The organism is Marinomonas sp. 63XJN7_9_ISO-PGPR-S23-217 (genome assembly GCF_056173515.1).
This window is the reverse complement of the sequence record NZ_CM149678.1, coordinates 2,120,730-2,236,072: the sequence shown is the minus strand read 5'-3', so window position 1 is coordinate 2,236,072 and position 115,343 is coordinate 2,120,730. Positions and strand designations below refer to the sequence as shown.

Annotated in this window: 93 protein-coding genes, 5 tRNA genes and 2 pseudogenes (2 of these 100 cut by a window edge); 53 read left to right on the top strand and 47 right to left on the bottom strand. The window is 44.9% G+C overall.

What is annotated here, in order from left to right; genetic code table 11:
- Nucleotides 1-666, bottom strand: the beginning of a protein-coding gene (gene thrS, locus AC0VYI_RS10375; protein WP_199477621.1) for a threonine--tRNA ligase. It extends 1,254 nt beyond the left edge of the window; 666 of the gene's 1,920 nt are visible here — the first part of the coding sequence; its start codon is at nt 664-666; the stop codon falls past the left edge of the window.
- Between the two features lie 246 nt (nt 667-912).
- Between thrS and AC0VYI_RS10370 the strand changes: the two genes are divergently transcribed.
- Nucleotides 913-1,539: an O-methyltransferase gene (locus tag AC0VYI_RS10370; RefSeq protein WP_199477620.1), complete on the top strand. Its 627-nt coding sequence runs from the start codon at nt 913-915 to the stop codon at nt 1,537-1,539.
- A 95-nt stretch (nt 1,540-1,634) separates the two neighbouring features.
- Nucleotides 1,635-2,357, top strand: coding sequence for a GIY-YIG nuclease family protein (locus AC0VYI_RS10365; RefSeq protein ID WP_475449148.1), 723 nt, complete (start codon nt 1,635-1,637; stop codon nt 2,355-2,357).
- A 129-nt stretch (nt 2,358-2,486) separates the two neighbouring features.
- On the opposite strand, the gene AC0VYI_RS10360 is transcribed toward AC0VYI_RS10365, so the two are convergent.
- The 5 genes from AC0VYI_RS10360 to ppiC all read right to left on the bottom strand — a co-directional run bounded on the left by AC0VYI_RS10360 (nt 2,487) and on the right by ppiC (nt 7,013).
- On the bottom strand, nt 2,487-3,830 hold the full coding sequence (locus AC0VYI_RS10360) for a class II 3-deoxy-7-phosphoheptulonate synthase (RefSeq protein ID WP_199477618.1): 1,344 nt from the start codon (nt 3,828-3,830) through the stop codon (nt 2,487-2,489).
- A gap of 98 nt (nt 3,831-3,928) precedes the next feature.
- The gene (locus AC0VYI_RS10355; RefSeq protein WP_199477617.1) at nt 3,929-4,540 is read right to left on the bottom strand and encodes a helix-turn-helix domain-containing protein; all 612 of its coding nucleotides are present in this window, start codon (nt 4,538-4,540) and stop codon (nt 3,929-3,931) included.
- Between the two features lie 285 nt (nt 4,541-4,825).
- Nucleotides 4,826-6,169 carry an IS1182 family transposase gene (locus tag AC0VYI_RS10350; RefSeq protein ID WP_475443365.1) on the bottom strand — a complete coding sequence of 448 codons (1,344 nt, stop codon included), beginning with the start codon at nt 6,167-6,169 and terminating at the stop codon, nt 4,826-4,828.
- A 104-nt stretch (nt 6,170-6,273) separates the two neighbouring features.
- Complete coding sequence (locus tag AC0VYI_RS10345) at nt 6,274-6,708, bottom strand: protein tyrosine phosphatase family protein (protein WP_475449145.1); 435 nt, start codon at nt 6,706-6,708, stop codon at nt 6,274-6,276.
- Between the two features lie 26 nt (nt 6,709-6,734).
- Nucleotides 6,735-7,013 (bottom strand): peptidylprolyl isomerase PpiC, encoded by a 279-nt coding sequence (gene ppiC, locus AC0VYI_RS10340; protein ID WP_233407886.1) that lies wholly within the window; start codon nt 7,011-7,013, stop codon nt 6,735-6,737.
- 102 nt (nt 7,014-7,115) lie between these two features.
- On the opposite strand from ppiC, the gene AC0VYI_RS10335 reads away from it, so the two are divergent.
- Entirely contained in the window at nt 7,116-7,913 is a 798-nt protein-coding gene (locus AC0VYI_RS10335; protein ID WP_475449143.1) for a response regulator, read from the top strand.
- 109 nt (nt 7,914-8,022) lie between these two features.
- On the opposite strand, the gene AC0VYI_RS10330 is transcribed toward AC0VYI_RS10335, so the two are convergent.
- Nucleotides 8,023-9,264 (bottom strand): GGDEF domain-containing response regulator, encoded by a 1,242-nt coding sequence (locus AC0VYI_RS10330; RefSeq protein WP_475449141.1) that lies wholly within the window; start codon nt 9,262-9,264, stop codon nt 8,023-8,025.
- 166 nt (nt 9,265-9,430) lie between these two features.
- On the opposite strand from AC0VYI_RS10330, the gene AC0VYI_RS10325 reads away from it, so the two are divergent.
- Complete coding sequence (locus AC0VYI_RS10325; RefSeq protein ID WP_199477613.1) at nt 9,431-9,691, top strand: YkgJ family cysteine cluster protein; 261 nt, start codon at nt 9,431-9,433, stop codon at nt 9,689-9,691.
- A gap of 20 nt (nt 9,692-9,711) precedes the next feature.
- Complete coding sequence (locus AC0VYI_RS10320) at nt 9,712-11,385, top strand: L,D-transpeptidase family protein (protein ID WP_475449139.1); 1,674 nt, start codon at nt 9,712-9,714, stop codon at nt 11,383-11,385.
- A 121-nt stretch (nt 11,386-11,506) separates the two neighbouring features.
- Here the strand turns inward: AC0VYI_RS10320 and rlmM are convergent, their stop codons facing one another.
- From rlmM to puuE, 5 genes are all read right to left on the bottom strand, one after another.
- On the bottom strand, nt 11,507-12,559 hold the full coding sequence (rlmM, locus tag AC0VYI_RS10315) for a 23S rRNA (cytidine(2498)-2'-O)-methyltransferase RlmM (RefSeq protein WP_475449137.1): 1,053 nt from the start codon (nt 12,557-12,559) through the stop codon (nt 11,507-11,509).
- A gap of 49 nt (nt 12,560-12,608) precedes the next feature.
- Complete coding sequence (locus AC0VYI_RS10310; protein ID WP_475449135.1) at nt 12,609-13,280, bottom strand: TIGR01621 family pseudouridine synthase; 672 nt, start codon at nt 13,278-13,280, stop codon at nt 12,609-12,611.
- 98 nt (nt 13,281-13,378) lie between these two features.
- Nucleotides 13,379-14,452, bottom strand: coding sequence for a GGDEF domain-containing protein (locus AC0VYI_RS10305; RefSeq protein ID WP_475449133.1), 1,074 nt, complete (start codon nt 14,450-14,452; stop codon nt 13,379-13,381).
- Between the two features lie 185 nt (nt 14,453-14,637).
- Nucleotides 14,638-15,204 (bottom strand): 2-oxo-4-hydroxy-4-carboxy-5-ureidoimidazoline decarboxylase, encoded by a 567-nt coding sequence (gene uraD, locus AC0VYI_RS10300; protein ID WP_475449132.1) that lies wholly within the window; start codon nt 15,202-15,204, stop codon nt 14,638-14,640.
- 32 nt (nt 15,205-15,236) lie between these two features.
- Nucleotides 15,237-16,148 (bottom strand): allantoinase PuuE, encoded by a 912-nt coding sequence (gene puuE / locus AC0VYI_RS10295; RefSeq protein WP_475449130.1) that lies wholly within the window; start codon nt 16,146-16,148, stop codon nt 15,237-15,239.
- A 334-nt stretch (nt 16,149-16,482) separates the two neighbouring features.
- On the opposite strand from puuE, the gene AC0VYI_RS10290 reads away from it, so the two are divergent.
- The 11 genes from AC0VYI_RS10290 (at nt 16,483) to AC0VYI_RS10240 (ending at nt 28,595) form a co-directional block, all read left to right on the top strand.
- Complete coding sequence (locus AC0VYI_RS10290; RefSeq protein WP_475449128.1) at nt 16,483-18,057, top strand: ABC transporter ATP-binding protein; 1,575 nt, start codon at nt 16,483-16,485, stop codon at nt 18,055-18,057.
- A complete protein-coding gene (locus AC0VYI_RS10285) occupies nt 18,054-19,121 on the top strand; it encodes an ABC transporter permease (RefSeq protein ID WP_475449126.1) in 1,068 nt (355 codons plus the stop codon). The genes AC0VYI_RS10290 and AC0VYI_RS10285 overlap by 4 nt, the downstream gene beginning before the upstream one ends.
- 9 nt (nt 19,122-19,130) lie before the next feature.
- On the top strand, nt 19,131-20,063 hold the full coding sequence (locus AC0VYI_RS10280) for an ABC transporter permease (RefSeq protein ID WP_199477607.1): 933 nt from the start codon (nt 19,131-19,133) through the stop codon (nt 20,061-20,063).
- A gap of 102 nt (nt 20,064-20,165) precedes the next feature.
- Complete coding sequence (locus AC0VYI_RS10275) at nt 20,166-21,233, top strand: BMP family ABC transporter substrate-binding protein (protein ID WP_199477606.1); 1,068 nt, start codon at nt 20,166-20,168, stop codon at nt 21,231-21,233.
- Nucleotides 21,234-21,473: 240 nt separating this feature from the next.
- Nucleotides 21,474-21,827: a hydroxyisourate hydrolase gene (gene uraH, locus AC0VYI_RS10270; RefSeq protein WP_475449123.1), complete on the top strand. Its 354-nt coding sequence runs from the start codon at nt 21,474-21,476 to the stop codon at nt 21,825-21,827.
- A 3-nt stretch (nt 21,828-21,830) separates the two neighbouring features.
- Entirely contained in the window at nt 21,831-22,634 is an 804-nt protein-coding gene (xdhC, locus tag AC0VYI_RS10265) for a xanthine dehydrogenase accessory protein XdhC (RefSeq protein WP_199477604.1), read from the top strand.
- Nucleotides 22,635-22,648: 14 nt separating this feature from the next.
- The gene (locus AC0VYI_RS10260) at nt 22,649-23,668 is read left to right on the top strand and encodes an adenosine deaminase (RefSeq protein ID WP_199477603.1); all 1,020 of its coding nucleotides are present in this window, start codon (nt 22,649-22,651) and stop codon (nt 23,666-23,668) included.
- A 157-nt stretch (nt 23,669-23,825) separates the two neighbouring features.
- Entirely contained in the window at nt 23,826-24,194 is a 369-nt protein-coding gene (locus AC0VYI_RS10255) for a DUF2750 domain-containing protein (RefSeq protein ID WP_475449120.1), read from the top strand.
- Nucleotides 24,195-24,230: 36 nt separating this feature from the next.
- Complete coding sequence (locus tag AC0VYI_RS10250) at nt 24,231-24,785, top strand: DUF2946 domain-containing protein (protein WP_475449118.1); 555 nt, start codon at nt 24,231-24,233, stop codon at nt 24,783-24,785.
- A gap of 250 nt (nt 24,786-25,035) precedes the next feature.
- Nucleotides 25,036-26,448, top strand: coding sequence for a PepSY-associated TM helix domain-containing protein (locus AC0VYI_RS10245; protein WP_475449116.1), 1,413 nt, complete (start codon nt 25,036-25,038; stop codon nt 26,446-26,448).
- 185 nt (nt 26,449-26,633) lie between these two features.
- Nucleotides 26,634-28,595 carry an LTA synthase family protein gene (locus AC0VYI_RS10240; RefSeq protein ID WP_475449114.1) on the top strand — a complete coding sequence of 654 codons (1,962 nt, stop codon included), beginning with the start codon at nt 26,634-26,636 and terminating at the stop codon, nt 28,593-28,595.
- Nucleotides 28,596-28,710: 115 nt separating this feature from the next.
- Here AC0VYI_RS10240 and AC0VYI_RS10235 read toward each other — a convergent pair whose 3' ends face one another.
- The gene (locus AC0VYI_RS10235) at nt 28,711-29,370 is read right to left on the bottom strand and encodes a class I SAM-dependent methyltransferase (protein ID WP_475449112.1); all 660 of its coding nucleotides are present in this window, start codon (nt 29,368-29,370) and stop codon (nt 28,711-28,713) included.
- A gap of 390 nt (nt 29,371-29,760) precedes the next feature.
- Between AC0VYI_RS10235 and efeU the strand changes: the two genes are divergently transcribed.
- The 4 genes from efeU to efeB all read left to right on the top strand — a co-directional run bounded on the left by efeU (nt 29,761) and on the right by efeB (nt 34,244).
- Entirely contained in the window at nt 29,761-30,618 is an 858-nt protein-coding gene (efeU, locus tag AC0VYI_RS10230; protein ID WP_475449110.1) for an iron uptake transporter permease EfeU, read from the top strand.
- Between the two features lie 74 nt (nt 30,619-30,692).
- On the top strand, nt 30,693-31,514 hold the full coding sequence (gene efeO / locus AC0VYI_RS10225; protein WP_199477596.1) for an iron uptake system protein EfeO: 822 nt from the start codon (nt 30,693-30,695) through the stop codon (nt 31,512-31,514).
- Between the two features lie 71 nt (nt 31,515-31,585).
- Entirely contained in the window at nt 31,586-32,731 is a 1,146-nt protein-coding gene (gene efeO / locus AC0VYI_RS10220; RefSeq protein ID WP_475449108.1) for an iron uptake system protein EfeO, read from the top strand.
- Between the two features lie 139 nt (nt 32,732-32,870).
- Nucleotides 32,871-34,244 carry an iron uptake transporter deferrochelatase/peroxidase subunit gene (gene efeB / locus AC0VYI_RS10215; protein ID WP_475449106.1) on the top strand — a complete coding sequence of 458 codons (1,374 nt, stop codon included), beginning with the start codon at nt 32,871-32,873 and terminating at the stop codon, nt 34,242-34,244.
- A gap of 65 nt (nt 34,245-34,309) precedes the next feature.
- Here the strand turns inward: efeB and AC0VYI_RS10210 are convergent, their stop codons facing one another.
- Entirely contained in the window at nt 34,310-35,212 is a 903-nt protein-coding gene (locus AC0VYI_RS10210) for a LysR family transcriptional regulator (RefSeq protein ID WP_475449104.1), read from the bottom strand.
- A 152-nt stretch (nt 35,213-35,364) separates the two neighbouring features.
- Here AC0VYI_RS10210 and AC0VYI_RS10205 point away from each other — a divergent pair, with 152 nt between their 5' ends.
- The 5 genes from AC0VYI_RS10205 (at nt 35,365) to AC0VYI_RS10185 (ending at nt 42,812) form a co-directional block, all read left to right on the top strand.
- Nucleotides 35,365-36,972: an NADH-quinone oxidoreductase subunit L gene (locus AC0VYI_RS10205; RefSeq protein WP_475449103.1), complete on the top strand. Its 1,608-nt coding sequence runs from the start codon at nt 35,365-35,367 to the stop codon at nt 36,970-36,972.
- Between the two features lie 12 nt (nt 36,973-36,984).
- Nucleotides 36,985-39,429 (top strand): YbcC family protein, encoded by a 2,445-nt coding sequence (locus AC0VYI_RS10200; RefSeq protein WP_475449102.1) that lies wholly within the window; start codon nt 36,985-36,987, stop codon nt 39,427-39,429.
- Nucleotides 39,430-39,873: 444 nt separating this feature from the next.
- Entirely contained in the window at nt 39,874-40,890 is a 1,017-nt protein-coding gene (locus AC0VYI_RS10195; protein ID WP_475449100.1) for a TRAP transporter substrate-binding protein, read from the top strand.
- A gap of 27 nt (nt 40,891-40,917) precedes the next feature.
- A complete protein-coding gene (locus tag AC0VYI_RS10190) occupies nt 40,918-41,436 on the top strand; it encodes a TRAP transporter small permease (RefSeq protein WP_475449098.1) in 519 nt (172 codons plus the stop codon).
- Between the two features lie 83 nt (nt 41,437-41,519).
- On the top strand, nt 41,520-42,812 hold the full coding sequence (locus AC0VYI_RS10185) for a TRAP transporter large permease (protein ID WP_475449096.1): 1,293 nt from the start codon (nt 41,520-41,522) through the stop codon (nt 42,810-42,812).
- A gap of 134 nt (nt 42,813-42,946) precedes the next feature.
- Here the strand turns inward: AC0VYI_RS10185 and AC0VYI_RS10180 are convergent, their stop codons facing one another.
- Entirely contained in the window at nt 42,947-43,360 is a 414-nt protein-coding gene (locus tag AC0VYI_RS10180; protein ID WP_199478257.1) for an HPF/RaiA family ribosome-associated protein, read from the bottom strand.
- Nucleotides 43,361-43,485: 125 nt separating this feature from the next.
- On the opposite strand from AC0VYI_RS10180, the gene nhaR reads away from it, so the two are divergent.
- From nhaR to AC0VYI_RS10100, 16 genes are all read left to right on the top strand, one after another.
- A complete protein-coding gene (gene nhaR / locus AC0VYI_RS10175; RefSeq protein WP_475449093.1) occupies nt 43,486-44,376 on the top strand; it encodes a transcriptional activator NhaR in 891 nt (296 codons plus the stop codon).
- Nucleotides 44,377-44,518: 142 nt separating this feature from the next.
- Nucleotides 44,519-45,106: a Pvc16 family protein gene (locus AC0VYI_RS10170; RefSeq protein ID WP_475449092.1), complete on the top strand. Its 588-nt coding sequence runs from the start codon at nt 44,519-44,521 to the stop codon at nt 45,104-45,106.
- Complete coding sequence (locus AC0VYI_RS10165) at nt 45,103-45,909, top strand: hypothetical protein (RefSeq protein ID WP_475449090.1); 807 nt, start codon at nt 45,103-45,105, stop codon at nt 45,907-45,909. The genes AC0VYI_RS10170 and AC0VYI_RS10165 overlap by 4 nt, the downstream gene beginning before the upstream one ends.
- A 345-nt stretch (nt 45,910-46,254) precedes the next feature.
- The gene (locus tag AC0VYI_RS10160) at nt 46,255-47,808 is read left to right on the top strand and encodes a phage tail sheath family protein (RefSeq protein ID WP_475449088.1); all 1,554 of its coding nucleotides are present in this window, start codon (nt 46,255-46,257) and stop codon (nt 47,806-47,808) included.
- Between the two features lie 60 nt (nt 47,809-47,868).
- The gene (locus AC0VYI_RS10155; RefSeq protein ID WP_067016490.1) at nt 47,869-48,339 is read left to right on the top strand and encodes a phage tail protein; all 471 of its coding nucleotides are present in this window, start codon (nt 47,869-47,871) and stop codon (nt 48,337-48,339) included.
- An 83-nt stretch (nt 48,340-48,422) separates the two neighbouring features.
- Nucleotides 48,423-48,866, top strand: coding sequence for a phage tail protein (locus AC0VYI_RS10150; protein WP_475449086.1), 444 nt, complete (start codon nt 48,423-48,425; stop codon nt 48,864-48,866).
- A gap of 29 nt (nt 48,867-48,895) precedes the next feature.
- A complete protein-coding gene (locus tag AC0VYI_RS10145; RefSeq protein ID WP_067016486.1) occupies nt 48,896-49,087 on the top strand; it encodes a hypothetical protein in 192 nt (63 codons plus the stop codon).
- A gap of 3 nt (nt 49,088-49,090) precedes the next feature.
- Complete coding sequence (locus AC0VYI_RS10140) at nt 49,091-49,756, top strand: CIS tube protein (RefSeq protein WP_475449084.1); 666 nt, start codon at nt 49,091-49,093, stop codon at nt 49,754-49,756.
- Between the two features lie 13 nt (nt 49,757-49,769).
- Nucleotides 49,770-51,563: a type VI secretion system tip protein VgrG gene (gene vgrG / locus AC0VYI_RS10135; RefSeq protein WP_475449083.1), complete on the top strand. Its 1,794-nt coding sequence runs from the start codon at nt 49,770-49,772 to the stop codon at nt 51,561-51,563.
- Nucleotides 51,564-51,576: 13 nt separating this feature from the next.
- Nucleotides 51,577-51,876, top strand: coding sequence for a PAAR domain-containing protein (locus AC0VYI_RS10130; RefSeq protein ID WP_067016480.1), 300 nt, complete (start codon nt 51,577-51,579; stop codon nt 51,874-51,876).
- Nucleotides 51,877-51,944: 68 nt separating this feature from the next.
- Nucleotides 51,945-52,391 (top strand): GPW/gp25 family protein, encoded by a 447-nt coding sequence (locus AC0VYI_RS10125; RefSeq protein WP_475449080.1) that lies wholly within the window; start codon nt 51,945-51,947, stop codon nt 52,389-52,391.
- A gap of 3 nt (nt 52,392-52,394) precedes the next feature.
- Nucleotides 52,395-56,459, top strand: a complete 4,065-nt coding sequence (locus tag AC0VYI_RS10120; RefSeq protein WP_475449079.1) for a hypothetical protein — start codon at nt 52,395-52,397, stop codon at nt 56,457-56,459.
- Between the two features lie 2 nt (nt 56,460-56,461).
- Complete coding sequence (locus tag AC0VYI_RS10115; protein ID WP_475449077.1) at nt 56,462-57,289, top strand: hypothetical protein; 828 nt, start codon at nt 56,462-56,464, stop codon at nt 57,287-57,289.
- Nucleotides 57,286-59,664, top strand: coding sequence for a hypothetical protein (locus AC0VYI_RS10110; RefSeq protein ID WP_475449075.1), 2,379 nt, complete (start codon nt 57,286-57,288; stop codon nt 59,662-59,664). Before AC0VYI_RS10115 ends, AC0VYI_RS10110 begins: the two co-directional genes overlap by 4 nt.
- On the top strand, nt 59,661-64,118 hold the full coding sequence (locus AC0VYI_RS10105) for a contractile injection system tape measure protein (protein ID WP_475449074.1): 4,458 nt from the start codon (nt 59,661-59,663) through the stop codon (nt 64,116-64,118). Before AC0VYI_RS10110 ends, AC0VYI_RS10105 begins: the two co-directional genes overlap by 4 nt.
- 12 nt (nt 64,119-64,130) lie before the next feature.
- Nucleotides 64,131-66,137, top strand: coding sequence for a hypothetical protein (locus tag AC0VYI_RS10100; RefSeq protein WP_475449072.1), 2,007 nt, complete (start codon nt 64,131-64,133; stop codon nt 66,135-66,137).
- 40 nt (nt 66,138-66,177) lie between these two features.
- Here AC0VYI_RS10100 and AC0VYI_RS10095 read toward each other — a convergent pair.
- The 9 genes and pseudogenes from AC0VYI_RS10095 to AC0VYI_RS10055 all read right to left on the bottom strand — a co-directional run.
- A pseudogene (locus tag AC0VYI_RS10095) lies at nt 66,178-66,760 on the bottom strand (transposase); the annotation flags it as partial.
- 170 nt (nt 66,761-66,930) lie between these two features.
- The gene (locus AC0VYI_RS10090; protein WP_475449070.1) at nt 66,931-68,889 is read right to left on the bottom strand and encodes an eCIS core domain-containing protein; all 1,959 of its coding nucleotides are present in this window, start codon (nt 68,887-68,889) and stop codon (nt 66,931-66,933) included.
- A gap of 74 nt (nt 68,890-68,963) precedes the next feature.
- Nucleotides 68,964-70,352: an ATP-binding protein gene (locus AC0VYI_RS10085; protein ID WP_475449069.1), complete on the bottom strand. Its 1,389-nt coding sequence runs from the start codon at nt 70,350-70,352 to the stop codon at nt 68,964-68,966.
- A gap of 115 nt (nt 70,353-70,467) precedes the next feature.
- Nucleotides 70,468-71,637 (bottom strand): hypothetical protein, encoded by a 1,170-nt coding sequence (locus AC0VYI_RS10080; protein ID WP_475449067.1) that lies wholly within the window; start codon nt 71,635-71,637, stop codon nt 70,468-70,470.
- A 75-nt stretch (nt 71,638-71,712) separates the two neighbouring features.
- Complete coding sequence (locus AC0VYI_RS10075; RefSeq protein ID WP_475449065.1) at nt 71,713-72,123, bottom strand: GNAT family acetyltransferase; 411 nt, start codon at nt 72,121-72,123, stop codon at nt 71,713-71,715.
- 111 nt (nt 72,124-72,234) lie between these two features.
- Nucleotides 72,235-73,608, bottom strand: coding sequence for a short-chain fatty acid transporter (locus AC0VYI_RS10070; protein ID WP_475449064.1), 1,374 nt, complete (start codon nt 73,606-73,608; stop codon nt 72,235-72,237).
- Nucleotides 73,609-73,726: 118 nt separating this feature from the next.
- Entirely contained in the window at nt 73,727-74,902 is a 1,176-nt protein-coding gene (locus AC0VYI_RS10065; protein WP_475449062.1) for an acetyl-CoA C-acetyltransferase, read from the bottom strand.
- A gap of 56 nt (nt 74,903-74,958) precedes the next feature.
- The gene (locus AC0VYI_RS10060; protein ID WP_199478229.1) at nt 74,959-75,627 is read right to left on the bottom strand and encodes a CoA transferase subunit B; all 669 of its coding nucleotides are present in this window, start codon (nt 75,625-75,627) and stop codon (nt 74,959-74,961) included.
- 11 nt (nt 75,628-75,638) lie between these two features.
- Nucleotides 75,639-76,337 carry a CoA transferase subunit A gene (locus AC0VYI_RS10055; protein WP_475449060.1) on the bottom strand — a complete coding sequence of 233 codons (699 nt, stop codon included), beginning with the start codon at nt 76,335-76,337 and terminating at the stop codon, nt 75,639-75,641.
- Between the two features lie 118 nt (nt 76,338-76,455).
- On the opposite strand from AC0VYI_RS10055, the gene AC0VYI_RS10050 reads away from it, so the two are divergent.
- Nucleotides 76,456-77,358: a LysR family transcriptional regulator gene (locus AC0VYI_RS10050; RefSeq protein ID WP_475449058.1), complete on the top strand. Its 903-nt coding sequence runs from the start codon at nt 76,456-76,458 to the stop codon at nt 77,356-77,358.
- Between the two features lie 474 nt (nt 77,359-77,832).
- Here the strand turns inward: AC0VYI_RS10050 and AC0VYI_RS10045 are convergent, their stop codons facing one another.
- Together AC0VYI_RS10045 and AC0VYI_RS10040 are read right to left on the bottom strand one after the other, a co-directional pair.
- On the bottom strand, nt 77,833-80,526 hold the full coding sequence (locus AC0VYI_RS10045) for a glycoside hydrolase family 2 TIM barrel-domain containing protein (RefSeq protein ID WP_475449056.1): 2,694 nt from the start codon (nt 80,524-80,526) through the stop codon (nt 77,833-77,835).
- A 508-nt stretch (nt 80,527-81,034) separates the two neighbouring features.
- Nucleotides 81,035-81,928: a LysR family transcriptional regulator gene (locus AC0VYI_RS10040; RefSeq protein WP_475449054.1), complete on the bottom strand. Its 894-nt coding sequence runs from the start codon at nt 81,926-81,928 to the stop codon at nt 81,035-81,037.
- Nucleotides 81,929-82,139: 211 nt separating this feature from the next.
- Between AC0VYI_RS10040 and AC0VYI_RS10035 the strand changes: the two genes are divergently transcribed.
- The 5 genes from AC0VYI_RS10035 (at nt 82,140) to AC0VYI_RS10015 (ending at nt 83,702) form a co-directional block, all read left to right on the top strand.
- Nucleotides 82,140-82,382 carry a hypothetical protein gene (locus tag AC0VYI_RS10035; RefSeq protein ID WP_475449053.1) on the top strand — a complete coding sequence of 81 codons (243 nt, stop codon included), beginning with the start codon at nt 82,140-82,142 and terminating at the stop codon, nt 82,380-82,382.
- A 229-nt stretch (nt 82,383-82,611) separates the two neighbouring features.
- A complete protein-coding gene (locus tag AC0VYI_RS10030) occupies nt 82,612-82,794 on the top strand; it encodes a hypothetical protein (protein WP_475449051.1) in 183 nt (60 codons plus the stop codon).
- Nucleotides 82,795-82,885: 91 nt separating this feature from the next.
- Complete coding sequence (gene tnpA, locus AC0VYI_RS10025) at nt 82,886-83,170, top strand: IS66 family insertion sequence element accessory protein TnpA (protein WP_475443565.1); 285 nt, start codon at nt 82,886-82,888, stop codon at nt 83,168-83,170.
- A complete protein-coding gene (gene tnpB / locus AC0VYI_RS10020) occupies nt 83,170-83,514 on the top strand; it encodes an IS66 family insertion sequence element accessory protein TnpB (protein ID WP_475444461.1) in 345 nt (114 codons plus the stop codon). The genes tnpA (AC0VYI_RS10025) and tnpB (AC0VYI_RS10020) overlap by 1 nt, the downstream gene beginning before the upstream one ends.
- A 26-nt stretch (nt 83,515-83,540) precedes the next feature.
- A complete protein-coding gene (locus AC0VYI_RS10015) occupies nt 83,541-83,702 on the top strand; it encodes a hypothetical protein (protein WP_475443561.1) in 162 nt (53 codons plus the stop codon).
- Nucleotides 83,703-83,725: 23 nt separating this feature from the next.
- Here AC0VYI_RS10015 and tnpC read toward each other — a convergent pair whose 3' ends face one another.
- Genes tnpC through tnpA (AC0VYI_RS10000) form a run of 3 tightly spaced genes read right to left on the bottom strand, consistent with a single transcriptional unit; the run spans nt 83,726 to nt 86,000 of the window.
- Entirely contained in the window at nt 83,726-85,345 is a 1,620-nt protein-coding gene (tnpC, locus tag AC0VYI_RS10010) for an IS66 family transposase (RefSeq protein WP_475443559.1), read from the bottom strand.
- A 26-nt stretch (nt 85,346-85,371) separates the two neighbouring features.
- Nucleotides 85,372-85,716, bottom strand: a complete 345-nt coding sequence (gene tnpB, locus AC0VYI_RS10005) for an IS66 family insertion sequence element accessory protein TnpB (protein ID WP_067021190.1) — start codon at nt 85,714-85,716, stop codon at nt 85,372-85,374.
- Nucleotides 85,716-86,000: an IS66 family insertion sequence element accessory protein TnpA gene (gene tnpA, locus AC0VYI_RS10000; protein WP_475443557.1), complete on the bottom strand. Its 285-nt coding sequence runs from the start codon at nt 85,998-86,000 to the stop codon at nt 85,716-85,718. The genes tnpB (AC0VYI_RS10005) and tnpA (AC0VYI_RS10000) overlap by 1 nt, the downstream gene beginning before the upstream one ends.
- A gap of 161 nt (nt 86,001-86,161) precedes the next feature.
- Between tnpA (AC0VYI_RS10000) and AC0VYI_RS09995 the strand changes: the two genes are divergently transcribed.
- From AC0VYI_RS09995 to fdhA, 3 genes are all read left to right on the top strand, one after another.
- Nucleotides 86,162-87,214, top strand: a complete 1,053-nt coding sequence (locus AC0VYI_RS09995) for a hypothetical protein (RefSeq protein WP_475449050.1) — start codon at nt 86,162-86,164, stop codon at nt 87,212-87,214.
- 605 nt (nt 87,215-87,819) lie between these two features.
- Nucleotides 87,820-89,595, top strand: coding sequence for an SLC13 family permease (locus tag AC0VYI_RS09990; RefSeq protein ID WP_475449048.1), 1,776 nt, complete (start codon nt 87,820-87,822; stop codon nt 89,593-89,595).
- A 175-nt stretch (nt 89,596-89,770) separates the two neighbouring features.
- Nucleotides 89,771-90,964 carry a formaldehyde dehydrogenase, glutathione-independent gene (gene fdhA / locus AC0VYI_RS09985; RefSeq protein ID WP_475449046.1) on the top strand — a complete coding sequence of 398 codons (1,194 nt, stop codon included), beginning with the start codon at nt 89,771-89,773 and terminating at the stop codon, nt 90,962-90,964.
- A 40-nt stretch (nt 90,965-91,004) separates the two neighbouring features.
- On the opposite strand, the pseudogene AC0VYI_RS09980 reads toward fdhA, so the two are convergent.
- From AC0VYI_RS09980 to AC0VYI_RS09960, 5 genes and pseudogenes are all read right to left on the bottom strand, one after another.
- A pseudogene (locus AC0VYI_RS09980) lies at nt 91,005-91,229 on the bottom strand (integrase core domain-containing protein); the annotation flags it as partial.
- Between the two features lie 137 nt (nt 91,230-91,366).
- Nucleotides 91,367-91,603, bottom strand: coding sequence for a thioredoxin family protein (locus tag AC0VYI_RS09975; protein WP_475449044.1), 237 nt, complete (start codon nt 91,601-91,603; stop codon nt 91,367-91,369).
- Nucleotides 91,604-91,622: 19 nt separating this feature from the next.
- Entirely contained in the window at nt 91,623-92,642 is a 1,020-nt protein-coding gene (locus tag AC0VYI_RS09970; RefSeq protein ID WP_475449043.1) for a permease, read from the bottom strand.
- 116 nt (nt 92,643-92,758) lie between these two features.
- A complete protein-coding gene (locus tag AC0VYI_RS09965) occupies nt 92,759-93,085 on the bottom strand; it encodes a chaperone modulator CbpM (protein WP_199478220.1) in 327 nt (108 codons plus the stop codon).
- A gap of 3 nt (nt 93,086-93,088) precedes the next feature.
- Entirely contained in the window at nt 93,089-94,090 is a 1,002-nt protein-coding gene (locus AC0VYI_RS09960) for a DnaJ C-terminal domain-containing protein (protein ID WP_475449042.1), read from the bottom strand.
- Between the two features lie 301 nt (nt 94,091-94,391).
- Here AC0VYI_RS09960 and AC0VYI_RS09955 point away from each other — a divergent pair, with 301 nt between their 5' ends.
- Nucleotides 94,392-95,654: a hypothetical protein gene (locus AC0VYI_RS09955; RefSeq protein ID WP_475449040.1), complete on the top strand. Its 1,263-nt coding sequence runs from the start codon at nt 94,392-94,394 to the stop codon at nt 95,652-95,654.
- Nucleotides 95,655-95,798: 144 nt separating this feature from the next.
- Nucleotides 95,799-96,734 carry an N-acetyl-gamma-glutamyl-phosphate reductase gene (gene argC, locus AC0VYI_RS09950; protein WP_475449039.1) on the top strand — a complete coding sequence of 312 codons (936 nt, stop codon included), beginning with the start codon at nt 95,799-95,801 and terminating at the stop codon, nt 96,732-96,734.
- Nucleotides 96,735-96,812: 78 nt separating this feature from the next.
- Here the strand turns inward: argC and AC0VYI_RS09945 are convergent, their stop codons facing one another.
- From AC0VYI_RS09945 to AC0VYI_RS09890, 12 genes are all read right to left on the bottom strand, one after another.
- On the bottom strand, nt 96,813-97,832 hold the full coding sequence (locus tag AC0VYI_RS09945; RefSeq protein ID WP_475449037.1) for a branched-chain amino acid ABC transporter permease: 1,020 nt from the start codon (nt 97,830-97,832) through the stop codon (nt 96,813-96,815).
- Between the two features lie 6 nt (nt 97,833-97,838).
- Complete coding sequence (locus AC0VYI_RS09940; protein WP_475449036.1) at nt 97,839-98,795, bottom strand: branched-chain amino acid ABC transporter permease; 957 nt, start codon at nt 98,793-98,795, stop codon at nt 97,839-97,841.
- Entirely contained in the window at nt 98,788-99,513 is a 726-nt protein-coding gene (locus tag AC0VYI_RS09935; RefSeq protein WP_199478216.1) for an ABC transporter ATP-binding protein, read from the bottom strand. The genes AC0VYI_RS09940 and AC0VYI_RS09935 overlap by 8 nt, the downstream gene beginning before the upstream one ends.
- Nucleotides 99,510-100,256, bottom strand: a complete 747-nt coding sequence (locus tag AC0VYI_RS09930) for an ABC transporter ATP-binding protein (RefSeq protein WP_475449035.1) — start codon at nt 100,254-100,256, stop codon at nt 99,510-99,512. Before AC0VYI_RS09930 ends, AC0VYI_RS09935 begins: the two co-directional genes overlap by 4 nt.
- A gap of 3 nt (nt 100,257-100,259) precedes the next feature.
- The gene (locus AC0VYI_RS09925) at nt 100,260-101,573 is read right to left on the bottom strand and encodes an ABC transporter substrate-binding protein (protein WP_475449033.1); all 1,314 of its coding nucleotides are present in this window, start codon (nt 101,571-101,573) and stop codon (nt 100,260-100,262) included.
- 408 nt (nt 101,574-101,981) lie between these two features.
- Entirely contained in the window at nt 101,982-102,587 is a 606-nt protein-coding gene (locus tag AC0VYI_RS09920) for a glutathione S-transferase family protein (RefSeq protein ID WP_475449032.1), read from the bottom strand.
- A gap of 226 nt (nt 102,588-102,813) precedes the next feature.
- Nucleotides 102,814-103,533: a GNAT family N-acetyltransferase gene (locus tag AC0VYI_RS09915; RefSeq protein WP_475449808.1), complete on the bottom strand. Its 720-nt coding sequence runs from the start codon at nt 103,531-103,533 to the stop codon at nt 102,814-102,816.
- Between the two features lie 472 nt (nt 103,534-104,005).
- Nucleotides 104,006-104,082: transfer RNA gene (locus tag AC0VYI_RS09910), tRNA-Met, on the bottom strand.
- Between the two features lie 45 nt (nt 104,083-104,127).
- Nucleotides 104,128-104,204: transfer RNA gene (locus tag AC0VYI_RS09905), tRNA-Met, on the bottom strand.
- Nucleotides 104,205-104,249: 45 nt separating this feature from the next.
- Nucleotides 104,250-104,326: transfer RNA gene (locus AC0VYI_RS09900), tRNA-Met, on the bottom strand.
- A gap of 45 nt (nt 104,327-104,371) precedes the next feature.
- Nucleotides 104,372-104,448 (bottom strand) — tRNA-Met (locus AC0VYI_RS09895).
- Nucleotides 104,449-104,530: 82 nt separating this feature from the next.
- Nucleotides 104,531-104,607, bottom strand: a tRNA-Met gene (locus tag AC0VYI_RS09890).
- A gap of 304 nt (nt 104,608-104,911) precedes the next feature.
- Between AC0VYI_RS09890 and msrA the strand changes: the two genes are divergently transcribed.
- Nucleotides 104,912-105,574, top strand: coding sequence for a peptide-methionine (S)-S-oxide reductase MsrA (gene msrA, locus AC0VYI_RS09885; protein ID WP_475449031.1), 663 nt, complete (start codon nt 104,912-104,914; stop codon nt 105,572-105,574).
- 115 nt (nt 105,575-105,689) lie between these two features.
- Here the strand turns inward: msrA and AC0VYI_RS09880 are convergent, their stop codons facing one another.
- Nucleotides 105,690-115,343, bottom strand: the end of a protein-coding gene (locus tag AC0VYI_RS09880; RefSeq protein WP_475449030.1) for an Ig-like domain-containing protein. 22,938 nt of this gene lie beyond the right edge of the window; only the last 9,654 of its 32,592 coding nucleotides appear in the window; its start codon lies off the right edge, out of view; the stop codon is at nt 105,690-105,692.

The window sequence follows — 115,343 nt, the reverse complement described above, 5'->3', positions numbered from 1 at the left end:
AGCCGTACCATAAATACGCTGTAACATTTCATTATCGGAGTCGCCGCGCCAATATGCGCCAGCCAACTTCATCAATTTGAAATGACGCAACACACGAGTATTTGGCACATGTGGGCCACGACACATATCCACATATTCTTCGTGATGATACAAGCCGACACGCTCAACAGAATCATCCATGTCATCAATCAAAGCGACTTTATAGGTTTCACCTCGATCCACAAACAGCTGACGAGCCTCTGCTATAGGGGTCATGTGTTTCACGACATCGTAATCGGTTTTTACCAGTTCACCCACACGTTTTTCAATCGCCGCCAGATCTTCTGGAGTAAAGGGACGCTCATAAGCAATGTCGTAATAGAAGCCATCACTAATGACAGGCCCAATGGCCATTTGTGCCGTTGGATACAATTGCTTAACTGCGTGCCCAACAAGGTGAGCGAAAGAGTGACGAATAATTTCTACACCTTCAGGGTCTTTACCCGTAATGATGTTCAATTCCGCGTCATCAGAGATCAGTTCACAAGCATCGACTAGCGCGCCGTTAATACGCCCTGCCACGGTTGCCTTGGCAAGACCTGGACCGATATCTTCAGCCACTTGCATGACAGTAACTGGGCTAGAAAAAGTACGTTGGCTGCCATCTGGCAGAGTAATTACAGGCATTTTATTCCCCTATTGGAGTCAGTGGTGCTCCATACCAAAGAGCACATGTCAATTTCAGGCCGATAAACTACCATTTTTCGCCCCATCTTGCGAATCCTTATTTGGCAGAAAAAAAGACAAACAGACCAATGAAAAAGGAATCATAAAAAATCAAGGTATTTTTCTTCCCTTTTACCATAGACATTCTTGGGAGGCAGAGTAAAATTAGCATCCGTTTCGCAACACACTTAATATCTGAAAGGCCTTATGGATCTTAATACTCTTGACAACTACTGCATTGAGACAACTCAATCAGAACCGGACCTATTAATTGAGTTGGTTGAGAAAACCTACTCAGATATGGGCTATCCAAACAAGTTGTCAGGTAAAATCGTTGGTCGTACTTTGAAACTTCTTAGCACGATCAAACAACCTAAGCGCGCATTAGAAATCGGTATGTTTACTGGTTACTCTGCTTTATCCATTGCCGAAGGTATGCCCGAAGATGGCAAACTAATCTGTTGTGAAACCAACCCAAGAGCAATCGAATTTGCTCAGTCCTTTTTTAATCGTAGCCCAAATGGACACAAGATCACGCCGATTTTTGGTCCCGCACTGGATACGATTCAAGACCTTGAGGGTCCCTTCGACTTCGTATTTATAGACGCCGACAAACGCAACTACTTGAACTATTATGAAGCAGTACTTCCTTTAGTTGCTCCTGGCGGGCTTATCATCATTGACAACTCTATTTGGCAAGGACGTGTCCTTGATCCAGTAGAAGCGAGTGATATTGCAGTCAATGATCTTAACCGTCTGATTGCGCACGATAATCGAGTCGAAAATGTCCATCTCAACGTCCGCGACGGTTTGAACCTCGTCGTAAAACGTTAATTCCTATTTTTTAGAAGCTTGGCTCGCTTGAGAACTTCCAAGGCGAGTCGAGTTTATGTGCTATTTAAAAGACATTAAGTTAAGAGGCAGCGATTTTGGTCGTTTTTAAAATCACAAATACTATTACCGGTAAACATTATATAGGCACCTCGTTCAATAGTGGCTTTCAACGCTTTGAGCAGTATGTTGAGGCCGCCAATGAAGGGTTAGACTTCCCTCTATATGATGACATTCGAGAGCACGATCTAAGTGCCTTCTCTGTTGAAGAATTGTTTGAAACCGATGACAAAGAAGAGCTTTACGAACTTGAGAAAGACTATGTCTCAATTTACAACGGTGAAAGCCTTCGCGGTTACAAAATAGGTCAAACAACCACCAAAGCAGCCACACTAAGCTTTGGCAAAAAAGCCTTGTTTGACTCTAATGGTGTGTCCACTGCAGAACAACCTAAAAAAACCAGAAAGGCCGCAACAAAAAAGTCAGTTGAGCTCCCCATCAAAAAAGAGGTAGAGCCAAAACCGACGACTCGTTCCTTTTTTGGCGAGCTCATTGGTGAAGATCGCTTGGACTCTCCTGCATCGGCCGCAAAAGCAGCAGATCCGAAAAAACCGTCTGAGGTGTCTAAAGTGGAGCGCTCTAAAAGCAAAGCCAGCATTCAACGCATGCTGCGCGAAGCGGAAAAGGCAGCCAAAAAAGAACGTGAAGACAAATTAAAAGCTCAACAACAAGCTGAAGCGGAAGAAATGGCACTGATTATGGCAAAAATTGATATTACATCAAAATCCGCCATGTCAGCCTTTCGCCGCCGTAAAGGGTAATATGGACAACAGAGCCCGTTAGCTCGACGTCTGAAACACCAATAAAAAATCCCAATCAAGATTGCTTGATTGGGATTTTTTTTAACAAAAGAGATAAAAACCCTTGTCGAGAATCAAACGCCTTAACAATTACGCTCGCGCTTTTTTCAAGGTTTCAGATATCATAAAGGCCAACTCAAGAGACTGATCCGCATTCAAGCGTGGATCACAATGAGTATGGTAGCGATCACCAAGATCGGATTCCGACACTTGGAACGCACCGCCCACACACTCTGTCACATTTTGCCCCGTCATTTCAAAATGCACACCACCAGCATAACTGCCTTCTGCTTTGTGCACTTGGAAGAATTGCTGAACCTCTCGCAACACATGATCCACATGACGAGTTTTGTAACCAGAGCTGGCTTTAACGGTATTGCCATGCATTGGATCACTACTCCAAACAACCTGCTTACCCTCACGCTGAATCGCTTGAATTAATTTAGGCATACCCGCTTCGACCTTATCGGCCCCCATACGGACAATAATATTCAAGCGTCCCGCTTCGTTTTTAGGATTCAGAGTATCGCACAAACGCAATAGATCTTCAGGATCCATTGTCGGACCAGCTTTCACACCAATAGGGTTTTGTACACCTCGCAAAAACTCCACATGAGCACCGTCCAGTTGGCGAGTACGATCTCCAATCCACAACATATGCGCAGAACAATCGTACCAGTCACCAGACAAGCTATCTTGACGTGTCAAAGCTTGCTCATAAGGTAGCAACAAAGCTTCATGGGAGGTATAAAACTCGGTTTCATGCAATTGACTCACATTACCGATGCCACACGCTTCCATAAACTGCAGCGCGTCGTCGATTTTATCGGCAATACCTTGGTATTTTTCACCGGCAGGACTGGCTTGCAAAAAGTCATTATTCCATTTGTGCACCTGATGCAGATCAGCATAGCCTCCCTGAGCAAAGGCACGCAACAGGTTCATTGTCGAGGCACTTTGATTATACACTTTGATCAAGCGCTCTGGGTCTGGTATGCGTGCAGATGAATCAAACTCGATACCATTAATAATATCACCGCGATAACTGGGCAGTTCAACGCCATCAACCGTTTCCGTCGCAGCAGATCGAGGCTTCGCAAACTGACCCGCCATGCGACCCACTTTTACCACAGGACATTTACCTGCATAGGTCAATACCACGGCCATTTGCAGCATGACTTTGAAAGTATCTCGAATGTTATTAGCATGAAACTCAGCAAAACTTTCCGCGCAATCTCCCCCTTGCAACAAAAAGGACTCGCCTTTAGCGACTTTGGATAACGCTTTTTTTAACTGGCGGGCTTCACCAGCAAACACTAAAGGCGGCATTTTCCCCAGTGTATTTTCAACTTGTGCCAAATGCTCCGCATTTGGGTAAACAGGCTGCTGCAAGGCTGTCTTCGTCCTCCAACTATCTAAACTCCAGTTACTCATATTGTTTTGACCTTATAATATTTAAATTCACTCTTTTTCTATGACTGGTTATACAAGCAATAAAAACCAACATTCTTTTAAAGCCGACTATCTTTCCTTTAGCGAGCGACCACCCAAAGGATTAGTGCATCTTTACTAGAGGTAGAGACAACCACATGCCCCATAGTGGCATCATAATACACACTGTCCCCTTCTTTTAATTCAATTGGCTCATAGAACTCAGAGAAAAAATTAATTTTCCCTTCCAGCACCAATAGGAACTCCTCCCCATCATGGCGAACCCATTCCTTAAACTCGCCGAAGGAACGTGCCCGTACCGTCGTTTTAAACGGCACCATTTTTTTACGACTAATGGAATAATTCAATAACTCATGCTCATAGGTCGCCGTTGGATGAGGTTCACCCCGACCTTTACGAGTAATGTCTCGGCGGCCAGCAATAGAGTGTTCGCTTGCTTCAACAAACAATTGAGGCAAATCCATTCCCAACCCTTGAATTAACTTTTGCACGATTGTGAAACTTGGTGATACCTGATCATTCTCAATTTTCGACAATGTTGATCGGGCAATCCCTGTACGTTTACTGACTTCCTCAAGCGTCCACCCTTTTGTCAATCGAATCTCTTTTACTCGTTTACCTAATTCTAAAGGTTCAACGAATCGATCGGGGTCTGACGCAGTAGCCGTTTCTAAAGATGGTCGACTTACCATAATTCACCTATCACACTGATGTACCGAAAGTTTACTAAAAGACTCCACGTTAACCTATCCAATATTTGCACATATCATGCTTATGCATTAAAAAAACCTGCTACCGCAGGTTTCAGGTTACTGATAAACCCCAGTTTTTTGCTGGGGTTTTATTTTTCTGAGTCTTTTGCTCACATTCCTTCCTAAGTGACTCAAGATATCTCATTAGTTACTTAGAGCTCTTTGAGGCCTTTTATTAAGGCTCTGACTATCGATTTCGTCATTTTTTTGAACAAATAAAAGCCTCTAGCTAAGCATTAAGGCTATCTTTTTCATATTTTGGGCGGCTGCCGTTAATAGACATTGAGAAGCTACTTTATCTGTTCCTCGAAATCGTGCATATCGATAGCCATGCAGCTCTTTTGCGTCGGCAAAACTTCGTTCCACGGTTTCCTTTCGTCTGGCATAAATGACTTTGCCTAATGGGGTTAGCCGATGGGCATTGATGCGTTCTTTGCTATCTTCCCAAACATGACGCGTAATGGTTTTGACCGATTTTTTGTTTGTGGTGCAGCGGTGCTTTTCTGGGCAGTTCGCGCAGATCAGGCTATCTGAGTCGTAGTGACGGTAACCTTCTCGAGAAGTGGTTTTGTAAATGAGTTTTTCACCTTGCGGACAGAAGTAGACATCTTGTTCCCTGTCGTACTTGTATTCGCGTTTATAGAAGAAGCCTTTCTTGTGATTAGGACGACGATAGCCCATCACGGCATAGATATGTCGTTCTTCTAACCCATGACAAACTGCCGAGGTAAAGTACCCCGCATCGACTCCGACCGATGTGATGAAAAGCTTAAAGCGTTCTTTGATTCGGTCCAATCGCTCTAAATAAGGGACAGCATCGTGGACATTGCCTGCGGTGACGTGTACGTCAGTAATAATGTTGCAACGTGCATCAACCGTTCGGTGATCTAAGTAGAAGAACCCTTTGGGCTTAGTATCTCGTACCATATAGCCACTCTCTGGATCCGTCGTACTCTGCTTGATTTCACGACTCTCCACCTTGTTTTTTTCAGGTGGTAAAGGCTTTTTTCCATGAACGAGTCGATCCTCCTCAACGGCCTTATCGAGCTCATCCATATACGCCTGTCGGGACTGTTCAACCACTACTTTTTCAAAATGCTTTTTGTTCGCATTGGCTTTAAGGTGTGTGGAGTCCGTATAAAAGGTGTTTCCGCCAACTAACTTGTGTTTTATAGCCTGGAGTACGATCTCATCAAAGATCTTTTGATAGATATCGGATTCCTTAAAACGACGTGTGCGGTTTGCACTCAAAGTGGAAGCATCGGGAATTTTGTCAGTCAGGCCTAAACCTAAGAACCAACGATAAGCGACATTAACTTGAACCTCTCTAATCAACTGACGTTCACTACGAATACCAAAAAGGTAGCCAATAAATAGCAACTTAAACATGAGAGTAGGATCGAGAGCGGGACGACCGTTATCCGCGCAATAAAAATCCTTCACAAGATCATGTAGAAAGGAAAAATCAATAATTCGATCAATCTTGCGAAGCAAGTGATCACTGGGGACGAGCTCGTCGATGGAAACAAACTCTAAAGTAGACTGGGTTTGAGGGCGTTCTTTAAGCATGCCGTTATTATAAAAAATCCCCGCCGAATGGCGAGGACTTTATCAGCAGTCTGAAACCTGCTACCGCAGGTTTTTTGTTGATATCAAAACACCATTCAATGGACTCACTTATTGTGAGCGACTAGCGGCTGCATTGCGGCTTCGCAACGAGCAAGATCAAACCCTTTAGCCGACACATAGTCAACCAAAGTCTGATACTCCTTACCCTGAGCATTATTTACTAACACCCATGCAACAGAAGAGCGAGTGCCAGTACGACAAAACGCAAAAGTTTTTTTACTCTCTTCAAGAGAGGCCATCTGTTGAGACACCTGCTCCTGCCCTAGCGCACTCAAATTAACTGGATTATAAATATATTCTAACCCTTGCGCCCGTGCCTCAGCCTCAAGATCGGCAGAAGTAGGCTGTTCCTCGGCTTCGCCATCAGGTCGATTGTTAATCACTCGCTCAAAACCCATGGATTTTAATTTTGCAAAATCCTCAACCAAAACCTGAGGGCCAACAAAATACATATCATCTAGTGCAATCGGATTATTCATAACTCTCTCCTCCAAACATCTTTCAATTAGGATCGGTACAACACTTTAATCAAATGGTAACCGAATTGCGTCTTAATCGGGCCTTGAATTTTCAACAACGGGCCAGAAAATACCGCCTTATCAAACGCAGGCACCATATCCCCCTTGTGAAACTCCCCCAAATCCCCCCCTTTTTTCCCTGACGGGCAAGTGGAGTATTGCTTGGCCAACTTATGGAAATCCTCTCCCTTATCCAGTCTCACTTTAATCGATTCCGCTTCTGCTTTCGTTTTTACTAAAATATGACAGGCGCTGGCTATTGCCATAATAATACTCTCCACCAAATAACCATGACTAAATAGCTCATTTTAACCTAACTGATGTGCTAGGATTGTATAAGATGACTAAAAAAATAGGGTAACTCAACGATGATAGGCTTCACCGCAATAAAAGATCTTTCGCTACTCCTTGTCGAACCGTCCGATACGCAAAAAAAAATTATCGGCAAAGCCCTGAAAGATGCTGGTGTAAAGCAAATCGATTACACCAACAATATTAAAGAAACACTGGAAAATCTCGCCAATTTTCCACCGGATTTAATCATTTCTTCCATGTATTTGCCCGATGGCACAGCCAATGACCTAATCGACACCATTCGCAATAACCCCGAGACAGAAAATCAGTGCTTCATGCTGATCTCAAGTGAAAAAAACCGCGATCATCTAGAACACCTTCGACAATCCGGCGTACTCGCCATCCTTCCCAAACCCTTTTCAAAACGAGATTTACAACGGGCTATTTATTCAGCCGTTGATTTGATTGCCGAAGAAGAAATCGATTTAGAATTGTTCGACCCCAGAACTCTGCGAGTCCTCGTAGTAGATGACAGCAAGATGGCTCGCAAGCATGTTAGTCGCACACTGAATACGATGGGAATAGAACAAATTCAATTGGCTGAAAACGGCCGACAAGCCATTGAGAAACTCAACACAGAAGAGTTTGACTTGATTGTTACGGATTACAATATGCCAGAAATGGACGGCAAAGAACTAACCGACGCAGTCCGCCAAAACCCAGCCATTGCACACATCCCCATTCTTATGGTCAGCTCCAACTCTGAGGACAGCCAACTTTCAAACATTGCTCAAGAAGGCGTCGATGCCATTTGCGGCAAGCCTTTCGAACCAGGCACAGTAAGACAGCTACTCGCCCAAATACTAAACTAGCCTCTTTTCTGCATTCGTTTATCGGTCTGCATTTGCTTACAAGGGTTTCGAAACACTTGTAAGCATTAAACCTCACATCTATCACATACGCAGAAGATTAAAAACGCAACTAATCAAACTCTATTCTATCGCGTCCATTACTCTTAGCCTGATAAAGTTTTTTATCGGCAACTCTCACGGCGTCATCAAGACTGTCTTGACTTTTGCGACACACACCAATACTGCACGTCACTTTTATCTTAGCCCCAGTAAACTCCTTTTCACGCAAAGATACCTGAAAGCCAATGAGCTTTTGCTCAAAAATATCATCCTCTTCATTTGATACAATACAGAACTCTTCTCCACCAAATCTACAAATCAATGATTCCGGAAAAGCGAGGCCGATTTCTTTACCAACCAGCTCCAACAATGTATCACCCACCATATGACCATAGGTATCGTTAACGCATTTGAAATGATCCAAATCCAGCATTGCAAACCCAGCCCCGTTGCCTTGGGAAATTGCCTGCTTATAGAAAGACTCTCCCTCATCAAAAAGATAACGACGATTTTTCAACTTAGTCAGCACATCAATATTAGCCAAATCCCGAATGGTTTCGAGCATTTCTTGAGATTCCAAGTTATGAGTAATACGACAATGAAACTCTTCGTGATAAAACGGCTTTTTCAAAAAGTCGTTGGCCCCAGCTTTGATAAACTTTGCAGACAACGCACTATCATTACCCGTTGACAACCCAATCACCACTAAATTTTTAAAGCGGTTATTATGACGCAGCATACGCACCAGATCATGACCATTAATAATGGGCATATCATGATCGGTAATAAAAAGACGAATTTCAGGATCTTCTTCCAATTTTGACAATGCTTGCTGACCATCTTCAGCCTCAACCACATTAAAACGGTATTGCTCTAGTAGGCTTTTCACAAATAGACGGCTGGTTGACGAATCATCCGCGACCAACGCTTTAATATGTTGATTTTTTCTTAGGCGCTCGATCACTTTTATAACATGATCAAAAGAGTAACGACTGTCTTTCGTTATATAATCCAACACGCCTTTATTAAGCAATTCTAAACGAAGGTCATCATTGAAATTCCCTGTCAACACAATACAAGAAACACCTGTCCCCAATACTAAATCCACTATTTCACCGTTAGGAGCATCAGGCAGATTCAAATCCACTATGGCGGTAAAAAACTCTCCTCCCTTTTGAGATGCTAAGGTTGTTTCGGCTTCCTGATAGCAGGAACAGACAGTTGGCACATAAATAGTTAACTGACTCAACAAATGCTTTAACACGTTTTGCACAACTGGACTGTCTTCAACAACTAATATTTTATATACCATGAAAAAAACGACACCTTATCAAATCACACGCTTATTTAGATTATCCTCTATGACCAACGGCCTCGATACACTAAAATACCCATGAAATATGAAAATCTAAATAACCTTGGTCAAATGCATATTGAATGCGTCCCATCTTATTTATTAAAGAAGGTAATTTGCTTTTATGCAATGTCGTCCTCATTGTGGTGCTTGTTGTATAGCACCTTCTATATCGTCCCCTATTCCTGGAATGCCAAATGGGAAAGCCGCAGGAGAAAGATGTATACACTTACTTGAAGATTTCCGCTGTGGCATCTTTAATAGCCCTAATCGGCCAACTGTTTGCCAAGCATTCGCCGCTGAAGAAATGATTTGTGGTCACTCAAGAGAAGAAGCCTTACTCATCATATCAGACTTAGAAAACGCTACGTTATCAACGGACTAAATCAACATCAGGAGCAACCAATGACCAATGCGTTAACGAGACTTGTGACCCTAGTCTTTTTTACATTCCTTTTGAGCGCCTGCGCAAGCCAGCAAACAGAACAAGGATTGGTAGCCAAGCCTCCCAGTGAATCGCAAATAGAAAGCAGCGTAAAAGACCAAGTCGCCTTAATGCTACATGCTTTTACCCCAGTGGCTGGACAAGCTATCCCGAACAATACGGTTCTAGATGTTTATAAACATCGTGACTACCGCCCTATGTGGATCAAAGACAAACGGATCAACTTATCCATCTATAAATTGGTCGATATCCTTGAGAAAGCCAATACCCATGGTCTCAATCCGATCCACTATCATGTGGGTATCATTAAACATTACCTGTCTCTAAAAAAACCATCGCCTCAACAACTGGCAGAAATGGATGTCATCACCACCATCGCATTGGCAAGTTACGCCCACGATTTAAGTAATGGACGCTATGAGCCACAGCTTATTGACCCCAACTGGCAACTGGATGCACCCAGCAATGACTGGAAAAAGCTGCTACAAATGGCATCCGTCAACAACATGGTCAATTCATTACATTTGCTAGCACCAAGAAGCCCACAATATCAAATTTTACAGAAATGGCTGGTCTACTATCAGGAGTTATCTAAAAAAGAGAAAGACATTCTTGTCGCACCCGGCAAACCTCTCGCTATTGGTGATCAAGGCCCACGGGTTGCACAGTTACGTGCTCGCCTTGTACAACTGGGCGACATTCGCTTTTCCACTCGAAAAGTAGATGAGGATCGCTTTGACAAGCAACTCAAGCAAGCATTAGAACGTTTTCAGAATCGCCACCACCTTATTGCTGATGGAGCAGCTGGCCCAAACACCATTAAAACCCTCAATGTCCCACTTAAACGTCGTGCAGAACAAATCGCCTACAATTTGGAAAGATGGCGCTGGCTACCAAGTCAACTGGAAGCCAATCGTATATGGGTCGATTTAACCAATTATTCTGTCGATATGTATTTAAATGGTAATCACACCACCATGAAAGCCATCATTGGCACACCGGATAGAAAGACGCCTGTCTTTAAAGCTATCATGACTTACATGGTGGTAAACCCAACCTGGCGAGTACCGGATCGTATCGCTCGCGAAAACCTGCTACCTAAGCTGCAAGCCGACCCAAACTACTTAAGCAAACACGGCTATAAAGTATTTGCCAATTGGGGAATTGGGGCCAAAGAACTGGATCCAACGCAAATCAACTGGAAAGCCATTTCTCAAGAGAACCTAGCGTTTCGCTTTGAACAAACACCAGATAAAAACAACGCGCTTGGCTCTTATAAATTTATGTTTCCAAATAGAAACGAAATCTATCTGCACGACACTCCCGCCAAACGCTTATTTAGGGCGAGAAACCGTGCTTTTAGCTCAGGCTGCATCCGCCTTGAACGACCCGCTCTTTTCGCAAAAAGCCTGATGACCGATGGTAAAGACCTCAGAGAATTGGCTGACGCAATAAAAAGCAAACAAACCAAAGTGCTCACTCTGCCTCATTATATTCCAGTGTATTTGGTTTACTTTACGGTGGTAGCCAATGCTAACGGTATGCCAGAGTTTCGTAATGACATCTACGGTCGTGACAAGCTGATGGAAGAAGCCATGGGCTATAAAGCCTTCAGCCCAAGCGACTCTATCTAGCACCATAGTTAATGAAAAGCCCCACTATGATCCATAGTGGGGCTTTTCATATTTATGCGGCGCCTTAGATCACATCATCAAACAAGATTCAGGCACCATTAATCGGCTTAGTTCACGACAATTAGTTCGCAATAATGCACAAGGTAACTTCTTCTCTATCGTGATAAAGGTGTTTTATTTGGTATTGAAAACCCACACCCGCTTTATGGAGCCTTTCTTCAATAAGCTCGATGCACAACATCACTTCTTGATAACGTTTTTTCATAGGCAGCTTCAAATTAAAGATCGCGCGACGCGTCCAACGCTTAGCAAACCAATCCGCCATCAATTCAGCTACTTTAATTGGACGCTCTACCATGTCACATACTAGCCAATCAACTGTATAAGGCGGCTCATACTTAAACCCGTCCGCTTTTTCATGCTGAACCAAGCCACTCGACATCAGTGCTTTTTGCATTGGTCCATTATCGACCGCAAACACATGAATGCCTCTTTTCACAAACTGATAAGTCCAACCACCAGGCGCAGCACCTAAATCAACAGCCGTCATACCCTCCGTTAAATCTTTTGCCAGTTTTTTCTCTGGAACAAACTGCAAAAAAGCTTCCTCTAACTTAAGCGTAGAACGACTCGGCCCAGCAGCAGGAAAACGTAGGCGACGAATACCCATGGGAAACTCACTACGACAAGCCGCATAGGACACGCCTAAATAGGCAGACTCACCATCCAGCAAAAACACATGATGACGAACACCAATGGCTTTATTTCGTAGTACGCCAGACTTTTTCCAGCCTTGCTTTAACGGCTTGTCTAATTTTTTAATCAAACCAGACAAAGCTTTGGCATCATTCGTATCGGCTGTCTCTATCCACACATCTTCCGCAAGAGGCAACTGACGCGCAGCACTTAACAAAGACTCTACCCGTGAACCGGACTCAAAATGGATCACCTCATTAACAGCAATAATTTGACGAGCAAAAATCAAACGATTAAAAGTCCATTGTTCAATCAAGGTTTCCGCAGGCTCTGAATGATCAAAGTGATACACTACAAAGCCTGAGTCCGGCACCACTTTCGCGTAACCATAAAATCCTTTTTCCGATGACATTTGTGCCAGCTCAGCTGCACAATCTTTCTCAAAACCAGGTCGGCAATATGCCAAAATATTCTTCATTCATCATCCCGCCCTAAGTCGCTCTCATAACAAGCGAGACGCTTAGGTTTTATTTGCCAGAAGGCCATTTTAAAAATTTTTCAGCAAAGTGCGCACGAACAAAATCACAAAATTTTGCATTAAAGTGTTCGCCGCTTGATGGCATGACACAATAGCTTTTCAACTCCCCTGCCCATTCAAATGACACAGAGTAAGCATGTAAGTAACCACGATCTGCTGGTGTTCCACTGTACCGATCATCACCAAAAATGGGAGAACCAAGGCTTTTTAAGGCCACACGAATTTGGTGCGTTTTGCCCGTTAATGGCCGCACAATGAAAGCCCGAAAACCATCAAAAGAAGTCGAAAAGAATTGCGTCACGGCCAAGTTGTCATTTTCTGTGGTTAAACGCCATTGCCCACGGCGACTGGGCACCATGCCTCCTTTTATAGACCCTTGCTTTTTTTTAGGCTTACGGTCCGACAGCGCAATATAGCGTTTTTCTATTTGATGTCGCTCAAATAACTCCCCAAACCTTGCGGCCGCTTCTTTATTCAACGCCACCAGCAAAATTCCCGAAGTCATTTTATCAAGGCGATGAACAGGATAAAACGTCATACTGGGGTAATCTTGCTTTAATGTTTTCATCACCCCACTCTCATCAGATTCAGCGTGGAAACTCATACCAACAGGTTTATTTAGCACCCAAAAATCATCACAACGAAAAATAACGTTAAGCAAAGCAACCTCATACATAAGGATAAAAAAGGCATATAAACAACAGTGTCCCCTCAGGCTATCAGAGAAAGGTCACAACACATAAAAAACATCAAGGTAAACTAATACACTTTATTACGACCCGCTTTCTTCGCCTTGTATAACGCTTTATCAGCCAGCGCCAACACATCCTCAAAAATAACGGTTTCCTGAGACCTAGACGCGACACCAATACTGACCGTAACAGGAATACGAATACCGTGACTCGACACAATATTCAAAGACTCAATCGACGCCCTTAAGAACTCCATTTTCGATATAGCCTCTGAAGTATCCGTATCAGGCATAATAATAACAAACTCTTCACCGCCATAGCGGCCTATTTTATCTTGTTTCCGCAAGCAAAGGGACATCGCACTCGCCCCTTTCTGCAAAACAAGATCACCGGCTTCATGCCCATAAGAGTCATTAATCCTCTTAAAATGATCAAAATCGATAATAGCAAATGAACACACGCCTGAAGATTCCAGCGCTTCGTTAAAAATAGCCAGAGCCTCATTTAATACCTTACGACGATTCGGCAACCCCGTTAATACGTCTCTCTCAGCCAGCTCTCTTAATCTCATATTGACACGAAACAAGCGTCCAACCAGCGCCTGAACAGCCAGTCCAAATGAAAACAAAGAATAAATAAAGACTAAAATAATCGAAACCGTCTGCTCGGATTGATCTAGCAAGAGACCACTACGTGGGGCATATAACTGACATAAGATAAACGCTAAAAATGAACTAACAATAGTGATGACTTGCCAAAATCGCTCACTTTTTTGAAAACTTAAAAAAGAATAGGATGAAAACATGACCAACAGCCACTGTAGGCCACTTCCAGAACCCAATACAAAAAAACAAGAAAAGACGATTTGGGCAATGGCCAAAAAAGGAGCAACAACCCGCATCCAGCTAAGCCATTTGCTTCGATTAATAGAGAAAAGCCAAACAGAAAAGGCAAAACAAAAAAAATAGAGCAAGCTTGCGAATAGATCAGGCCGCCCTAGTGAAAAAACTACCATTAAAAAACAGTCCACTAACGCTATTAATAGCAGGACTAAATTAACAATGTATTTATCACCAAAATCGACATCCGTCTCCAATTCCCCTTGATTTAGTAGCTTTTCAAGCAAATTATATGAGCACAATACCGCTATATTCCTAAAACAAGAGAAAGACTATTCAGCCCTTGACTCAGGGAGAATAATCAATTGGAAACTTTGTGTAAAATAGAAGCATTATTGTACCATTTTATAGCGCACAGTGTATAGAAAATTACATAAGGTAAGACACTAAATCCCCAAGATAGGCACACTTACCTTGGGGGAGGATGCTATTTCTCGGCTAAACGAAAGCGAGCAATTTGGTGAACCTGTCGCATGGCCATTTTGAACTCTTCCTGTGAAGAATGATGAATCCTCTGCTCAAAAGCCGACAAAATGGCCTCTTTGGTCGCGCCTTTTACCGCCATAATAAAAGGAAAACCGAAGCGCGATTTGTAACGATCATTGTAATCGGTAAAACGCATAAGCTCTTCGGGCGTACATTGATCTAAACCAGCGCCAGCTTGCTCACTACTAGAGTCTTGAGTCACTTCCCCAGCCAAAGCCGCCTTACCCGCCAAATCTGGATGAGCTCGCAATAAAGCCAGTTTTGTATCATTCGTATTTTGTTCGACCACATCAAACAACAAACGCGCTAAATGCTCTTTCTGATCATAGTCAGTCAGGCTGTTTTTGTAGCTCATTGCCTGCCATGCCTGTTCAGCAACCCAAGCAGAGTGCTCATAGACTGAACCAAACACCGCAATAAACATCTCTTTCGTCATGGTACTTGGTTTAGCGTCAAACACTCCCTCCAATGTCTGAAATTCCATCGGAACGGACAGCTGGTCTGTCATGCTTTTCTCCATATAATTCATTGTTTGTATAATTAAGCTTTTGCTTGATAAGGAAAATGTTCATGCCAGTGTTTGGCAATATCGACGCGTCGTGCACACCAAACATCATCAAACTGACTCACATAACTGAGGAAGCGTCTTAGCCCTGCGATGCGAGCAGGACGACCGATCAGACGACAATGCAGTCCTATAGACAACATTTTTGGTTGCGTTTTTCCTTCTTCATACAAGGTATCAAACGCGTCTTTTAAGTATTGAAAAAAATGCTCGCCTGTATTGAAACCCTGCATCGCCGCAAAACGCATATCATTGGTATCAAGGGTATAAGGTACCATTAATTGAGGTTTCCCCCCTTCCAAACGCCAGAACGGTAAATCATCACTGTAGTCGTCTGCGTTGTATAGAAATCCCCCTTCCTCCGCGACCAAACGACGAGTATTGGGCCCTGTTCGCCCTGTGTACCAGCCTAAAGGACGTTGGCCTGTCAGCTTGGTAATAACATCAATGGCTTTTTTCATATCAGCACGCTCGGTTTCTTCATCCACGTACTGATAGTCAATCCATCGATAACCATGACTACAAACTTCGTGCCCTTCCTCAACAAAAACCTTAGCAATCTCTGGATGACGCTCAAGGGCCATACCAACGGCAAAGATGGTCAACGGAATTCCCATCTCTTTAAACAACGACAGAACACGCCATACCCCAGCACGACTACCATATTCATAAAGGGACTCCATACTCATGTGACGAACACCTTCTCTGGCATCCGTCCCAATCATCTCGGATAAAAACGCCTCCGAGGCCTTATCGCCATGCAGAATGCAATTTTCACCCCCTTCTTCATAATTCAAGACAAACTGCAACGCCACCTTGGCATTCTTAGGCCAATGCGGATGGACTGGTTTTCCTGCATAGCCAACTAAATCACGATCATAAGACATCACATCACCCCATTAAAAAGACAATTCCATGGCAACTTCACCATACACAGTAGATTGCCACAAAATAACATAAAAAAATTGGCACAAATATTGATTAAAAGAAACAAACATTTCACATAAACAAAATGAGCTAAGTGAACCAATCAGTCAACTATTTTATAAGCCCTATAAGAGGGCAAACAAAAAAACCAAAGCACAAAAAAAGTGCGACTTTTTTGGTTAAACGCGCTAATAAGAGACATAAATTGGCGTGGCTTGTGCAGCATGCAGTTTATATACCGAGTCACTCTATTGTTAATAATACGGCCGGACCTTTTTAAGATGGGAAATTTTTGTGAATAACACCAAAACCGCACAGCATATTTCACCTAGACTGGAACTGATCAATATCAGCAAGCAGTATCCTGGCTGTCTTGCCAATGACAATATTAGCCTGAGCCTCATGCCTGGAGAAATTCATGCTTTGCTGGGAGAAAATGGTGCTGGAAAAAGCACTCTCGTCAAAACCATTTATGGTGTCGTCGCGCCAGACACAGGCCAACTTATCTGGGATGGCAAAGAAATAGAAATCAAATCACCCTCCACGGCGAGAGAGCTTGGGATAGGCATGGTCTTTCAGCATTTTTCTCTGTTCGAAACGCTAACGGTCAGCCAAAATATCGAACTCTGTTTGAGCAAACCTCAACTGGCCTCTATTGGCAATCTTGCTGAGAAAATCCGTCAATTATCCCAAGAGTATGGTTTGAATATCGATCCCCATCGTTACGTACACTCACTCTCAATTGGAGAACGACAACGGGTAGAAATAATGCGTTGTTTAGTCCAATCAGTAAAACTCTTGATTTTGGACGAACCGACCTCAGTGTTGACCCCTCAAGAAGTGTCTGGTCTTTTTAGCGTACTGCGAACACTCGCCGCAGAGGGGTGCAGTATTCTATTCATTAGCCACAAACTGCACGAAGTCACCGAAATTTGTGAAAAAGCCACCATTTTACGAGGTGGCAAAGTCATCAATACTTGCTCTCCTGCAGAAGAAACGTCCCATTCCATTGCTAAAATGATGGTGGGCGACTTAGCAGAACAAGAGGCTGGTTACTCCAAAAAAGAGGGAACGGAGGTACGCTTTCAGATTCATGATCTCTCCCTTAGCACACAACATCCCTTTGGCACCTCACTAAAACACATCAACCTTGAGCTAAAAGCAGGTGAAATTCTCGGTATTGCAGGTGTCGCCGGCAATGGACAAGACGAATTGATGGCCATTATCAGCGGCGAAGACAGCCGTCCCGTCAACGCTCATCTAACCATGAAGAGCCAACCAATTGGCAATTTAAAAACCGCTACACGACGACAGCTTGGCATGGCTTATGTCCCCGAAGAGCGCTTAGGCCGAGGCGCGGTTCCCGATATGAGCTTAACGGAAAATACCCTCCTCACCCACAGTCAAGGCTTTATCAAATACGGCCTAGTCCAATGGAAGCAACTAAAAGACTATGCCAAACAACTGATCAGTGATTACAGCGTCAAATGCCACGGCGAATTTTCTGAGGCAAAAAGCTTAAGTGGCGGAAACTTGCAAAAGTTCATTATGGGACGCGAAATCGGTCAACGACCTGATGTATTGATTTGCGCCCATCCGACATGGGGAGTAGATGTCGGTGCAGCATTAGCAATTCACCAAGCTTTATTAGAACTACGCGACCAAGGGGCTGCCATTTTATTGATATCAGAAGACATTGATGAACTATTCTTACTAGCAGACCGAATGGCAGCCGTATGCGATGGTTATTTGTCTCCTATTGTCCGTACCCAAGACACCAACATAGACCAAATTGGCCAATGGATGGCAGGAACCTTTATTAACAATCAACAGCATGATGCTGACATGTTACAGGAGACCACAGCATGATGCGTATTCAAGCGCGAACGCAACCTAGCCAATTAATGACATTCGTCTCGCCCCTGCTGGCGATTGCTCTCACCCTTATTTTTGGCTGCATTCTTTTTTCAGCGCTCGACAAAAACCCGATTGAGGCGTTGCATGTATTACTCATCGCCCCCTTGTCTGATGGCTATAATGTGGGAGAAATGCTGGTAAAAATGTGCCCCCTGCTACTTTGTGCCGTGGGCTTATCACTTTGTTATCGGGCCAATATGTGGAATATTGGTGCGGAAGGCCAATTACTTGCTGGAGCATTAGGGGGGTCGGCGGTCGCACTAGCCTTTGGCGATTCCACCAGCGCCTTAGCCTTGCCTTTAACGCTTTTGGCTGGCGTTGCCTCGGGTATTGCTTGGTCTGCCGTTCCCACCTATTTAAAACTACGCTTCAACTCGAACCTTATTCTCACCACCATTATGTTTAACTACATTGCCTTTTATCTACTGGTGTGGGCAGTCAATGGGCCACTACGAGACCCTGATGGCTACGGTTTTCCTGAATCCGCTATGTTTTCGGATCAAACCATGCTGCCGATTCTCGTTGCGGGAACTCGAATTCATTTAGGCATTTTGTTGTCTCTACTGTCTGCTGTTGTGGCTTGGTTTATCTTGTCTAAAACCCACTTAGGCTTTCAAGTGCGCGTCTTTGGCTCTGACGAACCAGCGGCGACCTACGCAGGCTTTAGCAGCAAAAAGCTCAGTTGGTTTGTTATGCTCCTTGCTGGTGCACTAGCAGGCCTAGCAGGTGTATGTGAAGTGACTGGCCCCATAGGCCAATTGGTGCCTAACGTTTCCCCTGGATACGGTTACTCCGCCATCATCGTCGCCTATCTGGGTCGCTTACACCCTCTGGGTGCGATTATTGCGGCCATCTTTTTGGCCGTACTCTATATGGGGGGCGATCTGGCACAGATTCAAATGAATATTCCCACTGCGGTGGTCGGTATGTTTCAAGGCGTTTTGCTTTTCTTCTTATTGGCGTGCGATTTCTTTATTCGCAACCGCCTTGTTTTCACTCATCAAGCCACGGCTTAGGAGCCTATTTTGGACGCAGATTTCATAGCACAAATCTTATTCTCCGCAATAAAAACAGGTACTCCCTTATTATTTATTGCTCTTGGCGAAGTCATATGTGAAAAGTCTGGGGTACTGAACTTAGGCCAGGAAGGGATGATGCTCATGGGAGCCGTCGTTGGCTTTTTGGCAGCCTACTCAACTGGCAACATGGCATTTGGCGTGCTTGCGGCAATGGCTATGGGGTGTGTCATGAGCCTTATCTTTGGTGTTTTAGTGTTACATCTTGGCGCCAACCAAGTGGCCACGGGGCTCGCACTAACCATCTTTGGTACGGGATTAAGTGCCTTTGTTGGATCGGACTTTGTCGGCAAAACCATTCAAGGCTTTAACCCCATCCCCATCCCGTACCTATCCTCCATTCCGTACCTTGGCAAAATTCTCTTCGAGCACGATCTGTTGGTCTACCTTTCTTTCATCATGACCGTGCTCATTATGTATGTTGCTAACAAAACTCGCTTGGGACTAACACTCAAAGCCGTCGGTGAAAACCCCAATGCCGCCAATGCCATTGGCATCAAGGTACTTCGGGTCCGCTATTTGGCCATTATGTTTGGTGGTGCCATGACGGGGATCGCTGGGGCTTATATGTCCTTAGTCTATACCCCTATGTGGGCGGAAAACATGACAGCCGGCCGTGGCTGGATTGCCCTTGCGCTGGTGGTCTTTGCTTCTTGGCGGGTTGGACGCATTATGCTGGGGGCCTATTTGTTTGGCTTGGCCAGCATTATGCATTTGGTTCTCCAAGGATTCGGCTGGACCATTTCGACCAACTTATTAGCCATGTTGCCTTATGTGGCGACAGTATTCGTTATGGTCATCATCAGTGCGGATAAATTTAAAGAAAAACTGTTGGCGCCACGATCACTCGGAAAGCCGTTTGATCCAAGACATATGGCCTAACCATGCGTCAATTTGAGCTATCAAAGGCCACATACCAATAACAATAGTATAAAGCGTTCCATTAACAACGACAAAATCGCCGAAGGGCACAGGAGTTTCATCATGAAGTTAAAGAGTTTATTACTTGGCGTAGGTCTCATGCTTGGCGTGACCATGGCCCAAGCGGAAGAACCTTTTAAAGTTGGCTTTGTATACGTTGGCCCAGTGGGAGATCTGGGCTGGAGTTACGAGCACGACCAAGGCCGCAAAGAAATGGAGAAATATTTCAAAGGGAAAGTAAAAACGACGTATGTTGAAAACGTGGCAGAAGGCGCCGACGCAGAACGTGTCATTACCCAACTGGTCAAAGCGGGCAACAAAGTCATCTTTACGACATCATTTGGCTTCATGAATGCAACCGTTAAAGCGGCTAAACGCTTTCCTAATGTAGTGTTCGAACATGCCACAGGGTATAAACGGGCAAAAAATTTAGGCACTTATGTTCTCCGTACCTACGAAGGCCGTTATATTTCTGGTGTTGCCGCTGGATTGCTTACTAAAACCAATACCATTGGTTACATCGGAGCCTTCCCTATTCCGGAAGTTATCCGTGATATCGATGCGACCTACATGGGAGCAAAAAGTGTTAACCCTAATATCAAGCTAAAAATTGTTTGGGCAAACACTTGGTATGACCCAGGTAAAGAAACCGACGCCGCCAATGCTCTAATGGATCAGGGAGCGGACGTACTGATTCAACATACCGACAGCCCTGCGCCACTGATTGCCGCACAAAAACGTGGTGCTCGCGCCATTGGTCAAGCATCGGATCAGAGTAAATTTGCTCCTCAAGCACATATTTTCTCAGTACGTGATCACTGGGCACCCTACTATATAAAAACCGTACAACAAGTGATGGACGGTACTTGGAAGTCGCAGGATTTCTGGGGTGGGTTCCACGACAACATGTTGCAACTGGCTTCCATCAATCCCAACCTGCCAAAAGACGTACGCGCTAAAATTGATGAAACATTGGCTGCCATCAAATCTGGCAAACTCAAACCGTTCACTGGACCTATTAAAGACAATACCGGGAAAATCGTTGTGCCTGCTGGCCATTCGTTGACAGACCAAGAACTAGCAAGAGTAAATTGGTATGTTCAAGGCATTACCGATAAAATCCCCCAATAACAGTCGTTTAATGTAAATGGGTTATCGATTCTCTATAGGCGGAGAATCGATAACTTTTCATCTATCATTTTAAAAACCGGATCGAAAACAGCGAAAGCGCTATTGATAAAAAAGCGAAAGCACTTTATAAAACACCCTACCCCCTTGGCAGAACACCTGTAATGTAACACCTTAAACAGTGTCGCTTTAAGTAGTGGATCAATCGGCATAAGAAAAAGCGACCACAGGAGAGAAAACCATATGGGATACCTAACGACGCACATTCTGGACACAACACACGGCACCCCAGCGGCGGGCGTTGCCATCACGCTCTATGAGCTGATCGATGGTGATAAAGTCAAAATTAACACCAGCATTACAAACAGTGATGGTCGCTGTGACCAGCCTATCCTGCCCGAGAAGGACTTTCATCAAGGCGTGTATGAACTAGAGTTTGCCATCGGTGATTATTATCGCCGCTTAGACAAACAGCTTGCGGAGCCACTGTTTTTGGATGAGGTGGTAATTCGCTTTGGTATCAATGATGCAACCAGCCACTACCATGTTCCTGTTTTAGTTTCTCCCTATGGCTACAGTACATATCGAGGTAGCTAAGTCATGGATACGAAATGGGTTCAAGAAGCCGCTAAATTGGAAAAATCAGGTATCGATTTTGTGATGGTATCTGTGTTTGCCATAAAAGGTTCTACACCAAGGGAAATCGGCGCTCGCATGCTTGTTACACAGCATGCCATTTATGGTACCGTCGGCGGCGGTCATTTAGAGTGGAAAGCCATTGCGAAAGCAAGGGAAAAACTCAGCGAAAAAGACAGTCAAACGAGCACCGAAGATTATCCCCTTGGGGCGACATTAGGACAATGTTGTGGTGGCTTTGTAACATTACTGTTTGAAAGTGTCCTGCAATCTCCGTTAACCATTGCGATTTTTGGTGCGGGACATGTGGGGCGAGCTATTGTGCATTGTTTAGAAAATATTCCTTGCCATTTAATCTGGGTAGATAGTCGTCAAGATGAGTTCCCGACACAGGTATCGGACAAGGTGACCACTAAAATAAGCGATTACCCCGTTGATGAAGTTGCCGACATGCCTGCCAATACTTTTTATTTGGTACTCACGCACAACCATCAACTGGATTTAGAGCTGACCGAAGCCGTAATAAAACGTAACGATGCGGCCTTTATCGGGGTTATTGGATCGCAAACCAAAAGTGCTCGGTTCCGCCATAAGTTAGCCAATAAAGGCTTCACTCAAGCTCAAATAGACCAAATGCATTGCCCAATGGGTGAACACAACTTGCGCTCAAAGCAGCCTGGGGAAATCGCCATATCCGTCCTTTCCCAGCTGTTAAAAATACGCGCATCACAACACACAAAAGCATCCGCAGCGATGCCCGTTAAATGAAAAAGAGGTATCCCATGAGTGTGGAAACACTGATGACACTGGCCGAAAAAATGCCAAAAACCGAACTACACCTTCACATTGAGGGAACCTTTGAACCCGAACAGATGTTTGCACTGGCTGAACGCAACCAGATCCCGCTAAAATACTCGAATGTTGAAGACCTGAAAGCCGCCTATCAATTCACCAATCTTCAGGACTTCTTGGACCTGTACTATCAAGGCATGTCCGTCCTGTTAAAAGAAGCGGACTTTTATGATTTGACGATGGCCTACCTGACCAAAGTACATCAAGAAAATGTCGTGCATGTGGAGATATTTTTTGACCCTCAAGGGCATCTGTCCCGTGGGGTGGACTTCGAGCCACAAATCAGCGGCATTTATAAAGCGTTAAAAGAAGCAGAAGAACAGTGGGGAATGACGTCTAAACTCATTATGTCTTTTCTGCGCCACTTAAGCGAAGACAGTGCATTTGAAACTCTAGAGCTTGCCAAACCCTATCTTGATTGGATTGATGGCGTAGGATTAGACAGCTCGGAAATAGGCCATCCCCCAGAAAAATTTGCTCGCGTTTTCAAAGCCTGCCAAGAGTTGGGACTGAAAGTGACCGCCCATGCTGGTGAAGAAGGCCCTGCAGACTACGTATGGCAAGCCATTGACCTTATACAAGTGGATCGTATTGACCATGGCAACAGAGCACTTGAGGATGAACAGCTCGTTAAGCAAATCAAAGCGCGCAACTTAACCCTCACCGTTTGTCCCTTGTCTAACCTAAAACTGTGTGTGGTCGATGATTTAACAAATCACCCCATTAAGCACATGCTAAAGCTCGGCCTCAACGCTACCGTCAATTCAGACGACCCTGCCTACTTTGGAGGTTATATGGTGGACAACTATCATGCTTTGATAAAAGAGTCCGATCTGAGCAAAGCAGAACTGCACCAATTGGCGAAAAACAGCATTGTCGGGAGCTGGATGTCAGCGGATGCAAAGCAACAGCATCTGGCGACACTTGATCAACTGTTTAGCACGTATTAAAAGTCACCTAGGGAAAAGCAAAACATACTGGGCATCGCCTTCTGTTTTGCTTTTTTATCGCCTGCTGTATGATTTTCTCTAAAGTATTCCCCCACTAGGCCGCCCCATTAAGATTTCTTATGGTAAAATGCCTTCTTTTTTCATTAGAGCAAATCCCATGACTGAGACTTCTTCTCTTAACGAGACATTTTTCCGCTTACCGAGTCGCCAACGTTACGACGAAGTCATCGCACTCATTAAGAAAAAGAACAGCATTTGGACCCTATCCGATGCACAAGGCTGCTTAATCCTCCCTCTTGGCCAAGATAAAATATTGCCCATTTGGCCAACGCCAGAATTAGCACTTTCATGGGGACAAAAAGACTATCCCGATTTTACCCCTTTAGAGATTTCTAGTATGGATTGGACTGACAAATGGTTACCAGGCATGGAAAAAGATGGTTTTGATGTAGGCGTCGCACCTAACCTTGCTGGGGAATGTATTGTTTCAAGCGCGCAAGAACACGCTGGTGATATTCAAGGCTAACGGCCTTGATATTCGTTTCTCCATAAGGGTTATGTGATGACATGGTCAATGATTCAACCAAATAAGCAAGCAAGACGTTTTCCCGTCTTGCTTAGCCTGTTTGCGGTCATTGCCATTTATGTCGTTCCTCTCATATCACAATTAAACATGCAAGCTCATGGAATGAGCCACATGGATATGAATCCGACGATGCATAAGCATCACACCCTCCCCCATTCACCGACAAAACAGCTAATAACGCTACCAGCAGCATCAATGGTTCACATGGGTGAAAATGGTATTGGGGAAAAAATGACGGACTCGGGTTCCATGGACTTCCATGACCCTGATCATTCCGCTAAGTCGATGGACGATAGTGATACCTTAGGGCTTAGGGCAGCTTGTGGCTTTTGTACACTCCTCTTCCACCTTGCCTGCTTAGCGGTACTTACCTTTATCCTGCCAATCTTAGTGGCGATTTCCTATCCCGCTATATCTTACACCATTAGCACTCACCTCTTACCCTCACGCTATTCAAGATTACAGCCAAGAGCCCCACCAAACACTTCCCACGCTACGTTTATATCATCATACAGCGATCTATTGGCATGACATCCTGATGACGGCACATGACAACCTGTCACGTCCTATCATCAAGTGAAGCCGTTACCTAATAGAAAACTGAGACCTTTGAACGATCGTGAATAGGCTAAGTAGAGGCTTTTCTAACAGTCTTTGCGCCTCTCTTTTACATCGTATCGGCCAAGCACGTCATCGCACAAAGGGCACCTATCGCTTACTTTTTGTTAGATAAGTTTCGCTCTTTTTAGACGTGGCTTATCCCGTTAGACAGATGAGATTTATGTCCAATTTACCAAACACGAAGAAGCCAGACGCTTCGAAAAATGCCATGTTATTATTGATCACCCGTTTACACTTTTATATTGGCATGTTTGTCGCCCCGTTTATTTTCATCGCGGCGCTGACAGGCACCGCTTATGTATTAACTCCGCAACTTGAGGCTTACGTCTATAAACACGAACTCAAGACTGATAGCACAGGGCCAAATAAACCTTTAACAGAGCAAATAGCCGCTGCTCGCCAATCCTTGTCGAAAGATCTCACCCTATTTGCTGTGCGACCCGCACCGCTACCAGGGGACACCACACGCGTCATGTTTCTCGATCCAAGCACCCTATCAGGTGTTCGCGCTGTCTTTATTGACCCTCATAACTTAGCGGTTCGCGGCAGTTTAGGGGTCTATGGTACCAGCGGTGTCCTGCCCCTTCGTACCACTATAGACTACCTACATCGAACCCTGTTACTCGGTGATTTGGGACGAAACTACAGTGAACTGGCCGCTTCTTGGTTGTGGATTGCCGCGCTAGGTGGCGTATATCTTTGGTATAAGGGAGGTAAAAAAAACCAAGCCGAGCTTGCCACTCGCACACCCTATTTGAGAAAACGTAGAAGTCACTATCAACTTGGTTTAGTGATTTTTCTTGGACTGGTGTTCTTTTCAATTACTGGTCTGACTTGGTCTAAATGGGCCGGTGGTAACATCAGCACAGTCCGCCAATACATTGGTTGGGTCACACCCTCCGTCTCTCTAGATATTAAAAAGACAGCGCACAGCACAGGCATGGGTGAGCATGCAAATCACCTTGGTCATTCAAACAGCACTAATATGGCCATGGCTCAAGCGGCGCCATCAGCAACAGAAACCGACCAGCTTTTCGACAAAGTATTAAATACCGCACGAGCAGCGGGGATCCATTCCACTAAGGTTGAGATCAAACCACCAAGAAAAGCCAATACGGCTTGGTTTGTTCGTGAAATAAATCGGGAATGGCCCACTCAAGTCGACTCTGTCGCCATCGATGGCAGCACCTTAGCGGTATTAGATCATGCGCAATTTGCTCACTTCCCATTGATTGCCAAATTAATCCGTTGGGGAATTGATGCTCACATGGGCTTATTATTTGGTTTAGCCAATCAACTCATATTAGCCGCTTTTGGTTTGTCTTTGTGTGTCATGATTGTTTGGGGATACACCATGTGGTGGCGTCGACGTCCAACCGCTGGGGCCACCTCCAAACCACTGCTAGATGCTTGGAGCAAACTATCACCTACCTGGAAAGCCATTAGCCTTGTAGTAAGCCTCTTTGTTGCGATCAGTCTCCCCGTAATGGGCATCAGCTTAGTCGTGTTTTTACTTATCGACGCGATTCGTTGGCAAAAACGGCTTCGTAGTAAGACCGCAATTCTCCAATAAAGAATCAAACACCCTATTCTGGCAAGAATAGGGTGTTTTTATGGGTAGCCTGTTTTACCGCTTTATGCAGCATATCTTCCTATTAGGCTGCCACATTAGCGCTATTTTTTTGAAATATTTATGAAACATATTTTCATATTTTATACTATACTCAAGCGTTTTCACCCTTCAGTTTGGTTTCTAATATGGCAAATGCGTTAAGTCGATACCGCTCTCCGCTCAAACCCTTTCTTACTTTTTTACTCATTACATTATGCACCTTAACCCTAAGCCGGCTCGCTCTGATCATCTGGCAACATGAGCGCGTCGATTCGTTTAAAGACTGGCTCACCATACTAGGGTTTGGTTTGCGTATTGACTTAGCCTCTTTGGCCTATCTAGCCGCCTTACCCGCACTCTTTGCTGTACTAGTCTCCGACATTCCTTATATTAATCGTGTCTGGGATATTGTATGCCGCATTTGGCTCTCGGCAGCCTTTGTTTTTTGTGTCTTTATGGAAGCGTCAACACCCGCCTTCATCAACGAGTACAATTTACGCCCAAACCGACTGTTCGTTGAATATTTAATCTACCCCAAAGAAGTGTTTTCCATGCTTATGGCGGGGCATAAACTCACCCTTGCCTTATCGTTACTGGTCACGATTGCCGCTTTTGTGGGCATTTATTATTTAATGCGCAAACAGCACATCACCAACAAGCCACAACCAAAATGGTTTGAACGACCGGTTCTCGCCGTGCTCATTTTACTTCTTGGCGTATTAGCCGCGCGCTCTAGCTTGCAACATCGAGCCATTAATCCAAGCTATACAGCCTTTACCAATGATCCTTTGGTCAATAGCCTAACCCTCAATTCAGCTTACTCCATGCTCTATGCGGTCAGTCAGATGCAAGATGAGGTCAGCTCGTTTCAACTTTATCCACAAATGAGCAAAGCAGACATTCTCTCCAACATACATAAATCCATGGGACTAAAAGAAGCGGACTTTGTGTCGAAAGACTTCCCCACTTTGCACAAGCAAACCGCGACCCATCAATACAAACACCCCAAAAACCTCGTGATTATTTTGCAAGAAAGCCAAGGGGCACAATTTATTGGCAGCCTAGGAGGCCTACCGCTATCTCCTGAATACGACAAATTAGCCAAAGAGGGCTGGGCTTTTAACCAACTTTACGCAACAGGCACACGCTCTGTGCGAGGAATCGAGGCCGTCGTGACCGGGTTCGTCCCAACACCAGCACGTAGTACGGTTAAACTACCCAACTCTCAAACGGGCTTTTTCACTCTTGCGAAATTACTGGGGCAGAAGGGATACGACACCAGCTTTATCTACGGTGGTGGTGCGCATTTTGATAACATGAAAGCCTTTTTCTTAGGCAATGGTTTCGACAGCATTATTGAAGAAAAGGACTTTGTAAATCCTGAGTTTGTTGCCTCTTGGGGCGTCAGCGACGAAGACCTGTTCAAGAAAGCCAATGAGACATTTATTGAAAAAGCTCAGCATAACAGACCCTTCTTTAGCCTTGTGTTTAGTTCCTCCAATCACGACCCTTTTGATTTTCCTGATGGCAAAATTGAAGATTACAACACACCGAAAAACTCTCGTGAGAATGCGGTAAAATACGCGGATTATGCAGTAGGCAAATTTTTTGATATGGCGAAAAAGTCTAACTATTGGAAAAATACGGTATTTCTTATTGTCGCCGATCACGATGCTCGCTCCAGCCGACCAGAACTGGTTCCCATTACCAACTTCCATATTCCTGGATTAATCTTAGGCGCAGATGTTCAACCGCAGGAAGATCATCGTCTTATCAGTCAAATAGACCTAGCACCAACCCTGCTGTCTTTAATCGGTATCAACTCGTCGCACCCAATGATAGGACAAGACCTAACCAAACGAGATGCCAGCTATGTGGGCCGGGCCATTATGCAATTCAATCAAAACCAAGCCTTTATGCGTGGTAATCAAGTGGTCATATTACAGCCCAAATTGCCGCCAAAGACCTTTATTTATCGAAACCATCGTTTAGAAGCCTCTAAAGATGTCAGCCCAGAGCTCATCAGCGAAGCCATTGCCCATCCATTACTCGGCACTTGGCTCTATGAAGACAAAAAATACAACATACCAAGAGAAAACGAGGAATAAACAAACAGAAGCCGAGCGATGCTCGGCTTCACATTTAATCCGTTAGCGAGTTCAAGGCTCTTAATGCAGAACAGAACCTTGCATTTCTGCATAGTGACGATCACAAAACCTGCCATCAAATTTTAGAACGGTGATAGCTAAGGACCTGCCCCTTAAAAGGTTTCAGTAAATAACTCGTTTCTAACGGTTTACTTTGACTATGTTGATACCCTAATGACACCATTTTCTTACTAAACACAGCATGATGGCCTCGACCAGGATCAACCAAAATCACTTCACAATCTGGCGCCGCATGACAGTCAATAAAATCCGCTAGCATGTCCACATGGGAGCGCTCATACAACAAATCACTACCAATAATGCAATCATACTGACCTAATGAAGTCTCGCCATCTTGCCAACCAGTTCGTACAAATGGAATGGGGCGATCCCCATTAAGTAATACATTTGCACTCAAAAAACGCCCGGCTTCTGGATGATAGTCCGTCGCGGTAATATTGGCATGACGATGATTCAATACCAAACTGGCCAAACCAATACCGCAGCCCACTTCTAAAATACGTAACCCATCGATGTTATGGGTATACATCAGATGCGCTAACACCTCACCTGAAGGCCAAATAATACCGAATAGCGGCCAAGTAGCAGAGGAAATACCTAGATTTAGAGCTTCATTCTCATCATCGGAAAATTGTTGATTATCGCGAAGAGTACGTACGTGAATATCGGAAAGATCAAACTCTAATGTTTGATAACGCACACGAAAAGTTGACATAGTTAGCCTAATTAACGCTCAATACTACTGAGCTAAGAGCGTCATACTAACCGTATCGCTGCTATTTACCTACTCAATAACACAAATTAAATGTTGCGTTATGTGCATAAAGCCTGTTCTACCTACACTAGACATACGGTAGTTAAAGCCTTTCTAACCCTCTGCTAAGACATACTTAACCATTCGTTAAGAAACAAACCTCCCACATAAATAAACAATCTAAACGCCAACAATAAGGAAAAAATGTGAATAAGTTGTCAGGATACTAACACCTGAACTGAACATACATATAATAAAACAATATTGATATTCATTATCATTAGTATTTATAAAAACACATTACATTTCGATATTTTTTAGCTTTTATCACTCACAGGCAAGGTGTCACCTATGTTTTTTGTTCCCTTTCTAATCATGCTCCGAGAAGGACTTGAAGCGGCGTTAATCGTCAGCCTTATCGCAGGTTACCTTAAACGCACTCAACGCGGACATTGGATGCCAGCCGTTTGGGGTGGTGTTTTCAGTGCCGCACTACTCTGCTTGGCTATTGGTTATGGCATCAATGAAACCACTGGTGAGTTTCCTCAAAAACAGCAGGAATTATTCGAAGCCATCGTTGCCGCCATCGCAGTGGGTATGTTGACCTACATGGTGTTTTGGATGCGTAAAGCAGCGGCCTCAGTCAAAACAGATCTACACAGTTCCATCGATAAGGCACTGGGCAAACACCAAGGTTCTCGTCAAGGTTGGGCCTTGGTTGGCATGGTGTTTCTAGCAGTCGCCCGTGAAGGATTAGAATCCGTCTTCTTTCTTCTCTCTGCCTTCCAACAAGGCGCTGGTACTTCTGCACCACTAGGGGCGGTGACAGGCTTAGCTTTGGCCGTCTTATTGGGCTTTGCCATTTATTTAGGTGGTCTCAAATTACCACTGAGCGCCTTCTTCCGTTGGACCAGCTTATTTATTTTATTTGTGGCAGCGGGCCTTGCTGCAGGCGCCATTCGATCGCTGCACGAAGCGGGTGTTTGGAACTACTTCCAAGGCATCGCCTTTAATGCCAGTGACCTTCTGTCGACGCATAGTGTGTTTGGCACCTTATTAGAAGGTTTATTGGGTTACCAAGAAACCCCCACGGTCAGCGAAGTCGCCATCTACTTTATTTATCTTCTTCCCGCGCTGTATTGGTTCTTCAAGAAGGATGATCTCACTTCCAGCCCCACGAGCCGTACGGCGAATAGTGGGACGTCTTAGATCAACTGGAATAACAAGTAAAACAATCTATTACAAACGCTCTACTCTTAAACAACAACGATACGGAGTCACTAATGAAAACTACTCTCTCAACGCTTGCCCTTGCGGTGTCCATCGCCGCTTGTTCAACCATGGCTCAAGCCAAAACACAGGCTTCTGATTTGGTTGCTCCCATTACCGACTACAAGTTCTATGTTATTGAACAAGTCGATGGTTTGGTGAAAGATACAAAAGCCTTTACAGATGCGGTTATCGCAGGGGACGTGCAAAAAGCCAAACAACTCTACTCTCCTGCTCGCGTGCATTATGAGCGAATTGAACCGGTTGCCGAATTGTTCTCCGACCTTGATGGCAGTATGGATGCCCGAGAAGATGATTATGCCAAAGGCGCAGAAGACCCCAATTTCACAGGCTTCCATCGTATCGAAAAAGCACTGTGGGCAGACAACACCACCAAAGGTATGAAGCCTTATGCAGAGAAACTTTATCAAGACACACTTGAACTGCATAAACGACTCACCAACTTGGCTTTCCCCCCTAGCGCAGTAGTGGGCGGTGCCGCTGGCTTAATTGAAGAAGTGGCTTCCAGTAAAATTAGTGGTGAAGAAGACCGTTACGCCCGTACCGACCTTGACGACTTTCAAGCAAATGTCGATGGGGCGCAAAAAATCGTTTCCTTGCTGAAACCCCTTCTCATTGAGAAGAATCCAACCTTAGTCAGAAAAATCGACAACAACTTCAAGCGCGTTGATAGTATTTTAGCGAAATACCGTACTCCAACAGGCTTTGAATCCTACGATAAATTGACCGATAAAGATCGTCTAGCATTAAAAGGTCCAATTACGGTATTGGCAGAAGACTTGTCTCTGCTTCGTGGCGAACTCAACCTTAATTAATCCATCATACGATCACATCAAACACCACGGTTTGATTGGTTTCAAACCGGGTGTTGCTTATGGAGAGAAACATGTCGGCCTCATCTAGTTTATTCAAAAATGTCTGGCGAAAACCTGCTCTGTTGGCAGTGACGACAGGGAGTTTGCTGGCATCTTGTAGTGCATTCGCCAGCGATGTCCCGCAATACAATGTCGTCGTCGACGATAAAAAGTGTCAGCCTATGGCCCTTACCGTTCCAGCAGGCAAAGTACAATTTATTATTCGTAACCAAAGCATGCGAGCACTGGAATGGGAAATTCTTGATGGTGTTATGGTCGTTGCCGAACGGGAAAACATCATCCCAGGCTTTCAGCAAAAAATGACCGTTACCCTAGAGCCTGGCACCTATGAGATGACCTGTGGCTTATTAACCAATCCTCACGGAAAACTTATAGTACAAAGCGACGGTCAGAACAAACCTTATAAAATCACCAGTAACGATTTTATTGGGCCGATTGCCGAATACAAATTCTATGTAATGAATGAAACCCGTCAATTGACTAAGGCGACTCAAGCCTTTACTGATGCCATTCGTGCCAACGAGATGGACAAAGCCAAGGCACTTTACAGCCAAGCGCGTGTGCATTATGAGCGGATTGAACCCATTGCTGAATTGTTTTCTGATCTAGATAACCGTATTGATGCCCGTGAAGATGCCTTTGCCATGGGGGCAAAAGACCCACACTTCACAGGATTCCATCGTCTTGAATACGCCCTCTGGCAAGCCAACAACTTGGCAGATAGCAAAGCATTAGCCGATCAGCTTGATAAGGATGTGACCGAACTACAGGGCCGCATACGTAATCTACCCTTCCCACCCTCTACTGTCGTCGGCGGCGCAGCAGGCCTCATTGAAGAAGTGGCGGCCAGCAAACTCAGTGGTGAAGAAGATCGTTACGCTCACACCGATCTGGACGATTTCAACGCTAATGTGGAGGGGGCTCAAAAAATCGTCTTCTTATTCAAGCCGATGATGGACAAGATTAATCCCCCATTACAACACCGCATTGAAAACAACTTCAAACAGGTCAATGAGATTTTGGCACGTTACAAAACCGACACTGGCTTCGAGCCTTATAACCAGCTATCTGAGCAGGACAGAAAGCGTTTAAAAGGGCCGATTACCGAACTGGCGGAAGACTTAGCAAAACTGCGCGGCAACCTTGGTCTGAACTAAGCAAGCGTGCATAACACATGAGACAAGCACACAAAAAAACACTGGGCGAAGATATTCGGCCAGTTCATCAACAAACCGTTACGCGATCCGCTGGAGCAGAGCGAAAGCGTAGCAAGTAACCATATTTGAAGGGAATAACATGAATTGCCCGTTTCATTCTCTATTACAATCCAGACAGACAAAAAAAACTAATCAAACAGAAAAAACCGAACAAAATCATGACTCAATCATCCAAGAGCGTCGTAATTTGCTTAAAGGTCTTGGTGCCGTTGGTGGTGCTATTGCTCTCGGTAGCACTGTCTCCACCCAAGCCCTAGCCGAGTCAGACGGTATGATGGAAGGGAAAATGAAAGTGGACGAAGGCTCGTTCGACGCTGAATTTTATACCAGCCGTCAAATGAAACAGCCTTTTTACGGCGCATACCAAAGTGGAATTTTAAATCCTCCTCCTGCGTCGGCTTGCGTCGTTGCCTTTGACGTGATCGCTTATAACAACGACGATTTAAAAGGCCTCTTTAAAACCCTCACCGAACGGGCAGCATTTCTAACCCAAGGCGGCAAACCACCTAGTACAGGGGATAAGTTCCCCCCGTTAGACTCTGGTATTGTAGGCACTTATATCAACCCAGATAACCTAACCCTCACCGTTGCACTGGGCGCTAGTTTGTTTGACGAGCGTTTTGGTTTAACAGATAAAAAACCCAAGCATCTCGTCACCATGACGCGTTTTCCAAACGATGCCTTACAAGCTGAAAACTGCCATGGAGACTTATTAATCCAGTTCTGCGCGAATTCCCCCGAAACCGTGATTCACGCGATGCGCGACATCATTAAACACACGCCAGCCACATTGAGCGTGCGCTGGCGCCGAGACGGTTTTATCTCCAACCACGTGGCGGCAACCGCAGGCAAAGAAACCCCAATCAATCTACTTGGTTTTAAAGACGGAACGGTCAATCCCAATACAAAAGATCCAAAAGTGGCTAACGAAGTCATTCTCGTTACACCAGAAAACCAAGAACCCAAATGGGCTACTGGTGGCAGCTATTTGGCCGTACGAACCATTCGCTTTTTCGTCGAACAGTGGGACAGAACACCACTGCAAGAACAAGAAACCATTTTTGGTCGAGAACGTGATACAGGCGCACCGTTGGGTATGAAACACGAGCATGATATTCCTGATTACGCTCAAGACCCTGAAGGAAAAATCATCCCGCTGGATGCCCATATGCGCTTAGCGAACCCCAGAACGCCAGGCTTTAACCAACACCAACTGTTACGACGCGCTTATAACTACTCAGATGGTGTGACCAATGCTGGCCAACTGGAAATGGGGCTGCTCTTCCTAGCCTATCAAGCAGACTTAAAGGCGGGCTTTATCACCGTTCAAGAGCGCTTAAATGGCGAGCCACTAGAAGAGTACATCAAGCCATTTGGTGGTGGTTATTTCTTTGCCTTACCAGGCGTGAAAAAACCAGGAGATTATTTTGCCCAAGAGCTGCTAGAAAGTTAGTCTCTTGTTTCTAGTGGAAAGGGAGATAAAGTGGCCTCTTCTCCCTTTCTGCCCGAGCATTATTACTATGTGGCTTCCGTCGCATACTGGTTAATCGCGGTTTGAATCAAATCAATGACAGACTGGGCGGCAAATTTACGTGGTACCGTGATCGCGTAGAAGTTCTCAAACGCCTGTGGAATGCTTTCATAATCCTGCAGCAACTTAGCTTGAATCTCGTCTTTAACGACTACAGGTGGTAAAACGGATAAATAGCCACTGTCACGGGCTAACAATCGCAACATGGCCATATCGTCCACTTCCGCCTTAATCTCTGGCTGATATTGATGGGCGGCACAAAAAGATTCAAACGAGGAACGAATATCGGTATTTTTCCCCGGTACCACCCATTTTTTATCCCGATAGCCCTCTGGAAAGGCCGTGCTTGGCTTGTCACCATAAGGCCCGATAATGGCCACCGCTTGGCGGGCAACCAATTGGTTTTGCCAAGTGGTCTCTTGGCTTTCGCTTAAAATCGCTCGATTGGTTAAGGCTAAATCCAACTCATGATTCACCAAACCATTAAGTAAATCTGTCATCCCACGAGAAGACAAAGAAAAACTCACATGCTCACTTTCTAGTAACGGCTCAATAAAGCTCTCAATAAAGTTTCTTGATAGATTACTCTGTATGCCCAAAGTAATGTGCTGCACTTGTGTGGCCCTGCCCTTTTGTAAAAAGTTTTCAAGCTCCTCACCGGTATTAAAAATGTCTTGCGCATAAGCCAACACGCGTCGCCCCACATCCGTCAAAATCAATTTTCGACCCTGGCGCACAAATAAAGTCACATTCAAGCTATGCTCTAACTGCTTAATTTGTGCCGACAGAGCCGACTGGGAAATATGCAGAACGTCAGCCGCCTCCGTTAAGCTTGGGCTTTTCGCAACCTGCCAAAAATAATACAAATGATGGTAATTCAATCGCGCCATAGGTCAGTCCGCCCGTTCAGATAATTCAGACTCATTCTATTTAAACACATACAAAAAACAGAACGATTGGTTTTAATATATGTATTTTTATTAACAAAATAAAGACTTCATAATACCTACATCCGATGTAAGTTCTTGTTTAGAGGTAATACATGTCTCTCATTGCTTTGAGTTTTTTGCCTATCTGCATCCCATTCGCCTACCTTCTTGGCGGCTGGTATGTTGGACGCGCTACGACTACTGGAGTGCCAACCAAAGCCACTTGGTTGAGCCGTGGTCTATTGGTCGTTTTTTTTATGACCTTTCCTGTTAGCTATTTCTTCGCCGATGCGTGGCAATCTTCTGACTTAATCCGTCACACCTCATTAAGTCAGGTCATGTTAGGATTAGTGACCATTATGGGCTGGGTACTGATAACCTTCTCCCGTAACTACATGGCTGGTCAGTCCAATAGCAATCGATACTACCGCTGGATGATGTTTACTTTGGCATCTGTTGCTATCACAGTGACAAGTAACCACTTAATCATTTTCTGGCTGGGGTGGCTGGGCATTAGCTTGTCTCTACATAATTTGCTGACCTTCTATCCAGATCGGCCTCGTGCCATCCTAGCGGCCCATAAAAAATTCATCTTAGCGCGTATTGCAGAGTTGTCCTTGTTGGTGGCCTTTGTATTGCTTGGCCTACAACATGGCACCCTCTATATCAGTAATATTTTGAGCAGCTTAACCATCGATTCCTACGCGGGATACCACCTCACGACACCAGATCAAATCGCGGCGATACTCATTGCTTTTGCCGCCTTAATCAAATGCGCTCAGCTTCCTTTTCATGGTTGGCTCATACAAGTGGTCGAATCACCAACTCCAGTCAGTGCTTTGCTTCACGCCGGCGTCATTAACCTAGGGGGTTACATGGTGCTGTTATTTACGCCACTGGTCGCGCAAAGTACCACGGCTCTTTGGTTACTACTGTTAGTAGCAGGGTTTTCGACCTTAGCCAGTGCCTTGGTCATGACCACTCGTATCAGTGTCAAAGTTCGTCTTGCTTGGTCCACCAGCGCACAAATGGGACTAATGTTGCTCGAATTCGCTTTAGGGATGTATGAGCTGGTGTTATTGCACTTATTGGCTCACTCTTTCTATAAAGCCTATTCATTCTTAAATTCCGGTAATGCGGTTAACGATCACCTTCGTCTACTGCTGTCAAAGCCTTTTGTTAAAGGTATGCCCAAAAAAGAAGTACCAAGCGGACAAGAGTGGTTTTCGACCATCGCCATCACCACCGCCTGTGTCGTCGTCGTAAAAGCCTTATTTGATTTTGAAGGCGCCTTTAGTACTTGGTGGTTATTTTCTCTGGCACTGACCGTCTTGATTATCCAGTGGCGAACATCCGAACATGCTCCCTCAAGCGTCTACACCATGATAGTGGGCCTCTCACTGTGTGTGGTTTACGCCACATTGAAGAAACTCATCGACCTGACGATTCCTATTTCAAACATTGGTCATATTAACGCCTTTTCTTTGGCCGACGTCTGGGCAATGCTGCTCTTTACCAGCCTCTTTGTACTGAATGCACTACTGTATTACCAAGTACACTGGCCGGCAGTGCGCAGGCTATCTATTGCCTTGTTCGCTGGCCTGTATCTAGACGAATGGCTCACTCGTGTTGCCCTTAAAATCTGGCCTGTCACCTTACCTGCCAGAGCAAAGGAACAACATATTTCTCCTGTTACCATTAATTCACCCGCTAAACCATAGGAAAATTGCATTATGGTTATGACTCACACACAAGATCTGTCACCATCTGAGCCAATACTCAGTTCATGCCAGCAGGCGATCTTGACGCATGCGGCAAGTAACATCGCCCCCAGTTGGCCACTAGACAAACTCATTGCGGTTAACCCTCTGTGGTCAATGGTGAACCAACCCTATGATCAGGTCGCCACTGAGCTATCGGCCCTAGCAAATATTAGGGTTCATCTGCCTCTGGAGACTTACATAGCCTGGTATGAAGAAGGTCGAATTCAGCTCGATAAGTTGGAAAAAGCCGCCAAACAGTATGGCCTTACGTTATGCTCTACAGAACTGCTAAACCACTTAAGCAAACCGCGCTTTCAACCGACGTCATGGCAGTCCATTGCTGACCTAGCGGACCAACAGCGCCCAGCGACCAAAATGTCCTGGCATGATGAAATCACCCATCAAGTGAGTCAGTTCTGTGCGGCCCATTATCAAAAACAAAGTCCGACCTTAAGACAGAAAGACAGCCACCATGAGATTGGGCTATATCCTCATTGGTTAGAAATCACCACCGAAGACCGAGGCCTAAGCATTATCATGGGAGAAGCCAATCTCAGTCGTTTTTTCCACGAATTGCCTAAAGACCAAAACGAACTGTTTGCGTTGGCCATACGAGAGCTTGGCATAAATGACGAAGCCTTAGCCGTCTACGCGTATGCCTTGCTGCTCGATATTAACGGTTGGAGTAGCTATCTTGCTTATTTAAACTGGCCCAGCAATACAGAAGGTGATCAACAAGAACAGCATGTTATGGCTTTGCTTGCCATCAAAATGGCGTGGGAACTTGTTATTTGGCGTTACTTAAATCACGCCAAACCAGCCTCATTGAGTAGAATAACCAAGAAATGGACATTGCAAAAAAAGAACATTGAATCTTTGTACAATGCCCATCGCGATGCTCTAGTAATACCTAAGATTTGGACATTAGCGTTGGAATACAGCGAACAAGCCGATTTTCACCGCACATTACAAGAACCAGCACCATCACAGGAGGCATTCGACAGTCCACAACTGCAGGCAATTTTTTGCATCGATGTTCGCTCCGAAGTGTATCGTCGTGCCTTAGAAAAACAATCCAATCACATTCAAACATTGGGGTTTGCAGGCTTTTTTGGATTGCCCATTGAATACCAAGCAAAAGATACGCAGTTCACCAGACCACAGTTACCAGGCTTGCTTAGCCCTGCGATTACCGTGAGCGAAACCAAGTCGAATACCAAGCACGTCCATCACCAACAAAATGAAGCCCGTTGGCATCGTTGGGGACACGCAGCACCTGCTGCCTTCTCCATGGTTGAATCTATGGGATGGTGGTATGTCTTTAAAATGTTTAAACAGACCCTCTTTCCAAAACGCCAAGTTCATCCGGTTAACCGTCTCGCTCCTAACACCCAATGGCAACTCACTCAACAGGGCATGATATTAACGGACCAAGACAAGGCGAACCTAGCCAAAGGCATATTGGATACCATGGGGCTGAAACACTATGCCCCTATCGTCATGCTAGTCGGCCATGGTAGCCACACCAGCAACAACCTCCATGCTGCTGGACTAGAATGTGGAGCCTGTGGCGGACAAAGTGGCGAAGTGAACGTCAAAGTTTTAGCCACGTTATTAAACGACACAAAAGTACGGACGCTTTTGAAGCAAATGGGTGCCAATATTCCCGACACCACACAATTTATCGCTGCACTACATAACACCACCACAGACCAATTGACTTGTTTTGAATCCGTCGATAGAAAAATTTCAGACTGGTTAGAACAAGCCACTTATCTCGCACAAAAAGAGCGTGCCAAAAAGCTCGATGCGTCACTTGTCGACTTATCCAACTTAGAGCGCTTTCATGCCTTTATTCAACGGGCGAATGACTGGTCACAAGTCAGTCCGGAATGGGGGTTGGCAAACAACCACTCCTTTATCATTGCACCGCGCCATAAAACCCGCCATATGGACTTAAAAGGAAGAAGCTTTCTACACGATTACGATGCGAACCATGACCCAGATTTCAGCATTCTAGAACGTTTGCTAACGGCCCCTATGCTGGTAGCCCACTGGATCAATATGCAATACAACCTTTCCGTCACAGACAACTATAAGTTCGGTAGTGGTAACAAAGTGCTGCACAACGCTGTAGGCGGTAATATCGGTGTATTTGAAGGCAATGGTGGGGATCTGCGAATTGGTTTACCGATGCAATCCATCAGCGATGGCACTAACTGGATGCATACCCCTGTTCGACTCACTGTCTACATCAACGCCCCTAAGCATGCCATTGAACAAATTACCGCTAAGCACGATATCGTCAGACAACTGATCGACAACGATTGGCTTTATTTATTCCAGTGGGATAACGGTAACAACATTGAACGCTTTTATAAAAAGGAATGGTTAAACACATCAACAGATAGGTAAGCTTATTGTTAAAAGGAATGGTTAAACACATCAACAGATAGGTAAGCTTATTGTTAAAAGGTTACAAGATCTTTGCACTGCAACCTCGTGTAGAGATCTCTATAATCAGTTTACAACAATGAACAAATACGTTGAGATAGCATGATTAAGTAAAACACTTTCTCCCAGTTAGTTTGGGCACTCAAGCCCAAACTGACCCTTACTCAAATTCTCTATTTGAAACTTATCAGCTCCTACAATGCACCGCTATGTGACATTTTTTATAACAAACAAGCAAGCTGACAATAAAACTTCATCACTTCCTTTTTTTATGCAACAAAAAAGCAAAATACTGAACATAAAAATCAACAAAACAATGTAGCATTTTGTAACAGAAACAAGGATGCTTTTATATAAAAAAAATGTAACACACAACAAATACAACTATAAGATCTGGAGTGCTCCATGAAAAAAAGATACCTAAGCCTATCTTTAACCACCGCCCTTGCAACTACTGCTTTTCTTGGCCTAGCCTCTACACAGGCATCCGCATCCGATTTAACCGTGCGATTTGCATGGTATATGCCACCGCATACTGCTACAGCGAATCAAGCAGAGACCATTGCAAAAAACATCAAAGAAATGAGCCATGGTAGCATTAAAGTGCTTACCTACCCTTCTGGTTCTCTCCTCAATGCCTCTAATATTGCCAATGGTTTGGCCAACAACACGGCTAATATGGGCGTTAATGCTATGCACTGGTGGTCTAAATATGCGCCAGCGCTACAGTGGGATACCATTCCTTTTCTTGCACCAAATGCGCCAACATTACTAAAAGCGTTACATGGTAAGCTGGGTAAAGATGTCGACGCTATTATGGAAAAACACGGTGTTCATGTTGTTGCTTGGGGCTTCTATGGTTATGCCACTTCTTATATCAATAACAAAAAACCCATCGTTACTCCAAGTGACTTAAAAGGGTTAAGAATGCGCTCTGAGGGCAGCCTTTCTGCTATGTTCCTTAAGAGCCAAGGCGCCACTCCAGTTGCCATGGACTCCAGTGAAGTCTATACATCTATGCAACGAGGCGCTTTAGATGGCGCAACATCGGGTCTATCGACCATCACGTCACGTAAATGGTTTGAAGTAGGTAAATACGTTACCGCAATCCACTATGTACCTTTGGTTTACCCTGTTCAAGTCAACCTACAATGGTGGAAAGGACTAACCCAACAACAGCGTGACCTGATCACCAAAGCGGCCAAGGCATCCGAAAAAGCAGCCGTACAAGACATTGAAAATGAATTTACTAATGATATCAAGTTCCTGAAATCTAAAGGCAACCAAGTCACGCAATTAACTGGGAAGCAGTTAACGCCTTGGAAAGAAACCGCTGGTGTCATGGAGCGTAAACTGTATCTTAAAGAAACAGGGGCAACTGGTCAGAAAATTTTGGATGACCTAAAACCCTACAGCAACTAACACGCCTCCTTTTTCTAGGTAAATTCAATGACACATCCAACTGAGACATCCCCATTTGGCCGTTTGGTCAAATGGGTAAGGGATTTCACGGGAGGGCTGGCTAAATTAGTCAGCATCATCGCGGCACTATCCCTCATCTTATTATCCATGTCCATCATTGCTGGTATTGTCCTGCGCATGATGAACATAGACAATTCTTGGACTTACGACCTCGATTTATTTTGTCTAATTTGGTTAGCCTTTACGGGCACAGTTGCGACGGCAATGGGCCGCCATCATGTGACAGCAGGCATTGCCATAGAAAATCTAATCGGGCGGGGAAAGCTACTGATCATTCTGCGCTTTTTAATTCTGTTTAGTTTTTTGTGTTTTATGTCGTACGCAGGCTTTTTGCAGGCATTAGACAGCTTCACCATGCAAGAAATCACCTTAGACGTGGTTCAGTGGCCAGTGTGGGTTGCGAAGGCTGCTGTTCCCATTGGGATTGGTGTCTGGGCGGTGGCTGAATTACATAAGTTCATACTGGATATCAGCCAAACCGATTAGAAACATTGCTACGACACATGTTTCATAAATTCGCGACTTCGTGAAAAAAGTCTCGATTAATTAATATTTATTGGAACTCATCAATGACCTTTACGATCACTATCTGTGCCTTGGCTGTACTCATGATTCTGGGTTTGCCAATCTCCGTATCACTACTCATTAGTGGTATGCTCGGTTACATGATAACCATTGGTGTTGGGCCTGGCATTAACGCGCTCACACAAACAGCCTATAGCGACCTCAACTCTTTTGTTATTATTGCCATTCCGCTCTATATCTACATGGGTCAGCTCATGCTCAAGGGGGGAGCTGGAAAAGACTTATTTAGCTTTGCTCATCGCATAACAAGAAAACTTCCTGGTGGTCTCGCCATCGCTGCTACCTTAGCCAGTACTATCTTTGCTGCGATTTCAGGCTCCTCCACGGCCACTGCTGCGACTATTGGTTCGATTAGTATTCCTGAAATGCGTGAACGTGGTTACCCAAAACGACTCAGTGCCGGCTGTGTTGCCGTATCGGGTACATTAGGGATTTTGATACCGCCAAGCATTTCGTTCATTCTCTATTCATTAGTTACCAATAGCTCTGTTAACCAGTTGTTTTTAGCAGGCATTATTCCCGGCTTAATGTTGGCTGGATTGTTTTCGCTCTATTCCATCTATGCCATGCGTAAGCATCCCATTAACCCTACAAATAGCGAGCAATCGGCAGAGGCGAATGCCCCTATCACCTTTGATATGATTGCCAGCTTGTTATTGATTCCAGTGGTGCTGGGCGGGATCTATACGGGATTATTCACCCCAACAGAAGCCGCTGGTGTCGGGGTGATCTATGCCCTATTACTGACCATATTTGTTAAGCGCAGTTTATCACTTAAACTCTTCTGGCAAGCCACCATGGCCAGTGTCGAAACCAGCGCCATGATACTGATGTTAATCGCAGGGGCATCCGTATTTGGTAATACGCTATCACTTCTGCAAGTGCCTCAAGACGTAGCGCAATGGATAGATTCACTGAATTTATCCGCCATTCAGTTTTTAATCTTAATCAACATCCTTTACTTAATACTGGGTATGTTTATGGATGCGGCCGCGGCGATTCTTGTCACTGTTCCCATTCTGTTACCAGCACTACAAGCATTGGATATCAACCTTGTCTGGTTTGGCGTGATTCTGGTTATCAATATGGAAATCGGGGCCGTGACGCCACCTGTTGGCATGAATCTATTTGTGGTTAAAGCCATCTGCGAAGATTACACCATTAAGGACGTACTGGTTGGCGCCTTTCCATACGCCATGATGGGGCTGCTAGGACTAGTATTGATTATGGTCTTCCCGGACATTGCAATGTTCTTACCCAACCTATCTCCAAATTAACACCCAAGAGCGACCTATAGAAGAAATATAGGTCGCTCTTACTTAATTAATAAAAAAAAGCGAACCAAATGTTCTGATTCGCTTAAAGTAGGGGTCTCTAATCTATTGCCATTATCAGCTAGGCTAGTTCTAACCTATGCATGACGATAATAGCCGTACTCATTTTCATATTCTTCGTATACATCACGAGGCATTTTCTTTGGCGCTCTCATCTTATGAAAGGCCGCTTTCATGCGCGTTGCTTTGGCTTGCAAACGCTCAATACGTCTTGATACCGTTCGGCTTGTACGGCTGGCAGCATTGTCGATAGCATAATACATATCGGCTTGCCGCTCGTTTATCACCACTTCTTTCTGGCCATTGATTTTAACCAAGACTTGGCAGTGTTTGTCTTCACCACCCTTAGGACCGTTAACATCCGTCAGCATAACGGTCACTCGTTGAATATTGTCATAACGGGAATTCAATGCAAAATTCAGACGACGTTTTACATAAGCTTTCAAGCTTTTAGTAAGAGATAAACGACGTGCTTGCACTTTGATTTTCATCTTCTTCTCCTTTACCCAAGAATGGATAAGTTATGTTTGAAACTTTAAGTTAGCTGCAAAATCTCCTAAGATATAATCGATTTATTCAGAAAAATAATCAGTTTTTCTCGAACTATTGGTGAAATATGATCAATTTCAAGCATTTGCATTACTTTTGGGTGGTGGCTAAGCAAGGTGGTATTGCCAAAGCCAGTGAGAAATTACATATCACACCACAAACCATCAGTGGACAAATCCAGTTACTGGAAGAACAGTTTGGCAAAGCCCTTTTCGTCAAGGTAGGACGTAATCTTAAGCTGACGGATACTGGCCGTATGGTACTCAGTTACGCCGACGAAATTTTCTCTCTGGGCAGCGAACTAGAACAATCCGTGCGCACCGCGTCGACCGATAGGACCCAATTGCTGCGAGTCGGTATTGCCGATTCCATCCCAAAGTCCATAGCCTATCGCCTCCTCGCTCCAGCCATGACACTAGAAGACCCGGTTCGATTGGTTTGCAAAGAAAACAGTTTAGAAGATTTACTTGGCGCACTGGCGCTGCACAAACTGGACTTGATCATCGCCGATGGGCAAATTCCCACGCAACTGGGCGTGAGGGGCTTTAACCACTTTTTAGGGGAATGTGGCACCTCTTTTATGGCCTCTCCCACGCTAGTGGATACGTTTAAAACCACCTTCCCTGAATGCCTCGCAGGCGCGCCTTTTCTCATACCAAGCGACCAATCCTTGATCCAGATACAACTTTTACAATGGTTAGAAAAGCATAACATTCACCCAAAAATCACTGGCGAATTTGATGATCGCGCACTAATGAAAACTTTCGGACAAGCTGGCGTGGGCGTATTTATCGTGCCATCAGCCATTGCAGAGGAAGTCGCCGAGCAATTCAAAGTCAAGATCATTGGCAACACTGAAGAAATTCGCGAACAATTCTATGCCATCTCGACAGATCAACGTCTCTCCAATCCTGCGATTATCGCGATTAATGACGCCGCAAAGGATTGGTTAGAATAATATTGGCTGGTCATTATGACCATTCATGGTGTAATTTGATAAATCTTCGATAGATATTCTGTTATGTATCGATCATTATCACCATTATCTTCTTGTCAATCGGATTGACAAGATAACAGCAATCGGATGAAAAGAGAGCACGATGCTTGACGACTGTTTAAACTATCTCTGCCACAAAATGAATGAATCAATCAGAACATCCTTTGATCTAACAGAGGATATTGTTGTGGTCTCACCTCCTACGGATACGGACACCCATGGTACGACCAGTATTGAAAATAAAATATTAGTCTTTATCAGCAATTTAGAGAAGGATACTTTTTCTAAACCAGGCCCTCAGATGACAGCCTTTCAAGCTGGTCAACGCTCAACAATAAGCAACAAGCCGTTGTACCTATCTATCTCTGTCGTCATTGCGGCTCATTTTTCAGGAATGAATTACACAGATGGCCTAAAAATACTGTCTCATCTATTCGCTTTCTGCCATCGAAATCCGGTTTTTAATCGTCAAAATGCACCTGATCTACCAGAAACGCTAGAGCAGTTGGTATTGGAAATGGAAACGATCCCTAGTGGTGAGCTAAGCCACATGTGGAGCATGTTGGGTTCGCGCTATCTCCCGTCTTGCGTGTATAAAGTTCGTGCAGTCATACCTAACAGTGAAACCATCCTAACGCAAGTTGGCCAATTAAGTCTGACTGATACAAACTTATTCAAAAAGGACACATGATGGCTTCTTATCAACCGTATCTATCAATAACCATCACACATAGCTTTTTTACATCAAATTTAGCGCAGCAAATTCATTTGGTACCGACATCAGCGACTCAAAAGTGGCTTGAAAAAAACCAGATGTTCATCAAAAATACCGCTGGAGGAATAGGTATTTTTTTTGATCAAGATGCGCTAAAAGCAACGCCATCTATTCAAGACTCACAGCATTTACAATTCAAACTTTTTAGTGGTGATGCTTATTTCCGAAATTATACCAATATTCCTTTACCACATTCTCTTTGCACCGCAGAGTTTGATATTTTGGTTAATCATTCTGAAAACTTAGAATTCTCCCCAAAGCAATGGCTATCACCTGAACAACTACTTGATTATCCAAAAAATATCATCTCGCCTTATGATATAAGTCAAAACCTAGTCGGACTCATAAATCTTGAAATTTCTGCAGACCAATACTACGAAGCAAACAAACATATCACCCTATCTTATGAACACTGCGAGACCTATTGGAAATACTATTTCCTCTCAATAAAATATTCAGACCAACTTCTGATTGATGATCCTAAAAAAACCTATTCATTTGAATTTCAAGAGCTTGAGCAAATGAACGGTCGTAATAATGTCATAACATTCCGCTCCAACACCCCAATTCCAATGCAGCAACGCCGCAACACTCCCTTTCAATTAAGGGATCAATATCAGCTCATTCTTCGAGCGCTCCCAATTGCGCACCCAAAAAATATCGAAATAATTACCCAAGAAAACACTTACCATCGTCTATGTCATATTTATGTCGCGTAGATCAAACAACAACTTAAAACAATGTCGCACCCCGCAAAAAAGTGCAAACAAAAAGGAAGTAATATGTTCAAGCAGATTCAAGACGATATTCTCTTGATTTAAAACCTCTTTCGATCTTCTATTAGACAAGCTTAAGCATAATATGATGCTTAAGAGTAATCGTTGAAGCGCTCAAATCTCGTTTTATTACTTTACTTAAAGACTAAAGTTACCTGATTGGTTTATGCATTGGATTCATGTTGGCATTGGAGTACATTGCTGTTAACAAATTGAATTAGCCCTTCTTCTGCTTTACTTAGGGAAAAGTAATGAGACATCTCATACTATAAGGATAAGGATTTTATTATGGGTGTCATGAAAACACCGGGTGTGTACATAGTCGAAAACAATGCTTTTCCAAACTCAGTTGTCGAAGTGGCGACCGCAGTACCTGCCTTCATAGGCTATACGGAACAAGCAAGCAATGGCGGAAAATCCCTTCGAAATCAACCATGGCGCATTACTTCTATGTCGGAGTTTCGCCAATATTTTGGTGGCCCCTCTCTGCATACCTTTGAAATAAGTGAGGTCGGCGATGACAAAGAGGCCAGAGAAGTATTCCAACAAGGCGATGTCGCCTATCAAATCAAGCAAGACAATCCCCGCCATTTTTTATATTACAACATGTTGTTCTTTTTCCAGAACGGCGGAGGCCCCTGCTATATTGTATCCGTTGGCAGTTACAAAGATGATATATCAGGAAAAGCGCTGAAAGATGGCATTACACCGTTAATAAAAGAACAAGAACCAACCATGGTAGTTATTCCAGAAGCTGTGCAACTGGCAGAAGATGACTGCATAAACGTCCAACAAGCCGTACTTAGCCATTGCGGTGGGAAAATGAAAAACCGCGTTGCTATTTTGGATGTTTGGGAGGGGTTTAAAGACCGCCAACACCCAGATGGAGACTGTATCGAAAGCTTTCGTTCTAAATTAGGCACGAATTATCTCGACTATTCAGCCGCCTATTATCCTTGGCTCAACACCTCTATTGTACAAGATGATGAGCTCAGCTTTAATAACATTAGCAACCTGGACAAACTTACAGAACTGCTCACCGATGAAGTGAATCTTAGTTTTAAAGATTTAGAAGGTTTAACGGACGAAGAGCTCAATATGGGAGGAAACAAACTCAGAGCAACCAGAAAACAGCAAATGCTAGATGAGATTGCAAAACTCGCTAGTGCTCCTTCTGGTTCAGAGCAAATACAACTCAACAAAATCTTGTCTACCATCTGCCCACTTTACCAAACCATTTTGGCGGATATAAAGTTCCAGCAAAATATTCTACCGCCCTCAGCAGCCATGGCTGGAGTCTATACCATGGTTGATAATGCCCGTGGCGTATGGAAAGCCCCTGCGAATGTCAGTCTAAATGCCGTTGTCTCTCCAACCGTGAACATTAGTGATGATGAGCAAGAGGATTTGAACGTTACCACGCAAGGTAAATCTATCAATGCGATTCGTCCATTTATCGGTGAAGGTACACTGGTATGGGGAGCCCGGACATTGGATGGCAACAGTCTGGATTGGCGCTATGTAAACGTGCGTCGAACCATGATTATGCTGGAAGAATCGATCCGCCTAGCGTCGAAAGCCTATGTATTTGAGCCGAACGTTGCCAACACATGGGTTTCCATGGAAAGCATGATTAGCAGCTTTTTATATGGAATTTGGAAGCGCGGTGGTTTAGCTGGAGCTGCGCCAGCAGACGCCTACAGTGTTAGTGTTGGATTGGGAAAAACCATGACGCCAGATGACATTTTAGAAGGAATTCTTCGCATTACCGTACTGGTTGCGATTAGCCGTCCGGCTGAATTTATTGAAATCACCTTCCAGCAACAAATGCAGAAATCGTAAACCACTAACACGAACGCCTAGATCACTAGGATGGTAAATACATTTAAATAGGAGAATCCCATGGCAGATGATGGATCAGCACAGTCAGAAACCGTATGGCCAATGCCAAAATTCCATTTTGAAGTGAAATGGGAAGGTGGTGCTGGAGCCAAAATGGTTGCTGCATTTCAGGAAATATCTGGGCTCGATACGGAAGCTCAACCCATTGAATACCGTGCGGGTAATAGCAAAGTATTCTCAACCATAAAAATGCCTGGCATTGTGAAAACCAGCAACGTGACGTTGAAAAAAGGCATATTTAAAAGTGACAATAAATTCTATGATTGGTATTCAAAAATCAAAATGAACACCATTGCAAGAACCCCTGTCACGATCAACTTACTAGATGAATCTGGTAGCCCAGTAATGACCTGGAAGTTGACAAATGCATGGCCAACGAAAGTCAGCGGCACGGATCTAAAATCAGATGGAAATGAAGTCGCCGTTGAGACAATTGAATTGGCTCATGAAGGATTAGCGATCTCAGTCTAATTTACTTCGTAAAACCAGCCATCACACTTATGATGTGATGGCTGGGTCTCAAATTCATCATAAATAATAGAGAAAAGGTATAAATGTCTGAACAATGGCCCCTCCCTGCATTTCATTTTAGTGTTGTGATTGACAACAACACGAAAGATGCTGCTTTTCAAGACGTTTCTGGCATTGAATCTCAGGTGGAAACGGAAGAGTACAGAGAAGGAGGAAATAATTTAGTCTATTACCTTCCTAAAACTATCAAACATAGCAATCTATCCCTTAAAAGAGGGATAGCAGATTCTCGATCTACATTAGTTAAATGGTGCCAAAATACTATGGAATCGCAATTGGCCAAGCCTATTCAGCCCAAAACCATTTCTGTGCGACTTCTGGATGAGAAAGGATCGCCGTGTCGCGTCTGGGTATTTTATAATGCCTACCCGACAAAATGGCGAGTGGATGGTTTTCAGAGCACTAAAAACGAAGTTGCCATTGAAGAGATTGAGGTTTGTTATAGTCAAATGGAAAGAACCCTGTAACGATTCCCTATAAAAGTAAAATAGTAACTATGCCTATTGAAGTAAAACAAATGACAATTCAGTCGAATATCAATACAAACTCGATTGAAAATTCACAAAAAGAAGAACAAAACAATCCAAATATTAGAAGCCAACAAAAACAATCTCCTCATGATGGGGAGCAGTATCAAGCCATGAAATTGGTATATTCTAGGTTAGGACAGAACAGGCGGGAGCGCTAAAAGATGGTGGACAAACTTAAAATTGAGTCTATATCACCTTCTGGAAAGGTATCAACAACCTTTAATACAACACTCAACCCTAACTCTATCAAACATGATTTAGGGATCGGATACACAAACGACCCATTGCTACATCCTCAAGCACAAGGAGATATAGCCCCAAAGGTAGACTTTCAAGGATACCAAAGTGAGAAGCTTGATTTTGAGATTATGATTGATGCGACAGGCGTCATTGAGCAAAAGAAAGCGAAATCCGTACAAGATCAATTGGCGTTACTTAAAAAAGCGACATATGCCTATAATGGCAAACAGCATGAGCCCAACCCCGTCATAATCACTTGGGGGAAGACACTAAGTTTTAGAGGTCGGTTAACCTCAATGGGGATATCCTATGTGCTCTTTGATACCAATGGTGTCCCACTGCGAGCAACAGTAAGTTTAAAGTTTACAAAGTTTCTGACGGAAAAAGAAAAGCAAGCCATAGCAAAAAAGTCGTCACCAGATCTCACACATATTGTTGAATTTAAAATGGGCGATACTCTCTCTCAGCTTTGTCAGGAAATTTATAACGACAGTTCGTACTATATGGATGTTGCTCGAGCGAACCAACTCGTTAGCGTAAGACAAATAGCACCAGGCACCAGACTTTACTTTCCACCTCTGGTCTAATTAAGGAATTTTTATGGCTAACTCCCCTGCGACTAATCTCTCTGGTGTGACCACATTTACCATCAAAGCAAATGGCACCACGATTAACAGCGAATTTGGTGTTATTGCAATCCATGTATTTTATCAAGTCAATCACATAGCCTCTGCGGAATTAGTATTAAGTGACGGTAATATTTCAACACAAGCCTTTAATGCCAGTGAAAGTGATACCTTTAAACCGGGTACCAAAATCAGTATTAGTGCAGGCTATTCAAGTGAAGAAGCCGTCATCTTTGAAGGTATCATTATCTCCCATGCCATCCGCATTACTAACAGCAACCAATCCACCCTTAATATCACTTGTAAAGACCAAGCGATTACCATGACAATGGCTCGCAACAGTCAAAGTTTTTTAAAACAATCAGATAGCGACATAATTAGCACTCTGATTGGCAACTATTCTGGTCTTACTGCTGAAAAAATAGACAGTATTTCAGAGAAACACGCTGAATTGGTCCAGTTTAATTGCTCTGACTGGGATTTTTTGCTAACGCGAGCAGAAGCCAATGGTCTGGTGGTCAGTAACCAATCCAATAGCCTCTCGGTAACGGCTCCCGCCATTGATAAAGCACCTGAACTGGTCGTTACCTATGGAACGGACTTGATTGATTTTTCCGCCGAAATTGATGCCCGCCATCAACTCAATAAAGTAACTGGCATTGGCTGGGATCCTAGCCAGCAAAAAATACTCAAAGGGCAAGCCGCCGCAACGTCGATTTCCGATCAAGGCAATTTCAGTGACAGTGATCTCGCAAAAGTATTAGATATAAATGACTACCGTTTGCAAACCTCCGGCAGTCTTACGCAAGAGATGTTGGAAAGCTGGGCCAAAGGTCAACGGGTAAAATCCATGCTAGCCAAAGTTCGAGGTTCACTTACCTTTCAAGGTAATGCCAAAGCAAAAATCAATACCCTCATACAACTGGCGGGGGTGGGTGACCGATTCAATGGATCCCACTATATCGGCGGAGTGCATCATCAAATAGAAAACGGACAATGGCTCACCACAGTCGATTTAGGGCTCTCCCCTATGTGGTCCACTGAACACCGTGACCTTGGTGCACCACCAGCCGCAGGTTGGTTACCTCCTGTGGATGGATTGCAAATTGGACTTGTCAGCAAACTGGACGAAGACCCGGAATCCCAGTTCCGTATTCAAATAGAAATTCCTGCTCTGGGAGATGAAAACAATTTGGTTTGGGCAAGACTGGCCAGTTACTACGCCACCAAAAAAAGCGGTAATTTTTTCATCCCTGAAATAGGTGATGAAGTCATCATTGGTTACGTCAATAATGACCCTAGCCAACCCATTGTGCTAGGCAGTCTATACAGCAGTCAGCATACTACACCTTATGATTTAACCGCAGAGAACAACACCAAAGCAATTGTGACCAAAAACCAACTGAAAGTGGAATTTAATGACAAAGATAAAGTGATTACCATCGTCACCCCTGGCAACAACAGCATTACCATCAGTGATAAAGGCAAATCCATTACCCTTTCAGACCAAAATAAAAACACCATTACCATGGATGATAGTGGTATCACCCTTGATAGCCCGAAAGACATCACCCTATCAGCGAAAGGAAAAATTAACTTAAAATCAACCAGCAACACGAGTATTGCTGCACAGGCAGATGTCAAAGTACAAGGACTTAACGTTAACTTAGAGGCGCAAACAGGGTTCACCGCCAAAGGTTCCGCCACGGCAGAATTGTCCGCCTCAGGCATGACAACCATCAAAGGTGGTTTAGTTAAAATTAATTAAAGGAGAAGATTATATGACATTTGCAGCAAGACTGACGGACATGCATGTCTGCCCTATGGTCACACCAGGATTACCTCCCATTCCTCACGTGGGTGGGCCAGTGATTGGGCCAGGCGTCCCTACGGTTCTGATTGGTAATCTTCCTGCGGCGGTTGTTGGCGACATGTGTACTTGCGTCGGGCCACCATCCACCATTGTGAAAGGATCAACGACGGTTCTCATTGGTGGAAAACCTGCGGCGAGAATGGGAGACAGTACCGATCACGGAGGCTCCATAGTATTGGGTGACCCCACTGTCATGATTGGCGGATAATACTACAACCGCTTGTAACCTAATAACGTGCTCTTAAGAAAAGGAATGTTAGTGGAAAAGGAATTTAAATGAGCAAACGAAATGCTTTTCTTGGTTCAGGGTGGGCTTTCCCGCCCACATTTGCGCCATCAAACCAACGTGCCACCTTAAGTCAGGACGAAGAAGATATTCAACAAAGCTTATCAATACTTCTGTCTACCTCTCCTGGTGAGCGAATCATGCGCCCTGACTATGGCTGTCGACTCAGTCGTTTTGTGTTTGCCGAACTCAACCAAACAACCCTCACCGAAATCGAATATGAAATTCGACAAGCCATTTTATTATTTGAGTCGCGCATAGATTTACAAGAAATCCATATCCAACCTAACGCAGAGAAAGGCCAATTAATGATTAGGGTTGAATACCTGATTGTAACAACCAATACGCGCAGCAACATGGTCTATCCATTTTATTTACAGGAAGGAACCTTAATCAACCCAAGCCTACTTCCAGCTCGTGATGGACAGGATGCATAGCCCATGACAACGCGGCAGCAACGCAACAACAAGGCACTTTCGCCGCATTTTTTTCAGCTTCAGGAACAAAGCTTTGAACAGCTATTAGTTTGGGCCAAACGATTTGCCCGACTGGTGCCTTATCGCGATCAAAACGATCAAGCAGCGGGGCATTGGGGAGGCATGTTCGAGCAAAGTGAACTGGTTGTTAGTGCGGCCGTACTCAGCATCAATCTGGACCAATACAAACGGCAATTTAAGCAGGCTAAGCAATTAGGTGAGGCGTCAACACAGCAATATCTGCTCCACTTATACCACCAACTCAATCAATGGTATGTGCACCTACCAAGTTCTCCAGATATTGCTTATCAACTAAAGTTCACCTTATTAAATCTTTTTCAGACGCATCTGGCTGCCCCTCTGAAACAACTCTTAGAAAATATCTCCCCTGGAGATCGCCCAGATATTAGCCAGTTCGATCCACTTTGGGGGCTGGATAAGCTCGCCTTAGATCAGCGTTTATTGCCAAAGCCTTTGGACCATTCACAATTCTGTTTTTCAAAAATTCACCTTGTCATCACTCGACTACAAAACACATGCCAGAGCATACTCACCGCCTCTCTAAAACAAGGCGAACACGCTCCACAGTTAGCGCTTTACATTAGCTTCTTAAAACTGTTTGAACGCGCACAACAAAAAATCAATACCTTTACCCAACGGCATTTACTCTTTTACTACCAAGATGTTCTACAACAAGATTATAAAAAAGTACCTGACGACCAAGTGTATCTAAAACTGTCACAATCACCGACCAGTTCGACCCCAGCCGAGATCATCAAAGGGAGGATTTTTAGTCCTGGCAATAACGCACAGTTTCAACGAGTCGACTACCAAGCAACGTATCCGATGGTAGTGACCGATGCAGAAGTGACGCACGCGTTTAATTTGACCTTACACAGGGACCCACAAGCCTCACCGGAAAGAGAAATGGGATTCGTGTGCGGCATTGATACGCAAAAAATCATAATGACAGCGGATGCAAAAGGGCCCGATTTTCCTAAAACCCAGCGTTTTCGAATGTTCGGCACACCCGTTGAAAAAAATGCTTCCCTAGAAAACTCGCCAACACAAACCATGGGGCTGGTTATTTCAGACCCTATTTTATCCATGGCAGAGGGACAACGAGAACTCACCCTACGCTTTAATCTACAAGAAGTTCGCCAAGGGATGATAGAACAACAGCTTTATCTATTCAGCGAGTTCAAAGACCACCAAGATCAAGAGTCAGATATTCGAACACTATTAACCCCATTCTTTGAACACTTACTTATTATACACAGCCATCTTCTTGACCATGTCGATAACAAGATTTCAGCCAGCCAACTGGTCGAAAAGCTGCAGCCCGAGCAAATACAAGAATTGACGTCACATTCTCCAGCACAGCAATTTCATGATATCTATCGCTTATTTTTCCTCACCTTACTAAAACAGACAGAACAGCTACAACAAACAGAACCGCTGCAACAAGCTGCGCGACAAAAAGAAAGCAAACAGCAAGACATCTTTTTTGGTATTTTTGGTCAATTAATTTGTCGGCACATTCTGAGTCCGAATGACTGGCTGACAGAAAACGACATAGACAGTATTTGTCAAAATGCCAAAATGCTCGCAGACAAACAAATTATCGACTCTGTCGCCCTAGAAACCATACAGAACCTATTGTCTCACTCTAAAACCACCGCCTTTTATCAACTATTTAATGGCGTCTTCCAAGTAGACATTACCACCTCCGAAGGCTGGAAAAGCATCCACAATAGTCAAATACACCCAATTAATGAAACAGCGGATGACAACACAACATCCCAAGGAATGGGCTTCATATTATCACTAAAAATGGACCCAGGGTTTTCAGCGACGGTACCAGCTACGCCAGAACAACACGGACAACACGGACAACAATGGTCTTTACCTCATCCGGCATTACGGCTCACCCTCAAAAAGCAAACCAATTGTTACCCATACTCCATTTTTCGAGGGTTTGAATGGTCCAATATGTCCATTCATTGTCAAGTCACTGGCATGACACGCTTCCAGCTATACAATAATGATGGACAAACAGACCCCAGCCAGCCGTTCTTGCCGTTTGGTGCTCAACCAAGTGACGAGTCCTATCTAGTCATTGCCAATGAGGAGCTGGCTCGTAAAAACATAAAATCGCTCACTTTCCAAATGGATTGGGCCGATTTACCCAGAGGCAGTGATGGGTTTAGACAGCATTACGAAGGATACCCCCATCTTGTTAAAAACCACAGTTTTCAAGTCAGCACCGATGTTTTAAATAACGGCCAATGGACAACCCTCGGCCCTTTGAGTCAACCTTTGTTTCAGCCCGCCGTTGGGCTGTTAGAAAAGAGCAGCTCTCTTCGGATCAATGCAATGCAGCAAGCCTTCACCCCAGTAACACAAGGCTGGCCAACGACCCCCTTTAGTCCTCAATCTGGCATTCGCAATGGATTATTCAAGATCAAACTGAATGGGCCACAAAACGCCTTTGGTCATCGTGATTATGGGCCACTCTTTAGCCAAGTACTCACTGCCAATGCGAAAACAAAAAAGCCTAAACCGCTGCCCAATTTACCCTATACCCCCATATTAAATCGCTTTTCGGTGGATTATGAGGCCGATAGTCATATAGACCTGACCCGCTTAGATTCAGACCATCAAGGGAAAATCATTCATTTACACCCATTTGGTGAATCACAAATCTATCCCCCTATTGAGGAAACCCGTCGTCGTCTCCCTAGACTCATGCCAGATTATCAACTCGATAGTCAGCTGTTTATTGGTTTATCTGCTTCTCAGTTATCGGGGTATCTCAATGTGTTTTTTCTTTTTGATGGTTCTTCAAAGCTATTAACGCCCTATCCATCAACCAGTTACCATTGGCATTACCTGGTGAATAACGAATGGATTGCCATTTCTTCACAGAACATCATTCACGATACCACCCAAGGGTTCCTTACCACTGGCATCGTCACACTGGATATACCAGAAGACATCAATACCACACACCAGATAATGCCCAACGGCGTCTACTGGCTTAGAGTCAGTACCAATCATGGCGTAAACCGATATCCTAATTGTTTGCATGTCGCCACTCATGTACTGCAAGTGAGTGGACGATGCGACCCGACGCTTAGTACCTCATTCAGTGAATGGAAAGAATACCCAAGACAGCCAAATCTCAGCAAGATCGTGCAATTGACGCCAATGAAACAAGCGCGAGAACAAGAAACGCAGGAACAATGGATCACTCGGGTTAGCGAAACCTTACGTCACAAAGGACAAGCCATTACACCCTGGGACTATGAGCGCTTAGTGTTGGAAAAATTCACAGATATTGGCGCTGCCTATTGCTTTTCGAGTCGTCAATTTGATCATCAAGAAGCGGCTCCTGGAAAAGTATTACTGATCGTGACACCCAGAAAAACCGACTGTCAGCACTCGCCTTGTCAGCCTAAAATGGTGGACGCTACAGCACTGCTGAGCATTCGCAACATGCTGCAATCCGTTGGCCGTCAAGGATTACAGGTCGAAGTGCGTAACCCCGGCTATGAGAAAATCCAAGTCCGCTGTCGTGTGTCATTTCATGCAGGTGTTCACCATGGCCTCGCTTTACGCCAATTAAATTACGCCCTCCATTGCGCCCTGTGCCCATGGCAAGAAAACAGCATGAATCAGGGGCTTGGATGGCAATTGTCTTTAAGCAAACTGGCCTCGTTTATCAACCAGCAACCCAATGTGGCCAACGTGAGTGGCATCTCGGTACTGAAAATCAGCCAACAACAAACCCGATATGCACTACAGGACAGCGCCAGTACACAGCAGCCAATTAAAGCCCAATACCCTTGGTATCTTTTGATACCAACGGAGCATCATTACATCCAAATCGAAAACGACAACATAACCATGCTCCCTGAACCAACAGGCATTGGAGAGCTCGTCATTGGCGAAGAATTTATCATCAACCCAGATAATGCAGCCATCACCAATACAAACGCCCCTGCATTAGACGATGGAACAACTTAATCATGGCAAAACGTAATCGAAGTACACTGAAAAATTATTTCCGCCAAGGCAACATGCCATCTGCCGAGCATTTTGCGGATTTGATTGACTCCTGCGTCAACCAAGTGGAAGAAGGCTTCGTAAAACCGCCTGTAACGGGCCTACAACTAACGGCGTTGGATCAGCAGCATCTTTTAAGCTTTTATCAACAAAGTGATCCTAACCTGCCACTTTGGCAAATGCGCTTTGCAAAACAACAAACAGATCTTCAATTCAGAGCCTGCCCGCCTATTACACAAGAGGGTCAAGAGTCAACACACACGCCAAACCTAACACTTACTACTGATGGAAAAGCAGGTATTCAGACAGACAACCCCAAGCATACCTTGGATGTTCATGGCGTCATCGGCTCAGAGGGGCGCAGTGGTAGTCAATTACTGGAAGCGCCCATTCCTGCAGATGGCCAGTGGCATGACCTGACACCGGAGTTAGAAGGGTGCAATATGTTTGAAGTGGTTGCGGGAATAGGCATTCGACACAGTGGTCGATACGCTTTATTGCATGCCATTGCTACGAACACTTGTGCGCCTAACACTTGGTGGTGGCAATGGCGTAAAAAAAATCCGATCAAAACTCAACACGCTTTTTTTCATTCGGCAGCCGATAAGCTGAAACTACGTTGGAAACAAACCACCCGCCACGGATCGAATCGCCCCTACGTGCTGCAAATTCGGACGAATACAAACTATGGAGAACACCTGTTTATTCGTTATCACATAACACAGCTTTGGCATGACCCCTTTATGGCACTATGTGAAAGCCGCCCAGCGGATGAACAGGCGTCATCATGACTCTTTCGATTTCCAAACAGGATCATCAAGCAAATCCAGATAGTTTTGAGCAACTGTTTCAGTTGGGGTTAACCTATATTCAGCAGCTTAGTGGCAAGGTCTGGACAGACTACAATACCCATGATCCGGGTGTCACGATTTTAGAACAACTGTGTTATGCGCTCACTGACCTCATTTATCGCAGTGATTTTGATGTCAGTGACTACCTCACCGAGTCAAACGGCCAAATTGATTACCCTAGATACGGTCTGGCTCCAGCGGAGGACATTCTTCAGGCCCCACCACAACAACCTAGCGACTATCAGTCATGGTTACTATCGGTCATCCCTGACCTGGACCAAGTATGGGTAGCATTAAAGCAACAAACACCATGTGGGCTTTACCAAATAGATGGCCTACTGCCTGTGGTATCTCAACAGGGACAAGGTGACGCTTCACGTCACATTCAGCAAACCCTTCATACCATCAAGCAGGCCTATCACACGGTTCGTGGGCTGGGAGAAGACCTAGATCAGGTCAGGATAATCGATGAGACAAGCCTATCGCTCCACGCCATTATTGATATCAGTGGTGATGTAGACGATACCAATAAACTGGCGGCAAGTATTTATGATCAAAGCAATCAATGGATTCGACAAAAAAATGTCAAACCGTCATTAGCGGAACTAAAAGAGCATCTGTTGGCCAATAATGCCATACAAAACATTCACGACTTATACTTCCAAAGTACAGATCCCTCGGATCTCAATGAACGAATCGAAACATGGCCCGAATACGCAAAGCTGATGCTCCCTGATCAAGAGTCAGACATTAAGCTAGCTTTGTTCCAAAACAATCACGCGGTGACATTAGATGTCAGCGAAATTGGTCTTAATTTTCATCTATACCAACAACAAAGACGCATTCAACTGACCGCTAGCACTTCTGCAGAACCTTCTCTACCTGCTGGAAGATTCTACGATTTTGCTCAATATGAGTCAGTGCAAACATTATTCCCCCGCAACTACCACTTAGCACCCGGGCAATCAAGCCACTATAACCCGCAACAACAAGCGGAACGTCATCAATTACGTAGCTATTTACTATTGTTTGATCAACTGATGGCGAATTTTTGTCGGGATTTAAACGGAATCCGTGAACTGTTCTCTCTCTCATTGGATTCCCCATACAGCTACCAAATACAAGCTCTCAGTCATGAGCAGTTTTACGATATTGACCAACATTACCCAGCGCAAGCAGCTCAACAACTAAGGGAATTGCAAGACCAATTTGACGATTTCCCAGAACGCAAGGGACGCCTTTTTGATTACATACTGGCGCTTTACGGCGAACAATACCCAAACGATTTCCATCGGCAGTTTAACCCGTACCTGTCATTTAAAGAGCTAAATTGGCAACTGGTAAAAAGCAAGCAAGCCTTTATTAATGAGATTGTCCCCGTTACTAATGAACGTGGCCTTGGCCCAAATTTGTTCCAAGTGAATCACCAAAGCGGGTATGAAAAAAGACTTTCCTTGTTACTCGGTGTACAAAAAACGGATAAAAACCACTATAGCCGCACCCTCACCCGACATTTACTCAATGTGGTCAGTGATGCGCACTTTGCCCACAGTCCGACAGGCCAAAAAACCCTATTTAAGATTCGCAAACCAATACGCTTGTTGCTTGAATCCGTTAGTGAACGTCCGGAAAACATGACCCTAAATGATCAACAGATTCGTCATCTACGCTCTACTATCATCGCGTTTAGAGGCCAGACCATCCCCGAGTCTTTATTCTTATTAGGTATCGACCATCATTGTTTTAAAGTGCTACACCACACTCGCAAAGAGGAATATCAGCTGTTTTTCAACTTTTCGGGTAAGCAATCCGCAAACGATGACACCCTTTGGCTCTACATTGGACGCCATACCAATAAAGACAAACTGCTCAACTTTTGCCATCAGCTACAACAGTGGCTTACTCAGCTAAACCATGAGAGCGAAAGCCTTCATCTGGTGGAGCATATTGCCCTTCGCCCTCAAGGAGCATCGGTCGACCTTGCTCCCTATGCGCATCAAATCAGCGTCGTTTTGCCTGGGTTTACTGCCCGCCATCATAATGAACACTTTCGTCAACAAGCCGAGGCACTCATTCGCAACAACAGTCCTGCTCATTTGCTTGCGCATATTCATTGGCTTTCTTTTCATGACTTCTGTGAATTTGAAACCTTGTATTTTGCGTGGCGCGAGCAAAAAGCCAAAGTGCTTAACCTAAGTCATTCTATGTCGGGTTATGAGCGTCAAAATGAGCAACAAGACTGTGATCAATTAGCGGACAAACTTCATACGTTTTTACAGCAGCCCAGCAATCAGGATGACGAGTTGATACTATGACAAAAGGCCATAACATCCAAAACGCTGAATTAAAACTCAACTTTGACTCACCTCTTGAAGCCGAAAGTTTTGAGCAAAATGCCCATCACTGGGTGATAAATGAACTACTGCCACATATCGAACAGATCTTTAATCGTTATTGTCCCGCCAATGAGGTCATCACCATTGAGCATCTTTCTCTAGATCTTGGCAACCTCAACACCAACAGTCTATTGAGCGATCTACTGAGCGCTATTGACGCACAACTGTGCGAACAATTAGCTCAATACGCCCGTTCTGAGTCTAAAAATACTCAAGCACTGTCGCAGGCCTCCTCATCCAAAAGCCCTCCAGAGGATGTTAACTCTAACGTAACTCGCTATAGCAACGAGGACTATTCTTGGCATCAAGCACTGCAATTTCTGCAAACGGGGCGGCTGCACTGGACGTTTGATAACCGGCAAACCATCGAGCAAACAGGCATCATAGAAGCATTATTGGATCATCCCCATCAGTTGAATAACGCGCTCACTCAATCCACGAACCATGAACGTTTGTTAATACGTTTGATTGGCCAACTGTCTGCTGAACAACTGACCAAACTACTGGATAACCTGTCCCCCATATTTTGTCAAAACGCCGTCATACAATTGTTAAAGAGCCCCAAACGGCATCACCCAAGCTTAAAAAGCTGCCTTGCTCACTACTGGAAATCGCGTATTCAAGAGGCCTTGAGCCATCACCAACTCACAGAGTTAGTTGCGTTATGGCCAGTATTAATACAGGACTATCGCCAACCACTGCTTGCCGCCCTACATACTCAGGCACAGAATGGACAATTGCCCTCGACCCTAATGACTTCACTTAATGAAGCGCAACGTTTCGCTTTACTTAAGTGCATCGAACCCACTGAATACCCATTTCTTTATGCTTTATTAAACACGCCACAACTTTGGCAGGCACCGGCCTCTTCCACCACGACAGACTCTTCAACCGCTGCAGTAAAGGTGGCAAACGATTCTCTCTCTGCTGAACCGTTGCCCGTCGTACCAGAAACAACCATCAACCAGCAGCTTTGGTTATTTACCCTGCATTACTTGCTAATTGAACGGGGCAGCCGATTTAATAAACAGCAATATATGATGGCGCTTATTACACAAATGGCAGCGGCACACAATCAAACACAAGCGCAATTGATTAACACACTGCAAACCTCATTGGCGTCTTTTAGTCTTGATAGCACACTGAAACAACAAATGACGTCACTATTAGCCGCTATAACCCCAACATTCACCAGCACAATGTCCGCACGAAACACACCGTTTAATATGGATCTTACCAAAGCAGAAGATAGCCACCGTCTTATACACGCCCTACTCTATGGTAAGATAAACAAAGAAATCGTGCCTTACATAGATCAGCTAATGCGTCAGCCTAAATCCTTTAAGGCGATCTTGACTTTTCTTGCCTCTACGCCCGAGCTGAAAGATAAACTTTGGCAACGGTTACCACAGGCAACCATAGTGAACATTGTCAAGCAATTGGGACAACCGCCTATTAGTGACTTAAACGACACCCAACAGATCAAACAAGCTTGGCAGCGGCTCTTGACCCCAACTCTTAGCCAAGCAGCCGCCAAAACAGAAAACAAAACCGCGCCAGCACTGAACAACGCATTTAATGATTTACTGATTACCTTGCAACAAGGCAATGAAGCCAGCCTTAAGCGTGATTGGCCCAAGGACAATGCGGCCTTCAGGTCACTATTATTATGGATTGGGCAATTAGCTGCAGTACGTCAACATTGGGTGGAGCACTATTCTGACCCGACACTGCTTGATCTGACCCACGTCATTGAACCCAAGGCCCGCGACGCCGTTCGCGCGGTGATGCAAGAAAAAACACTCTTTTTAGCAGACCTTGAATCCTCCCAACCAACGAGAAACATAAATGATGCCACGCTTCGCATCAGCCTCTGGCAATTCACCTTCAGTTTCTTATTAGTGGAATCCGCCAGTGAGTTTAATCGGCATCGCTATTTACTCTCCCTAACGCGTCAGATGGCGGCAAGACGAAATTTAGGACAAGAGCAATTAATTCAGGCCATGCTCTTGGCGTTAAGCCCCTACCCACAACACGCACTGCTCAACACATTAAGCGCACTGTTAGAGGATTTTCACAACGAGTCAGCAACGGTTCCCCCCCACTCATTGGTGTATGATCCGGTGCTTTTTCATTCAGAGCAACATGGGCTATTCACCTCCATACTGACAGACAACCATAGCGAGATCGCCTTCGCACTGATGGCCATCTTACAACAGCCAAACTCGACTTTGTGGCAACAACAAGCCCCACAATGGCTGCGCTCACACCGCCCGCTAGCACAATCACTCATCGTCGAACTGGGTAAAACGGACATCATTCGTCAACGCTGGGCAACGGGCTTTAACGACGCCATTCTCCTCACCTTAGTGGAATTGATTGATACATCCGCTGCCGCAACGATAGAGAAGGTGATAACCAGCCATCAAGTCATTAGTAGAGTATTAAGCACACCATCAACGCCGTCTGGCACACAACCCATACAAGTCACATCCATTCCACCAACGCCCCTACGAAACAGTCTGTGGGAATTGAGTCTGACTTATTTACTAGTCGAACGTGGCAGCCAGTTTAACCGCCGCAGTTATCTTGCCTCAGTCACCAGCAAACTCGCCGCTCGGTATAACCTAGATCATCACCAATTGGTTCATGCACTATTAGAAATCAGCGATGGCCAACACACTTGGCGCAATGATTTACAGCAATTATTCCCTCAGGGTCACCAAACTACGCAGTTAACAGAACCGGAGTTACTCAACCAAATACAGCAAGACAACGAGACCTTGGTATTAACCAAAGAACAACACCAACAATTACGGACATTCCTAAGTGCCCCCTCACTGCCGTCTCGTTGGGCTATTCAGCAATGGTCAAGGGAGGCACAGAAAGGGCTAATTAACACCCTAGTGCCCCATTTATGGCCCTCACTGGAACCTTTGCTCGCTGGACTCAGCCATCTATTCAATAAGCTAAGGATAAACGCCCACTGGTTTTATCGCATGCTACTGAGCCAACCACCACCAAGAACCATGGGCGACTGGCTGAATCGCTTATATGAGGAAATCAAAAGACAGCAGCCAAGCAAAACATCTGCACAAGTGTTTAGCGAACTACGCGACATTATCAAAGTCGCCCCCACGCAAATAACACAGACACAAGAACAAGCTTGGCTGACCGCATTAACGGCCCCAGCTGAACAAATTGACCTAGTAGTAGAATGGCTCAAAGGCAATGCTACACGACCAGAATCAACAACACTCTCGTATTTAATCCAACAACATTCTTCTCGCCTATGGTCACAACTGACCCACCAACTGCAATCACCTCAATTACTGTTACATTGGATAAATAATCTTGACGATGCCAGCCATTTCCAGCTTATCGCCACTCGTTACTCGTACATACTGAGTGACTTAATAGCGATTCATCAAGCCTTAAAAGACTGGCTAAAAGATGAGAGAGAACACAAACAACTGTTTTGGCAGGTACTCTACCACCGCCTACTGCTGCAAGGCAGACAAGGAATAAGCAGCGTATTATTACGGCAAATACTCAATGACCTAACGCAAAAGCCCGCGATCAGAGCCAAACTGAATCTAGACTCAGGTATTCCACTGGTTAGTCAACTGTCACAAGTGCTAGCAAAAGCAAACGCACTGGCAGCAAAAGACGCTCTAGTACGCGCCATTCCATTGCCAGAGCACGATACGCCATCGATAAAACCGAGTGTGCCAAAGCCACTTAATATTGAACGAAAAGACATTCGTCGATTGTATGAAGCCATTGAGCAGACATCGCCACAAAGCTCGAAAACGCACACCAGCGACTCAATCCCTTGGCAAGACCCCAATGCTGAGGCAACAGAAACATCCGACCCGGTTGCCGTTCATAATGCCGGCTTAGTACTGGCGTCAACCTATATCCCTATGCTGTTCCAACGGCTCAAGCTCACAGATGGTCAGCAATTTGTTAGCCTTGATGCACGTCATCAAGCCTTGTTTTGTTTACAATACATGGCAGATGGCAGTCAAGAAGCGCCCGAGTATCAACTGATGCTCAATAAAGTCTTATGTGGCATAGCCATTCAGGACCCTATACCCAATACCACCCCATTACCGGACGGCGCCACCGCCCTGATAGAAGGCCTGCTCAATGCCCTTATTAGCCACTGGAAAGCCTTGGGCTCAACCACCATTCAAGGCCTACAATCCACCTTCATACAGCGCAGTGGACAACTCATTGCGCAAGACAAACAATGGCAGTTAGAAGTTTTCCCTGGCACCTTCGACATGCTGCTGGACCAATTGCCCTGGAGCTTTCAAACCATTAAATACCCATGGATGGACAAACCTTTGTTTGTCACTTGGCGTTAAAGGACCTTCACCATGATCAAACCATGTATCGGCTTCCCCATAAAAACGATCAGAGAACGCTCAGCCTACCGTCAGGCCCTTCTACTTCTAGGGCTCTTATGGTGGACATGTACAGGACAAGTGTTTGCCACCGAGGAAAGCGAAACAACAACGTCTCAAGACAGTTTGATTTACTATCAACTGAGTGCAAGCGATTTTGACAAGATGCAACAGGATCGCTCACTTCGGGACAAATTACAGGCGCTCAGCCTGAAGCAGTTTGCACAGCGTAGCCAGCTTATAAACTCACTTAGTGAGGTGTTGTCAGAACCGCCTCTTTCTCCTGATGCCTCAATCGATCTGGGGCAACTGATTCAATCTAAAGCGATCCCGATCAAATCAGACAAAACACCCACCAGCGAAACACAGAGCGCTACGCCAACAGATGCTTCACAGATAGTCTGGGTGATTAATACAAAGGCTCTAGAGGCAGTCTTAAATAATCGTCGCGTCTCCAATTTCTCGCAGGAAACCTTACAACTGTTCAAACCATTACAAGATGAGGTGTTCTACAGTCTCTATATGCTCTATTCGGCGATAAAACTTGCAGGAATTCCAACCAACCTTTCTGCTGTAAAAAGCATTGTGCTCATTGCCAGAAAATCCGGTACACCACCTGAGCAAAATAATCCCGTCATTTGGAACGCTCCCGCCCACTGCGGCTGTGAGGACAGTTTATCGTCCATTTTCAGTGTCGGCACCTTCTATGGTTTATACCCCTATTGGGATCATCCGAAAACGGGTCAAACCATCGACTTCAGCCAACTCGATCGTATAGGTTTTGTGGGGGCCGTCATCACCCCCAACCCAAAAAATGGCAGCAAGCTCATCCTGCCCCCTAACTGGCAACCGCAACCCAAAAACAGCCAATTCGTCCAAATGGCCCATCGTTACCGTAGCAATGTAGACCTAGTGGTAACAGCGGCCCGAAACCCGACTGAGAAACGCCTTTCCGAGCAATATAATGAGCAATTAATTCAGCAAATCGTCGCCTCCATTTCCCAGCCTCTCGATCAATACTTTATTAATAGAATGGAGCCTATTGTATCCTTTGGTCTCACCCCCATCCCCACACTAGGAGACGGCATTACACTAGACATCAATTTATCCAGACTTAACACACCGCAAAGCCAGCAGCAGTTTTTAGCGTTTGTGCGTAACTTAAAAAAAGCCTTGCTCCTCAAAGCCAATAGTAAGCGGGCTAATGCCAAAGTGATTACGGCACGACCCAATGATCGATATTATCTTAATATCATTATTCCCGTTGAAGACGTTATTCATTCCACCAACAATGGCTTTTACCAGTTCGATAACCTCAAAACATTAGCTCAACTCACCAACTTAATCATTATGCGCCCAAGTATGCCGGATAAAAGTGATGCATCTGACGATGAACTAACGCAAATTCAGGAGCTACGATACTGGCTTACCCGTCAAAAAGATCAACTCGGCGCTGAGCAAGTCTTTAAGCGCATCACTCCCATGCTCGTAACAGAAGACAACCGCAACCAGCAACAGGAATTAACTCAACTCGTCCGATTATCCCGTTGGTCTTTCTTAGGTGCTGCCTACTGGCCGCTGCCACTGAATACCATGAGTCAAAACCTGATCAGCGACACCTTATTCCCAACGACTTCGTCTTACTCACCATCACTAGATATGGCGGTATCAACCATTAATAACGTGTTTAACTGGGTCTGCCCAAACCGCTGGGAGCTAAGGCTGATATTATTTGTTACCTTCGCCGTCATCATCAGCCTACTCATCACCAGCATTTGGTACTATCCATTGCGACCCTATCTCAGCAAACAGCCCTTTGTTGCACTCAGCGCTGCCGCTATGATTGGATTAATGCTGGTGTTTATTGCCGACCCGTATTTTAAAGACTACCAAGGCCCAATACTGCTGCTCTTTATGATAGTGATTGGCTTGATACTATTCGCCGTTCGCTGGGCGAATAAAGAAGGGGATAAACCGTGATGGCGGACCACACTATGTTCATTTAACATGTCGATCCTAGTACTAACTCATGGCAGGGTTTGTCATAATCTTAGTGTGATAGCGAGGTCTTTTGCCACTTGAGTGAGTTGCTGTCGTGCCTTGTTGTAGAGTTTGGCGTCGGTTGGGAAGGTGATGTTTTTTTCTTGTACCGTGGTATCAACAATCACACGCTTTAGACTCGCAGACTTGATCACTTTTAGCTTTAGCCCTGCTTGTATTGTCTGAGTAAGCAGCCATTCACAGCCTTCTTCTCCTAACCGTTTTCGCCATTTAACAAGACTGGTTGGATGGCACGGGAAGTCATGTTGAAAAAAGGTTTCGCCGCAAAAGTATTGGTAGTAAGGCGATTCAAGCCATTGCTCTAATACCATTTCATCAGACAAATTATACAAATGCTGTAAATACAATAGCCCTACCATCAAGCGAGTGGGCAGAGCTGCGGCACCAACCGTCGCGGAATGCGTCCCCAATTCGGTATCTAACCGATCCCAATCCAGCACTTTAGCCAACCGAACGAGTGCATGGTTGGCGTTAATAATATCGATTAGCTGAGGACGGAATAAATCCTTCTGCGGATCTTGCTTTGTTTGACGAGGCTTCATAAAAACTCACTGATTCTGCAACTTTTTGGGGCTAAAGCGCCATTATTGGCGAGATTTTAGTCCTTAGCATTATACAAAATACATTGCATTTCATAGGTTGAGAATTATTCAGGAACGACTAAGCTACCAACGCAGTGTTAGGGTGCGTTTTTACGCCACATGTTTTTTCATTATACTATAGGGACTTCATACATTGTACTTTTTGTTGTATTGTTTTTACTTTCCCCTGGCTTTATCAATGACTCTTTCTTTGACTCTACCACTGACTCCAGTTTCAAGCTTTGTAGATTCTCCTCGGCTATTTTTTTGTAGGGCTCTGTTTTTGATTCACCCTTTTCATTCTTATATCCTATTATTGGGGCTTCATCATCCTTGTTCTTAGTCGTTAGTATCTTATTGCGAACAGAGGCAAAGTCAGGTATTTTATAGTAAAATCCTAATAGGTGGTTGCCGTTTTCATGTGATTGATTTGTCATTTGTTTTTTGTTGAATTCATAATCCTGAGTGTATTTATCCTGAGCTTTGCGATTTTTGTATTCCTCTATGTTGAGTGGTTCAATAAGTAGCTGTCTTTGGGGGTTTTTTCTTTCTGTATTGGGATAGCCTATTTCCATCGCTCCCTTCGCTTTTTCAGAAACAGCGACTAGTCCGACTTTTACATCATTGTCGGCGCCGTCCAGCACTTTGTTAATGAGTTCACTCATCTGAGAACCAGAGAATGCCCCATCATCGATGAACACTATAGTCCCTGCACCTTCTAGACCCTTTTCTAGTTCTATACGAGTTTTCATACTCTTTTCTTGCGTTGGTACCTGTATCAATCTAGTCGGTGCATTTCCTCCCAGATGCCGAACTCGTTTTAACACCCTCGCTGTAACCCAAAAGTTACTTTTCCCCGCTTCCGATATCACGCATGTGTAGTTATCGAGTCTACACAATTCATCTGCCATTTCCCAGAGTTTCGTATTGAACTCTTTTTTAGTAACTATTTTAAATTTCTTAATGTAATCATCACTTTTTTCTGATTGATAATTTTTATTCTTTTTTACGTCCGCCGCTTTATCGAGTTCTATACATTCCCCTATTGCGAAATTAATGTATTTATTCCATTTTCCCCATCCTCCTTTATCTTCTTCTATATCTTTTTCTTCCAATTTGTAGCTTCCAGAAACGTTCCTTTCATCTTCTTCTATATCTTTTTCTTCCAATTTGTAGCTTCTAGAAACGTTCCTTTCATCTTCTTCTATATCTTTTTCTTCCAATTTGTAGCTTACAGAAACGTTCCTTTCATCTTCTTCTATATCTTTTTCTTCCAATTTGTAGCTTACAGAAACCTTCTCAACTGAATTTGGTGAAAATTTCTTCATCAGCCACGTAAATATGTTTTTCTTTCTTTTTATTTTGTTATTATCATCCCTATCGTTTCCTTTTTTAGGTCCTGCTAATTGTCTCACAAATGTATTGTTCTGAGCATCGTGACCCGTGTGCGACGATAGTTTAGGGGTACTGGTTTTGGCTGCTTTACCCTGTTGTTGCACCACATGGTTTTGTTCAAAGTTTTGTGTTATTTTACTTTTTAATTCCCTTTGAATAATGGTTATAGACCGATTACCTATTAGGGCTCTGCGTTGATTTTCATTACTTTTTCTTTGATTGTCCAAGATAGTCAACGCCGGACTTCTATTATCTTTTTCCTTCATTTGCAATGCCTTATTGCCTAAGGCAGTCGCTTCATTCTCTAAAGATTGGCTATCGTTCACTGCCATGCCGCCCACGGAGGTGGTTGGTTGAACCCGCCCTTGGGCTTGTTGCACCACGTGGCCTAGTTCATGGGGAAGGTGTTTTTCTTGGCCAGAGGCAAGGTGAATGTCGCTGCCTTGGGCATAAGCGTGGGCTTGTACGGCGGCGGGTTTGGGGGAGTTGTAATGGACCTTGACGTGATCAAGGCTCATGCCACTGAGGCTTTCCATGCCACTTTTAAGGTTATCTGGCAAGCCTGTACGATTAGGCTGGCGCTGAACAGGGGCATGGTCACGATTATCTTCCAGTGTTTTACCGGTATGACTTGCGTGACGCTGAACAGGCGCCTGATTCTGCCGAGTCGATTTGTCTTTAAGTTCTGAATACATGCGCCCAATTCCCTATCAGCTTTGAATGTATTTTTTATTACTTTATACGTAATTTATTTTTTTGCCATTAATTTTTATATAATCACTTTATTTCCTTTCTGAAACTCTTGCCGAATACTCTGTATTAAGTCGGCTTTATAGACGGTACGTTCATGACGACGCACTGCATTGAGGGCACATTGGCGCAAGATGTTAATCACATGTCCACCAGCCACTTCGTAATCCTTGGCGATTTGTGGTAAATCCACGTCGTCTGCAAGGTCACAAACACCGCGAAAGGCGTTTTGCCAAAGCTGTAAGCGTTCTTCGACACCTGGCATGGTAAATTGCACCATGCTCTGGAAGCGACGGGTAAAGGCTTCGTCCATATTACTTTTCAAGTTGGTGGCGATGATAACGGTGCCGGGGAAGTCTTCAATTTTTTGCAGTAAGTATCCGGTTAGTTGGTTGGCATGGCGATCATTGGAAGAGCTGCCTTCGCTGCGCTTGCCAAACAGGGCGTCCCCTTCGTCAAAAAACAGAATCCAGTCTTTATAACTTGCTGCATCGAAAACTCGGGAGAGGTTTTTCTCGGTTTCCCCTATGTATTTGGATACCACCATGGACAAATCCACTCGATACACCTCTCTGCCTGTGGACTTGCCCAATAAGGCCGCCGTAAGGGTTTTCCCTGTCCCTGGAGGACCAAAAAACACCGCCCGATAACCCGCTTTGATTTTTGTATCAAGCTGCCAATCTTGCATTAAGGTTTTGCCATGGGATAACCAAGCCCGTATATCATCGAGTTTACTCATCACACTGTAGTCGAGGACTAGATCATCCCAAGTCATCGGAGTGTCTAATGGGTGGGCAGGAAAGCTCGTACTGAGTTCAGGACGTAAATGTTCCCCTGTGACCAAATAATTCAGCCAATGGTCGCTCATTTGGTACACACCCGCCCAAGCGGGTAGACCGGAATCCACCGACATCAACTCAGTCACCTGTTCCGCCATTAAGCGATGATTGTGTGACAAAATAGCCATACAATGCTCGCGCCATTCAGGGTTGTTGGCACTAATCAGAAAATTCAGGGTTTGACCAGTGGGCAAAAAGCCACTGAACGCTTTATCCGACACGCCACCAAATTCGGTAAACGGTCGGTCAATCAGACCATTTAAGCCAAAGAAAAAGTCCAGAGCATCTGGCTTGATGGAAGGCGCCATAGCAAGCGCCAATGCCAAGCGCTCAAATACATTAAGCTCCCAATCAATCAGTAAATCCGCATAGAGACTAGAGCCAGGTGCTATCGGCGGCTGGGGGATCTCCAACCAATGATTCTCATGCCCTTCTTGCTTGAGGTAGCTGCAAATCACCTGATTGATCACCAAGCTCAACCATTCCATTTCCTGATAAAGCGCAAGCAAATTCTCTTGCTGATAAGTAAATTGTCGGCCCATTAGAGGCGTTTGTGATGACTCTGCCATGTACCTTCCTTGATATTGAGGCCTGTTAAGGAACCATGATATGTATACTTCTTGAGCAAAAGAATAGCTCTTATTTCCTATTCAAAACAAGCAATAAACGATAAGTCATTAAGATTTAGAGGTTCTCCCTCACTCCTGCTTTAGCTCGCTCGACCAATCCAGACGGTTTAATCTGCCAAATCAGTTTGAAGCCTTTTGTGCCTAAATACAGAAACAAAATGGGAATGAATACGGTGTTGAAAGCAAACAAGGCTAATAAGGTGAGAAAGTCGTTCACTAGGCCGTTGAGTGTTTCTACATAGTGGCTGATTTTGTCTTTAAAATGGCTCAAACCAACAACATTTTGTTTTAGATTGCTCAACAAGCCATCATTTGAGTTATCTGAACTCAGCTTTTGGATGGACTCTTGTATGGCACGAATCTGACTTTGTGTCGTTTTCATGCTCTGCTCTGTTTGCAAACGCTCATTGTTAAGGGCGCTTTGTTTGTCTTCTAGGTCAGACAATGCCTTATCGTTATTAAACAAAATATCTAACGTAGATAACGCTTTTTTGCGCTCGGTAATTTGTTGATTTAACGCCTCATTTTGCAGAATCAATTGTCTTAAATGGACACTCTCATCAGCCAGCACTTGCTGCTGTGCGTTGCGTTTTTCTTCGAGTGTTTGTTTGTCTTTATCAAGGGACTGTTTTAAATCCGCAGCGACACCCAGCCCTGTTGTGACCTCGTCCATATCGGCGGAATGTACTTGGATTTTGTCCATGGTTTGAGTCTTCTCATGACTCAAAAAAGACACGTCTACCAGCGCGGACAATAACACCACCAACACCAATAGAAATTTGGCCCCCAACGCGCTCACAAATATTTTATAAGCGAATTCCGTAAAGCGACTTTTGATCCAGTATAAATAGCCAAACAGTAAGGCCGATAGGGTTAAAAACCCTTTGAAATAGACAGTGGAAATAATTTTAAGCAGAATGCTTTGAAAAATCAGTGACGTGACCGCGATTTTCATCACACCGGAAAAATCTTCGATCATGTCGTTAAAGGGATCTAATAACTCGCCAATGGTCACCGAGCTGACAAACACACTGATCTGCACACTTTGCAGCACAGACACCGTGGCATTGAATAATTTAGCGAGACCAAAAGCACTCAACGCCTGTACCAGTGACGACGAAATGTATTCCGACGCTTTGCTGTCCAACAAGCCCCACCAAGAAAAGACAATCGCCACAATAATCGCGATGTAGTAACCGTTTATAGTGCGTTTTGGCTTGATCACTCATTTCCCCTCGCTATGATATAGGCCAGATTACCGCATCTGATGGGAATAAACGAGTAGTAAGGACAGGCTGAACTAATCCAGTAACAACCCCATACTGACTCGGGGCTCCACAGAAAAACCAAGGGCTTCATAAAACTGCACAACTTGTTTGTTGTCCTCTCGCACCTGTAAATTGACCTTAATGCAACCTATTTCTCGCAAGGCTTCTAGTGCATGAGCCACCAAAGCTCTACCAATGCCTTCGCCTTGATGGTCAGGCCTTACAGACACAGCATATAGCCATCCACGGTGGCCGTCATATCCTGCCATGCAGGCTCCTACCAATTCCCCATCCTCCTTGGCAACAAAAATCAAGTCATCCACCTCGCGCTTCGCCGCCAACATTAAAGCGGGTTCATTATGAGCACCGTTATTGGGAAACACCTGCTGCCATAACTCAATCAAGTCCTGCTGATCATTGGGGTGATAGGTTTCAATCGCCATATTTTGCTTCCTTACATTGCATTTAATACTGGGTTAAAACAACAATACGGCCTGATAGACCGTATTGTTCGTTGTAAATGTGCTAATCGTTTATCCTACTAGACAGTCATCCTAAAACAGAAGAAAGCCGGCTGAAATAATCACCCCAGAACCTAGTAGTGCCATAATGCAATAGCCCATCACGTCTTTTGCCCCAAGCCCTGCAATGGCCAAGGCAGGCAAGGCCCAAAAAGGTTGGATCATATTCGTCCAAGCATCGCCCCAGGCAATGGCCATGGCCGTTTTTGCCGCATCCACACCCAGCGCCGCGCCCGCTGGCATCATGATAGGTGCTTGTACCGCCCACTGACCACCGCCAGAGGGCACAAAGAAATTCACCACACCAGCACTTAAAAAGGTAAACAATGGAAACGTCGTCTCATTAGAAATGGACACAAACAGCTGCGAAATAACCCCAGCGAACGACTGACCGGTTGGACCGACCGCCGTCATCATTCCCATGATCCCCGCGTAGAAAGGGAACTGCAGCAGAATGCCCGCACAATTCCGCGCCCCTTGGGAGACCGAATTCAACAAGCTCTTAGGGGTACCATGGAGCAAAATCGCCGTGAACAAAAAGGTAAAGTTCACGATATTCAAATTCAAAGCAAACCCTTTGGTCACAAAATAATAAATAATGTAAGCAAAGCCCATGATGCCCAATAACCAAGACAGTAAACGGCTATTCTCTAAACGCTCAGCTGGCGTCATATTCGCGCGGGCCGGCTTAGCTTCTTCTGGCTCATCTAGTAAAGTCGTATCAATCGTAATGGTATCTTGAGGAGCTGGATGCATAAGGCGATTCAGCAACGGAATGGTGACAAACATCACAGCAAGAATGGTGAGGTTCATTGCTGAGAAAATGGTCTCTGAGGTTGGAATCGGTGCCGTTACCGCCCCATTGGTCACCACTGCAATATTCTTACCCCCCGCGATGGCAAGCGGAATCGACCCAGATAACCCACCGTGCCAGAATAAAAAGCCACTGTAAGCCGAGGCGATTAACAAACGATAATCCACGCCCTTCACTCGTGTGGCAATTTCGCGGGCAAAAATAGCGCCAACAACGAGCCCAAATCCCCAGTTAATCCAACAAGCCAACGCACTAATAGCAGTCACCAATACAATCGCTTGACCTGGTGTTTTGGCAATACTAGCCAAACTCGCCAGTCGTCGCTTGAAAGCCGGCGCACTCGCCATAGCATGACCCGTAACAACGACCATCGCCATTTGCATGGAAAAGGAAAGCAACTTCCAAAATCCCCCCGCCCACGCGTTTACTACATGCATTGGCGATTGTCCCGTGCTGGGCATTACCATCACAAAAACCGCTAAGGTCAATACAATGGCGAAAATAAACGGGTCTGGCAGATAACGTTGCAGTAATACTACAAAGAATTGGCTAATTTTTTGTAAGAGCGTTTTCTCTTGTGCGAGAGTGTTCATAAGTCTTCCTGTTTTTGTATTTGTTATAGGAGATACGAAACGATCGCCTATAGACGACCGTTTTATTGATACCAATGGATAAGGCTTTTAATATTGTGACTGACTAGAGGGTGACAGACTAACGAGACACCAACATGGCGACACCCATACCACCACCAATGCATAAAGTTGCCAAGCCTTTATGGGCATCTTGCTTGTGCATTTCATTCAACAAAGTCACCAAAATGCGACAGCCCGATGCGCCAATAGGATGCCCCAGTGCCACCGCTCCTCCATTAACATTGACTTTACTGGTGTCCACGCCCAGTTCTTTATTGACACACAATGCTTGCACGGCAAAAGCCTCATTTGCTTCGATAAGGTCCAAATCAGCCACCGACCAATTCGCCTTCCCTAAGACTTTTTTCGTCGCCGAGATCGGGCCTGTCCCCATAATGCTGGGATCAACCCCCGCACTGCTGCAAGCTTCAATGGTGGCTAATACCGTTAAGCCTAAACGCTTCGCTTCGTCGTCGGTCGTCACCACAACCATGGCAGCGCCGTCATTCAATGATGAGGCATTACCCGCCGTAACGGTGCCTTCTTTATTAAAAGCGGGACGCAACTTAGCTAATGAGGCTTCACTGGTATCCGCACGGATTTGTTCGTCTTCTGAAACAATAATCGGCTCCCCTTTTCGTTGCGGAATGGAGATCGGAAAAATTTCATCAACAAAGCGCCCTGCTTCTCTGGCTTTAGCGGCTTTTTGCTGAGATTGAACAGCAAACGCATCCTGTTCATGGCGACTAATATCCCAACGGGAAGCAATATTCTCAGCGGTTTGCCCCATATGATAGTCATTGAACGCATCCCACAGACCATCTTTTACCATGGAGTCCACCAACTCCCAGTTGCCCAACTTCTTACCACTGCGGCTGTTCGGCAACACATGGGCCGCTTGGCTCATACTTTCCTGCCCGCCTGCCACCACCATCTTGGCATCTCCGTTCAATACGGATTGTGCCGCTAGTTGCACCGCTTTTAAGCCAGAGCCACAGACTTTATTGATTGTCATGGCTGACACCGTATGGGCTAGGCCCGCATGAATCGCCGTTTGACGAGCTGGGTTTTGCCCACAACCCGCCGTTAATACTTGACCTAAAATGACTTCGTCTATCTGCTCTTTTAACTCAGGCTGTTTGGCTAACAAGCCTGATAACAATTGCGTTCCCAATTGAACCGCACTCAATGAAGATAACGCTCCATTAAATGACCCTATGGGCGTTCTACCCGCAGCAACAATAACAGCTTTCATATCGGCTCCTTTGACGGTCTCTTATTTTATGTATTTTCGTTTGTCGAAACAGCGTTTTACGACGCCTGCGCGAACTGCATCTCTGGTACATCATCCGGCACGATTAATTTACCCTGTGTTTTCGCCTGAATCTCTTCCACGGTCACACCAGGGGCACGCTCTTTAAGAATAAAAGCACCATTCTCTATTTCTAACCAGGCCAAATCCGTCAGCACTTTTTTGATACAGCCTTTGCCCGTCAAAGGCAAGCGACAAGACTCCAGCAATTTGGAATCGCCATCTTTAGAAGCGTGGGTCATGGTGACAATGATATTGTCCGCCCCAGCGACCAAATCCATCGCTCCGCCCATGCCTTTCACCAATTTGTTTGGAATCATCCAAGAAGCAATACTGCCCTGAACATCCACCTCAAACGCCCCCAATACGGTTAAATCCACATGCCCGCCACGGATCATCGCGAAGGATTCAGCCGAAGAAAAAATCGATGCCCCCTTTATCGCCGTAACCGTCTGTTTGCCCGCATTGATCATATCCGCATCAATGGTCTCTTCAGTAGGAAACTCTCCCATGCCCAATAAACCATTTTCGGATTGCAGCATCACCGCCATGTCTTGTGGGATATAATTTGCCACCAAGGTTGGAATACCAATCCCCAAATTGACATAAAAGCCATCTTTTAACTCTTGAGCGACTCGCTGCGCCATTTGTTCTCTTGTTAAAGCCATCTGACACCTCGTTATTCTTTTAGTGTGCGTTTTTCGATGCGTTTCTCAAAGGTACCGAGAACTACCCGATCCACGTAAATACCTGGCGTATGAATTTGCGAAGGCTCTAACTCACCAACGTCAACAATTTCTTCCACTTCCACCACTGTGATTTTCCCTGCTGTGGCGGCAAGGGGATTGAAGTTTTGCGCCGTATGACGATAAATAACATTGCCATAACGATCCGCTTTCCAGCCTTTAACAATAGCAAACTCGCCGGTAATGGCTTCTTCTAATAGATATTCACGCCCTGCAAAGACACGAACCTCCTTGCCTTCTGCAACGGGTGTGCCCACCCCTGTTGCGGTGTAGAAGGCCGGAATACCCGCGCCGCCCGCCCGCATTTTTTCAGCGAGGGTTCCTTGGGGCGTGAGTTCTACCTCTAGCTCACCATCAAGAAGCTGCTTTTCAAATAGTGTATTCTCGCCAACGTAGGAAGAGATCATTTTTTTGACTTGTTTCTTTTCTAACAAAAGACCAAGGCCAAACCCATCGACCCCACAATTATTGGAAACAATCGTGAGCCCCGTGGTGCCTCTGCGTTGAATTTCGGCAATCAGATTTTCTGGAATACCGCATAGACCAAAGCCGCCAGCAAGGATAGTCATATCATCTTCTAACCCCTGCATGGCTTCTTCATAACTGGAAACCACCTTATCAAACCCCGCCATTATTATTCTCCTTATGAATCGGTGTTTAAAACAGATAAGTTCAGTTTGACGGATCGTGACAAATAAATTAATTTTAATTTTTATATTTATTAATAAGTTTTACAAAATAAGGGCAGCAATGAATATAAAGCAACTACGGGCCTTTTTGTGTGTCGCGCAAAGCATGAGCTTTGCCAACGCTGCCAACCAGCTACACTTATCGCAACCGGCATTGAGCTTATCAATCAAAAGCTTAGAAGCAAGCCTCGGCGGAAAGCTACTGACTCGCTCTACCAGAACGGTATCATTAACGCCCGAAGGCGAAGCCCTGTTGCCCATAGCCAAACGCTTATTAACACAATGGGAAAACGCCGAAGATGAAATGAAACAACGCTTTGCCTTGCAACTAGGTAAAATCAGCATTGCGGCCATGCCATCCTTCGCTGCCTCCTTACTGCCCCAAGCCATTCGTCAATATCACCAACGCTTTCCCAACGTCCAAGTGACCATTGATGATGTACTATCCGATGCGGTGGTCGACATGGTCGCCAACAATCAAGTGGAGCTCGGCATTTCCTTTGAACCAGACACCCTAAATGACCTCGCCTTCCACCCTCTGTACGAAGATTGCTTTATTGCCATATTGCCAAAAGACCACCCACTCACAGCGCAAAACAGCATCACTTGGCAAGCACTCCTCGCCTACGACTTTATTACCCTACAACGTCCTTCCAGCGTACGCGCCTTAATAGAAAGCGCCCTGGCTAATGCTGGCATTCAACTCCATGTCGCCTTCGATGCCCACCAGCTCGCCACCGTGGGACGCATGGTCAGCGAAGGCATGGGCGTCGCCGTCGTGCCCGCCCTTTGTCGTAAACAAGCCAACGAACAAGGCGCCATCTGTCGCCCTATCACCACCCCCGATATCCGCTGGCAAGTTGGCGTCGTCTGCAAACCCAGATCCCACCTCTCCGTTGCTGCCGCCGCTATGCTGGATGTACTGATCGACTCTTATCGATCACTGGACATGGCCACCCTATAAACAAACACCTAATGATTCCAAGTAGCGTATCTCATCATTTCCAATTTCCTTAACTCACTACCCCACTATATCCACACTCATCCGTCATTCCCGCGAAGGCGCACTACTGTCCGAAATAGAATTGAAGAAAACGCTGAAAGGATTGCAGCTCTTAGTCTTAACGGGTAGAACCCTCTGACACGACTCAGAAAACCAAAGGCTGCAATATGAAAAGCAGGACGACGTCTTGTTGATGCGGTTGTCTCACCTCACGGTGATGCCATTGGCAGTCATTTCGTAGTACTCAGTTTCGTAACTGTCATTGGCTGCGGTATTGGTGTCGTCATGGGTTATCGCTTTAAAAATCATCCTGATTTACTTCAACTTGCTAACCAAGCCTTATATTGTGCAACGTTCGGAGGATAGAAAAATAAAAGCCGAGACGTTGTGAATGCAAGCCTCGGCTTTTTTGCATGTTATTTATCTATATCCTGATTAGATTGGCGTAACCTCGATGGCGGATACGAATGCATCACCTTGAATAGGCACAAATTGAAGGTTTAACCGACCATCTACCACTTTCACTTCTGCAGTATGATACTCAGCGGTTGGGGTAGCGCTAGACGTTGTCTTTAACGCGTTCACTTCAACAATTTTGTGGCCATTTGCTTCGACAACAAAACGCGACGACACGGCCTCTGTGGGGGCAACGGTCAATAAGACAACTTTGTAGCGGCCATTTCTTAATGGCAGTTCATAATAAAACTTCCCTCGACGATACGTCGCAGCCAAATCACGATCTGCTGTCTGAGCAATATTTGGTTTCACTGGTGGTTGCCCCCAACCACCTAACTTATCAAACGATGCAGCTTTACCACCATGAAAAAAGTTATCTGAACCAAAAGTATGCTGCTTGGATGATGCAGCAATTAATGCCCCAGCATCAATAAAGTAACGGTTGCTCTGGCTTTCATTTAAATGCCAATTCACCTTATCCTGAACAGATGATTGTTTACCTACACCCTTAGCTATTAAAGTGTTTTCACCTACTGCAAGACTCACATTTGGCCACACGCAAATCTTTAACGAGCAATCGTCTTTGACTCCCAAAGACTTACCATTCAACCACAGCTCAGTGCGATCAAGATTAGAGTAAACTTTAACGTCGGTAACCTGATAGTGACGCTGTGAATAACGGCTTGAGGTGATATGCACCATCGGCTTGGTCGTCCAATTCGCTTGATAAAAGTAATACGCGTCTTTTTTTATCGCTCTATCGTAGGTAATCAGCCCTTTGGTGTTGATATCATGCGAGTCGCCTTCCGCTCGCACCGTGGTCGCAAAATCAAATGCATTCCAGACCCAGCTTGCAAACAGATAAGGTTTACTCTTAATTGCACGCCAATTCTCTTCATGCACATAAGACATGTATTCTTCAGGTTGGTTGTGGCCTCTAGAGTCGACCGGACCGCCTAATTCGTTGTCTGTGTGTAAGGAAACGGCACCACCTGCGCCATACTCACTCACCGATATGGGTAAATTGGGATATTTCGCATGCATAGCATCTAGATGCGGCCCAAGATCATCAGCGTCTCCATAATACCAGCCATAATAGCGATTAAGCCCAACGGTATCAGCCACTGGCGATGTTTTTGGAATATCGACGTTTTTGAATGCTTCTGTGGCTTCACAGCAATTAGCAAGAGTGGAAGCTCTGCTAGGATCCAACTGTTTTACTAGGCCTACCAAAGACTTCAAAATAGGAATAGGATCAGGAGCGTTGCCACGGGTAGCCCCTAGAAACGCAGGAACGACCGCGCCAAAATCCACCTCATTCGCTACTCCCCACAAGGCGACAGATGGATGGTTGAAATTTTGTTTGATCATCTCTTTTAGCTGCAATTTTGCATTGGCCAATAATCTATCATTCACTACTTTATGGCCTTTACCATACGTCCAACTTGTTACTAAAGGAATTTCATCCCAGAGGATCAAGCCATATTTATCCGCTAAGTCATGTACAGGCTGGCCGTGAGGGTAATGAGCAAGGCGAATTGTATTAACTCCCATTTCCATCATCAAATCCACATCCTGTTTGACATCTTTTGGACTCACGGCCCAACCAAGCCCCTCTCTATCTTGGTGATATGCAACCCCATGTAAACGCAGTGGCTTACCATTGAGAATAAAGCCTTTATCCGGCGATATCACAATATTACGTAGGCCGTATGGCTGGTCCATCGAATCGAGGACCACATCATTTGATCCAACAATTTCTGTTCGCAGAGTATATAAGTAAGGGTTTTCCTGTCCTTGCCATAAAGTAGGGTTAGACACGACAAGGTTTTGTTGCAGCGTCGCTAATGCATGAGGCTCCAATGTCAGAGCCTGTTCAGCTTTTGCTACTATTTTGCCTTTGGCATCGACAAGCTGAGCGAAAACACGAATATTCTTAGATATTGTTGCATCATTTTTTACTCGGCTACTTACTGTCACCTGAGCTTTTTTTGGATTATTTAAATGGGTGGTGGCATACACACCAGGTCCACCATAATCCATCATGTCGAAATGTACTTGATCGGTTAAAACAAGTCGTACTGGACGGTAAAGTCCACCATCAACAAAAAAATCACCTGCAATGGGCAGAGTATCAGCAGTCGAAGAATTTGCGGTGGGTTTTGTATTATCGGTTTTTACGACAAGCACATTGTTTTGATTCCAATGCAGTGCTTGGGTCGCATCGAAACGAAAACGAGTAAAGCCTCCTCGATGCTCGCCAAGGTAAACACCATTTAGCCACACGTCGGCGACTCGACTTGCTGCATCAAACTCTAACCATGCTTGTTGTTTTTTATGCGTAGGGGGAACTTTAAAATTTAACCGATACCAGCCAATGCCATATTGTTTGTTGATATTTTTTACGGTATTGATGTGAGGAGTCGTATCATTTAGATAATACCCTACATTGTTCCATGTGTGTGGAACACTGACGGTTTGCCATGAGCTATCATCAAAATCTTTTTGTAAAAATGCATCTGTGTTGCCTCCTTTAGAAAAAAGAAATTTCCAGCCCGTATCCAATATTAATTTTTCACGAGGAGATGCAGCCGAAGCGTTTATCGACAGTATTGAAACGGTTAACACTACAACAGCTAAGACGATCCGATTCGTTATTTTTATAATTTTCATATCATTATCTCAGTCAACAATTAGGGTTAAATCCTTTATAAACCTGACAAAGCTTAACTACCTCTAATAGGATTTTAGAAATCATCATTTCCCTCTAAATAAAACGCTAGGAAGAAATTGATAGCTACTATCATAATTTTATTTTATAGGGTAGGACTTTTGACGAAGGTAGTTTGATATTTGATTCTGTTGAATACAAATAAAAGAAGATGGAAAATTTAGTAAGCATTGGTATTTTTTCATTATTTTTCTCTCAACATTAATGGAGCAACATTGAGGAATATGTCATAGAATCACCTATTCGTTCCATACTCCCCATCCATCTTTCCATGCTAATGTATTTTTAATAGAGATACATATCGAATAAATTAATACCACGTATTACTGATACCGAATCATGAGTATCGCCATCCCCTCTAAGTCAGAAATCTATTATCGCTAAGCCATGTATTTGTTTAATTTGCTCCCCTCTTCCTGTGACAAACTCAGCATCACTTATCAACCATAGTCAATCACTTAAAAGCCGCTTAACTGCTTCTTTGAACACTTCTCGTAACCAGATCATGCCAAGGTCAGCATTTTGGTATTTGTGCCATTGCATGTGCTCTTGAAGACGGGGCAACTCCACAGGCGGTGCCATGGAGGTTAATGCTAGACCTTGTGAGATGGCTTTTTTAACCAGTGTATTTTGTAAAGTGGCAATACGATCTGTGCCAATCAATAAACTGGGTAAACATGAAAAACTAAAGGCTCGGATTTGTATATTGCGGTGGATACCTGCTTTTTCGAAGGAGTACGTCTCAAAAGAAGGATTCGAGTTGGGTGGCTGCATACAAATATGTCCAGCAGAAAGAAACTTTTCGATTGTCATGTCACCGAGTGCAAGGTGACTTTGGCTCCATACGACACATCGAAACTCATCCTCATGAAGGGGCTCACTTGGGTGATCGTCCGAACAGAAGATACTCGGTATGATAAGTAAATCGGCCTCACTTCGATCTAGCTCTTTTTTAGGATCGCCCACCTGTGGGAGGAAGTTCAGCTTCACACTGCTTTTTTGCTCACTCGCTACTTCTAGCACGTAAGGCACTAATGTGTAGAGCGTGTAGTCGGACACACAAATTTTAAATTCACGCACAGAAGTAGTCGGATCGAAGCCTGGCACGAGCATCAGCGATGCTTCAATAAGGACCAATATATCCCGCACAGGTTGTTCTAGCTGTTGCGCGTGATGAGTTAACACCATTTTGCGACCTACCTGTGTCAGTAAATCATCTTGAAAATAATCTCGTAGTCGTGACAAGGAGTTACTCATCGCAGACTGTCTAAGGTGTAGCTCTTCTGCCGCTAAACTAACACTTTGTCGACGAATCAAGACATCAAGCGCTACAAGTAAATTCAAATCTAACTTTCTAAAATGCATTGTTATTCTTCTTTTTATTTGTTTTTTGATTTGTTATATACCGAGAGACCTTCATCAGAAACAGATTACACCCTTCAAATCGATTCTATCAATACATAATAGAAACACAATCCATTTAAACAATGCTTTTTTTTGATCTAGGATGATTTTTATCATAGCAAACGAACCGTAATCGTGAACAAGTCATACGATGATCACTTTTCTTTTTGTTAACCGTTACCTTGTTCAGCGTTACTTTGCTCACAATAAAAATAATGAGGAGTTATCTATGTTTCGTCTCTTTTCTACCCATTATGTTTGGGATTTATTGATTAATCTTGCCCTAGAGAAGGGAGCGAAAATGAGCGAATTTCAAGAAATTTGTGCTCATCTTCAAGCGTTTTCTGATAAGCCAGATGTTGCTGACCCAACACCTAGAAAGCTTACCCGTTAATAGTTTTTGGTATTTTTCTTCCCCTACAAGATTAAACACGTATCAGCAGGCTTTATTCGAGCCGCTGCCATCTTGGACGATAACTAAAATACGCTATAAGGAGAGAGCGATTCCATAACAACACCCCATTGATAGCGTTGCCTTTAACAATATTAAAAAGCCGAAAAGACTTTATGCTTAAAAAAAGCATTCAATAAACTCAAAATAAAAACAAAAAGAGAGATTGAAGATGAAAAAAACATTAATAGTGTTGGCTATTCTGTCGCCTGCTGTTCATGCCGATGGCGATATTGAGCATTTTTTAAGGAAAAGCACACATACTTTTGAACTAAAAAATGCCTACAACCTTATTAAAAGTGGTCGCTATGATAAAACAGGGAACTCGAATTTATTAAACTGGGTTCAAACGTAAGCGTTCATTCTACGCCGTTATTTCATCCCATCTTTTCGCACTCTAAACTGGACTCCGTTTTCATCTCATCACCGATAACGGAGTCCAACCCATGACCAAGCCTTATATCCGCCGCTCTTCCTCTGAATGGCAACAAATCATTAATGATCAAACCAAGTCTGGCTTATCCGCCCCTCAATACTGCGAACAGCATCAGGTGAGTTACGCCAGTTTTAGTAAATGGCGTCAGCATTTTTCGGGAACTAAAGCATCGCCAGATTCTAGTCACTCAGACTTTATCGATCTCAGTCAGGTGCCCACTCTCTCAGGTACTGGACGTTGGAACATTACCTTGTGTTTAGGCGATGGTGTTGAGCTTCGATTGAGTCGTGACTGATGTTCCTGCCCGATCCCAATGCTAAAATTTGGTTGCATACCCAACCCACTGATATGCGTAAATCCTATCGTGGCTTATTAGGGCTGATCAAACAACACCTCAAAGAGAACCCACTCATCGGGTATTTTGTGTTCATTAATCGACGCAAAACGCAGATGAAAATTCTCTATTTTGACACCTCGGGTTACTGCATTTGGTGCAAACGCTTGGCTCAAGGTCAGTTCCATTACCAAGAATCAGCGAACGATAAATACGCCCTCAGTACACTGGAATTACAGCATCTGTTGGCGGGTATAAAAGTCGAAAAATATCGTCAATTTAAACGCTACAAGCGAGCATCATGACAAGTTGGATGGTATAATCCAACCCTATGAATGATGCCTCTTATCGACCTATTTTACCGTTTAAAAACATCGACTTGCTTCACACGAATGAGGTCGATAAGTTACGTGCCGAAGTCGAGGCCATGTCTGTCACTATCCGCCAATATGAAGCGGAAGTTCGCCTGTTAAAGCGTAAGCGTTCATTCTAGGGCTATCATTGATAGCCACTGACTCAGAGTAAGGGCGATTTCAACGGGTTGTCTGCGAACAGTTGCTTCCATCGTATTGGTGTTAAGTCCGCGATGTCTTTGGCTGGATGCTGGCTGACTCGTTGTAGGACATCCGTCAGGTAGACGTTGGGGTCGATGTCGTGCAGCTTGCAGGTGCTGATCAAGCTTTGGATGATGCCGACATGTTCGGCGCCCAGTTCTGTCCAACAGAAGAGCCAATTCTTCTTACCCATTGGGATGGGTCTTATCTCTCGCTCTAGGTGGTTGGTGTCCATGGCAACGTTTGGATTTTCCAAAAAGACCATCAGTTGGCGTTTGCGCTTTAAGGTGTAGTTCAACGCTTTCATCCAGGTATCGTCTGGTAATAGGTCAGCCCGTTGGGTTTGTTCTTCGCAGAAGGCAAAAAATTGATCCACTAAGGGCTTACTGTGTTGCACTCGGTAATCTTGTTTTTTCTCATCTGACCAACCTTTCTGTTTGATATGGCTTTCGTACTGGTACAAGGCGGCAATCAGGTTCAGCGCGTGGGTGACGGCCTCGGTTTCTTCCATTTCGGCTTTCAGTAGCTGACGACGCATGTGCACCCAACACTGAGCATGAGTGACCTCCGGTGAGGTGGCTTCGTAACGACTGTAAGCGGCATAACCATCGGTCAGTAAGGTACCCTGCCAAACATGATCCAGTAAGTCTTGGATGTGTTTCATGCCACGGCTTTGGGAGAAGGTAAACACCACTTCGTCCTGCTCGCCATAGATGGGCCAAAAATACGCTTGCTTCATTTTGCCGGGTTGGTTGCCTACCCCAGGCTGGCGGGTGGCTTTTATCGGTGTCTCATCCATGGCCAGTACCTTGCTGTCCAGCACACTAATCAGTTGCTCTACCACAATGGGTCGTAACAGTTCGATCCCGCGTTTGGTGAGGTTTGTGAGCGTTGCACGACTGAGGGTGATGCCGGAAGCGCTAAGCTGTTGGTGTTGACGATAAAGGGGTAAGTGATACAAGAACTTATTAACCAGTAAGCCAACGATAAAACTCACATCCGCGAGGGAACTGTCAAAAATCAGATCCGGCTGTGGCGCGGTAATGAGCTGTTTACTGGTTTTGTGCTTCACCACCTGACGTTTGGTGATGACGACTTCATAGGCACTGGTTTTTTGTACGATGCGGCTGACGTCTTTGAAGCCGACTTCTTCGTATTCGTGCGCATTGGGGCCTTGTAATTCGTCCGCTAAGATAACCTTTTCACGAACCGGTATAGACTCATCAAAACGCAATCCGGTGATGTTAATTTCATTGCCTTTACGAAACTTGGGCGCTTTGCCACGAACATTGGCAGACTCAGGTTTGTCCTTCTCAACGATAGACTCTTCTTCTACGCGGGTTGGTTCGGCTGACATCGGACCCACGATATCAGCGAGGGCTTGTTGATCTGGTGTGAGTAAGGTACGACGTTCGCTTTTCGGCCCAAATAACTCACGCTTTAGCATGTGCACTTCCGCTTCGTATTGGCGGATTCTTGAAGACATAGCTTCGTTTTCAGCACGCAGTTTTTCGACCTCATTCGTGTGAAGCAAGTCGATGTTTTTGAAGGGTAAAATAGGTCGGTAAGTGGCGTCATTCATGGGGTTGGATTATACCATCCAACTTGTCATGATGCTCGCTTGTAGCGTTTAAATTGACGATATTTTTCGACTTTTATGCCCGCTAAGAGGTGCTGCAATTCAATCACACTTAGGGCGTGTTTAGCGTTTTCTGATGACGCATAATTGAACTGCCCCTGCGACAGTCGTTTACACCAAATGCAATAACCAGAGGTGTCAAAATAGAGGATTTTCATCTGGGTTTTGCGCCGGTTAATGAAGACAAAATACCCGATGAGTGGGTTTTCTTTGAGGTGTTGTTTGATCAGCCCTAATAAGCCACGATAGGATTTACGCATATCTGTGGGTTGGGTATGCAACCAAATTTTAGCATTGGGATCGGGCAGGAACATCAGTCACGACTCAATCGAAGCTCAACACCATCACCTAAACACAAGGTAATGTTCCAACGTCCAGTACCTGAGAGAGTGGGCACCTGACTGAGATCGATAAAGTCTGAGTGACTAGAATCTGGCGAGGCTTTAGTTCCCGAAAAATGCTGACGCCATTTACTAAAACTGGCGTAACTCACCTGATGCTGTTCGCAGTATTGAGGGGCGGATAAGCCAGACTCGGCTTGATCGTCAATGATTTGTTGCCATTCAGAAGAAGAACGACGGGTATAGGGTTTGGTCATGGGTTGGACTCCGTTATCGGTGATGAGATGAAAACGGAGTCCAGTTTAGAGTGCAAAAAGATGGGATGAAATAACGGCGTAGAATGAACGCTTACGTTCAAACTGCCTCTTATGATTTTAAATCTCCTTATATAAACGATACCTTTGGCTTTGATTTCGGATTGTATGCCATTGAACCGATAGCATATGGCGATAAATTTTATGTTAGAAAAGCGCTAAAAAAGGAAGTTGATAAAAACGGTAATATCACTGCTAAAGGTTTTTCCAAAGTGTCTAACGCTAGTCTAAAACAACAATTTAACATCTCAGATTTTGATGTTCGCTTATATGAAGGTCTGCGTGTTTTAAAGTTCTTTGGTGGCGTGTCACGAGATGGGGTCGTGACCTCAAGCTCCTACTACGGGATCACATCAGAGGCGATATCAAAACATTGGAATATCAAATCAGGCTATTTAACACAATACTCAGATGCCAACTCATCAAGCCGAGAAAGTTTATTAACCAAAGACAATAAAGACATCGACTATATTTATACGGTGGATGCAAGATATCAATACCAAGAACAATCTTTTAGAGCCTATATTGGCGAGGGCCAAGGGTATTTACGAACCTATTTTCTAGGTTATAACACTATGGTGAAGTCCACCAAATTAGAAGGAAAAGTATTCTATGTGAATGCTTTATCGAAATATAAAAATATGTCACCTCGTAATCGTACGTTTGATAACAGTACCTATCTTGCTGAAATAAAATCGACTTTCTTTTTTCCCTCCCATTTTATTTCGGTCGGTTATACCTATGTATCGGCGAATAAAAAAGGCACCTTAGGTCGGTTTGACAATAATTTATCAGGAAATACAAAAGGGAACAATGACACAATAGCAAGCGGTCTCACGAAGGACTTCTATAATAACAACGAGAGCATGGTGTATCTAAGCTATGCTCATAAAGTAAGTGATGAGGTTAAAGTCAGTATCCGTGGTCGCTATGGTTTTGGGTTTGACTATAAAGGACAAAGCTTAGATGAATACGAGATTGGTGCCATTATTTTCTATAAACCTACTCAAGTAAAAGGCTTAAAATTGAGCCTTGCCGGTGGCCCAAACAGATCTTTTAGACGAGGTTTTGACAACACCCCTATTCTTAATAGCAAAAATAAAGTTGAGAGCTTTAGCGGAACATCCCTGCTTGCTAAGGTGACTTATACATTTTAATAATAGGTCAACAATTAAAAAACACTCATCATTAAATAGCGTCGCGTTGTTTAAATTATCTTGATAAATATAAATCTTATTTAAATCATTTACCTTAAAACAATGTTCAAAGAGAAAGCTAATGAAAAACTAATCAGATATTTTTGCCAAAAAGATGTTGAACTTATCTATGGCAAGCGCTATTGCGTTATTAGTCGGCTGCGCATCACCCGCTCAATACCTCAAATAGATCTACCTATCATGATCCAAAAATGGTGATGCAGCATTGGCGACGACCTGTTGAACAAAGGACCCTCAACCTTATTAGCCTCTAATGATGCTGTAAGAAAAAGTCGGGCTAATGCTTCTGTCACAGAAAGAGAACACTTAGCAATAACGCCAAATCGTACATTGATGATCAGCATATGCGGCTGTTTCATGTCCACAATATGATTACTCCCCCCCTAAGCTGTGGTCAGAGCGAGGCTTTTCTCTATTTCTTATAACTTAAACTTATATTCTATATAGAAATATAAAAATAATTTTTTATTTCTTTTAATTCTTAAAACACACTCTAGAATGCCTTTTATCTGATTCTTTTCTTTGCCATCAAACTAGGAGCCTATATGGGTTGGGACGGTTGGTTTTCGTTAACTCTTACCATTGTTGTTTTAGCTACATTAATCGTTTCACGCATTGGCCCTCACATTGTGATGATGGGAGCGCTGACCTTGCTCAGTTTATTTGGCATTTTATCCCCTAAGGAGGCCCTTGCAGGGTTTAGTAATACAGGGTTGATTACGGTCGCGGCGATGTTTGTGGTGGCAGCGGGCATTCATTCCTCAGGCGGTGTCGATTTGTTAGTCAACAAGCTCTTAGGCTCACCAAAGTCCGAACGTTCGGCCTTGCTTCGCATATTTTTCCCTGTTGCTTTTCTGAGTGCTTTTTTAAATAACACCCCAGTGGTCGCCACCATGATCCCAGCGATTCATTCGTGGTGCAAAAAGATCAATATACCAGCCTCTAAATTAATGATCCCATTGAGTTATACGGCCATTTTGGGGGGTACAGTGACGTTAATCGGCACCAGTACGAATTTGATTGTTAATGGGCAATATAAAGCCTTAACGGGCCACGCAGGTTTTAGCTTGTTCGATATCACTGTCCTAGGTTTGCCAGTGGCCATTCTTGGCGGGCTATTTATGCTTATCTTCTTTCCTAAGCTGTTACCCAATAAGAAAGACAATCAAGCGTTTGCAAATGTTAGAGAATTTACTCTAGAAGTGATGGTGACAGAACATGGTCCCTTAGTGGGTCGATCCGTTGAAAACGCTGGCCTGCGTGATATCAAGCGCATTTATTTGGTTGAGATTGAACGCAACGGTGCCAGCATTTCTGCCGTGTCGTCAGATGAGATCTTATTTGCTAACGACCGCCTTGTATTTGCTGGCGATACGGAGGCGATTTCAGATTTGCTAAAAATTCACGGGTTAAGTGCCCCACAACACGATGATCATCTGGACACTCTCAAAGAGCCGAAAGCAGGACGACGCCTTGTTGAAGCGGTTGTTTCACCTCACTGTGATGTCATTGGCAGCAATATTCGTAGTGCCCAGTTTCGTAACCGCTACGGGGCTGCGGTATTGGCGGTTGCCAGAGCGGGGGAACGGGTAAAAGGCAATTTAGGGAACATTACCCTGCGCGCAGGCGATACGCTTTTATTAGAAGCTCGTCCCGCCTTTGTCACTCGTCAACAATATAACAAAGACTTTTTGCTGATGAATGAGCTTGATCACGATACCCCACGCCATGAAAAGGCCTATTTAGCGTGGGCGATTCTCACGTCGGTTGTGGTAGCAGCAGGTTTTGGTGTGATATCTATGCTCAATGCAGCTCTGTTAGGGGCTGGGTTGATGCTGTTAACGGGCTGTTTGAGTGTCTCTCAAGCGGAAAAAAGCATTGATTTAACCGTGATCATCACCATTGCTGCCTCGTTTGCCCTTGGCGCTGCCTTACAAAAAACAGGAGTTGCCGAGTATATTGCGACCAACATAGTGGCGTTAAGCGCTGGCAACGCCGTGCTTTTGTTGATCCTCACGTACATCACTATCTCCATATTAACCGAAGTGATCACCAATAATGCCGCCGCTCTCTTGATGCTACCGATCGTATTAGAAATCACCAATAAGGCGGGATTAAACCAAGAACCCTTTATCTTCGCCATTATGATGGCCGCGTCGGCCAGCTTCGCTACGCCACTTGGTTATCAAACTAATCTAATGGTGTACGGCCCAGGGAACTATCGCTTTGGGGACTTCCTAAAAGTTAGCCTTCCCATGAACATTTTTGTCGGCATCGTTACCCTTACGTTATTAATTAACTTTTGGCCCTTACACCAATAGTTCTCTTCAATTATCCTTAGTTACTACAATTGCGGATAAAATAAGAAAGGATAAAAAGCGACTTCTAAGAAGTCGCTTTTGGCGTGTTTTTGGGTCGTGAAAAGGTCTATCCTAATGGTGATTGGTGACATTATGACCAGTCATTCCATACATAAAATAAAAAAGGATGTCGTATATGAACAATCATGCAAATCGCGGTGTCGTCTATCAAGGTAATGGTACAGTCAAAGTCAATCCGATTCCCTTCCCTGAATTGTCTTTAGGAAAACGTCAGTGCCATCACGGTGTTATCCTGAAAGTCGTCACCACTAACATATGCGGTAGCGATCAGCACATGGTTCGTGGTCGAACCACCGCCCCAACAGGATTAGTACTCGGGCATGAAATCACAGGTGAAGTCATCGAGTGTGGACGAGATGTTGAGTTCATCAAAGTGGGTGATTTGGTGTCTGTGCCATTTAACATTGCCTGCGGCCGTTGCCGTAATTGTAAGGAAGGCAAAACAGGTATCTGTTTGAATGTTAACCCTGCTCGACCAGGAGCGGCCTATGGTTATGTCGATATGGGCGGCTGGGTTGGTGGACAAGCTGACTACGTCATGGTGCCTTACGCTGATTTTAACCTACTTAAATTCCCTGATGCGGACCAAGCCCGCGAAAAAATCCAAAGCCTCACACTGTTGTCTGATATCTTCCCAACGGGTTACCACGGCTGTGTAACGGCTGGCGTTGGTCCAGGTTCTACCGTCTACATTGCAGGGGCAGGTCCGGTTGGTTTAGCGGCGGCGGCCTCGGCTCATTTACTAGGAGCAGCCTGTGTCATCGTTGGTGACATGATCGAAGATCGTCTGAATCAAGCCCGTTCATTTGGCTGTGAAACTATTGATCTAAAAGAAGATGGCGATATTCAAGATAAGATTGAAGCCATTCTTGGTGATCGCGAAGTGGATGCGTTCGTGGACTGTGTCGGTTTTGAAGCTCATGCTTGTGGCTGCAACCACCATCAAGAAGCCCCTGCTGTGGTATTGAACTCTGCGATGCAAATGACCCGCGCTGGCGGTCAGATTGGTATTCCAGGGCTATATGTAACAGAAGACCCAGGCGCCCAAGATGATGCAGCAAAACATGGTAGCTTAAGCATGCGTTTTGGACTTGGATGGGCAAAATCTCATTCTCTACATACAGGCCAATGCCCTGTGATGAAGTACCATAGAGCACTGATGCAAGCCATCTTGTTTGATAAAATTGACATTGCTAAAGCCGTGAACGTGCAAATGATATCCCTAGACGAAGCACCACAAGGCTATGCTGATTTTGATGGCGGCGCAGCGAAAAAATTCGTTATCGACCCTCATAAAATGGTGAGCTAATCAGTTAATTATGTGTCGTCCTAAAATAAGTTGACGGTTGTTAGGCCAGCTCCCGTAGCTGGCCTTTCTCTTTCCGCACTTGATTTGGTGTCTTCATTTTAATACTTAAATGATTATACATATTGACTGATTCATTAATCCAAACAGCAAGATCGTCGAAGGTCTGGCAATCATATATCAGAAACTCCAGTTTCAAAATGCCGTTCACTCTCTCTGCTAGAGCGTTTTGGTAGCCATCATACCCATCCGTCATTGATGGTCGCATTAAGTGAACTTGAGCCTGTTTATGTCAACGTATTTCAGGACTGCCTCCAAAAAAAAGCAGCTCCGTATAGTGCTTTTCTAAGCTGTGTATTTGGCGGTGAATACTTATTTCTGTCTCGTTTTTTAATTCAAAAGCAGTTAGCTACGAAGCCAAGATTCAACATTCTCGGTTGAGGGAATGCTTCCCTGATGGATCACTTTCTCATTCATAACAACCGCTGGCGTTCTCATCACGCCGTACGCCATGATTTGTTCTGGGCTTTGTATTTTCTCAACAACGATTTCAATGCCTGCTTTTTCAGCGGTTTGCTTGAGTTTCTTTTCGGTGTTTTGGCATTTTGTGCAGCCTGAACCAAGTACTTTGAAGGTTTTCATGATTTTTCCTCTGATGATTTTATAAAAAAGCCACAAGGCCATTAAATACCCAACCTAGTAGTGTGAATGACACCAATAAGATGGCAAATAAAACGGCTAATAATCGCCAATGCATGACTTGCTTGAGCAAAATAAATTCCGGAAAACTGGCGGCGACAGTGCTCATGCAAAACGCCAGTGCGGTGCCGATTGGCAAGCCATTTACGATTAAACTTTCCATAATGGGAATCACGCCAACGGCATTGGAATACAAAGGGATGCCCAATAATACGGCCACAGGAACCGACCACCATTGGCGACCGCCTAAATTCGCTTCGATCCAGCCATTAGGAACAAAACCATGTAGCGCTGCGCCTAATCCCACGCCCACAATGACCCAGAGCCAAACGCGAGAAAAAATATCCGTGGTTTCTGTTTTGGCAAACTGATGACGCTCAGGCCAAGTCAATTTAGTGGGCTGGTTCGCTTCTGTTGCTTTATTGGCTGTCGTATTTGTATTCGTCGCGGATTCTATTCGCCCCCGTTGTAAGGCTTCTAAAGCGAAAGATTGCAGCCAACGTTCGGCTTTGATGGCATCCAAAAACACACCGCCTAAAATACCGACGACCATGCCTGCCACCACATATAAGAGAGTGAACTTCCAACCCAGTAAACTCAACAGCAGCAATACAGCCACTTCGTTGATCAAGGGAGAAGTAATCAGAAATGACATGGTAATGCCGATGGGAATACCAGCAGAGGTGAAGCCTAAAAAAACAGGAATACTAGAGCAGGAACAAAAAGGTGTGATAGCACCAAAAGCCGATCCTAATAGGTAACCAACAGCACGATGCTTACCACTTAAATAATCTCGTACTCGCTCCACGTTTAATGAAGCGCGAAGCAAGGAGATCAAATAAATCATCACCACCAGTAAGACGGCGATTTTACTCACATCTTCGACGAAAAAGTGCACGGCGTCGCCGAGTTTGCTGGCTGGCGATAAGCCTAACAGCTGGAAGGCAAACCAATCCGCAAATGCTGTAAATATCTGAAACATAGTTTGCCCCCGCTGGTAAGCATGGCATGGTGGTTTTAAGGACTCATCTTAGGTTCTTTTTTAGGTAATGCTTCCTAACCACTGTTTCCTAGTGACTTCGTTCTAACTCTCTATTCTTAGCTAGAGGGAAGCTGGCTTTTAAGAATGGCGATGTGTTTTTGCAGATCGTCAATTTCATCCAGCAATTCAAGGGTCAGAGCCACACCCGATAAATTCAATTCCAAGCCTTCCATCAAGCGTTGTGCTCGTTGCAATCTTACTAAGGCATGAGAATTAAAATACCAATCCGATGGTGACGGCTGCTCAATCGGTTCGACAATGCCGTATTCGACCATCTCGACGATGAGATCCACATGAGCTCCGCATCGCTCACAGAATTCCTCTAAGGTAAATATTCGATATTCACTTGGCGATTCGATAACCACTATTTCTGATTTGGTCATGATCTACCTCTCGAAAACGTGTCGTGGGTTAAAGTTGGCTTCACACTCAGACAATTGTCGATAAAGTGCTTCAGCTTCGGCGCTGTGTGTCTTAGGCAAATGCACTTGTAGTGTGACAATTTGGTCGCCAGGGGTCTTACCGCCTTTGCCGAGCAGACCTTTGCCTTTGATGCGCAGCTTATTACCACTGCTGGCCCCTTTGGGAACCTTCACCTTCACTTTGCCACTGATGGTCGGTACTTCAATGGTTGCCCCTAAAGCGGCTTCCCAACAGGTAACGGGTAAGGTGAGTAAAATATTGACACCATCGACGGCAAAATAAGGGTGGGGAGCGAATTCGATTTCCAGTAATAAATCACCCGCTTTGCCATTGCCATTGCCAACGCCTGCCTCGCCTTGTCCAGCCAAGCGGATATGCTGACCTTGCGTGACACCAGCAGGAATTTTGACATTTAGGGTCTTTTCTCTTTGTCTTGAAAAACCATTTTGATCAGGCTCAAACACCAAAAACGAAATTTGTCGTTGGCAGCCTGCATAGGCTTCTTCTAGAAATAAAGCAATTTTGTGGTGCATATCGCGACCACGTTGATTCGCTTGGCGTTGGAAACCATCTGCTTGATGAAATCTGCCTCCATTTGCTCCAAAAATAGAATAGAAGAAATCACTAAAGTCGCCACTCGAACTGTGGCTGTATTGTCTGTGGTCTGCCTGAGACGACTGCCAATCTGGCGGTGGCTGGAATCCACCATCGGCTCGCCGGGTTCCTTGCTGACGTAATAAATCGTATTCAGCGCGTTTTTCAGTGTCTTTTAATACGGCGTAGGCTTCGCCTACTTCTTTGAATTGCTGCTCAGCATTGGCTTCTTTGCTGACATCAGGATGATATTTTCTGGCCAGCTTTCGATAGCTCGCTTTTATTTCGGAGGCATCGGCTTGTTCACTGACGCCGAGAATCTTGTAGTAGTCTTTAAACTCCATGGTGTTCTGCTTCCATCGTAACGTCACTCCTCTTACTAAAGATATTCGCTCGTAACGCTGCTATCGCGAATCACTAAACATCCATCATAGGCTTTTTCTAATGAATTAGAGTTTAAATTTCAAACAAGCCTGATTTAGATCTATAAAACTCCATGCTTAATAAAAGCTAACTAAACCTGCCGTGTTTTTTTGTTATCAATACTTGTATGGCAACTTGCTGACAGCAGCAAGATATCGCATTATGATCGTATCGAATGCGATACGCTCGCCCTCTCTTTTTACCGTTCTTACATAACACGATGCCGAGCTTAAGGATACGCTGCATATTATGCCTGCTTTAAACAAATTCACCGGATGGCTGGTGTTAGGGACACTCGTTTTTTATCTTTTATCGGTCGCAGACTGGGTAAGTACCGCGTTGCCAACCTTATGTGCTTGGGGCGCTAATGCGGCAATGTGGAAAACTCTGCCCAAAGGCGCGAAACGTCAGGTGCTTATTTTAATGGGCATCGGCGTGCTTGCTCTGATCTTTGCGGCAACACAAGGCATTTGGATGACATGGCGAGAAGTACTGGCCATCAATTTACCCATGCTTGCCATGTTCGTTGCGGTGTCTTTTTTGGATTTAACCAGCTCAAGAGATACCACTCGCCCCTTACCAAAAGGGCTAAAAGCCATTGTGAATACGGCTTTTGGGGTGCAATTATTGGGGGCGGTGATTAATATGTCGGTCATTATGGTCTTTGCTGATCGTATGAAAGGCATTGGGCGCTTAAGCTCAACACAACAATTTGTCATCACTCGCAGCTTTTCCGCCGCCGCTTGGTGGTCACCATTTTTTGTCGCAACCGGGGTTGCCCTGACCTATGCCCCTGGGATGAAATGGCAACACACGGTAATCCCCGGCATATTCATGGGGTTAATGTCTGTGGCTTTTTCTACGATTCAAGCCTATCGACGCACCAAGGGCGATTTTGAAGGCTATCCCATCCGGCGCGAAAGTCTGTTTGTACCCTTGCTTTTGTCCATTGCAGTCATCATCTGCCATTTTACCTGGCAAAACGTCAGTATCTTGGTGCTTATTTGTCTGATCGCGCCAATAGCAACCATGTTACTCATGAAAGCTCGACCTAGAAAACAAGCGCTGCTGAGCTTTGTGGATGATAAGTTACCCCGTATTGGCAGCCAATTTGCGCTGTTTCTTGCGGCAGGCCTGTTTTCAAATGGCATCAAAGCCATTATTTTGTGTTACCCACAGGTCTTTGATGTCGCTTCCTCTCATTTCAGTGTATTTATCTTCGCCATAACCTTAGCCGGAATGATATTGGTCAGTTATGTCGGCGTTCACCCTGTCATCAGCGTTGCAGTTGTCAGCCCAATTTTGTTGCCTTTGCATCCTGAGCCGACCCAATTGGGCTTTCTCTTTTTTAGTGCTTGGGCCATCTCCACGGGGAGTAGCGCGTTAACAGGCCTCGGCTTATTGATGACAGGCCGTTATCAGGTACCCGCTAGCGTTATCGTCAAAAATAGCTGGCGATATGCCCTATGCATGTGGTTTCTTGCCTCGTTCGTGAACGCGGTCTTTTTATAATGGCGGTTTTTCAGGCAAGTATTGAGGACAAATCTTTTATTAAGTGATAATACGTAGAACCCTTCTCAAAGAAGGAGGGAGCATTGGCAAAAAAATCCACGTATAATCTGGGATAATTGCAGCAACAAACACAGGAACAAGGTTGTGAAAAAAGTATTTATCGATGGCGAAACAGGTACCACAGGCCTTCAAGTTAGAGATCGTTTAATCAAGCATCCGAACATTGAAATCATCAGTATTGATCCTGAGAAAAAGCGTGATGTCGAAGAAAAGCGTCGTTTGATGAAAGAAGCCGATGTCACCGTTTTGTGTTTACCTGACGATGCCGCAAAAGACAGTGTTGCGCTGGCGAAAGAAGAAGGCTGCCGCATTCTCGATGCCAGTTCAGTACATCGAGTGGCTGAGGGTTGGGTGTATGGCTTACCTGAATTGGATGCTACCCAACGCGAAAAAATTCAACAGGCGCAGTTTGTTTCTAACCCAGGCTGTTACCCTACCGGCGCGATTTTACTGCTTAAGCCCTTAGTAGAGGCAGGGTTGTTACCCGCTTCGGGGGATTATAGTGTCAACGCAGTGTCTGGCTACAGTGGTGGCGGTAATGCCTTGATTGATCGCTATGAAAGTACTCATAACGCTCCGGCATTCGCGGCTTACGGCTTGAACTTTAGCCATAAACACCTTCCTGAAATGCAAATGTGGTCCGGCTTAGACAAAGCCCCTCTTTTTGTTCCCAGCGTTGGGCATTTTCGCCAAGGGATGCTGACCTTTTTGCCGATTCAGTTAAAAGATGGGGTCACCATGGCGCAGTTGCACACCAAGCTGGCGGAGGTATACGCTAAGGATACGTTCGTGACAGTAAACGATCTTAATGTGGTGAAAGACAACTCAGCGCCTTTCCTAACGCCCCATGGTTTGGAAAATACCAATCAAATCGAGCTGTCTGTTTTAAGCGCACCAGACAACCAATCTGGTGTTCTCGTTGCGAAGTTAGACAACTTGGGTAAAGGAGCATCTGGTGCGGCGGTGCAAAACCTCAACATCATGTTAGGCTTTGCGGAAGACATAGCAGTTAATCTATAAGCTCTCTAGCCGTGACAGTGCCTTACAAAAGTCACCCAAACAAGCCCCTCTTTGCTAAGCCGCGAAGAGGGGCATTTTTTACTCCTTATTTTTTAGCGTTAATGTCACCCCTGTTGGTAAAAAACGTACGCCTCTGCGGTTTTGCCATTCTCCCCAAATACCATTAGGCGCATAAAGCGCAAAGAGAATCGCAATCACCCCCAATCCTGCTAAATACCAAGCGCCATAGTCCCCGAAAAACTCCTGCAATAGAAAGAAAACGATGGCACCTAATATGGGCCCTTCAAAGGTTTTGAGCCCACCAACTAATACCATAAACAACATAAAGACGGTCCATTGCACGCCAAAATAGGTTCTTGGTTGAAAGGTGACCGAACTGGCCAGCCACAATGACCCCGCCAGCGCACAACCAAAAGCGGCCACCACAAAGATGATCTGTTTCACCCGCATAACCCGAATACCAATCGACTTGGCAGCCTCTTCATCATCTCGAATCGCCTGGGCCGCTGCGCCAATACGGCTGTTCACCAACCAGAGAACAAGCCCTAACATGCCTGCCACCACCAGCAAACCAAACCAAAAGTTAATATTACGCCGCAGCTCCGGAGCATACTGGTTCATGGCTAATAGCGACGTACCAGTTTCCCCTTGAACAATGGGGTCAAACATCACTAAGATGCGAATGACTTCCGCTGTCACCCACATGGCAATGGCAAACTCCCCTTCTTTTAAGCGTAATGCGAATACCGAAATCACCAGAGCGACCACGGCACAAATCAACGCGCCCACTATAAACGCAGGATAAGGAGACATACCAATGTCAACCAGACGCAGCGCAAAATAGCCTCCTAACCCCAAGAATGCCTGTTGCCCAACGGATACCAAGCCCGCATAACCAGCTAGCAAATTCCACATAACAGCCAGCAGAATATAAACAAACAAGGTTGTTAGTTTATCAACCACTAAGCCACTGCCCCAAAAAGGCACCGTCGCAAGTACGAGGAAGAGTAAGCCCCCAACCATTAAAGCGGGTCGACCTACTTGATACCAATGCTCGGTACTAAAACCTTCTGTATTCACTTGTGAAGAGATTTTCATTCCAGATCACCCATTTTTTATTTTTGTTTTTGTCACTTTTGACGGCAATGAGCCCGTTATAGAAAAATAAGACTGCTTGAGAAACATCCGCCAACCGCCCCGTTGATGGGCAATAGCGCTGTAAAACCGAGCCGTTAAAACGGCAAGAAACACAAGGTGTCCGGTTAATTGAAACCATTGTGCAGAGATTAACGTGGCGCCCAGGCTTTGAGAGATGCCTAAGACAATGCCGCCAATCAAGGTCCCCCATAGGGAACCAATGCCACCGATAACAACGGCTTCAAATGCAAAGATTAATTGCACGGGGCCATCATAAGGTGTGATCTGCGCACGCATGGCTAAAAAAGCCCCAGCAAGGCCCGTCACCATCACTGCAATCGCGGATACAGAGCAGTGCACGGCGTTGGCATTAATGCCATTGAGTTCAGCCGCTTCGGGGTCGATCGCTGTGGCTCGGATGGCTCGCCCAAGGCGGGTAAAACTCAGCATCAGCTGCAATCCGACTAATACTAGGATCGCACAAGCAAAGGTTATCACCGGTAACTTACCTACGCTGATCTGATCGGTAAGCTGCCAACTATCCCAGGATAAATCGCCAATGTAATTGGCAAGGGAACGAGTATCTGATCCGAAGACGCCGTATAATCCATTTTGTAATACCGCTCCCAAACCAAAAGTCACCAGCAAGGGCAACAAAAAACCCGCCGCCTGAGTTCGAGTAAACAAATATTTCTGCAATAACCAGCCCAGTATGCCCATGATAGGCAATGACAATAAAACGGACAGCCAAGGGGATAAGCCCAACACTTTCACGCCAAACAACACGAGATACGCGCCGAGGATGGCTAAATCGCCATGAGCTAAGTTAATAAATTTGGCCACACCAAACAGCAGGGATAGACCCGCCGCGAGCATGGCGTAGTAACCGCCTAGTAGAAGGCCTTGAATAATAGCATCAAGCATTCTCAGTCTCCTCTGCTTCCAACCCAAAATACGCTTGCGTAATGGCTTTGTGTGTCAATTCATGCGAACAACCAGACAAGGCAACACGGCCTTCCAATAAACACAGCAAGTGATCAGAAAATTGAATGGCACGTTTTAAATCTTGCTCAACAATAATCATGCTGGTTACTTTGCTTTTTTTGAGCTGTTCAAGAGACTGGTATAAACCCTCTACGGCAATAGGAGACAAGCCCAACGAGACTTCATCCAATAGCAATACCGATGGGTTACACATCAAGGCACGGGCAATCGCCACAGCCTGACGCTGCCCACCTGATAAGCCACCTGCCACTTGATTCAAAATAGGCTCAAGCACTGGTAACGCGGCCACGACTTTGTCCAGTACCCAATCTCCTGAACGGCCGTGCTCAGCGGCGATTTGTAAATTTTCGCGCACCGTCATATCGACAAATAAACGTCGGCCTTCAGGCACCATCGCCAACCCGCTGCGCACTCGTTGATGGGCTGGCCAAGCGGTAATGTCTTCGCCATTTAGGGTAATACGCCCTGAGTCCACAGGATGCACACCACTTAAACTACGAAATAGTGTGGTTTTACCCGCCCCATTTGCGCCCACAATGGCCAGTATTTCCCCCTTCTCTAGAGAAAATGAGACACCACGAACAGCCATCAATAAACCATGCTTGGCAACTAATTGGTCGACCATAAAAGCACTCATAGGGCCACCTCCAGCTCAGAACCAAGATAGGCTTTCATAACCTCATCATCGCTCATCACATCCTTAGGATGTCCCTGAGCAATGACACGGCCTTCACTCATACACACTAAGCGATCGATTACTTTGAGCAAGGCATGGAGAATATGCTCGATCCAAACAATGGTCAGCCCATCGTCTTTTAATTGACTAATCAGTGTGACCAATTGATGCAGTTCGCCTTCGGTCAACCCTCCACCAATCTCATCTAATAACAGTACTTTAGGCGCCGTTGCCAATGCGCGGGCAAGTTCTAAGCGCTTACGATCCAACAAACCCAGCGCCGCTGCAGGACGGTTCGCCAACGGTGACATCCCCGTCTGAATCAAAGCCCGTACAGCGAATGCTTCCGCCTCATACCCAGTCAGCCCCGCGCCATTGGTCGCCGCTGTGAGCAGGTTTTCAAATACCGTCATCCCTAAAAAGGGTCTAGGAACCTGATGGGTTCTAGCGATGCCAGCATGACAGCGTTGGGCCGCATTTGTCGCCGTTATATCAATATCTTGATAGGTAATGACTCCGGCTGACGGTGCTGTCGAGCCGGCTAATACACCAAATAAAGTCGTTTTTCCAGCCCCATTGGGACCCACAATGCCAACGGCTTCCCCCTTATTCGCAGAAAAATCCACCCCATGAAGAACCTGAAAAGCACCATAGTGTTTATCAATCCCGATTCCGGCAATGACCGACGTCGAACCAAGCGTCATCCTTTAACCCCCTATTCTATAAGGCGTCATTGTGCTCGTCACTTTGACCAGAGGATGGTCCGCATTGGACACAATATTGAGCGCAAACTCCCATGGCCCTTGTTGTGCTTTCACCCACTGCACGCCCACTAACCCCGTGGTCGCACAGTTGGGAACAGGGCCTTTGGTAAAGTCGATAATGCCGACGGCGGTTTCAGTGCGTAATTTCGTGATGGCCATCACCAGTGCAACTTTGTCTTTAGGAGCATTGGATTGAATCAGGGCTTCAATGGCAGCATCAAACAAAGAGGCTGTGGCCCCCACTTGCTGATTCCATTGTTTTCCTGTGCTTTTCTCAAAGCCACTCGCGATTTGTTGACTTGACAGCCCTGTTGATCCTGAAGCAAATGGAAAGTCTTTATGCCAATAGGCCCCAGCATCTAAGCCGTAACCCAAGCGCCCTAATGAATTCAGTTCGGCAGGAAACAAACCTGCTTTTGCTAATTGCGCAATTTTCACCCTCTGTGCATAGCCTTTTTGCGCCGCTTGTCGCCAAAATACAGGGAAATCTGGTGGAAATGGGAAGGTATTAAAAATCTCGCAATGTTCTTTTTTAAATAAGTTAATTTGTTGAGAAAAATCACTGGCTCCATCTTCATATGGACCCGCATCAATCACGGTATAACCAGCTTTTTCTAAATCGGGGATAAGCAAATGCCGAATAGAATTACCATCGGCGTCATTTGGTAATAACATACCAACACGGTTATTGGTTTTTACCTTACTCCATTGATCAATATACAGTTTGGAAAAATCCGCTACCCCAAAACAAAAATGGTAGGTCCATTTAAAAGGCGAAGGCTGTCCAGGTTTGGCCCCACGGCCGTAATAAAAACTTTCCCATGGCGCCGTGGTCGATAAGCATGGTACCCCTGCGGCCTCACAGGCATCGGCAACGGGGTTCACCGTTTCCGGTGTGGATGAGGTCAGCATTAAATCAATGTTTTTGCCATTAATCAGATCAGAGGCAACCTGACTCGCGCGTATTGTGCTTGATTGCGTGTCGCCAAGAAAGAACTCCAACGCATACTGCACACCATTAATATTCAAGCCATTGGCCAGTTGCTTATGAACCTGCTTCAGAAGAAAATCGTCCCCTTGGGAAAAGGAACTGAGCGGACCCGATCTCGGCATCACATACCCGATACGGATCACATTATCTGGATTAGCGAATAGAGACGATGACCCTAACAATCCAAGAGAAACAATACCTCCACTGGCACCCTTTATGAATTGACGGCGAGAAACAGACGAACGAATCAATGTGTTCTTAGACATTATTTAACTTCCTTTATTTTTATTATTTTGCTGAATCAATCACGAGCAAAAGGATTGCAACGAACATGCCGTCAATCGAAAAATCTAAGAAAGTTATTTTAATATATTGATTTATAATGACTTTAGTTAAGTATCACCCGCCCCACTATCATTTTTTGAGCGGGCGTGACTTATTCATTTCGTCAATAAAAACCAAAAGTCGATCAAACAATATGATGATTTCATAAACAATATGAGACCTTTGTACGATGTCACGAGCGACGCCAAAACGCGGCAAAAACAGACGAGGAAAGCGGAGTTTATAGCGATAGATGAGCATTTGAGCCTGTCTTTAACAAAGTATTGGCAAGCGCAGTAGTCGTGCAAAAGTCTCAATATGGCACGGAAGAGGCTGCCTTCAGAAGGGGGTTACGCGCAAGGTTCTGCCGCTTGGATCCTGGCGTGTTGTCGCAACCATAATAAATGCTGCTGATAAAATGGCAGCTCCGCCATCCCATGTTGGCGTGCTTTTTTATAAATGCTGGCCACGAAGATATCGGCAATGGAAAAATGCTTTCCTATGGCAAATGGTGAGTCTGCACACAACTGCCCCATTAACTGATTTAGACAAGTGGCGATCCAATGCCCTCTAAGCTCACGTTTAGACTGCTCCGTCAGCTCTGGCCGAAACGCCTTGAGTACCGTTCTATTTTGAGGGGAATGAATACTAGCATTAACGTATTCACACACACTTCGAACCGCCGCTCTTTCTAGAGCAGAGCCCCCTATCAGCTTATCCTGAGGGAAGGTTTCTTCTATGTATTCAATAATGGCCATGGATTCCACAAGCGTATGACCCGACACCGCTAAACAAGGCACATAACCAAAAGGATTAATTTCACGGTAGGTAGTATGCAACGCCTCGTTGGTCACTTCGATTCGCGTATAAGGAATACGCTTATAATCCAGAACCCACTCCACTCGTTCGGAACTGTTGGAACCTTGTGCACTGTACAAAATGAGCTCTTGCAACATAAACACCTCTTGTTTCTATCTGACCCGTTACTAATCTTATAAGGCAATTTTGTCATAAACCACTGTATTACTGACTTTGCCATTTGGTAGGATGCGCCATAGATGGCGCCACTAATTTGAGGCGTTTACTTTCTACTATTGAATCCCTCTCACTTCGCTCATTATCATTAGGTTGCCATAACCATATTAATCACTCCATAGATAAACAGTAGCAAGCCTAAACTCGCTAGTGTAATTGGCTCCACTCACTGCGCAAGATAGCCAACACAACCGCATCCCACCATTGACCTTTGAAAAATCGATGTTCGCGAAAAGTGGCCTCCTGCCTCATTCCTAACGATTGACACAAGCGCACTGCGGCGACATTTTCTCGAATCGTTTCAGCATAAAGCCGATGAACACCAAGTTCCGCAAAGCCAAAACTCACTAATGCTTTTGCAGCTTCCCGAGTTAGTCCTTTTCCTTGGTATAGCCTAGAGACTCCACACCCTATCGAAGCTTGGTGGTCTGATTCTAAACGTAGGCAAACCGTACCAATAAATTTTCCGCTACTTTTATGCTCAATCGCTAGTTGAAAAGCTTTTCGGGGCACCTCATGCGACTGATCAATAAATAACTTAGTTAATTGTCTGTATTTGTCAGGATCGCAATCATCCTCATTATAAAATCGCTGATATTTATCATCCTGAGATATCGCAACAAAAGAGGCCTCGTCATCAAACTGCATATCACGAAGTAGCAATCTTGGCGTATCAAGCTTAAACATTTTATACCTATGCCTTTGTTGAACAATAAAGTTTAGATTACCAACATAACATTCATAATCGTTATCCAACCCATCAATATAAAAACCAACCCTTAATATAAACAGCTTAACCCCAAAATCTACAACACTTTTCCATTGATTCCAGACAATGGTGTATTTTGGGGGAATGCAAAAGACCACTTCCAATTATTTAAACTCAAGCATGAAGGAGCCAACGACCTTCGAACGGCTGTGCCGAATGGGTAAAAGGCTGAGCCCGACGAGCTACCAGACTGCTCCATCCCGCGTCAGATTTGTGATCTTGTCACAAGCAAATTTGCATTTCATTGAAGTGGTTGCGGGAGCCGCTGTTTATAACATAAGAAAGGGAACCAACGACCTTCGAACGGCTGTGCCGAATGGGTAAAAGGCTGAGCCCGACGAGCTACCAGACTGCTCCATCCCGCGTCAGATTTGTGATCTTGTCACAAGCAAATTTGCATTTCATTGAAGTGGTTGCGGGAGCCGCTGTTTATAACATAAGAAAGGGAACCAACGACCTTCGAACGGCTGTGCCGAATGGGTAAAAGGCTGAGCCCGACGAGCTACCAGACTGCTCCATCCCGCGTCAGATTTGTGACCTTGTCACAAGCAAATTTGCATTTCATTGAAGTGGTTGCGGGAGCCGGATTCGAACCAACGACCTTCGGGTTATGAGCCCGACGAGCTACCAGACTGCTCCATCCCGCGTCAGATTTGTGATCTTGTCACAAGCAAATTTGCATTTCATTGAAGTGGTTGCGGGAGCCGGATTCGAACCAACGACCTTCGGGTTATGAGCCCGACGAGCTACCAGACTGCTCCATCCCGCGTCAGATTTGTGATCTTGTCACAAGCAAATTTGCATTTCATTGAAGTGGTTGCGGGAGCCGGATTCGAACCAACGACCTTCGGGTTATGAGCCCGACGAGCTACCAGACTGCTCCATCCCGCGTCAGATTTGTGATCTTGTCACAAGCAAATTTGCATTTCATTGAAGTGGTTGCGGGAGCCGGATTCGAACCAACGACCTTCGGGTTATGAGCCCGACGAGCTACCAGACTGCTCCATCCCGCGACTAATTTTTTACGATGTGTTTCTGAAAGGATTGTGGGAGCCCTTTTCTAGTAAAAAGAGTACCAACGATCTTACAGTAGATTGGTTGCGGGAGCCGGATTCGAACCAACGACCTTCGGGTTATGAGCCCGACGAGCTACCAGACTGCTCCATCCCGCGACTAATTCTTTTTTCACAAAGTGAAACGTTAAGATAGGCGTTAACTTAAAAGCAACAATTTATTTTGCTTTCCCCGTCTCAACGAGGTGCGTATTATAGGTAAGTTATAAAAATAGTCAACAGGGAATTATTCATTTTGCCTTTTTTATTTTAAAAAAGAAAAACTTAGCGCGAAATAATGCAAATAAAACGCAACAACAATGTTCAATCATTTATGCATTGTATTTTATGATTACAACACTATTAACATCCTCAACAACCATTCATTATGCTTGAGCAGAGCATGCGCTATTGGAGAAGAATCGTGTCAAATAGTATTGAAAAAATTCTTAAAAAGTCTTCCTTACCCGCGAACAAAGAAGCTGCCCTATCGGGCAGGCCGGAACCGCTTTCTATCTCTGGCATTCATGCCGTCAATTCAGAATCCATGACACGTCAACCAAGTGCCGATGAGAGTGAAGTTGTACTAGGAATGGGATGTTTTTGGGGAGCGGAACGTCAGCTCTGGAATACGCCTGGTGTTGTAGCCACATCAGTTGGCTATGCAGGCGGCTTCACGCCTAACCCAACCTATGAGGAAGTCTGTTCAGGCCAAACGGGTCATGCTGAAGTGGTAAAAGTCTTATTTAATAAAAAAGAAACGTCATTAGAAGCCATTTTGAAAGTCTTTTGGGAAAACCATGACCCAACACAGGGAATGCGTCAAGGCAACGATATTGGTAGTCAATACCGCTCTGCTATTTATGTCATGAGTGATGACGATATTGCCATCGCAGAAGCTAGCAAAGCGGCCTATCAAAAACAGCTCTTAGAAGCAGGCTACGCGATGATCACCACCGAGATAGAACGTTTAGAAACTTACTATTTCGCAGAAGAATACCATCAACAGTACTTACACAAAAACCCAAATGGCTATTGTGGACTCGCGGGCACTGGCGTCAGTTGCCCCATTGGCTTAGGCGTATAAACACGGAGTCTATCCACAAAACAGTCCGTTTTATTCATTACATTGAAGACGTAAAAAAGCCCGAGTTACAAAGTAATTCGGGCTTTTTTCATCCATCTATCGGTAAAGAAAAGACTTAACCGTCTAGGTTGATATTGTACTCGTGATCGTTGTAAACCACTTTGACCGAATCAGTACTGTTTACATGACCATCACCGTTGGAGTCAAATGATGTATGATCCGCAATACCAGAATTGCCACTGCCAAAAGTTGCCACATCGTGACCATCAACTTTAACGTGTTTGTCGGTGACCGACACATGGGCTGATAGGAAGCTTTCAATCGCATCAGTGGATGCATCCTTACCAGGATCACCTGTCGCACCAGACAATAAATCCGTTATGTCTAACGCATCATCTTTGGCATTAAAGTCAGTAATGGTATTGGTAGCGCCTTTATCTAAAACAAATAAATCGTCACCGGTACTGATACCAGTACCGTCTCCGCCAGTGAGGACGTTGTGACCAGATCCACCGTCCAAGACATCATTACCATCGCCACCAAATAGCGTATCATCGCCACTACCACCTAATAAGTAGTCATTACCGTCTCCACCGTATAGTTTATCATCACCATCATCACCGGTAAGCAAATCGTTTCCGCCCAAACCATAGATAGTATCGTCTCCGCCGTTACCATGAATCGTATCGTTACCACTCTGCGAGTAATTAGGATCGTCACCCCAAAAGGTACGACTCCAACCTGAGTCGTACTTATTAGTATTTAAAGGATTACCATCATAACCAGCTGCATTTTCTATAGCCGATGCACCAGACTCAAAAGTGGTGCCACTCGATTCAGTAACCGTACTTCCTGTACCATGAACGGTAATATTGATGCTATTGGTGACCGAATCACCGTCCTTATCAACCACGGTATACTCGTAATTCACGTCTTGAGAATGACCTTTACTTAATGATCCTATGAGGCTATCACTGGCCGTATAGGTGTAGTGGCCATCAGCGCTTACACTAAATACGCCCTGATCATTAGTAATGGTACTGACGCCATCAACAGTAGAAAGTTCATCTCCAGGCTGACTCACGCTTGCGACAACATGGTCTACAGGATCGTCAGCAGTCGCTTCCGTATGTAATGTACCTGTTATCGAATTCAGTGAATCTGAGTTAACAGGCTCTACATGAGCCACAATAGAGTACGTATCCGTTTGATTTTCAGGAGTCGTTACAGTCGTCACAACTTGGTTATTACTGTCTAAGAAACCATCCAAAGACACTTTGTAACTAACACCATTCACCTCAACCGGTACACTGGATGCTGTCAAAGTCAGCGAATCACCTGTCTGAGAGCCTGAGTTCAATGTGTCATCCGCTGCAATCAAAGACGATAAATCCACGTTTACCACCGTTCCATTAATCGTCAAAGCGGTGGTAATGGTTAAGTTCGTTGAGACTAAACTGTCTTTGTATATGCTTGTCTCCTCATTAACGTGAGTCAGTTTAGCAACAACGAATTCATCTCCGGTGTTAATATTATTCGATGAAGCAACATTCTCAACACTCAATGCACTTCTACCATAGGTGCTATCAGCTCCCCAAGTTAATTGACTATCGGTTGCACTGGAACTATCTCTCGTCAAATCGTTAAATTTGTCATCAGTAAACTGAACAGATGACTCTACCGATATAACACTCGCTAAATTTAGCTCTGCGTGCTGAGCTGACATATGAGCGGACTCACTGTCACCGCCAACACTTTCTGATGAGGTTGCTGTCGCCGTAATAGCATATGTATCTGAGCCATTCGGTACGGTAATGGTTAACCCTAGATCTTTTAGATCCTTACCCTTAGGATTATCAATATACCAGTTACCATTTTCTAGTTTACTAACACCATCTCCATGTATGACCGCTCCTGTTGGCACTCCAGAAAGTGTAATGCCACTTAATGTCTCGCTACCATCGGTATCAGTCAGTTCAGCAGATAGATTAAGATCATGGGTTTCACTGCCTTCAGATTGTGTCGTCGTCAGTAGATTTTTGTAGGATGTTCCGTCACCAAAGACAACACCAACAATATTATTCACAACAACAGTCGATCCATTTGCGTCAGTGACCTTCAAGTGGATCAATCCATTGTTATTGATATAATTACTGCATGTATAATCGCTTTGTGATCCTGTCAGATATAGATAATCATGCCCCCCACCAGTAATCGAATTTAGTCCTTTATTCCCAATACCTGAAAATAGACCATTGACCACGATAACATCGGCATGACCTTGGGAGGAGTTATTATCATTAATATTACCTGAAGAATTGTAGGTACTGTCGCTCGCATTAATGACAACACCGCCACCACTAAGAGAAACATTTCCTCCTTGAATCGTAAAGACAGATGTTTCGCCATTTTTAACAACGACCTCAGAAGCATCACTATCCACCAGATCGCCAATCGAAATGGCCAAATCAGGCGCATCAGCAACTGGCTTAATATCCACTGCTAGCGTGGCTTCGTCTCCTTCTAGCCCGTGACTATCAACCGGTTTAAAGCCAATATGAGCGTAATCAGCTTGCTGATCACCTACTCCTTTACCGCCATAACCATTAAAACCAGACTCATTTTCACTGGGAACAAAACGAACATGCTCCCCATCGAATTGTGCCTTAGTCAATTCACTTCCAACGACCACTGCGTGCCAGCTTCCATTATCACCTTGGACTTGCAGTTCACCGCCACCTGAAAGCTGAGTCACTTTGATACTTAACGACGAGTCGCTATTCGAATCACTAATATTAAGCTCACTCCAGCTAAGCGATAAAGCCGTATCCTCAACACCCTCTACACTACCACCAGAGGCTGTTGGTATATTATCGACCGTGACATTGATCTCTTTTGTCGCACTCGCTTTACTGTCATCACTTGCTTCAGTCGATGTCGCTGTAAACGCTAAAGAGAAGCTACCTGAATAATCATTCGGAGCCTTGATCGACATATTATTAAAATCAGTCGTCGTACCAAGATCAATCACTTGATTTGTCGATTCGAAGGTATAGGTAACAGGGTGACCTTGCGAATCAGTAATGGTTAACGTCGTACCAACAGGTGCACCCGTCACGGTGGTACCCAAGGTTTCAGAACCATCTTTATCAGGGGTGGTGACCGTAAAACCAGTAAGAGGAATATTGGACGTACTTGCCCCTTCATCGCGTACCTCAGGCACGTAATAATCTAAGTGACCATCATCATCACTTACTGCGATGCCAGCGTCTTCAATCGCTTTTACATCGGTAAATAATTCAAAGTGCTCAGTATCTAATGTGACGGGGTCACCATTATTTATACTGACGGATACATTGTAATCACCTGGCCCATTTTGATTATGGTGAGCAAACACAATCGGATAATACCCTGACTCTTCCACCTTAAGCGGGTCACCAAGAATCTCCCCTTTTTTATCCCCCCATTCCGCATGGGCATCGACTTCTGCACCAACTTTAATATAGAGACTATCGTCTCCAGTACCAGTAAATTGGTATGTACTTCCTTTCTCAAGGTAGATAAATCCATTAATGACCGTTAGCGTACCAACGTCCTTAGATGGCGCAGCAAATATGCCATCTACGGTTGAACTTACAGCCGCCTTATCGTCACTATGACTAGCAACAATTTCAGCTAATCTAGCAGGATCAACACCCTTTCCACCTTCTGCATTAAGACCTGCTCCTGAATCCACACCATTCCAAACATGATAGTTCAGGCCATTAGAGTGAACACTAGTGGTATCAAACTCTGGCGTATCGGCTACTGCTTTTATTTCAATGGATAACGTATTACTGGCCCCAGTCGACGTTGTATAAGTCACTTGTGGAACATCACCAGACCAATTTGCCGTCGGTACAAATTTATAGGAACCATCTGCATTTAAGGTTAGGGTGCCGACATCCTTCCCTTCATCAACCCCGCTCGTTCCTTTGATAACAACCGTACTACCCACCGAATGTGATGTACTATCGCCCTCAACTGTAAAGGTAGAAACCTTCAGCCCACCATCTAAGTCTGAATCGTTAGACAACACACCTTTATCAGCATTGACAGATAAGATATGGTCTTCTGTTCCATCCCCTGTGTCTGAATGAGTATGAGTAATGTCTACTGTCGCACTATCCTCACCTGGTTCAGATACATTACCAGCACTATCCGTTTGCGTTGCTTTAACATCAATGCTTGCGCCTTCATCTACAGTTTCTGTCCAAGTAATCTTGTTATCACTATAACTATAGGTACGAGGGTCATCCGCATCAGAGCTAACAACTTTATAGCTACCATCCTCATTTGCAATTAAAGACAGAGCGACGGCCGTCACAACACCATTATTGGTAATATTCAATGATACCGAGCCATTTGGCGCTTCTAACTCTTTCCCATTTACGGTAACACTTACCTGAACACCAGGCCCATATAAGGCTAACTCAGCTTTAGAAATGACACCGTTGTGATTGCGGTCATCCATAATCATCACTAAGGGAGCCGCTGTGGCTGTGGTATCAACGATAGCACTGCTTTGGCCTTGTTCTGACACAACACCTAAGCTATTGGTTTGTATCGCAGCGACACTAATATCAGCCCCGTCAGCCACTGTCTCTGTAAAACGAATCGTACCAGTCGATGAATCATAGCTATATTCTTTGCCATCTGAGTCAAGCAATTTGCCGTCTTTCAAACTCAAAATAACAGTCGATTCAGTCTCGCCATTGTCGATGGTCAACGTCACGTTACCACCCGCTTCAAGCTGACTATTATCAACAGCAACTTGTATTTGAACACCGTCCCCACCAGTTGCCAACTCAGCTTTATTTATAAAGCCGTCGTGATTAGCATCATCAACAATCGTGACAACAGGAGCCTCTGTCGCACCTTCAATAGTACTACTGCCGTAAGCCGTGTCGGTGTTGCCAGCAGCATCCGTAGCTTTTGCAGTAATACCGAGTGAGAAGTTTGTGTTTCCGTCTGGTACTGTCATCGTGAGATCTTTATCGATAGAATCAAGAGCCTCACTATTATGAGGTACATTGATTGACCATGTACCATCACTATTTTTAGTACCTTCACTAAGGGTTGCGTTATCTGGTACTCCTGTAATAGTAACAGTCAACGTCGCTGCGTTATCCGCAACACTGGTTACTGCGGCACTAATATCAACCTTATATTCATAAGTGGTTTCCGTGTTTGTCAGGGCAACTCCATCCCCTTTACCAAAACCAAAACCTTCGATGTTATAAAAGAACAGCTTCTCTCCAGTATCTTTGTCTACCAAGATACCATTCATATTGCCTAGGCCATTCACATCACAGCTAAAAGTAATAGACTCAAATTTATAATGATCGGCAGTCTTACCTAAATATAAAACATCCGTACCGGAGCCACCGTTTACGGTAGACCACCCTAAGTCATTAATAGCAATAATATCGTTGCCAGCTCCGGTAGCTATAGTCGATGCCCCCATATCACCATCAACAACAACGATGTCGTTGCCGTCTCCGGTATAAATACTAGAAGCCTGCATTGGGCCATCTACGACAACGACATCATCTCCACCGCCTGTATAAATACTAGACGCTTGCATCTGACCAGATAAAGTTACTGAATCATTGCCATTACCCGTATTAATAGTGGATGCATGCATTTGACCAGAGAGATTCACAGAATCCTTGCCATCTCCAGTAATAAAAGTGGAAGCTCCCATATCTCCAGTCGCTTCAATAATATCATCACCATTACCTGCATTAATGGTCGAGCCAGAAAGCTTGCCGTCCACTTTTATTTGATCATTTCCATCACCTAATAAAATGGTAGAACCACCAAGGTTGCCATTAGCAACAACTATATCATCACCATCTTCGGTAACAATGGTTGAGCCTTTTAAGTCACCTTCAAACTCGAGGAAATTATCGTTGTCATTTGCTTTTATTGTATCTAGCTGAACCGTATCCTTCGCAAATACTTCATCATCAGATGTCATTTGGTAGTAGGAGAGACCTGTAAGCTTCTCAGTATGCACAGGTACACCTGTTGTATCAGGCTCAGTCACCGTTGCAGCAGGCACAACCAAAGGCGCTGATGGATTAAAGACAATACTATTGATATCTTTTGTATCCGGTTTATAGAGACCAAAGTCTCCACCACCTAATGCCGACGCTTCTAAATTAAATTGCAGAAACTTGGTATTCCCAAATACATCTTTTTCTAGCTGAACTTCCGTTTCAGATTGAATGTTCTTCTGACCATTAAGGAACGAAGACAAACTACCCAAAAGCTGAGCAGATTGAGACGCAACAGTCGTTGTATTGGTATGTAAAAATTCAACAGAAATACCCGCGTCAACCGTTACCTTAGTATCTAAGGTGACATCAAGCGTCTCAGATGTCGCGGTATTTCCAGCATTATCCGTCACTTTGACTGTTAGGTTATTTTGACCTTCTGATAAATCACCAGACTCTGCAGTAAAGGTCCACTTACCTTCGGCATTTTTTGTGGCTTCACCTAACGACGTACTACCATCAAACACTTCAACTTTGTCTACATCTGGGTCAATATTACCCAACGTAAACGTCGGTGTTGTGTCATTCGTTAAGTTGTCTGTATCTGATACGCCCGAATCACTTGCGTCGTTAAGATCAATGGTTGGTGTGCTGATTTGAGTATCGATAACAGCACTATCTGTCGCATCTGCAGACTTATTGCCAAAGATATCAGTCAACGTCGCAGTAACCGTAATCGTTTTGCCTTCCCCGGGACTCGCGAACGAGCTGGTCACGAAGCCTGCGCTAATTGCTGCCGCGTCTAATTTGATATCATGCGTCGTTGTACCATCAGAAACAACAATTGTCTGACCTTCAAGAACACCCTTAGGCAAACCTACTTTCACATCAATGTCACCTGACAACTCACTCTTATCAATAAAGCCATCTTTATTAATATCTTCAGTAATTGTTATCGTTGGCGTTGGAAGATCATTATCAATAATGGTTGTCGTTGCAGTATCTGAGTTAGAAGAAACACCCGATATTCCTTCCACTTTTACGCCGAACGTCTCATAGCCTTCAACAATAGAATCATCAATCGTCGGAACATTGAGTATCACTTTCGTCACACCAGCTGGGACATCAATAATACCGTCCGAGCTAATAGCTAAAGCATGCACAACATCGTTTTCATCTGTATAACTGGCTGTCATCACTCCAATATCAGCAGGACTAGCCGTATCAAATACCGTTGAGACCTTAATTTTCACATCGTCAGAAGAAGGTTGACTCAAAGAGACAGTGAAAATCGCATTATCCCCCTCAATCGCAAAACCATCATCGTCAATGGAGGCGTAAACGGTTGAATGATCTTGATAACGCCCATCCAAAGTGTCCGATTTTGCTTCAAAACTATTACCCGCTGCATCTGTTCCGGTAACAATGGCCTGCACATTATTACTACCCACCAAGTCTTTACCATCAACAGTAATACTGTAGATCAGCTCTCCAGTACTTGATTTTATAACGGTCCCAGTTCCGATCTCAGTAATAGCGTTTGCTTTAAGCGTTACTTGATCTCCCACTGCCGCATCGCCACCGACTGTGCCAGTAATGGTAATAGGCCCTCCGGCTTCAGCGGCTGTAAGCACATTGTCGCCCGCAATCGTATCAATCGTAATCGTTGCACTTGCACTCGTGTCTAAGGTGACATCAAGCGCATCGGAAGTCGCGCTATTGCCTGCCTTATCCGTCACTTTGACAGATAAGTCATTGCTGCCCTCGGACAACTGACCCGCGCTCGCCGTATAGGTCCAGACCCCACCAACCAAGCTGGCATTGCCTAATAAGGTGGTGCCATTAAAGACTTGCACCGATTTAGCATCACTGTCGATATTGCCCAACGTAAACGTCGGGGTGGTGTCATTAGTCAGGTTGTCGCTGTTACTGTCGCCACTGTCGCTGCCCGCGTTCAGGTCGATCGTTGGTTTGCTGATCGTGGTGTCCACAACCGCGCTGGCTTCGCCTTCTTTCGACACGTTGCCATCAACGTCCGTTTGCGTCGCTTTCACATCGATCGTTTTTCCTTCCGCTGGCGTCGCTTCGGTCCACGTGATCGTGCCTGTCGTCGCGTTGTAGCTGTACGTCACCTCGCCTTCTTTATAGGTGTACTCGTTATCATTGGCGCTGTCCTCTGTCATAGCTGACTGAGTCAACGTCACTTCGTGCTCAGTGCCGCCATTGTCGATGGTCAACGTCACCGAACCGCCCGCTTTCAGCGTCACCGCATCCACGTCCACTTTCAACTGAACGCCATCTTTCGCTTCTGTCGCGTTGATCTCCGCTCCGTCTAGGATCGTTACCTTCGGTGCAAACGTCGCGCTCTCTTGATCGCCGTCTCCGAACACCGTGTCCACAACCGCGCTGGCTTCGCCTTCTTTCGACACGTTGCCATCAACGTCCGTTTGCGTCGCTTTCACATCGATCGTTTTTCCTTCCGCTGGCGTCGCTTCGGTCCACGTGATCGTGCCTGTCGTCGCGTTGTAGCTGTACGTCACCTCGCCTTCTTTATAGGTGTACTCGTTATCATTGGCGCTGTCCTCTGTCATAGCTGACTGAGTCAACGTCACTTCGTGCTCAGTGCCGCCATTGTCGATGGTCAACGTCACCGAACCGCCCGCTTTCAGCGTCACCGCATCCACGTCCACTTTCAACTGAACGCCATCTTTCGCTTCTGTCGCGTTGATCTCCGCTCCGTCTAGGATCGTTACCTTCGGTGCAAACGTCGCGCTCTCTTGATCGCCGTCTCCGAACACCGTGTCCACAACCGCGCTGGCTTCGCCTTCTTTCGACACGTTGCCATCAACGTCCGTTTGCGTCGCTTTCACATCGATCGTTTTTCCTTCCGCTGGCGTCGCTTCGGTCCACGTGATCGTGCCTGTCGTCGCGTTGTAGCTGTACGTCACCTCGCCTTCTTTATAGGTGTACTCGTTATCATTGGCGCTGTCCTCTGTCATAGCTGACTGAGTCAACGTCACTTCGTGCTCAGTGCCGCCATTGTCGATGGTCAACGTCACCGAACCGCCCGCTTTCAGCGTCACCGCATCCACGTCCACTTTCAACTGAACGCCATCTTTCGCTTCTGTCGCGTTGATCTCCGCTCCGTCTAGGATCGTTACCTTCGGTGCAAACGTCGCGCTCTCTTGATCGCCGTCTCCGAACACCGTGTCCACAACCGCGCTGGCTTCGCCTTCTTTCGACACGTTGCCATCAACGTCCGTTTGCGTCGCTTTCACATCGATCGTTTTTCCTTCCGCTGGCGTCGCTTCGGTCCACGTGATCGTGCCTGTCGTCGCGTTGTAGCTGTACGTCACCTCGCCTTCTTTATAGGTGTACTCGTTATCATTGGCGCTGTCCTCTGTCATAGCTGACTGAGTCAACGTCACTTCGTGCTCAGTGCCGCCATTGTCGATGGTCAACGTCACCGAACCGCCCGCTTTCAGCGTCACCGCATCCACGTCCACTTTCAACTGAACGCCATCTTTCGCTTCTGTCGCGTTGATCTCCGCTCCGTCTAGGATCGTTACCTTCGGTGCAAACGTCGCGCTCTCTTGATCGCCGTCTCCGAACACCGTGTCCACAACCGCGCTGGCTTCGCCTTCTTTCGACACGTTGCCATCAACGTCCGTTTGCGTCGCTTTCACATCGATCGTTTTTCCTTCCGCTGGCGTCGCTTCGGTCCACGT

Bases quoted from the DNA above. Each gene is read 5' to 3' on its own strand.
- AC0VYI_RS10370 (WP_199477620.1), top strand. From the start codon at position 913: ATGGATCTTAATACTCTTGACAACTACTGCATTGAGACAACTCAATCA.
- AC0VYI_RS10360 (WP_199477618.1), bottom strand. From the start codon at position 3,830: ATGAGTAACTGGAGTTTAGATAGTTGGAGGACGAAGACAGCCTTGCAG.
- AC0VYI_RS10355 (WP_199477617.1), bottom strand. From the start codon at position 4,540: ATGGTAAGTCGACCATCTTTAGAAACGGCTACTGCGTCAGACCCCGAT.
- AC0VYI_RS10350 (WP_475443365.1), bottom strand. From the start codon at position 6,169: ATGCTTAAAGAACGCCCTCAAACCCAGTCTACTTTAGAGTTTGTTTCC.
- AC0VYI_RS10345 (WP_475449145.1), bottom strand. From the start codon at position 6,708: ATGAATAATCCGATTGCACTAGATGATATGTATTTTGTTGGCCCTCAG.
- ppiC (WP_233407886.1), bottom strand. From the start codon at position 7,013: ATGGCAATAGCCAGCGCCTGTCATATTTTAGTAAAAACGAAAGCAGAA.
- AC0VYI_RS10335 (WP_475449143.1), top strand. From the start codon at position 7,116: ATGATAGGCTTCACCGCAATAAAAGATCTTTCGCTACTCCTTGTCGAA.
- AC0VYI_RS10330 (WP_475449141.1), bottom strand. From the start codon at position 9,264: ATGGTATATAAAATATTAGTTGTTGAAGACAGTCCAGTTGTGCAAAAC.
- AC0VYI_RS10325 (WP_199477613.1), top strand. From the start codon at position 9,431: ATGCAATGTCGTCCTCATTGTGGTGCTTGTTGTATAGCACCTTCTATA.
- AC0VYI_RS10320 (WP_475449139.1), top strand. From the start codon at position 9,712: ATGACCAATGCGTTAACGAGACTTGTGACCCTAGTCTTTTTTACATTC.
- rlmM (WP_475449137.1), bottom strand. From the start codon at position 12,559: ATGAAGAATATTTTGGCATATTGCCGACCTGGTTTTGAGAAAGATTGT.
- uraD (WP_475449132.1), bottom strand. From the start codon at position 15,204: ATGACAGACCAGCTGTCCGTTCCGATGGAATTTCAGACATTGGAGGGA.
- puuE (WP_475449130.1), bottom strand. From the start codon at position 16,148: ATGTCTTATGATCGTGATTTAGTTGGCTATGCAGGAAAACCAGTCCAT.
- AC0VYI_RS10285 (WP_475449126.1), top strand. From the start codon at position 18,054: ATGATGCGTATTCAAGCGCGAACGCAACCTAGCCAATTAATGACATTC.
- AC0VYI_RS10275 (WP_199477606.1), top strand. From the start codon at position 20,166: ATGAAGTTAAAGAGTTTATTACTTGGCGTAGGTCTCATGCTTGGCGTG.
- uraH (WP_475449123.1), top strand. From the start codon at position 21,474: ATGGGATACCTAACGACGCACATTCTGGACACAACACACGGCACCCCA.
- xdhC (WP_199477604.1), top strand. From the start codon at position 21,831: ATGGATACGAAATGGGTTCAAGAAGCCGCTAAATTGGAAAAATCAGGT.
- AC0VYI_RS10260 (WP_199477603.1), top strand. From the start codon at position 22,649: ATGAGTGTGGAAACACTGATGACACTGGCCGAAAAAATGCCAAAAACC.
- AC0VYI_RS10255 (WP_475449120.1), top strand. From the start codon at position 23,826: ATGACTGAGACTTCTTCTCTTAACGAGACATTTTTCCGCTTACCGAGT.
- AC0VYI_RS10250 (WP_475449118.1), top strand. From the start codon at position 24,231: ATGACATGGTCAATGATTCAACCAAATAAGCAAGCAAGACGTTTTCCC.
- AC0VYI_RS10245 (WP_475449116.1), top strand. From the start codon at position 25,036: ATGTCCAATTTACCAAACACGAAGAAGCCAGACGCTTCGAAAAATGCC.
- AC0VYI_RS10240 (WP_475449114.1), top strand. From the start codon at position 26,634: ATGGCAAATGCGTTAAGTCGATACCGCTCTCCGCTCAAACCCTTTCTT.
- AC0VYI_RS10235 (WP_475449112.1), bottom strand. From the start codon at position 29,370: ATGTCAACTTTTCGTGTGCGTTATCAAACATTAGAGTTTGATCTTTCC.
- efeU (WP_475449110.1), top strand. From the start codon at position 29,761: ATGTTTTTTGTTCCCTTTCTAATCATGCTCCGAGAAGGACTTGAAGCG.
- efeO (WP_199477596.1), top strand. From the start codon at position 30,693: ATGAAAACTACTCTCTCAACGCTTGCCCTTGCGGTGTCCATCGCCGCT.
- efeO (WP_475449108.1), top strand. From the start codon at position 31,586: ATGTCGGCCTCATCTAGTTTATTCAAAAATGTCTGGCGAAAACCTGCT.
- efeB (WP_475449106.1), top strand. From the start codon at position 32,871: ATGAATTGCCCGTTTCATTCTCTATTACAATCCAGACAGACAAAAAAA.
- AC0VYI_RS10210 (WP_475449104.1), bottom strand. From the start codon at position 35,212: ATGGCGCGATTGAATTACCATCATTTGTATTATTTTTGGCAGGTTGCG.
- AC0VYI_RS10205 (WP_475449103.1), top strand. From the start codon at position 35,365: ATGTCTCTCATTGCTTTGAGTTTTTTGCCTATCTGCATCCCATTCGCC.
- AC0VYI_RS10200 (WP_475449102.1), top strand. From the start codon at position 36,985: ATGGTTATGACTCACACACAAGATCTGTCACCATCTGAGCCAATACTC.
- AC0VYI_RS10195 (WP_475449100.1), top strand. From the start codon at position 39,874: ATGAAAAAAAGATACCTAAGCCTATCTTTAACCACCGCCCTTGCAACT.
- AC0VYI_RS10190 (WP_475449098.1), top strand. From the start codon at position 40,918: ATGACACATCCAACTGAGACATCCCCATTTGGCCGTTTGGTCAAATGG.
- AC0VYI_RS10185 (WP_475449096.1), top strand. From the start codon at position 41,520: ATGACCTTTACGATCACTATCTGTGCCTTGGCTGTACTCATGATTCTG.
- AC0VYI_RS10180 (WP_199478257.1), bottom strand. From the start codon at position 43,360: ATGAAAATCAAAGTGCAAGCACGTCGTTTATCTCTTACTAAAAGCTTG.
- nhaR (WP_475449093.1), top strand. From the start codon at position 43,486: ATGATCAATTTCAAGCATTTGCATTACTTTTGGGTGGTGGCTAAGCAA.
- AC0VYI_RS10170 (WP_475449092.1), top strand. From the start codon at position 44,519: ATGCTTGACGACTGTTTAAACTATCTCTGCCACAAAATGAATGAATCA.
- AC0VYI_RS10165 (WP_475449090.1), top strand. From the start codon at position 45,103: ATGATGGCTTCTTATCAACCGTATCTATCAATAACCATCACACATAGC.
- AC0VYI_RS10160 (WP_475449088.1), top strand. From the start codon at position 46,255: ATGGGTGTCATGAAAACACCGGGTGTGTACATAGTCGAAAACAATGCT.
- AC0VYI_RS10155 (WP_067016490.1), top strand. From the start codon at position 47,869: ATGGCAGATGATGGATCAGCACAGTCAGAAACCGTATGGCCAATGCCA.
- AC0VYI_RS10150 (WP_475449086.1), top strand. From the start codon at position 48,423: ATGTCTGAACAATGGCCCCTCCCTGCATTTCATTTTAGTGTTGTGATT.
- AC0VYI_RS10145 (WP_067016486.1), top strand. From the start codon at position 48,896: ATGCCTATTGAAGTAAAACAAATGACAATTCAGTCGAATATCAATACA.
- AC0VYI_RS10140 (WP_475449084.1), top strand. From the start codon at position 49,091: ATGGTGGACAAACTTAAAATTGAGTCTATATCACCTTCTGGAAAGGTA.
- vgrG (WP_475449083.1), top strand. From the start codon at position 49,770: ATGGCTAACTCCCCTGCGACTAATCTCTCTGGTGTGACCACATTTACC.
- AC0VYI_RS10130 (WP_067016480.1), top strand. From the start codon at position 51,577: ATGACATTTGCAGCAAGACTGACGGACATGCATGTCTGCCCTATGGTC.
- AC0VYI_RS10125 (WP_475449080.1), top strand. From the start codon at position 51,945: ATGAGCAAACGAAATGCTTTTCTTGGTTCAGGGTGGGCTTTCCCGCCC.
- AC0VYI_RS10120 (WP_475449079.1), top strand. From the start codon at position 52,395: ATGACAACGCGGCAGCAACGCAACAACAAGGCACTTTCGCCGCATTTT.
- AC0VYI_RS10115 (WP_475449077.1), top strand. From the start codon at position 56,462: ATGGCAAAACGTAATCGAAGTACACTGAAAAATTATTTCCGCCAAGGC.
- AC0VYI_RS10110 (WP_475449075.1), top strand. From the start codon at position 57,286: ATGACTCTTTCGATTTCCAAACAGGATCATCAAGCAAATCCAGATAGT.
- AC0VYI_RS10105 (WP_475449074.1), top strand. From the start codon at position 59,661: ATGACAAAAGGCCATAACATCCAAAACGCTGAATTAAAACTCAACTTT.
- AC0VYI_RS10100 (WP_475449072.1), top strand. From the start codon at position 64,131: ATGATCAAACCATGTATCGGCTTCCCCATAAAAACGATCAGAGAACGC.
- AC0VYI_RS10090 (WP_475449070.1), bottom strand. From the start codon at position 68,889: ATGTATTCAGAACTTAAAGACAAATCGACTCGGCAGAATCAGGCGCCT.
- AC0VYI_RS10085 (WP_475449069.1), bottom strand. From the start codon at position 70,352: ATGGCAGAGTCATCACAAACGCCTCTAATGGGCCGACAATTTACTTAT.
- AC0VYI_RS10075 (WP_475449065.1), bottom strand. From the start codon at position 72,123: ATGGCGATTGAAACCTATCACCCCAATGATCAGCAGGACTTGATTGAG.
- AC0VYI_RS10070 (WP_475449064.1), bottom strand. From the start codon at position 73,608: ATGAACACTCTCGCACAAGAGAAAACGCTCTTACAAAAAATTAGCCAA.
- AC0VYI_RS10065 (WP_475449062.1), bottom strand. From the start codon at position 74,902: ATGAAAGCTGTTATTGTTGCTGCGGGTAGAACGCCCATAGGGTCATTT.
- AC0VYI_RS10060 (WP_199478229.1), bottom strand. From the start codon at position 75,627: ATGGCTTTAACAAGAGAACAAATGGCGCAGCGAGTCGCTCAAGAGTTA.
- AC0VYI_RS10055 (WP_475449060.1), bottom strand. From the start codon at position 76,337: ATGGCGGGGTTTGATAAGGTGGTTTCCAGTTATGAAGAAGCCATGCAG.
- AC0VYI_RS10050 (WP_475449058.1), top strand. From the start codon at position 76,456: ATGAATATAAAGCAACTACGGGCCTTTTTGTGTGTCGCGCAAAGCATG.
- AC0VYI_RS10045 (WP_475449056.1), bottom strand. From the start codon at position 80,526: ATGAAAATTATAAAAATAACGAATCGGATCGTCTTAGCTGTTGTAGTG.
- AC0VYI_RS10035 (WP_475449053.1), top strand. From the start codon at position 82,140: ATGATCACTTTTCTTTTTGTTAACCGTTACCTTGTTCAGCGTTACTTT.
- AC0VYI_RS10030 (WP_475449051.1), top strand. From the start codon at position 82,612: ATGAAAAAAACATTAATAGTGTTGGCTATTCTGTCGCCTGCTGTTCAT.
- tnpA (WP_475443565.1), top strand. From the start codon at position 82,886: ATGACCAAGCCTTATATCCGCCGCTCTTCCTCTGAATGGCAACAAATC.
- tnpB (WP_475444461.1), top strand. From the start codon at position 83,170: ATGTTCCTGCCCGATCCCAATGCTAAAATTTGGTTGCATACCCAACCC.
- AC0VYI_RS10015 (WP_475443561.1), top strand. From the start codon at position 83,541: ATGAATGATGCCTCTTATCGACCTATTTTACCGTTTAAAAACATCGAC.
- tnpC (WP_475443559.1), bottom strand. From the start codon at position 85,345: ATGAATGACGCCACTTACCGACCTATTTTACCCTTCAAAAACATCGAC.
- tnpB (WP_067021190.1), bottom strand. From the start codon at position 85,716: ATGTTCCTGCCCGATCCCAATGCTAAAATTTGGTTGCATACCCAACCC.
- tnpA (WP_475443557.1), bottom strand. From the start codon at position 86,000: ATGACCAAACCCTATACCCGTCGTTCTTCTTCTGAATGGCAACAAATC.
- AC0VYI_RS09990 (WP_475449048.1), top strand. From the start codon at position 87,820: ATGGGTTGGGACGGTTGGTTTTCGTTAACTCTTACCATTGTTGTTTTA.
- fdhA (WP_475449046.1), top strand. From the start codon at position 89,771: ATGAACAATCATGCAAATCGCGGTGTCGTCTATCAAGGTAATGGTACA.
- AC0VYI_RS09975 (WP_475449044.1), bottom strand. From the start codon at position 91,603: ATGAAAACCTTCAAAGTACTTGGTTCAGGCTGCACAAAATGCCAAAAC.
- AC0VYI_RS09970 (WP_475449043.1), bottom strand. From the start codon at position 92,642: ATGTTTCAGATATTTACAGCATTTGCGGATTGGTTTGCCTTCCAGCTG.
- AC0VYI_RS09965 (WP_199478220.1), bottom strand. From the start codon at position 93,085: ATGACCAAATCAGAAATAGTGGTTATCGAATCGCCAAGTGAATATCGA.
- AC0VYI_RS09955 (WP_475449040.1), top strand. From the start codon at position 94,392: ATGCCTGCTTTAAACAAATTCACCGGATGGCTGGTGTTAGGGACACTC.
- AC0VYI_RS09945 (WP_475449037.1), bottom strand. From the start codon at position 97,832: ATGAAAATCTCTTCACAAGTGAATACAGAAGGTTTTAGTACCGAGCAT.
- AC0VYI_RS09940 (WP_475449036.1), bottom strand. From the start codon at position 98,795: ATGCTTGATGCTATTATTCAAGGCCTTCTACTAGGCGGTTACTACGCC.
- AC0VYI_RS09935 (WP_199478216.1), bottom strand. From the start codon at position 99,513: ATGAGTGCTTTTATGGTCGACCAATTAGTTGCCAAGCATGGTTTATTG.
- AC0VYI_RS09930 (WP_475449035.1), bottom strand. From the start codon at position 100,256: ATGACGCTTGGTTCGACGTCGGTCATTGCCGGAATCGGGATTGATAAA.
- AC0VYI_RS09925 (WP_475449033.1), bottom strand. From the start codon at position 101,573: ATGTCTAAGAACACATTGATTCGTTCGTCTGTTTCTCGCCGTCAATTC.
- AC0VYI_RS09920 (WP_475449032.1), bottom strand. From the start codon at position 102,587: ATGTTGCAAGAGCTCATTTTGTACAGTGCACAAGGTTCCAACAGTTCC.